The sequence below is a fragment of the Brasilonema sp. UFV-L1 genome, from assembly GCF_012912105.1.
In the GTDB taxonomy this organism is placed as follows: domain Bacteria; phylum Cyanobacteriota; class Cyanobacteriia; order Cyanobacteriales; family Nostocaceae; genus Brasilonema.
In genome coordinates, this window is record NZ_QMEA01000011.1 from 1 (window position 1) to 89,519 (window position 89,519).

At 42.3% G+C, this 89,519-nt stretch carries 73 protein-coding genes and 4 pseudogenes; 39 read left to right on the forward strand and 38 right to left on the reverse strand.

The features are described 5' to 3' along the window. Positions 1–197: 197 nt before the first annotated feature. Positions 198–1,313 carry a cobalt-precorrin-5B (C(1))-methyltransferase CbiD gene (cbiD, locus tag DP117_RS05480; RefSeq protein WP_169217324.1) on the reverse strand — a complete coding sequence of 372 codons (1,116 nt, stop codon included), beginning with the start codon at positions 1,311–1,313 and terminating at the stop codon, positions 198–200. A gap of 427 nt (positions 1,314–1,740) precedes the next feature. Between cbiD and DP117_RS05490 the strand changes: the two genes are divergently transcribed. Then, complete coding sequence (locus DP117_RS05490) at positions 1,741–4,545, forward strand: EAL domain-containing protein (protein WP_248277538.1); 2,805 nt, start codon at positions 1,741–1,743, stop codon at positions 4,543–4,545. Between the two features lie 56 nt (positions 4,546–4,601). Here DP117_RS05490 and DP117_RS05495 read toward each other — a convergent pair whose 3' ends face one another. The 5 genes from DP117_RS05495 to DP117_RS05515 form a co-directional block, all read right to left on the reverse strand. Then, entirely contained in the window at positions 4,602–5,090 is a 489-nt protein-coding gene (locus DP117_RS05495; RefSeq protein ID WP_169217325.1) for a DUF4385 domain-containing protein, read from the reverse strand. Between the two features lie 73 nt (positions 5,091–5,163). After that, positions 5,164–6,816: an NAD(P)H-hydrate dehydratase gene (locus DP117_RS05500; RefSeq protein ID WP_169217388.1), complete on the reverse strand. Its 1,653-nt coding sequence runs from the start codon at positions 6,814–6,816 to the stop codon at positions 5,164–5,166. A gap of 73 nt (positions 6,817–6,889) precedes the next feature. Further along, complete coding sequence (locus DP117_RS05505) at positions 6,890–7,228, reverse strand: hypothetical protein (protein WP_169217389.1); 339 nt, start codon at positions 7,226–7,228, stop codon at positions 6,890–6,892. 107 nt (positions 7,229–7,335) lie between these two features. Next, entirely contained in the window at positions 7,336–7,731 is a 396-nt protein-coding gene (locus tag DP117_RS05510; protein ID WP_169217326.1) for a nuclear transport factor 2 family protein, read from the reverse strand. A gap of 128 nt (positions 7,732–7,859) precedes the next feature. Further along, entirely contained in the window at positions 7,860–8,225 is a 366-nt protein-coding gene (locus DP117_RS05515; protein WP_169217327.1) for a Lin0512 family protein, read from the reverse strand. 510 nt (positions 8,226–8,735) lie between these two features. Between DP117_RS05515 and DP117_RS05520 the strand changes: the two genes are divergently transcribed. Together DP117_RS05520 and DP117_RS05525 are read left to right on the forward strand one after the other, a co-directional pair. Further along, on the forward strand, positions 8,736–9,572 hold the full coding sequence (locus DP117_RS05520) for a metallophosphoesterase (protein WP_169217328.1): 837 nt from the start codon (positions 8,736–8,738) through the stop codon (positions 9,570–9,572). Positions 9,573–9,623: 51 nt separating this feature from the next. Next, positions 9,624–10,367, forward strand: coding sequence for a cobalt-precorrin-6A reductase (locus DP117_RS05525; RefSeq protein ID WP_169217329.1), 744 nt, complete (start codon positions 9,624–9,626; stop codon positions 10,365–10,367). A 183-nt stretch (positions 10,368–10,550) separates the two neighbouring features. Here the strand turns inward: DP117_RS05525 and gcvH are convergent, their stop codons facing one another. From gcvH to DP117_RS05555, 6 genes are all read right to left on the reverse strand, one after another. Next, positions 10,551–10,937 (reverse strand): glycine cleavage system protein GcvH, encoded by a 387-nt coding sequence (gcvH, locus tag DP117_RS05530; protein ID WP_169217330.1) that lies wholly within the window; start codon positions 10,935–10,937, stop codon positions 10,551–10,553. Positions 10,938–11,222: 285 nt separating this feature from the next. Continuing rightward, complete coding sequence (gcvT, locus tag DP117_RS05535; protein ID WP_169217331.1) at positions 11,223–12,359, reverse strand: glycine cleavage system aminomethyltransferase GcvT; 1,137 nt, start codon at positions 12,357–12,359, stop codon at positions 11,223–11,225. An 85-nt stretch (positions 12,360–12,444) separates the two neighbouring features. Then, complete coding sequence (gene hpnK, locus DP117_RS05540) at positions 12,445–13,311, reverse strand: hopanoid biosynthesis-associated protein HpnK (RefSeq protein WP_169217332.1); 867 nt, start codon at positions 13,309–13,311, stop codon at positions 12,445–12,447. 145 nt (positions 13,312–13,456) lie between these two features. Then, the gene (gene hpnJ, locus DP117_RS05545; RefSeq protein WP_169217333.1) at positions 13,457–14,926 is read right to left on the reverse strand and encodes a hopanoid biosynthesis associated radical SAM protein HpnJ; all 1,470 of its coding nucleotides are present in this window, start codon (positions 14,924–14,926) and stop codon (positions 13,457–13,459) included. Positions 14,927–15,426: 500 nt separating this feature from the next. Beyond that, positions 15,427–16,248 (reverse strand): phytoene/squalene synthase family protein, encoded by an 822-nt coding sequence (locus tag DP117_RS05550; RefSeq protein WP_169217334.1) that lies wholly within the window; start codon positions 16,246–16,248, stop codon positions 15,427–15,429. 458 nt (positions 16,249–16,706) lie between these two features. Continuing rightward, complete coding sequence (locus DP117_RS05555; protein ID WP_169217335.1) at positions 16,707–16,910, reverse strand: hypothetical protein; 204 nt, start codon at positions 16,908–16,910, stop codon at positions 16,707–16,709. 591 nt (positions 16,911–17,501) lie between these two features. Between DP117_RS05555 and DP117_RS05560 the strand changes: the two genes are divergently transcribed. The 5 genes from DP117_RS05560 (at position 17,502) to DP117_RS05580 (ending at position 23,170) form a co-directional block, all read left to right on the forward strand. After that, positions 17,502–17,813 (forward strand): hypothetical protein, encoded by a 312-nt coding sequence (locus tag DP117_RS05560; RefSeq protein ID WP_169217336.1) that lies wholly within the window; start codon positions 17,502–17,504, stop codon positions 17,811–17,813. 37 nt (positions 17,814–17,850) lie between these two features. Next, the gene (locus DP117_RS05565; protein WP_169217337.1) at positions 17,851–20,196 is read left to right on the forward strand and encodes a filamentous hemagglutinin N-terminal domain-containing protein; all 2,346 of its coding nucleotides are present in this window, start codon (positions 17,851–17,853) and stop codon (positions 20,194–20,196) included. Between the two features lie 183 nt (positions 20,197–20,379). Further along, positions 20,380–21,810, forward strand: a complete 1,431-nt coding sequence (gene lpdA / locus DP117_RS05570) for a dihydrolipoyl dehydrogenase (protein ID WP_169217338.1) — start codon at positions 20,380–20,382, stop codon at positions 21,808–21,810. 112 nt (positions 21,811–21,922) lie between these two features. Continuing rightward, on the forward strand, positions 21,923–22,819 hold the full coding sequence (trpC, locus tag DP117_RS05575) for an indole-3-glycerol phosphate synthase TrpC (RefSeq protein ID WP_169217339.1): 897 nt from the start codon (positions 21,923–21,925) through the stop codon (positions 22,817–22,819). Positions 22,820–22,918: 99 nt separating this feature from the next. Further along, positions 22,919–23,170: a DUF5340 domain-containing protein gene (locus DP117_RS05580; protein WP_169217340.1), complete on the forward strand. Its 252-nt coding sequence runs from the start codon at positions 22,919–22,921 to the stop codon at positions 23,168–23,170. Positions 23,171–23,324: 154 nt separating this feature from the next. Here the strand turns inward: DP117_RS05580 and DP117_RS05585 are convergent, their stop codons facing one another. After that, positions 23,325–26,096: an NHLP bacteriocin export ABC transporter permease/ATPase subunit gene (locus tag DP117_RS05585; protein ID WP_211175936.1), complete on the reverse strand. Its 2,772-nt coding sequence runs from the start codon at positions 26,094–26,096 to the stop codon at positions 23,325–23,327. A 309-nt stretch (positions 26,097–26,405) separates the two neighbouring features. On the opposite strand from DP117_RS05585, the gene DP117_RS05590 reads away from it, so the two are divergent. The 3 genes and pseudogenes from DP117_RS05590 to DP117_RS05600 form a co-directional block, all read left to right on the forward strand. After that, complete coding sequence (locus DP117_RS05590; RefSeq protein WP_169217341.1) at positions 26,406–26,690, forward strand: hypothetical protein; 285 nt, start codon at positions 26,406–26,408, stop codon at positions 26,688–26,690. A gap of 131 nt (positions 26,691–26,821) precedes the next feature. Further along, positions 26,822–27,034 (forward strand): annotated as a pseudogene (locus tag DP117_RS05595) (type II toxin-antitoxin system Phd/YefM family antitoxin); the annotation flags it as partial. After that, positions 27,034–27,282 (forward strand): annotated as a pseudogene (locus tag DP117_RS05600) (Uma2 family endonuclease); the annotation flags it as partial. The pseudogenes DP117_RS05595 and DP117_RS05600, both read left to right, overlap by 1 nt. A 56-nt stretch (positions 27,283–27,338) precedes the next feature. Here DP117_RS05600 and DP117_RS05605 read toward each other — a convergent pair. The 4 genes from DP117_RS05605 to DP117_RS05620 form a co-directional block, all read right to left on the reverse strand. Further along, positions 27,339–29,585: an NHLP family bacteriocin export ABC transporter peptidase/permease/ATPase subunit gene (locus DP117_RS05605; RefSeq protein ID WP_169217342.1), complete on the reverse strand. Its 2,247-nt coding sequence runs from the start codon at positions 29,583–29,585 to the stop codon at positions 27,339–27,341. A 168-nt stretch (positions 29,586–29,753) separates the two neighbouring features. Then, positions 29,754–30,359, reverse strand: a complete 606-nt coding sequence (locus tag DP117_RS05610; RefSeq protein WP_169217343.1) for a Uma2 family endonuclease — start codon at positions 30,357–30,359, stop codon at positions 29,754–29,756. 153 nt (positions 30,360–30,512) lie between these two features. Further along, entirely contained in the window at positions 30,513–32,120 is a 1,608-nt protein-coding gene (locus DP117_RS05615; RefSeq protein WP_169217344.1) for an NHLP bacteriocin system secretion protein, read from the reverse strand. Positions 32,121–32,461: 341 nt separating this feature from the next. After that, on the reverse strand, positions 32,462–32,656 hold the full coding sequence (locus tag DP117_RS05620; RefSeq protein ID WP_169217345.1) for a DUF2949 domain-containing protein: 195 nt from the start codon (positions 32,654–32,656) through the stop codon (positions 32,462–32,464). A 902-nt stretch (positions 32,657–33,558) separates the two neighbouring features. Here DP117_RS05620 and DP117_RS05625 point away from each other — a divergent pair. After that, positions 33,559–33,714 (forward strand): hypothetical protein, encoded by a 156-nt coding sequence (locus DP117_RS05625; RefSeq protein WP_169217346.1) that lies wholly within the window; start codon positions 33,559–33,561, stop codon positions 33,712–33,714. A gap of 52 nt (positions 33,715–33,766) precedes the next feature. Here DP117_RS05625 and DP117_RS05630 read toward each other — a convergent pair whose 3' ends face one another. The 5 genes from DP117_RS05630 to DP117_RS05650 form a co-directional block, all read right to left on the reverse strand. Beyond that, positions 33,767–34,306: a DUF192 domain-containing protein gene (locus DP117_RS05630; protein WP_169217347.1), complete on the reverse strand. Its 540-nt coding sequence runs from the start codon at positions 34,304–34,306 to the stop codon at positions 33,767–33,769. 148 nt (positions 34,307–34,454) lie between these two features. Continuing rightward, positions 34,455–35,141 (reverse strand): response regulator transcription factor NblR, encoded by a 687-nt coding sequence (gene nblR / locus DP117_RS05635; protein WP_169217348.1) that lies wholly within the window; start codon positions 35,139–35,141, stop codon positions 34,455–34,457. Between the two features lie 658 nt (positions 35,142–35,799). Continuing rightward, complete coding sequence (locus DP117_RS05640; RefSeq protein ID WP_169217349.1) at positions 35,800–36,717, reverse strand: NAD(+) kinase; 918 nt, start codon at positions 36,715–36,717, stop codon at positions 35,800–35,802. A gap of 137 nt (positions 36,718–36,854) precedes the next feature. Continuing rightward, the gene (locus DP117_RS05645) at positions 36,855–37,844 is read right to left on the reverse strand and encodes an SDR family oxidoreductase (RefSeq protein ID WP_169217350.1); all 990 of its coding nucleotides are present in this window, start codon (positions 37,842–37,844) and stop codon (positions 36,855–36,857) included. 139 nt (positions 37,845–37,983) lie between these two features. Beyond that, on the reverse strand, positions 37,984–38,097 hold the full coding sequence (locus tag DP117_RS05650; RefSeq protein ID WP_169217351.1) for a PetM family cytochrome b6-f complex subunit 7: 114 nt from the start codon (positions 38,095–38,097) through the stop codon (positions 37,984–37,986). Between the two features lie 295 nt (positions 38,098–38,392). Between DP117_RS05650 and DP117_RS05655 the strand changes: the two genes are divergently transcribed. Continuing rightward, complete coding sequence (locus DP117_RS05655) at positions 38,393–39,322, forward strand: AraC family transcriptional regulator (RefSeq protein ID WP_169217352.1); 930 nt, start codon at positions 38,393–38,395, stop codon at positions 39,320–39,322. A gap of 155 nt (positions 39,323–39,477) precedes the next feature. On the opposite strand, the gene DP117_RS37190 is transcribed toward DP117_RS05655, so the two are convergent. Further along, complete coding sequence (locus DP117_RS37190; protein ID WP_339380997.1) at positions 39,478–39,630, reverse strand: hypothetical protein; 153 nt, start codon at positions 39,628–39,630, stop codon at positions 39,478–39,480. On the opposite strand from DP117_RS37190, the gene DP117_RS05660 reads away from it, so the two are divergent. Beyond that, the gene (locus tag DP117_RS05660; RefSeq protein WP_339380998.1) at positions 39,587–40,267 is read left to right on the forward strand and encodes an SDR family oxidoreductase; all 681 of its coding nucleotides are present in this window, start codon (positions 39,587–39,589) and stop codon (positions 40,265–40,267) included. The two genes, DP117_RS37190 and DP117_RS05660, sit on opposite strands and share 44 nt — an antisense overlap. A 1,018-nt stretch (positions 40,268–41,285) precedes the next feature. On the opposite strand, the gene DP117_RS05665 is transcribed toward DP117_RS05660, so the two are convergent. Then, the gene (locus tag DP117_RS05665) at positions 41,286–44,711 is read right to left on the reverse strand and encodes a tetratricopeptide repeat protein (protein WP_169217353.1); all 3,426 of its coding nucleotides are present in this window, start codon (positions 44,709–44,711) and stop codon (positions 41,286–41,288) included. A 712-nt stretch (positions 44,712–45,423) separates the two neighbouring features. Continuing rightward, positions 45,424–45,789: a hypothetical protein gene (locus DP117_RS05670; RefSeq protein WP_169217354.1), complete on the reverse strand. Its 366-nt coding sequence runs from the start codon at positions 45,787–45,789 to the stop codon at positions 45,424–45,426. A gap of 349 nt (positions 45,790–46,138) precedes the next feature. Between DP117_RS05670 and DP117_RS05675 the strand changes: the two genes are divergently transcribed. The 4 genes and pseudogenes from DP117_RS05675 to pdxA all read left to right on the forward strand — a co-directional run bounded on the left by DP117_RS05675 (position 46,139) and on the right by pdxA (position 48,362). Next, on the forward strand, positions 46,139–46,744 hold the full coding sequence (locus DP117_RS05675) for a DUF4142 domain-containing protein (protein ID WP_169217355.1): 606 nt from the start codon (positions 46,139–46,141) through the stop codon (positions 46,742–46,744). 59 nt (positions 46,745–46,803) lie between these two features. After that, positions 46,804–46,917 (forward strand): annotated as a pseudogene (locus DP117_RS05680) (SDR family oxidoreductase); the annotation flags it as partial. Between the two features lie 25 nt (positions 46,918–46,942). Then, complete coding sequence (locus DP117_RS05685) at positions 46,943–47,248, forward strand: antibiotic biosynthesis monooxygenase family protein (protein WP_211175939.1); 306 nt, start codon at positions 46,943–46,945, stop codon at positions 47,246–47,248. Position 47,249: 1 nt separating this feature from the next. After that, positions 47,250–48,362, forward strand: a complete 1,113-nt coding sequence (gene pdxA, locus DP117_RS05690) for a 4-hydroxythreonine-4-phosphate dehydrogenase PdxA (RefSeq protein ID WP_169217356.1) — start codon at positions 47,250–47,252, stop codon at positions 48,360–48,362. Here the strand turns inward: pdxA and DP117_RS05695 are convergent. After that, on the reverse strand, positions 48,351–49,535 hold the full coding sequence (locus tag DP117_RS05695; protein WP_169217357.1) for an ABC transporter ATP-binding protein: 1,185 nt from the start codon (positions 49,533–49,535) through the stop codon (positions 48,351–48,353). The two genes, pdxA and DP117_RS05695, sit on opposite strands and share 12 nt — an antisense overlap. A gap of 65 nt (positions 49,536–49,600) precedes the next feature. After that, positions 49,601–50,311 (reverse strand): GUN4 domain-containing protein, encoded by a 711-nt coding sequence (locus DP117_RS05700; RefSeq protein WP_169217393.1) that lies wholly within the window; start codon positions 50,309–50,311, stop codon positions 49,601–49,603. A 427-nt stretch (positions 50,312–50,738) separates the two neighbouring features. On the opposite strand from DP117_RS05700, the gene DP117_RS05705 reads away from it, so the two are divergent. From DP117_RS05705 to DP117_RS05750, 10 genes are all read left to right on the forward strand, one after another. Beyond that, on the forward strand, positions 50,739–52,160 hold the full coding sequence (locus DP117_RS05705; RefSeq protein WP_169217358.1) for an NADP-dependent isocitrate dehydrogenase: 1,422 nt from the start codon (positions 50,739–50,741) through the stop codon (positions 52,158–52,160). Between the two features lie 592 nt (positions 52,161–52,752). After that, entirely contained in the window at positions 52,753–53,721 is a 969-nt protein-coding gene (locus tag DP117_RS05710) for a glycosyltransferase (protein WP_169217359.1), read from the forward strand. An 8-nt stretch (positions 53,722–53,729) separates the two neighbouring features. Further along, positions 53,730–54,773, forward strand: coding sequence for a glycosyltransferase (locus tag DP117_RS05715; RefSeq protein WP_169217360.1), 1,044 nt, complete (start codon positions 53,730–53,732; stop codon positions 54,771–54,773). 384 nt (positions 54,774–55,157) lie between these two features. Next, complete coding sequence (locus DP117_RS05720) at positions 55,158–56,138, forward strand: glycosyltransferase family 2 protein (RefSeq protein ID WP_169217361.1); 981 nt, start codon at positions 55,158–55,160, stop codon at positions 56,136–56,138. Between the two features lie 402 nt (positions 56,139–56,540). Further along, positions 56,541–57,422, forward strand: a complete 882-nt coding sequence (locus DP117_RS05725; RefSeq protein WP_169217362.1) for a glycosyltransferase — start codon at positions 56,541–56,543, stop codon at positions 57,420–57,422. 42 nt (positions 57,423–57,464) lie between these two features. Then, positions 57,465–58,616 (forward strand): glycosyltransferase family 4 protein, encoded by a 1,152-nt coding sequence (locus DP117_RS05730; protein WP_169217363.1) that lies wholly within the window; start codon positions 57,465–57,467, stop codon positions 58,614–58,616. Between the two features lie 184 nt (positions 58,617–58,800). Next, on the forward strand, positions 58,801–59,835 hold the full coding sequence (locus DP117_RS05735) for a glycosyltransferase family 2 protein (RefSeq protein WP_169217364.1): 1,035 nt from the start codon (positions 58,801–58,803) through the stop codon (positions 59,833–59,835). A 185-nt stretch (positions 59,836–60,020) separates the two neighbouring features. Further along, on the forward strand, positions 60,021–61,061 hold the full coding sequence (locus DP117_RS05740; RefSeq protein WP_169217365.1) for a glycosyltransferase family 2 protein: 1,041 nt from the start codon (positions 60,021–60,023) through the stop codon (positions 61,059–61,061). A 109-nt stretch (positions 61,062–61,170) separates the two neighbouring features. Next, positions 61,171–62,136 carry a glycosyltransferase family 2 protein gene (locus tag DP117_RS05745; protein WP_169217366.1) on the forward strand — a complete coding sequence of 322 codons (966 nt, stop codon included), beginning with the start codon at positions 61,171–61,173 and terminating at the stop codon, positions 62,134–62,136. Between the two features lie 24 nt (positions 62,137–62,160). Further along, positions 62,161–63,621: an O-antigen ligase domain-containing protein gene (locus DP117_RS05750; RefSeq protein WP_169217367.1), complete on the forward strand. Its 1,461-nt coding sequence runs from the start codon at positions 62,161–62,163 to the stop codon at positions 63,619–63,621. A 33-nt stretch (positions 63,622–63,654) separates the two neighbouring features. Here DP117_RS05750 and DP117_RS05755 read toward each other — a convergent pair whose 3' ends face one another. The 5 genes from DP117_RS05755 to DP117_RS05775 all read right to left on the reverse strand — a co-directional run bounded on the left by DP117_RS05755 (position 63,655) and on the right by DP117_RS05775 (position 71,745). Further along, the gene (locus DP117_RS05755) at positions 63,655–65,064 is read right to left on the reverse strand and encodes a DUF2252 domain-containing protein (protein ID WP_169217368.1); all 1,410 of its coding nucleotides are present in this window, start codon (positions 65,062–65,064) and stop codon (positions 63,655–63,657) included. Positions 65,065–65,514: 450 nt separating this feature from the next. Next, positions 65,515–66,597: a glycosyltransferase family 4 protein gene (locus DP117_RS05760; protein WP_169217369.1), complete on the reverse strand. Its 1,083-nt coding sequence runs from the start codon at positions 66,595–66,597 to the stop codon at positions 65,515–65,517. 424 nt (positions 66,598–67,021) lie between these two features. Beyond that, positions 67,022–68,101 (reverse strand): glycosyltransferase family 4 protein, encoded by a 1,080-nt coding sequence (locus tag DP117_RS05765; RefSeq protein ID WP_169217370.1) that lies wholly within the window; start codon positions 68,099–68,101, stop codon positions 67,022–67,024. A 320-nt stretch (positions 68,102–68,421) separates the two neighbouring features. Beyond that, complete coding sequence (locus DP117_RS05770) at positions 68,422–69,207, reverse strand: PIG-L deacetylase family protein (RefSeq protein WP_169217394.1); 786 nt, start codon at positions 69,205–69,207, stop codon at positions 68,422–68,424. A gap of 786 nt (positions 69,208–69,993) precedes the next feature. Then, entirely contained in the window at positions 69,994–71,745 is a 1,752-nt protein-coding gene (locus DP117_RS05775; protein ID WP_169217371.1) for a peptide ABC transporter substrate-binding protein, read from the reverse strand. A 479-nt stretch (positions 71,746–72,224) separates the two neighbouring features. Between DP117_RS05775 and DP117_RS05780 the strand changes: the two genes are divergently transcribed. The 6 genes from DP117_RS05780 (at position 72,225) to DP117_RS05805 (ending at position 77,000) form a co-directional block, all read left to right on the forward strand. Next, positions 72,225–72,749 (forward strand): hypothetical protein, encoded by a 525-nt coding sequence (locus DP117_RS05780; protein ID WP_169217372.1) that lies wholly within the window; start codon positions 72,225–72,227, stop codon positions 72,747–72,749. Between the two features lie 246 nt (positions 72,750–72,995). Beyond that, positions 72,996–73,577 (forward strand): Uma2 family endonuclease, encoded by a 582-nt coding sequence (locus DP117_RS05785; RefSeq protein ID WP_169217373.1) that lies wholly within the window; start codon positions 72,996–72,998, stop codon positions 73,575–73,577. Positions 73,578–74,318: 741 nt separating this feature from the next. After that, positions 74,319–74,492: a plasmid partition protein ParG gene (locus tag DP117_RS05790; RefSeq protein ID WP_169217374.1), complete on the forward strand. Its 174-nt coding sequence runs from the start codon at positions 74,319–74,321 to the stop codon at positions 74,490–74,492. A gap of 82 nt (positions 74,493–74,574) precedes the next feature. Beyond that, a complete protein-coding gene (locus tag DP117_RS05795) occupies positions 74,575–75,477 on the forward strand; it encodes a CHAT domain-containing protein (protein WP_169217375.1) in 903 nt (300 codons plus the stop codon). A gap of 17 nt (positions 75,478–75,494) precedes the next feature. Beyond that, positions 75,495–76,151, forward strand: a complete 657-nt coding sequence (locus tag DP117_RS05800) for a hypothetical protein (protein ID WP_169217376.1) — start codon at positions 75,495–75,497, stop codon at positions 76,149–76,151. A gap of 285 nt (positions 76,152–76,436) precedes the next feature. Next, the gene (locus tag DP117_RS05805) at positions 76,437–77,000 is read left to right on the forward strand and encodes a rhodanese-like domain-containing protein (RefSeq protein ID WP_169217377.1); all 564 of its coding nucleotides are present in this window, start codon (positions 76,437–76,439) and stop codon (positions 76,998–77,000) included. A 59-nt stretch (positions 77,001–77,059) separates the two neighbouring features. Here the strand turns inward: DP117_RS05805 and DP117_RS05810 are convergent, their stop codons facing one another. From DP117_RS05810 to DP117_RS05820, 3 genes and pseudogenes are all read right to left on the reverse strand, one after another. Then, positions 77,060–77,683 carry a ribonuclease H-like domain-containing protein gene (locus DP117_RS05810; RefSeq protein WP_169217378.1) on the reverse strand — a complete coding sequence of 208 codons (624 nt, stop codon included), beginning with the start codon at positions 77,681–77,683 and terminating at the stop codon, positions 77,060–77,062. Positions 77,684–77,826: 143 nt separating this feature from the next. Then, positions 77,827–78,390, reverse strand: coding sequence for a CAP domain-containing protein (locus tag DP117_RS05815; RefSeq protein ID WP_169217379.1), 564 nt, complete (start codon positions 78,388–78,390; stop codon positions 77,827–77,829). Between the two features lie 184 nt (positions 78,391–78,574). Further along, positions 78,575–78,724, reverse strand: a pseudogene (locus DP117_RS05820) (tryptophan synthase subunit beta); the annotation flags it as partial. A gap of 101 nt (positions 78,725–78,825) precedes the next feature. Here DP117_RS05820 and DP117_RS05825 point away from each other — a divergent pair. The 4 genes from DP117_RS05825 (at position 78,826) to DP117_RS05840 (ending at position 81,431) form a co-directional block, all read left to right on the forward strand. After that, positions 78,826–79,197 carry a translation initiation factor gene (locus DP117_RS05825; protein ID WP_169217381.1) on the forward strand — a complete coding sequence of 124 codons (372 nt, stop codon included), beginning with the start codon at positions 78,826–78,828 and terminating at the stop codon, positions 79,195–79,197. Positions 79,198–79,302: 105 nt separating this feature from the next. Beyond that, positions 79,303–79,461: a YqaE/Pmp3 family membrane protein gene (locus DP117_RS05830; protein WP_169217382.1), complete on the forward strand. Its 159-nt coding sequence runs from the start codon at positions 79,303–79,305 to the stop codon at positions 79,459–79,461. A 240-nt stretch (positions 79,462–79,701) separates the two neighbouring features. Beyond that, the gene (locus DP117_RS05835) at positions 79,702–80,499 is read left to right on the forward strand and encodes a class I SAM-dependent methyltransferase (protein ID WP_169217383.1); all 798 of its coding nucleotides are present in this window, start codon (positions 79,702–79,704) and stop codon (positions 80,497–80,499) included. Between the two features lie 458 nt (positions 80,500–80,957). Further along, positions 80,958–81,431, forward strand: a complete 474-nt coding sequence (locus DP117_RS05840) for a DUF1772 domain-containing protein (protein ID WP_248277540.1) — start codon at positions 80,958–80,960, stop codon at positions 81,429–81,431. 10 nt (positions 81,432–81,441) lie between these two features. Here DP117_RS05840 and DP117_RS05845 read toward each other — a convergent pair whose 3' ends face one another. Beyond that, the gene (locus DP117_RS05845) at positions 81,442–82,950 is read right to left on the reverse strand and encodes an FAD-dependent oxidoreductase (protein WP_169217385.1); all 1,509 of its coding nucleotides are present in this window, start codon (positions 82,948–82,950) and stop codon (positions 81,442–81,444) included. A gap of 242 nt (positions 82,951–83,192) precedes the next feature. After that, positions 83,193–86,888: a pyruvate:ferredoxin (flavodoxin) oxidoreductase gene (gene nifJ, locus DP117_RS05850; protein WP_169217386.1), complete on the reverse strand. Its 3,696-nt coding sequence runs from the start codon at positions 86,886–86,888 to the stop codon at positions 83,193–83,195. 23 nt (positions 86,889–86,911) lie between these two features. Between nifJ and DP117_RS36875 the strand changes: the two genes are divergently transcribed. Continuing rightward, positions 86,912–87,040 (forward strand): hypothetical protein, encoded by a 129-nt coding sequence (locus tag DP117_RS36875; protein ID WP_282440254.1) that lies wholly within the window; start codon positions 86,912–86,914, stop codon positions 87,038–87,040. Positions 87,041–87,559: 519 nt separating this feature from the next. On the opposite strand, the gene DP117_RS05855 is transcribed toward DP117_RS36875, so the two are convergent. After that, a complete protein-coding gene (locus tag DP117_RS05855) occupies positions 87,560–89,137 on the reverse strand; it encodes an alkaline phosphatase (RefSeq protein ID WP_169217387.1) in 1,578 nt (525 codons plus the stop codon). Positions 89,138–89,519: the final 382 nt, after the last annotated feature.

Genomic DNA, 89,519 nt, shown 5'->3' on the forward strand with positions numbered 1-89,519 from the left:
TTAATAGAGATTTAATGCGATTAACTACGATTTAACGTTACCTAGTGATTAGACGGTTGCGCGTTGCGCAACCGTACATCTTAATTGTGAGTGATAAGCCGGAGGCTGATCGCAACAGTACACAGTAAACAGTACACAATGAACAGTGATAACTGATAACTGGTAACTGTTAAACCTTCGTTCTTTCAAAGGTCAAATTATTGAATGAATTCTGATTCCTGAGTTCTTTGTTCTGAGTTCTTTCTTAACAACAATTCTTTTGCCTGCGAGTCTTGACTGATAATTTCGCCTTTGCGGTCAAACAATACAGTACCAACTTTAAGGGCAACATTGGCATATTTTTGCACGTAAGCTTGAGCCTTTTGACTAATTTTTTCAGCCAGTATCCCAAATACAGATTCTGCTAATCCCAGTTCTGTTAATTTTTTGTGTGCTGCATCAGCAGTTTTCGCATCTAAAATTGCCCTGACTACTTGTAGATCACCACCAACAGCAACTACTGCTGCACTCATGATTTCTAATTTGGCATCTGCTAAATGACTAGACGTATTGAAAATACCACCTGCCAGCTTAATCAATTTGCCCTGGTATCCCAACAGCAAAACAGAAGTTGCTTGGTATAGTCCAGCTTCGACAAGCATTGCACCAATCCAGTTGCCTGTTTGCACAATCACCGACTCTGGTATGCCTAAACGTTGTGCAACTTGCATACCATTGCTACCAATACAAAACACTAAATCAGGACAAACTTTGACTTTAGCTTGCAACGACAAACGAAATTCTTCTAAATGATCAGCCGCCGACAAAGGTTGAGAAATTCCACTGGTTCCCAACAAAGCTAGCCCCTCTAAAATACCAAAAGCTTCATTCGAGGTACGTTGTGCCAATTGACGACCTTCAGGAAAAATAATTGATACAGTTACCGTTTGTTCTGGAGGAATGAGTGGTAGTAAATTGGCATCAAACAAGCGCTGGGCATAGCTGTAAATCGCTGGTTCTCCAGAGGCTGTTTTTCCCAAACCCTCTCCTGCTTCTAAAATGAGGACTTGAGATTGCCTCTCGGACAACTTCACCCAAGCCCAAATCGGCATGTTTCTTGTTAAATCTAAGTTATCACCTGGATCACTCAGTGTTACTGCCAAGGCACTTTGAGAGTCTAAAGCTGCTACCTGACTAATCGGAATCTCTGCTGTTTCAGAAAGAAGGTCAATTTCAACCAAGAGTTGAGAGTCTATTTTTTCACGCAGATGCATCAGAGCAGCTTTAGCAGCCGCTACTGCAAACACTGGCAGTGTATAACCTGTACGAGCCATATGGCTATTATAAGTGAGTTTTTAGAAACATCTTTGCTTCTACTATAGGGGACAATTGCGGATGTGGAATATCGCGAGGGCAAATTCAAGCAAGCATTGATATCTTGCCTTTTCTTCACTATTCTATCAAAATAAAAATAATATATTTTTAAGTTTTTCAAAGTACAAGATTACACAATCTTATTATTTTTATTGGTATTTTCTGCTAGAACTTACCCTGAAATTTGATATTCTGGTAGTCCTTTGAGACTTTATATTTGTTTTCTGTAGATTTATTATCTTCTCATTGTCAAAATTCAGCAAATGTACCGTTTTTGACACGAGCACTCTCACTTTATTCTAAGTATTTAAGGAAGAAAAATACGATCTATGAAAGCGGTATTTGTGACTTCGTTAGCCCGAAGATATAAGATTTTAAGGAAGAACAATGCCAAAAAATGAGCGGGAAAAAATACGCCACCTTTTGGTTATAAAAGACCTTCAAGGGCAGCGAACTATCCCCCTTCAAGAGGTAAGTTATTCTCTTGGGCGGGATTTGAGAAATGCTATTGTTCTGTGTTCTCGATCAGTTTCTAGGCAACACGCAATTCTATTGCGAGTTACTGTTCCAGAGACAAAGCAATACACATTTCGGATGATTGATGGTAGTTTTAAGGGTAAAAGAAGTACAAATGGCTTATTCGTCAACGGTGCAAAATGCTTTTCTCATGACTTGATGCATGGAGACATTATAGAGTTCGGGAGCAATCAAGTTAGAGGCGAGTACTATACTATTGCTAATATATCAGAACGAGTGTTTTCTGAATCTTACGAAGTTGAAGATATATCTAAGTTAATATTCGCGATCTGCGGGCAGCGCAGCAGCGTTTGCGCAGCGCCCCCAAAGGGGCTAGCGATCGCCCGTACAGCCCCAAGAGGTTTCCAAAAGGGAAACCCCTTACCCGTCTCTGAAACAGACGAGGCAAGCGTTCCTTCAGAACAGTTGGAGGCTAGGACCTCAGAAGCGAACGCCAATCCAACTCATCCTTCACAAACCCTCATATTTCCTCATAATCCTGCCCTCAAAGGAGCGAGTGAAGTTACCTTAGCGCGTCTAGCATCATTCCCTGAACTCATTCCTAATCCAATCATTGAGATTGATTTGCAGGGAAGCTTAACTTATCTCAATCCTGCTGCTGCCCTCAAATTTCCCAATCTTAGAGAAACTGGTCACCAGCACCCCATCTTAGCAGGATTGCTGAGTGCAGTTGAAAATGATCAAGAAAATTCTTTTGTTCGGGAAGTAGAAGTTGATGGAGAAGTGTTTGAACAATCCATTCACTACCTTGCTGAAAGTGATTTAATCAGGACTTTCATTGTTAGAGAGATGACACAACAAAAGCAAGTTGAAGCAGAACTTTGTCAACGAGATTGCTTACTGCAAGCAGTTGCTGAAGCAACAAATTATTTGCTGGCAGAATTGAACTACGAAAAAGCTATTGATAAGGCTCTTGCTGTGCTGGGCAAAGCTGCCCAAGCACATCGTGTCTACCTCTTCGAGAACAATCTTCATCCTGTAACAAACGAGATGGTTGTAAACTTGAGGTTTGAATGGACGTGTTCTAATCATGAACCTTCTGTGTACCACTGGCAAGATGACTCTGCTCAGGCTTTTGGACTGGTTCGCTGGAAGACTGCACTAGAAAGTGGAAAGTCTGTTAGCGGATTGACGCGAGAATTGCCTACTGCTGAACAAGAACTTCTGATCCGATGCGGTATTCAATCTCTGCTTTTAGTACCTTTGCGGCTGGATGAAAAACTCTGGGGTTACTTGGGCTTGGCTGACTGTAGTTGTGAACGTCGATGGTCAAAGCACGAAGAGTCAACTCTTTTAGCAATGGCAACTAGCATCAGTGGTGCTAAGCAACGTCAGCAGGTAGAAGAAAGAATTTGCTATCAGGCGCTTCATGACTTGCTCACTGAATTACCTAATCGCTTATTATTTAACGAACTACTTTCCAACGCAATACCAAATGCAAAGCGAAATGACGAAAGTTTAGCCGTGATATTTCTCGACTTGGATGAGTTCAAGAGCATTAATGACAGTCTTGGACACACGCAGGGAGACCAATTGTTAAGAAGTGTCGCAAAAAGATTGAGAGATGCCCTCAGAGCAGGGGACACTGTTGCTCGTTGGGGAGGCGATGAATTCACTATCCTGCTGCCTCGCATTCATCAAGTTGAAGAAGTCATCCATGTGGCTCGCAGAATCCTGCAAGCTTTTGAAAATGCTTTTTATCTTGAAGGAAATGAATTTTATGTTACTGCGAGCCTAGGCATTGCTCTTTTCAATGACGACAGTAGTGATGCTGAAACTTTAATCAAATATGCAGATGCTGCTCTATATCAAGCTAAAGATGCTGGTAAGAATAACTATCAGTTCTACAGCGCTTCTTTGAGTGTTAAGACTCCGAAACTCTTGAATATGGAGAAGAGTTTACGCCATGCTTTAGAGCGAGAAGAGTTGGTCTTGTACTACCAACCTCGCGTTAATATTGCGACAGGAAAAATTACTGGTATGGAAGCTCTATTGCGTTGGCAACACCCAGAAATGGGATTAGTGGCTCCCAATGTTTTCATTCCTCTTGCAGAAGAAAGTGGATTAATTATTCCTATTGGAGAGTGGGTTTTGCAGACAGCTTGCAAACAAAATAAAATCTGGCAGCAAGCAGGATTACCTTCTCTAACAATAGCTGTCAATCTCTCTCTCAAACAGTTCCGCCAACCCAAACTGGTAGAGACTGTAGCAATGATTTTAAAGCAGACGGGGCTAGAGCCACGTTTTTTAGAGTTAGAAATTACAGAAACAACCGCTATTGAAGACTTATATTTTACTGAAAGTGTCCTGCAAAAGTTAGAAAATATGGGCGTTCGTCTCTCTATTGACGACTTTGGTACAGGTCATTCTTCGCTATCACGCTTGCAACTATTGCCACTCCATAACTTGAAAATTGATAGGTCGTTTATCCAAAACTTAACAACAGATACTAAAGTTGCTCACATCGTTAAGGCGATCGTTGCTTTGGGGCGCAGCTTAGGATTGAGACTCACTGCTGAAGGGGTAGAAAAAGAAGAAGAGTTAGAGTTTTTAAAATCTATTCACTGTGAGGATGTGCAAGGTTTCTTGTTCTACCGACCTCTTCCTGCCGAAAAAGCGACAGAAATCCTTCTACATGGGAGTACTACATCATAGCGTAAGCAACTCAAAACGTACCTCACGCCAATTGGTAATCATTATATTTGAAAGTGTCAACCCTCATACATTTGTTTATGCTTTGCTAAGAGTTGGAGGTACTTTTCATTTGTCTTTGCTTGTATCCACTTTTCTTTAAAGATTCCTGCTGATTCAGCTTTAACAGGGTCTACTTCATTTGGTAAAATACTCTTTCTGGCTTGTATCTGAGCTTCCTTAGAAGTTTCTTTTTGAGGATTAGTTTTGTACTTTCTACCACTTTTGTGATTAGCGTAGCGGCGTGCTCGTGTGTACCCCATTTGTAAAAACTTGCGCGCCATATCCGCACCAACAAAATCATCCTGTTCCAAATATGTCAAAAATATTTGGTAAATTTTTTCGCTAGACTCTCTCGCAATCTCCGGAGTTTTAAACCGCCAGTAGGGAAGAATTTCTGATTTATATGGTTCTACCAAAAGTACTCCCTGTTCACCCTTACCCACGCGATAGAGTTCAGGATTTTCTCGAAAATTTAGATGATGGAAATCTAAAGAATAATCAAACATACATTCTATAAGAGCAGCAAAAGGGTTTTGACCCAAGACAAACGTTTAATGGTGAGTCAGTACGTTGTTATGATTATGGTCTTAACTTTGTAAAACTTGACACTAAAACAGCGCTAAGATAATTGGTTAGGGTATGAGCATCGACTCCTAACTCTGTCCGCTCTTGTGCTGCTAAAATAGCCGCTTGAGAGTGCCACCAAGCAGCAGTTGCAACAATCTCCTCGACAGCAATCTTTTTAGAAGAAGCTTGCGCCAATAATCCGCCAATCAGCCCAGTTAAGACATCCCCACTACCACCACGCGCCAAAGCTGGGGTACTTTCCGGATTAATCCAGACGGTTCCTTGGGAGTTAGCAATTACAGTCCTTGCGCCTTTCAATAAAACCACTGCACCACTTTGCGCCGCTGCTTCCCGCGTTGCTTTTACCCTATCCTGGTTAGCATCAGGAATGTCAGGAAACAACCGCTTAAATTCACCAGTATGTGGTGTAAGTACTGTGATTGCTTGTCGCACCCCCCTCTTAGCTCCCCCCTTAGCAAGGGGGGAGTTGAGGGGGGTTCCTATCTGAGCCAGAATATTCAAACCGTCGGCATCCAGAACTAAGGGATTAGTGCTATATAATACTTCTTGTAAAATCGGGCTAGCGTCTCGCGTTAAACCGGGACCACAGGCGATCGCACTAAATGAACTCAAATCAGTATTTTCTGGGAGTTGCAGTTGGGCGATCGCCCCAGATTCTGTTTCTGGACAACCAATAATCAGAGCTTCGGGCAACTGTGCTACCATTATTGCTTTGAGAGATTCTGGCACAGCAATTGAGAGCATTCCTACACCACTTGCTCGCCCTCCCAAGCCAGTTAATATTGCTCCTCCCGAATACCGACGCGAACCACAAATTAAGAGTAAATGTCCTTCTTTATATTTATGAGTGACTGGCGGACGAGGTAAAGGCAGAACCGAGAGAGCTGTTGTTTTGGTGATACGTTTAATACTTGGTGAATCGCCTAGTACAGCTTGTATATCAGCCAAGGGAATATCAAAATCTATTAACTCGGCTTTCCCAACATAATTGAGAGCGTGATCTTGCAATAAACCCAGCTTCCACAAACCTAAGCAAAACGTGTAGGTAGCACGTACTGCAGTTCCCAACACTTCACCAGTATCTGTCTGTAACCCAGAAGGTAAATCAATACTAATAATCGGTTTGTTCCATTCATTAAGTTGATTGATAGCAGTCGCTACTGGCTCTGTGAGTGTTCTTTCTAAACCAAATCCAAACAACCCGTCAATCAATAAATCACAATTTTGCAGTGGCTCAATAGAGTCATAACATGGTAAGCTTAGATTCTTAGCATACTGCAAGTGCTGTGAAGTTAATTCCTTAAGTTTAGAGAAAGGGCAATATATCAAGACTTCATAGCCACGAAAGTGCAACTCACGGGCAACAACCAAAGCATCACCACCATTATGACCAGGACCGACGAGAATTCCTATACGGGATAGGGGTGGAGAACTTCCCCTCAGTTCAAGAACTTCTGTGCTCAAGAGCTCTTGAGTTCTCCAACAAAGGGGGTAGATATCCTGAACACGACGAGCAATCAGTCCTGCCACTTTTTCCATCAAAGCCGCTACAGGCATTCCTGCTGCAAAAATACGCTCTTCTATATCGCGCATTTGCTGTGCGGTGACGACGACTTGTGCAATTTGTTCTTGCCTGTCTTGCATCAGTTGTGAGTCCTGAAATGCTGAGTACTGTTTTCCTACTTTATCTTTATCTTGAGAGTGTGGAATGTGAGTTTTAATCTTCATCAAGAGCTGGGAAAGCTTCCTCAAATCCCCATAACTCGTTTTTATTTTTAATGAACCAAATACGAGTTGGTGGAGTTAATTTACTCCAAATTTCTTCAATGGGTACATGGGGAGATGCATAGCGATACTCTTGACCAAGAATTTTCAAATTTTCCGCAACATCATCAGGAATACCGAATTCTTTCCAGTCAATTTCTCTGTGTATTCCAGATACTCCTTTGCCTGGGTCAAAAACGAGCTGTGCAGTTCTAATTAAATCAGCAAAGTGTACTGGCTTGAGGTTATTTATCTCTTGAATTTGGATTGATTCGTGATCTTTTTGAGACATCTGACGATTAGTAATGAAGATAAATTGTTCATTGGACTTACTGCCAGAGATATTCACCTCAATGTCTTTAGTTTAGCGCACAGCGAAGAAAAGGAGTTTACAATCTTTTAAGAACGTAATTGCGTCAGTAGTAATACAGGGTTCCAGTAAGCGCGAGTTGTTTGGATTTTACCAGAATCGTTAATCTCGAAAATTGTTATGCCTTCAAAAGTGACTGACTTGCTATTCTTACTGATTCCCCGCATTGTCCATTTTACTGCTGCCTCATTGCTTGCAACAAAGATGTGGTCTGTGTGTGGTTCGAGTTTCTCAAATGCTGCTTGTAATTGCCCTATAAAATCCCGAAACCCTTCATGGACTTTTGTTGGCGGATGTCCGACTGGATCGTAACTGACAGCATCTTCTGCAAAGTTTTCTACCCAGCCTTCTGGGTTCATCATTGCAATGTTAGCAAAGTAGGAAGTAATAATGGCTTCGATAGTTTTTGAGTTGGTTTCGGACATGGCTTACGATATTTTTTTGAAAGCGTGGGAAGCATGCAAAATCTTCAGTTATCAGTGATGTCAATCAATTAAGAGTGTGATATTTCTTTTCTGACTATTCTGACTATATTAAGAACTGACTGACTTGGTTACTCATTGTCAACCAAAACCGTCACTGCGGCGATCGCGATCAACATTTCGTCATTTTTATCATTGAGTTCTGGCATTGCTTTACCTTGAACGACCATTCCACCAGATTCAACAGTGAGACTTTTGCGACCAAAAGGCAATACAGCTAAAACCTCGTCTTCCCGTACCTGTTCTGGATAAGGGACTGCAACTTGAACTTCAACAATCATCTCATTTGGGTCACTCAAGAGCGCGACTTCCCAAACACCAGGTAAAGCATTATGGGCGATCGCATTTCTTACAGCCCTTGCTGCTGCAACCGTTGGTTCTTGTCCATGCTGATCCACTCCCATCCCCATTTCAATAATTAAGCGTTTGCGCACCACGGTAACCTCTGATTGTAAAGTTTTGTTCTTTAACTCAGCCTACAAGATTTTGGATTTATCTGTTGCAATAGAGACAATAGTATGCTGTGTCTTGACAGCAGGTGGAATCTTGGAAAAAACAGGACTTTTCCAAAGTTAGCACCAAATCAGTTTTCAATACTTGACAATACTGCAACAAGAAGCGATTTCATTGGGTAATCAAGAGTTAGACTGGTAAGTAGTCACTTATCGGTACTATCTCAAATCACAGAACTGTCTTTCCTGCTTTCATAGAACAAAAGCTTCCTTTTTTTAGCAGAAATAGGCGGCGAAGCTTCACAAGTTATATTAGACAGGAAACCAGCAAATCCATGCTGAGTCTTGTAGACAAATGGTTAAATTTATGTGTTTAGAGTATTCTAATCTTACTTATTAGGAGTAATTTTCTCTATTTCAATCATAATAGAGATTTATAAGTGATATTTCCACCCAAATTAGCCAAAACCGGATAGGCATTAGGCAAATCATACCATGTCCCATGATTCTTTGTACCATATCCGAACAAGAACTATCATAACTTCTATTTGTGAACGACCCATTCATCTAATACCATTCATTACCTATTCACCCAATGGTATTGGTAGGGTTCACAGAGTTTTGCCTGTTTTGTTAGCAAAAGTGGAGTCACTACCAGATGGCTTAGAAGCTATTATTGCGACTAGCGACTTACAAGGAGTTGACCCGCGCAATCACCGTCTGCTTGGTCATCTTGTTTGTGAAGAACTAGCAAATTTAGCCAAATCAGGAAAGATTCCATCTCCACAAACAACAGGTGTCATTTTAGCAGGAGACCTGTACGCAAAGCTAGATAAGCGTGGTGGAGTAGGAGATGTGCGTGAAGTTTGGCAAGCTTTCAGTAGCCGTTTTCGGTGGGTTACTGGGGTAGGTGGAAATCACGACAGTATTGGCAAAACTCCACAGGAAATCCAAGCATTTCAAAATAGACAAGGCATACATTATTTAGATGGCAATCTCACTTGTCTTGATGGAATTCACATTGCTGGAATTTCAGGAATTATTGGTAAAAAAACTAAGCCTTTTCGTCGTCCTGAAGAAGATTTTAGAGAACTGATACAGGAACTTCTCAACGAGTCACCAGACATTTTAATTTTACATGAAGGTCCCAACGATGCAGAAGCCAGATTAACGGGGAATGAGTCAATTCGTGCTGAATTAACAAAAGGGAGTAATTTATTAGTCATCTGCGGTCATTCACACTGGAGAGTACCAATGACAACGATGCCTGAAGAGGTACAAGTGCTGAATGTAGACACTCGAGTTGTTGTCATAACAAAGATGAAGTCTTAGAGCTTGCCCTTAGTATACATCTGAACCAATAACTCGCAACTTGAGGTCTGTATGAAACGTCTTCTTATTCTTGGCGGAACAGGTGATGCAGCAGAATTGGCCGCGAAAGCCTCGGCTATCCCAGAGGTAGAAGTTATCACATCTTTTGCTGGTCGTACCAGTCAACCACAAGCCCCAGCAGGAATACTACGTATTGGCGGTTTCGGTGGTGAAACTGGGCTGGTAAGATACTTAATTGAAGCAAAAATAGACATACTCATTGATGCAACTCATCCCTTTGCCACGCAGATATCTTTTCACGCCGCTGCAGCCTCAGCGACTTGCAAAATACCGCATTTAATGCTTATCCGTCCGGCTTGGGAACGCCTTCCTGATGACGAGTGGGTTGAAGTTGAGAGTGTGGAAGCCGCCGCTGTTGTATTACCTGAATTTGGCAAACGAGTTTTCCTGACTATCGGTAGGCAGCAACTTGCACCCTTTGCTAGCTTGGAGGATATTTGGTTTTTGATGCGACTGATCGAGCTTCCTGCCTCAGATGCATTGGTACCATCAGGAGTGATATTGTGCGATCGCGGTCCCTTTGCCCTAAAAAATGAGCGAAAACTTTTGATTGAGCATCAAATTGATACAATCGTGAGTAAGAATAGTGGCGGTGATGCTACCTATGCCAAGATGATCGCAGCGCGGGAACTTGAGGTGAAGGTGATAATGGTAAAGCGTCCAGCGACTCCAGTAGGAGAACAAGTCAGCGATGTTGAGAGTGCTGTAGCGTGGTTGATCAATCAATTATTGTGAATTTGAGAAATTGTTTCTTATCAAAGTCATGCGGGAGGGTATAAAAACCCTCACTTTTAATACGCTTGGTGATAAGCACCCGGACCGCAAACCCGGTTTCTAAAAGAAACCGGGTTTCTAAGCACCGAACTACCCTTAACCGAACCGTATTGCCCTCACTTCTTTAAACTCTCACTTTCTCACTCACCCTCCTACCTGCTCACTGTATTCATTCGCACTCAAGGCATCATCAATTTCACCTGGTTGATTGACGCGTACTTTCAGTAACCACCCTTCCCCATAAGGGTCTTCTGCCAATTGTTCTGGTGATTCTATCAAAGCTTCGTTGCGTTCTATGACTGTACCAGTGACTGGGGAATTCAGGTTTTCCACAGCTTTCACCGATTCAATTGTGCCAAAAGTTTCTTCTTTAGAGACAGCATCACCAATTTCTGGAAGTTCCAAAAACACAATGTCGCCTAGTTGATCTACGGCAAACTCAGTAATGCCAATGGTAGCAATTTCACCTTCGAGACGCACGTATTCATGAGTATCTAGGTATTTCAAATCTTCAGGATATTCAAAGGGCATATCACTTCCTCGTCCACATCAAAACAATTACCACTACGATAGCGATTTACAGCTATAGTACCCATGACAAAACAATTCAAAATTCAAAATTCAAAATTCAAAAATTAAGAAACAATTTTGAATTTAAAAACTTTGGGTACAAGCCCCACTAGTTGTCTTCATTTTGAATTTATAATGCGTGTTAGCGCAGCGGGACGCAGCTGCGCCTGCGCCGCGCAGCCTCCGGTCCATTTTGAATTAAGCGTTTGCGTAGCGCCCCAAAGGGGCTAGGGGTTAACTCAGCACTTACTGAGTAACACGATTTTTTGAGCGATAAAATGGACGTTTTACCACAACCGCTGGGTAAGCTTTGCCACGAATTTCCACTTCTAGCTGCTGACTAACAGTCGCTAGTTCTGTTGGAACATAGGCTAAGGCTATAGGATAACCAAGCGTTGGTGATAATGTACCACTAGTCACCTCTCCAACAACGGCACCTGTTGAGAGTACTTGGTAGCCATGACGGGCAATATTACGTCCTTGCATTTGTAAACCTACCAGTCGTCGTTCAACTCCAGCAGCTTTCTGCTGTTCCAGAACTGATCGACCAATAAAGTCTCCTTTGCTATCAAGATGAACTAGCCAGCCTAAACCAGCTTCTAATGGAGTCGTCGTGTCGTCAATATCTTGCCCGTAAAGTGCCATTGCTGCTTCTAGTCGGAGGGTGTCTCTCGCACCTAGTCCGCAGGGAATGACACCAGCATTCAGCAGACTTCTCCATAATTCTACCCCGGCATCTAAATCTATCATCACCTCAAAGCCATCTTCCCCGGTGTAACCTGTGCGGGCAAGAAATGCTGGTTTACCCAGTACTGTCCCCTCCAAATGCCCAAATGCTTTAACAGATGTTAAATCTTCTTGCACCAAAGTCTGAAGAATGGTAATTGCTTTTGGTCCTTGCACAGCAATTAAGACTTTTTTAGGTGAAAGGTCTTGAAACTGTATCTCATTTTGGTCAAGATGTTGCAACAGCCATGCTTTATCCTTGTGAGTCGTAGCCGCATTGACAATCATCACTCCTCGTTGTTCACCAGCGGCGTTTTCGCCTTGGTAGTAAAAGATGATGTCGTCAATGATACCACCCTGAGGATTGAGTAAAACAGTGTATTGAGCTTGACCAGCCTGCAAGCGGCTGAAGTCTGAAGGCACTAAAAGCTGCAGTTGAGAAATCAGGTTTTTCCCTTGCAGAGTAAATTTACCCATGTGGGAAATATCGAACATCCCTGCTGCATTTCTGACAGCTTCGTGTTCCTTGCTAATGCCAACAAATTGCACGGGCATTTCCCAACCGCCAAAATTGGTGAGTCGTGCTTTGAGTTCTTGTGCAAGTTCAAATAAAGGCGATCGCCCTAAGGATAAGATGACTTCTTCTTGATTAGCCACAGGTCTATTTGTTCAGATACATTTGTTTGTAGTATTTCACTTTTGGTATCTATTGTGTACTTCAACCTCATTGGATTTATCGGTGTCACCACCAAACCGCTTTCTCAAAATTTGTTAATTCAAAACCCTTAGCAGCCAGCATTTCACCCACTCGCCCACTCAATAAAGCAGCGAGTTCAGCTTCACCTGCCCCTGGTGGACCATTTAGCGATTCGCCAGATCTTACCACAGCTGGATGACAATAAATCTCCACTAAGTTTGCTTCAATTTGAGGTATGAGACCTAGCAAGTATTCCTCAGTTATACAACCAGTTTGGAGCAATCCGTAAACACGCTCAGCAAAGCCAATGCCCTTTGATTTGAGCAAGCCCTCGCCGTAGCGTCGCAGTCTACCAAAGACACCCGCCCAAACCAGTTTAGTTAGCAAGTTCCGACGATCAAGTCGCAAGTTCATTCCCAGTTCCTCATGAGGAAGACGAATAACTCGAATGCCGAACTCATCGGCTAAATCAACTAGGATACGCAATACTACTGGATGGACGTGCATATGCAAATGCCCATCTACATGGGAAAGACGCAACCCAGAAGAACGAAATTTTTCTAATTGAGCGCGGATTTCTCGCCGCAATTCTTCGTGAGTTGCTCGAATAAATTGATAGCGTAACCCGCTTCTTTCCGGACCGTATGGAAAGTTACCTTTTGAGTCAACTAACTGAGGAATTTCCGAGGGTGGTAGCGCAGCTCGACCGCATACCAGAACCAAATGCAAACCAACTGCTAGGGTGGGGTGAGCGTGTGCCAAATCAACCGCTTCATCAAATGCCTCACCTGTAACCATTAAGCTGGTACTTGTCAGTACTCCTTCTTTGTGTGCTTTGAGAATTGCTTGATTGACGCCATGTGAAAAACCGAAGTCATCACCATTGATAATGGCGCATTTGTGAGCCTGCATAATTTAATGAACCGCGTTGCAAGAGCGTATCTGTTAGCGTAGCGTGCCCGCAGGACATAGAACATAGACGCATTAGCGTAGCGTGCCCGCAGGGCATAGGACACGAAGGTAAGAAAAGGAAGGAACACAAGAGTTTGTTCACAAATTATTTAGGAACGCTATAGCCACTCACAACTGCTTGCTCTTTAGCAGCCGCTTGTGTATGACGCTCTTTAAGATAAGAGAAAAACTCGCGTCCTTCACGCAATCGACGCACCAGCATTTGGGGATTAGTTAGCATTTCACCAACAATCGGGATGATGGCTTTTGGTCGAAAGTAGAAGCGACGGTACATCTGCTCGACTGCATCCTCAATCTGAGCACTGGTGAGGTTGGGATACTGTAGTGTAGACATTTGAATCCCGGATGAAGCAACTAAAGAATTATCGCTAAACCAACCATTAGTCTCAGCTTGTCGATAAAGTTCGGTTCCTGGATAAGGGGCGGCGATGGAAACTTGGATGGTATGGGGACTCACATCGCAAGCAAAGCGAATTGTTTGTTCAATTGTCTGTTGAGTTTCGTTTGGCAAGCCAATGATGAATGTGCCGTGTACAGTAATGCCGAGTTTGTGGCAGTTTTCCATAAACTTCTGTGCCACCTCTAATTTAATGCCTTTTTTTATCCCATCTAAAATTTGCTGGTTGCCTGATTCAAATCCTACTAGCAAGAGGCGTAAGCCGTTATCACGCAGTTGCTTGAGAGTATCGTAGTCTAGGTTAGCGCGGGCGTTGCAGCTCCAAGTCAGCTTGAGTCGTTTCATGTGTTCGCTGATGGCGATCGCCCGCTGTTTGTCAATAGTAAAAGTATCATCATCAAACATATATTCCTGCACCTTGTCACCAAAGATGGCTTTGGCTTCTTCCATATCTCGCCCAACTGCTTCCGGACTTTTGGTACGATACTGGTGACCACCAATTGTTTGAGGCCATAAGCAGAAAGTGCATTTCGCAGGACAGCCACGACCTGTGTAAAATGACACGTAAGGATGCAGTAAATATCCTATAAAATATTTCGTAATATCCAAATCACGTCCGTAAACTGGTAGTACGCTGGGCATCGCATCCCAATCGTGGATCAAATCACGTTCTGCATTGTGGTGTAAGTTACCATCTTTATCTCGGTAGCTAAGACCTTTAATCTGATCCCAAGGTTTGCCTTGTGCCAATTCCTGACAGGTGTAGTCAAATTCGTTGCGACACACAAAGTCTATGACTGAGTTCTCGCGCAGTGTTTCTTCTGGTAAGACAGCGACATGTGCCCCAACAAAACCAATCTGTACATGAGGGTTTTGTTCTTTGATCGCAACTGCACACGTGACATCATTTGCCAGTGAGGGTGTGCTGGTGTGCATGATAATCAGTTCGTAATCTTTAGCTATTTTCAGCACATCTTCCACAGTTTGACCATGTGGAGGAGCATCGATAAGCTTGCTTCCAGGGACGAGTGCGGCGGGCTGTGCTAGCCATGTGGGGTACCAGAAGGAGGTAATTTCACGCTTGGCTTGATATCGAGAACCGGCACCACCGTCAAATCCATCAAAGGAAGGAGGATTAAGAAAAAGGGTTTTTTTCACTGGAAATTTCTCCTTTTGTTCAGTAAAGCAACACAAGACATCGCAAGGTTTTATATCGTTTGTCGTAACCTAAACATCCCAAAGGTTGAGTTTTCAAGAGATGGCGTTTATTTGAGATTCGTTAACGGCTCAATAAGTGCAAAAATATGACTGCGATTGAGTATATCTTTGAATATCATCTAGAGATCTATAAAAAAATAATTTTGCAATGTTTTAGTATTTTTAGTTCTTTTACTCCCTTTGCTGCCATAATAAGTCATCTTTAAGTGAAAAAAGAGTCAAACCAGTTGTTGCTTGCTGTAGACACTGCATAATTTCCGTAACGATAGAAACGCGCTATGCGGATGAAAGTGTGTGAGTAAGTGCGAGGAGCAATGTTCAGTAAAACCTAAAGATGTTTAGTTAGAGCTAAACAAGCACAGTTGTTAATTTATAAAGGTGTGTGAGGATGTAGGTAAGCGTGGAATCTTCCCATGAGGGAAAAGCTAGAGAGAGGTTTTTTACTTGCTCGTGTTCGTCAATTGGTCAAGCAGTGCAAGAACATCACTACGGCTGAGTTTACTTTTGCCATTGGCAAGAGCATCAAGGGTACCGTAAGCTAAAGTCAAGGGAATTTGGCAAAAATCCAGAGCGGGACCAGCAGGAAGAGCGCTAATATATGCATCTGCTAACGCTAAATTGCGACGAGCATAATGATGCACATCAACAGCTGCCCAACCCTCTGGAAAGAAGTCCACCCCACGCACTAAGTCTTCAGCGTGGTTCCGGATGACATTCACAGCCTGTAAACCACGACCAAATCCAATTGCATGAATACGGTTTGTCTGTGTCCCATCGTACCAAGCCCATAAATCAGAAAGCATTAAGCCAACGGCACCAGCAACTCCAAACGTGTAACGATCTAAATCGGACTCCGTACGGATTTTCCAATTAGCTTCCGCCCAGTAAGCCATTCTATCTGCCATTGCTGCAGTTGCATCCCAAATCCGAGGAGCAATGGTTGCAGGCGCAAGTATTGCCCATTCTCGAATTCGCAGGGAAACCTCCGGTAACAAATGTTCATGCGACTGAAATCCTTTATAGAAAGCATCAACAGCAAACCCATCACTTCCTGCCTGTAATGTCAAGCTAATTGTTCGTAACAGCTTTGCCTTAGTGAAGTTCTCTAGTTCTGGATGATCTTCAATTTCATCAATGGCTCGCAAACACAAGTATGCTGATGCTACCGCCTCTTGCAAGCCTAGTGGTAACTGGATGATTGGAATGTAAAAAGTCCGACTCGTTTCCTTGAGGATGTTTAAGGCATCTCTATACAAGTCCATAATATTGCAGCTCCATTGGGTATTATTAATTTTGCCTAATATTGTGACTCTGTTGGCGAATTCAACCGAGGGTGGGCACTGCTGCTCACCTTCTGAGGTTATTGGTAGGCAGCATGCAGTGTACAATTTAAGATTTTCAGTGATTCGCGCTCCAAAATGATATTGTTAGTGAAAAAGTCCCCACTCAAATCAAAAAGTTGGAATTACTGAAATTGTTGTCTTTGTCTATCCAACTGCTTTGCTCAGCACGCCCGAAGCTCGAAGCCCTTCCGACAAGCTCCTCTTTTGTGTATGCTATATTGCAAAACGCTATAGACCTGCATTGGTATCGGTTGACGACAGTAATCGGTCAAAGTTCCCGATGTATGCCTGTTTACGACTCAGACATTAGAAGCATTGAGCCTTTTGACGATGCTCTCAAAAGGAGCATCGCCCGTATGTGTCCAGAAGGTTTTGCTTCAGAAAACCCTCTCCCCAAATCGAAGATTTGCCCCATCCGGAGGAGCTTTCTTAGAGCGTAGGGCGCAAAGGCGTTCGCGTAGCAGCTGCTTTGCAGCATCGCCTCCCTTGGGGCAAAACCCATCGCTTTCTTGGGGCGGTTCCAGAGGAGTATCGCTTTTATCGGTCTTGTTGTTGCTGTATCCAAAGCAAGGCATAGCCATATAAAAGATTAAGTACTTTACAAAGATATAGCACGTCCCTGTTTCGCAACGTTTTCTCTCAGACTCCGAGGATTGTTTGCGCCTTTTTGGGAGTTAAAGAATCATACACTCCTTATAAATTCTGACTCCTTGGCGGAGCTTCTGAGGCTGGGATCCGAAGTGCTGAATTCTTACGTATTTTGAGTTCCTATCTAACAGTCGTGTATCAGTCATCTTTGACAACCTATGGCTTCTTGAAGAACAGGAATATTATGGTATCAGGCGAGACACCCGCTTCACAAGGAAAGATAAACATATTACTCAAATGAATATCCTGGCATTTCTTTACTGAAAAATAAGTATTTTTTGTTTCATGACGACCATCGTATTTAAACATAGAGGGAAAAGGTCGTTTCAAATTTTTATTTTCAAAGTGCATAAGTTGATTTTTATCATTCCTATCAAGGGGTAGAAGGAAGGCGGTAAAGCTAAAGAGCAGATATTTAGTGTTAACGACTTTCCTGTTAGTTATTCATTAATGGATAGTACTTTGTACTGTCATTAGTGCAATATCAGTTCATCTACTCATCAATTTGAAAGGAGAAAAAAGGTATGACTTCCGAAACGTTACACAAGAATTCTGATGAAAAGTTAAAGCAGTTAGAAGAAGAGATTAAACAGGGGCTGATGGAAGCTGTGAATAACTCTAAATTAATCGAATTATTCCAGCAATACGGTTTAACAGGAAACGGACTGGTAAAATTCCAGTGCATACTCGATATCACTAACATTCAATTGAGTGATACTGTTGTGGACCAGCAATTTAAAGAAAGTTTACGAGCAATTGGAAATCAGGAGTTGATTGTAGCACCATGTGACTGTTGGTGCGAGAATCCACCAGGACTTTGTTGTGATTGCAAGTAAACTGTATAAGTAACTGCTACTTCTTTGGAGGAATACAATGTCCGGGATGAGTACTCGTAATGCCTGGTTTAAAAGACTAGGAGTTGCAATAGGTGGTGCAATACCTTGCTTTGCAAACTGTGCGATTGCCCAAATCACCCCGGATACGACTCTACCTAATAATTCTCGCGTGACAACACAGGATAATATCAGAACTATTGAAGGTGGAACTCAAGCAGGAACTAATCTGTTCCACAGTTTTGAGCAATTTTCTGTACCGACTGGGAGTACAGTTTACTTTAACAATGCTGTAAATATTCAGAATATCATTAGCCGGGTAACAGGTAAGTCCGTCTCTAATATTGATGGCACCCTTCAAGCTAACGGCACAGCAAACCTGTTTCTGATTAATTCCAACGGGATTATTTTTGGTCCTAATGCTTCATTGAACATTGGCGGTTCATTTTTAGCAAGTACGGCAAGTCGTCTGAACTTTGCCGATGGTACCAACTTTAGTGTCACAGATTCCCAAAGTACACCTGTGCTGACAGTCAGTGCTCCTATTGGTTTACAATTTGGAGCAACTGCAGCACCCATCCGCAATCAATCTCAAGCAAGTCCAGGTGAAGTCAAAAATATCTTGGATTACCCCGTTGGGTTACAGGTACAGACGGGCAAAACTTTGGCACTTGTGGGCGGTGATGTGACGCTGGATGGTGGAAATTTGACAGCCCAAAGGGGAAGAATTGAATTAGGAAGTGTCGCAAGCAACAGTCTAGTGAGTCTGAACCCAATTAACCAAGGTTGGCTCCTGGGGTATGAAGGTGTAGAGAATTTTCAGAACATTCAACTCATCGAGCGTACTGTTGATGGTTCAGTTATTCCTTCTATGGTAGATGTTAGTAGCAAAAATGGTAGTGGTAATATCCAGGTACAGGGCAAGACAGTAGAATTAATTGGCAATCTAGTGCGCTTGATAACTCAAACTAGAGGTGTCGAAGATGGCGGAGACTTAATCATTACCACTAAGAAATTACTTGTTCGAGATGGCGCACAAGTATTAACTACTACTACAAGCGAAGGTAGGGGAGGAAATTTGACTGTGAACGCCTCTGAGTCCGTAGAGCTCATTGGTTATTTTATTTCGTCAAATACTTCGTCAAATAATAGTACTTATGCTAGTGCATTGGGTAGTACAACTTTTGCTAGTGGAAAGGCGGGTGACATCACAATAAATACTGGGAAATTACGTATCCAGGATGGGGCAAGGGTATCAGCAGTCTTTAATGGAGGAGTAGCAGCAGGACAAGGAGGAAATTTGACTGTGAATGCCTCTGAGTCTGTAGAGTTAATTGGAACTTCAGCAAATGGTACTGCGGTTAGCAGCTTGTCTGCTAGAACTCTAGGCTCTGGAGATGCAGGAAAAGTTACAATTACTACAAAGAAATTAATTGTCCAGGATGGGGCGACAATAAGTGTGAGTAGTCAAGTTTTAAGGACTGCAAACCAAAGGAATCGACTTAATCTAGGAAAAGCAGGCGCACTCAACATCACCGCTCGCTCTATACTGCTAGATAACCAAGGCAAAATTATATCTGAAACTGACACGGGTCAAGGTGGCAATATAAACCTACAAGTGCAGGACTTATTACTGCTGCGCCGCAATAGTCAAATTTCCACCAACGCAGGCAAGGTGCAGGCTATTGGCGATGGCGGTAACATTACCATCAATGCTGCGTCGGGCTTTATCGTCGCCAAACCACAAGAAAACAGCGACATTACCGCCAATGCTTTCACAGGTTCTGGTGGCAGAGTCCAAATCAACACTACTGGTATTTTTGGCATAGGACCGCGTAGTCGAGAAGACTTAGCCAGACAATTGGGAACTAACGATCCAACTAAACTAAATCCGCAAAACCTAATTACCAGCGACATCAGCGCAATTTCTCAGACTAACCCGACTTTAAATGGTGTAGTAAATATCAATACACCTGATGCTGATGTCAATCGGGGATTAATCAACTTGCCCGTGGAACCAGAGGAACCGAAGCTGGCACAAGGATGTGATACAGGTGTAGCACGAAATCAAAGCGAATTCATCATCACCGGACGCGGTGGCATACCACCCAACCCCAGGGAATTTCTCAGAAACAACGCGGTGCAGGTGGATTGGGTGTCTTTGGAACCAGATGCAAATCATCCTTCAGATACGTCAAGCAAAAAGACACAAAGACAAAGAAGTCGAGACTATACACAAAGTCGTCAAGCTGTCAAGAATTCACGAGATGAAATTGTAGAAGCGCAGGGGTGGATGGTGGATAGCAATGGCGATGTGATTCTGGTCGCCCAAGCACCGACCACGACACCTTATAATCCTGGGTTGAACTCCAGATCTTGCAAATGAAAGTAGAAAGTGCATCGAAATGTAATGAAATGGGTGAAATTTAGGCAAGAACGCGTAAGATCTTCTTTTTGAATTCACACAAATCATAAATTTGAGATGACAATAGTCCTAAAATTAAAAAACTTGCACTGATTGCTTGGTCAATCTCAGAATAAATAGGCGGAAGCAGACGGGGAAACAAACGTGGATCATGAATTTGATTACGATTTAGTGATTGTAGGCGCTGGAGTAGGCGGACACGGGGCTGCCTTACACGCCGTTAGCTGTGGTTTGAAAACAGCGATTATCGAAGCAGCTGACATGGGAGGAACTTGTGTTAACCGAGGCTGCATTCCATCTAAAGCACTGCTGGCAGCATCTGGACGTGTGCGAGAGTTAAGAGATGCTCATCATCTTAAGTCACTGGGAATTCAACTGGGAAGTGTGGAGTTTGACCGACAGGCGATCGCCGATCATGCAAATAATCTTGTCTCCAAAATACAAGGCGACTTAACTAACAGCCTGAAACGTTTGGGAGTCGATATCATTCGAGGTTGGGGTAAGATAGCAGGGACACAAAAAGTTTCTGTGACGACAGACAGCGGTGAAAAAACTATTACGGCAAAAGATATTATTCTTTCACCTGGTTCTATACCCTTTGTTCCTCCAGGAATTGAAGTTGATGGCAAAACGGTATTCACCAGCGACCAAGGCGTGAAGCTAGAATCATTACCAGATTGGGTAGCAATTGTTGGAAGTGGTTACATCGGCTTAGAATTTTCCGATGTTTACTCAGCTTTGGGCAGTGAAATCACAATGATAGAAGCCCTAGATCAGCTCATGCCAGGATTTGACCGCGATATTGCTAAACTAGCGGAACGAGTCCTCATCACTGGGCGTGATATTGAAACGTATGTAGGCACATACGCCAAAAAAGTTATTCCTGGTTCACCAGTCGTCATTGAACTAGCGAACTTCAAAACCAAAGAAGACGTAGACGTGTTGGAAGTCGATGCATGTCTGGTTGCAACAGGACGCATCCCAGCAACAAAGAATCTCGGTTTAGAATCGGTTGGTGTGGAACTTGACCGTCGAAACTTTATCCCAGTCAACGACAGCATGGTTGTGCTATCAGCAGGTGAACCAGTCCCGCATTTGTGGGCGATTGGCGACGCTAACGGCAAAATGATGCTAGCACACGCGGCTTCTGCTCAAGGTATCATCGCAGTAGAAAATATCTGTGGGCGACACAAGGAAGTAGACTATCACAGTATCCCCGCAGCAGCGTTTACTCACCCAGAAATCAGTTATGTAGGTATGACTGAAGCTGCAGCCAAAGAAAAAGGCACAGCTGAGGGCTTTGAAGTTGGAACAGCAAAGAGTTACTTCAAAGGAAATTCCAAAGCCTTAGCAGAAGGTGAAGCTGATGGAATGGCAAAAGTTGTTTATCGCAAAGACACAGGCGAAGTTTTAGGAGTTCACATCTTTGGTATACACGCCTCAGATTTAATTCATGAAGCGTCAGCGGCGATCGCCAACCGCCAATCTGTCCATACGCTTGCTCATTTGGTTCACGCCCATCCAACACTTTCTGAAGTACTCGACGAAGCTTACAAACGAGCAATTGCTAGTTAGTTATCTGTCCTATGTCATTAGTTTTTAGTCCTTTGCCCTTTGTAGTTGACTAATGACTAATGACCAATGGACCAATGACTAATAACGAATGACCAATAATTAATGACTCATTATGCAAATCCGTCGCCGTAGACCTAATCCAGCGATTACTGCATCTACAGTGTGGTATCAAGTCGCTACGCCTGATGCCCAACCAAACAATATTTTAGAAGAAATTGTTTGGCACAAAGAACAAGAAGTTGACCAAATGCGAGAAAAACTTTCTTTGCAAGATTTGCAGCGTCAAGTTCTTGAAACACCTCTACCCCGTGATTTTGTTGCAGCATTGCAACAAGGCAAAACAAAGCCAGCATTGATTGCTGAAGTCAAAAAAGCGTCTCCTAGTAAAGGGATTTTACGAGAAGATTTTGACCCGGTAGAGATTGCCTTAAAGTATCAAAAAGCTGGTGCTAGTTGTCTTTCTGTACTGACGGATCAAAAGTTTTTCTCTGGCAGCTTTGAAAACTTAGCTCAAGTACGTGCCAAAGTAGATTTACCCTTACTGTGCAAAGATTTTGTCATATATCCTTACCAAATGTATGTGGCGCGTGTTCGAGGCGCGGATGCGGTGTTGTTAATTGCCGCAATCCTCAGTGATCAAGATTTGCAGTACTTTGTTAAAATTGCCAAAGCTCTAAAAATGGCGGCATTGATTGAAGTTCATACTTTAGCAGAACTCGACCGCGTGTTAGCCATAGATGGTGTCTCACTCGTAGGTATAAACAATCGCAACTTGGAAGATTTTTCTGTTGATATACAAACAACTTGTCAACTTTTAGCAGCAAGAGCAAAGGAATTACAGCAAAGGAATATAGTGGTTGTTAGTGAGTCAGGATTACACAACTCGGATGATCTTTCTTTAGTACAACAAGCAGGAGTATCGGCTGTCCTCATTGGAGAGTCTCTCATAAAACACCCAGATCCAGAACAAGCAATAGCTAACCTTTTTGTTAAACCTTCAGAGGACTGATAACTCAAGCTTTAGCCAATTCGTTGATGCCTGTGTAACAATTCATTTAATGACATCAGCTTCTGACATATCCAACATTTTAAATCAACGATCAATTTCATGGAGCAAATTCCTCTGCCTTCACCTATCCACTACGAACTTCTACTGCAACTGCTAGAGAGACAAACGATGTTAGCGGTTAATAATAATCCGAATTTGCGGCATCAGGTGAATCAGCTGATTATTACCTTGCGTAAAGCAGCTGTACAACAAAAGCTTTTAGAAGAAGTTTGCCAATCGTCGTCTGTGGGAATTGATCATCGTTGGTCGCTTAATCATGTCAACAGTGAACATATTGCGGCTTCTGAATAATTAAGGAATTTACTTTCGCGCTTTGACGATCCTCTCGCCAGTCGCTGCGGACTATGATTACGTTGTTCGTGCGTAAGTCCTGAAGTAAAAAATATAGCGATAAGCTATGGATAATTGGTTACAAGAACCCATTCTCTAGATTTAAATGTCGGAACTACTCGATTTGCCTGGCTACCAGTTGAGAAAACAACCCCTCTTGCTTCACCAATTCCTCAAATGTACCCACTTGTACCACGCGTCCTGCTTCAATCACATAAATTCGGTCAGCATTGCGAATCGTGCTGAGGCGGTGAGCAATCACTATCCGAGTCGCCTTTAACTGTTCTAAACTCTTAGTAACGATCGCCTGTGTTCGGTTATCCAAAGAACTGGTTGCCTCATCCATTAAGATAATTTTCGGCTTATTGACAAGTGCTCTAGCAATTAATAATCGCTGGCGTTGTCCTCCTGAAAGATTGGTACCACCTTCACTAATAACCGTGTGCATCCGCATTGGAAAAAGCTCGATATCAGCAGCAAACCCTGCCATCTGCGCCGCTTCCCAAGCTTCATCGTGCGACACCAACATAGAGGCAGATATGTTGTCAAAAATCGAACCTGAGCCAATTCGACCATTTTGCAGCACGACTCCTAACTGCCTTCGTACCGCCACAAGGTCTAATTCTGACAAATCAGAACCATCATAATACACCTTTCCTGAGAGTGGAGTCTCAAACCCCAATAACAACCTGAGTATCGTTGACTTCCCACTTCCCGATGGTCCCACAATCGCCACAAATTCTCCAGGTTCTGCGTAAAGACTGACATCATCAACAATTGACGGACCATCTTCACGGTAACGAAAGGTAACATGATCTAAAGTGACACGACCCATCAAACGCCCTGGATCAACCTTGTTAGAATCGTATTCCAGTTCTTGCTGCAAAATCGGCTTTGCCCGCTCCCACAGTGGTACAATTGCCAAAACATTAGTCAGAGTATTGCTGAGGTTGCTGACTCCACCGATAAAAATTCCCAACGCTGAATTAAACGCTAAAAATGTTCCTGTTGTGAACCCGTCACTACCACTCGCAGTCGCCGTTTGCAGAAATAGCACCGCCAACCCAAACAACAGTGCCGAAGTAAGCATTGATAGTATTTCGTTAAAGGTGGAAACACTGTCTTTAATTTGTTGCAATGCTGCTGTCAGTCTCATTCTCTGACTATACTGATTTGCCCAAGCTGCAAACGCTCGTTCTTCTGCCTGCGCCACCCGCAACTTGGCGACTCCATTTATAAGTTGTACTGTTAGCCCGTTAATCTCGCCATCCAGTTGTTGCAGTTGTCGTGAAAAGCGAACCAACAAAAAGCCAGAGACAGCTGTAACTGCACTTGCTAGCAAGGCGATCGCCATCCCAACTAAGGCGAGTTGCCAACTGTAAACAAACATCAGCACCAAGTTCAGTAGAGCAAACAGTCCGCTTAATAAAGTGCGTTGCGTTCCTCCCGATAGTATCTGACGAATTTGGTTTACTGATAAAGTCCGGTTTAGTAAGTCGCCAGAAGAATAAGAGCGAAAAAATGCTGGACTTAGTCTCAGGAGTCGATCCCAAATCGCAGGCTGCAAAGCACCACTAGCAGCGTTTTCTACTCGTAGTGTCAAGATACCTTGGGACATGCCAAACGCTGACTTTCCGAAGGCGATCGCCAACAGTGCCAGCCCTATTTGCCATAATAAAATTTTATCACTATCTGGAATTGCATTATCCACCAAAAGCGCTGTTGCTTGCGGCACAACCATTCCCAACAGGGTGCCAATTATCCCAGTTACCACAACTAGAATGATGTCTTTTTCATAACCCTTAATGCCAAACTGAAATAACCCCAGTGCATTATTAATAACTTTGGGTAACGGTCGGTAAAATTGGTATGCTTGCGGTGCTAGCGTTGCTGCTACTGCCTGATTGACAAAAGTACGAGTTTGTGCTATTGCGTCAAAGAAAATATAACGTTTTCCTGCTGGCAACAAAGCTACTGGACGCTTTTCTTGTTGGGTATAAGCTAAAAGTGGACCATACTCACGCAGCCACCAGCCATACTCTAGCACGACGCGACGGGTACGAATTTGGGAAGAGCGAGCAATAGCCTCCACTGGATCTTTGACTCGATTGAAGTTCTCAGACTGCGCCGGAGGATTAATCGTTATCCCCATTGCTCGTCCTACTGCTCCCGCCGCCACTAACAACGGTGTTCCTTGTTGAAAAGATGCAGTTTCTTGCTGCGGTTGCAACACAGAAGCTAACTTAAAAAGTGCAGAATTGACAACAGTACGATTGAGTTGCTCTCGTTGTTGAAATTGGCGAAAGGCTGTCTCTGTTTCCTGCTGTTGCAGCTTCTTTAAACAGTCGAAGAATTCAGAATGTAAATTAGTCAAAATACTTGATAAAGAAGCAGCATTTTCTGTTTCTATTAAGGATAAATAATCAGAGAAATTTGCTGCTGTGGGTTCGGTGCTGAATGTCTCATTTAAATGGTTTATCCAACCCTGTAAAAGGGCGATCGCCTCCGCTTCACCCGTCGTCACTAACCTCACCAAATCTGCAATTGAAATTTGAGACAATTCTGTTGCCTCGATTGCTACTGCTACTAAACTCAAAGATTCACCAATTTTGGTTGCTGCACCAAACAACGCCGCTCCTGGACTTACACTAAATAAATAACGGCGATGCTCGTTTTGAGCCGCTTCTGTGAAGCGATAAGCCGGAGGCTTGACACTTTTTTGCGTATCGCCCTTTTCTCCCATCCCTTTGGGATCATCACCCTCTGACATCTCATCCTTGACTTTTGTTGCAAACACTGCTATTGAGCCAGTCTGCACGATCCATACTTTTTCTGAGTCATCTAGCAGTAATCGTTCATTTGCTTTCAGGCGGTACAGGACTTCCATATATCTATTACAATACCAAGGTTATGCAAAACTACCCAACCTTCTACAGCAAGAGCGGACAGATTTGCTAAATCGATTTTATGTTTAATTTGGTTGAGTACTTACCACAGCTAATCGCTTCCCGCCAGAAGAATACCTAATTTAACGAACCGCAAAGACGCGTTAGACGCGTTTGCGCAGCGCCCCCTTAGGGGCTAGCGGCGTGCCGAAGGCTAGGACACGGAGCGCGCAGCGTGCGCCCTTGGCGCATAGGAAGAAGAAAAAGAAGATAGGTAATCTTAGACCACCGAAGGGAGTAATCGCTTTGTTATGAACGCACAAGCTGTCGTCACCACAGCACAAGCTGTCGTTATAAACGCACAAGCTGTCGTAACTACAGCACAAGCTGTCGTTATAAACGCACAAGCTGTCGTAACTACAGCACAAGCCGTCGTTATGAACGCACAAGCTGTCGTCACCACAGCACAAGCTGTCGTTATAAACGCACAAGCTGTCGTAACTACAGCACAAGCTGTCGTTATGAACGCACAAGCTGTCGTCACCACAGCTAGATCGATGCTGTGCGCGATCGCCTTCTTTGACTCAAGGCAGTAAGCGTACCAGTAGCCACCGTTTATCGATTTCCAATGCCTCAATGAGTTCATCTTATAGATGCTTTTTTTGGAAATTGTCAGCAAGATGATTGACAATTTAGAATATATGTACAAAATTCTGTACATAAACGGATGCTACCCTACAAAATCACATCCCCAACCGATGCCAGAAATGACTTTTTTAAGCTCTTAGACCTGGTAGTAAAAAATCATCAAGTGTATATCATCAACCGTCGTGATAGCGAAAATGTAGCCTTGATTGCTGAGTCAGATTTAGTGAGTTTGGTTGAAACGGTTTATCTTTTGCGATCGCCTGCGAATGCACATCGCCTGCTGGATGCAATGAGTTAGTGATTGAGGTATTGTCTCCTGGGGAAAAGCAGCGAAATAGAGACCGTGAGTTAAAGTTAAAGCTGTACTCAATTGCTGGTGTGCATGAATACTGGATTTTTGACCGCGAAAGGCAATCATGTGAAATTTATCGTCGGGAAAAGGCTGTTTTGAAACTAACTGCAACCTTGTATAAGGATGATAATTTAACCAGTCCTCTTTTGCCAGGGTTTAGTTGTGCTGTTGAGCGTTTGTTTGGGTAAGACTTACTTAAAACGTGGTAAAAACTGGTAATAATTATAATTTTATTACCTTTTAATCATTCTTCAGTACGAAGCAACTGGGCATATTTCCCCCCTGAGTGCCACAACTCCTCATGAGTGCCCCGCTGCACCACTTTCCCTTGCTCCAGTACAATAATTTCATCACAATCGCGAATCGTGCTGAGTCTATGCGCTATCACAATACAAGAGCAACCGCGTCGCCGCAGATTCCTATCAATAATCAATTCTGTTTGAGCATCCAGCGCAGAAGTCGCTTCATCCATGACCAAAACTGAGGGATTCCGAACCATTGCACGAGCAATTTCTAAACGTTGGCGCTGTCCACCACTGATGTTCATTCCCCCTTCAATCAGTTTGGCATCATATCCCCCAGGCATAGATTCAATCAAATCGTGAATAACTGCATCAGAACAAGCCCGCACTAAGTCAGTTTGTGATACTGTGGAATCCCATAAAGTCAGATTTTCCCGAACTGTCCCAGCAAAGAGAAAAATATCCTGTTCTACCATTGCCAAAGAATTCGCCAAAACAGAGCGAGGAATCTGGGTTCTAGGTACGCCATCAAAGTAAATTTTCCCATCCCAAGGTTCGTATAAACCGCAAACTAGCTTAGCAATTGTAGATTTACCAGAACCACTCCCTCCTACTATCGCCACTCGTTGTCCCGGCTCCAAAATTAAACTAAAGTTCTCAATCAGAGGATTGTCCACACGGCTATACCCAAAAGTTATATTCCGCAACTCAACATAACCCTGCAACCGAAAGGGAAATGAGGAGTGAGGGAGTGAGGGAGATACTTTTAATTTTGAATTTTGAATTTTGAATTTTGAATTGTTTTCTCCCCCTCCCCTCTGGGCTTCTGCATCGACAGTGTTTTGCAGTACATCATCAAGGCGGTTTAAGTCAGCCTCTAAATCTTGCAACATACTGCCAAAATTAATCAAACTGTTGATTGGCTCTAGGAAGCTGGCTGTTAAACTTTGGTAGGCAACCAACATCCCAATACTCAGGTTACCGTTCATTACCCGATAACCGCCGAGAAATAAAATAGAGGTGGTTGTCAGTGCTGTCAAAAATGTGGGTAATACTGTCAGAATTTGAGTTTGTAGAGCTAATTCCTGTTGAGCGTTGAGCGCTTTAGCATAGTTCCCGGCAAATTTAGCAAACGAGTCAGACTCAAGCCCGGAAGCTTTGATTGTTTCTATCGTTTGAATGGCTGCGATCGCCACCCCATTGACCTTACCATATTCCTGCGCCAGCTTCATATTAGCATCCACCCTCGTTCGCGCTAAAAACTGTAGGGCGAAAAAGTTTATACCAGCAAAACTAAGAGCAACACTCGTCAGTACCCAATCGTATTGAAGCATAATCAGAAAGTAAAATACCATCATCACCGCGTCAATAACCGTGGTGGCAAGCGAACCTGAAAGCACATTTGCAACTTTGTTGTTGAGTGGTACACGAGAGCTAATTTCACCTGCAAAGCGTTGAGCATAAAACCCAACTGGTAAGCGTAGAATATGCCAGAGAAACTGCCCCGACGTTGTCACCGACAACTTAAGCATCAGCCGCCGCAGGTAAGTCAGCCGCAGCCAAGCGAGAAAGCCCCGAAGCACGGCGGTGACAACTATTCCTAACACCAGCGGTCGTATCCAGTCAGAGCGCTCAGTGACGAGAATTTCATCAACAAACACCTGAGTAAAAGCTGGCACAGCTAACCGGGGAAAAGTCAGTAATAATCCTGCTAGGAGGCAGAATAAGATAGTGCTCCGCGAGTTTTGCAAGCGTGAGGCTAACGCAGAGATAACGTTATTTTTTTTACCTCCTTTTTGAAAGTCTTCTCCTGGTTGCATAGCCAGGACGACTCCAGTGTAGGCGCGACTAAACTCTTCTAGGGAAACTGTCCGGCGTCCTGTGGCGGGGTCGTTGAGGTAGACGTGGTTTTTTCCAAAACCTTCCACCACTAGAAAGTGGTTGAAATTCCAAAAAATAATGTAGGGGGGAGGAAGGGTTTTGAGGCTTTCCAGAGACGGTTTGAAACCTTTAGCATTTAAGCCATAGTTCCTCGCTGCTTTGATAACATTAAAGGCGTTGCTACCATCTCGCGAGACGCCACACTCACGCCGTAATTCTGCCAAGGGGACAATGCGCGAGTAATAGCCTAGAATAATTCCGAGTGCTGCAGCGCCGCATTCGGTTGCTTCGATTTGCAGCAGCGTGGGGGTACGGACGCGACTCGTTTGAGATGGGGGTAGAATGCTTTTAATGAAGGCAAAACGCATAAGATAATTTTGCCCTAATTAGTCACTTGGTCGCAAGTAGAAACACATGTAATAGTTCAGATTCACATAGGCAAATATAGGCAGCCCACCCTACACTACTACACTACTGTGCAAGTTTATCAAAATTAGTGCGTTGAAAAAGCAGCAATGAAGCGTGAATGTTTTGGGCTAATGCGGCATAATATCGTCGAGTTTGAGTTGCAAGTTCGCCAAGAGGTGAGAGGTAATAGTATCTTGTGAGCGATATTGTTGCTGCTGGTACGCGCCATTAATCAGTTGACAGACGGTAAAGGTGGGTTGTTTTGGATTACCAATGAATTGCTTACCACCCAAACCGCGAAAGTCTACAATCCAATACTCTGGGATTTCCAAGAAAGCATATTCTTCTACTTTTCTTGCATAATCATCTTGCCAATTAGTACTCACCACTTCAGCAATGAGCTTAATTGTCCTACCATTACAGATAATAGGTTCTTTTTGCCAAAGCGGTTCGGTTTTAAGTTCTGCTTGATCTAGAACAATCACGTCTGGACGTAGTGCTGTAGCTTCAGAGGCTAGTGGTTTAATTAAACAATTTTTTGGAATCAACCAGTTTAAATTAGAACGAAAAATTTCTGCATAGATTTTACCAGCAATACTTCCTGAAACTGCTTCATGAGGACCAGTGGGTTCCATGTCACGTAGTTCTCCGTCAATGAGTTCATAGCGGGGATTATCTCCATACTCGGTGATAAATTGCTCGAAAGTTAGGAGTTTCGGTGGGGTGTAGGTCATAGGTCATATTTTGAGACCAGGTAGCTTTATTTTATTGCTTTTTAAGACATTAACGTATTGGTTTTTAGCCCAGGTCGGTGGGCTTAGTTCTTGAGCGAGCGGCTTATAGCCTGTGGGTTTTTTGCACATTTGGGATGTTCCCACGAATTAAGGTTAATAAATACCCGTCCAAGAGCGTAATATTGGAATAATGTAAGAAATCGGTGCGACTTCTCCAACTTTGACCCGAACTTGAGTAGTCGTACCTGATGAAATATTTAGTGCTGGTCCATTAGAAGAAGACCATTTGTAACCGCTGACAGTGTTTGAGTCTTTTTCTAGTTGGACAAAAACTTGCACGCGAGCTGCGTTACTATTTGCAAGGCTTTTAGCTAGGTCTTCGTTGCCAACTTGCGCTATAATATCCGCCGTTGTCACAGGGAACGGAGAAACTTTTGTGACTACCCCAACAATACCACCGAAGCGATCGCGCTTGACAACGCTAGGTGTAACCTGTACTGTCATACCTGGTTTGATTTGCTTGCCATCCTTATCAGCAAAGTAAACAAGACTTTCTAGTTTGGCATTGGGGTCATGAGCTTCGATAGTCCCAATACGAGTGCCAGCATTGACAACTTGACCAGGAAGGACGCCAACTTCTAAAATCCGACCATCATATCTACTAATAACTTGGCTTGATTTCGTTAATTGCAATTTTAACTGGGCAATCTTGCGTTTTACTTCCTGAATTTGATTTAATTTATTTATTGACTTTTCTAAATCTTGTTGAACCAGTTTCGTTTTTTGGGATTCGATATCTTTAATTTTGGTTTTGATTTCATCAAGCTTATTAAGATTTTGCAGATAATCTCGCTCTGCATTTGTTCTCTGAACTTCAAGTTCTTGAATGTTATTTTTGATATCGTCAATTTTACTCAAGTTTTGTAGATATTCACGTTCGCTACTCGTTTTTTGAACATCAAGGTCTTTGAGTTGTGTTGAAATCTCTGATATTTGCCTTTGAGCGTTTAACAATTCCTGCTGAGATTGTAGTAATGTATCTTGACTAATAATCTTCTGTTGAAAAAGACTACGACGCGTTTCAACTCGTTGTTGCAAAGTTTGTAGCAATGCAGTGATTTGTTGCTTCTGCTCTTCAAGGCTTTTGCGTTTTTCTGCTAGTGCGGTGAGAGTTTGTTTGTATAGCACTGGCGCGACTTGTTCTCTTGACACGCTTTGCTCAAGGCTTTGTCGTTTTTGCTTTAATGCTTGAAGCGTTTGTGAGTGTAGCATCGGTGCTACTGATTCTCGACGCAGGCTTGCTTCAAAGTCTTGTTGCTGCTGTTGAAGCGTTTTTAGGGCCAGCGCTGTTTGCTGCTTTTGTAGCTTCTCGGTGTCTAGATTCTGCTGCTGAAGTTGGTCTAACTTTGCTTTTTCTTGTTGTAGTTGTTGTCTAATATTGGATTGGTCGATTGTAGCGAGTAGTTGATCTTTCTTGATGACGTCTCCTGGCTTGACATTCAGAGTTAATAATTGACCAGCACTGAGTGCTTGAAATTGCACCACATGACGAGGTCGAATCAACACGCCGGAACCTGTGACAGTGAGTGGAATTCGTCCGACTACACTCCAAACACCAGCTACAACAACCAAAAAGCCCATAGAAGCCAAGAGTATCCAGGCTTGAGGGCTTACTTGTTGCATTAATTTGTCGAGTTGTTCTGGTGAGGACAGGCGCGAGAGTGCTTCTTCACGGAAGAGTTTACTTCCTTTATCGTGCATTTTGTCTATCTTGACTTCTGGACTTATACTAACCCAAGTTGCAGCTTATCAAATTCCGAGTGCTTTTCATTCATCAATACTGAGCAAACTCTTTGAGCCGCTATTCATTGAGTCTAAACTCCTGTAAATGAAGTCCCTGTCCGCGCATAACGGGGTCTAAATAACAACGAACCACTCATCGCTCATATGCATCAAAAGAGCGGGTTGAATCATGAACTCGCTCTTTTGATAGGTAAATTTTATTTTTTTCATCCCACTCGTAAGCCTTAGTAAAAGGCTTATTCTTTATCTACGTAGCACAATTCAACTCTCTCCTGCATGAGGTAATCATTCCCTATGCTTTACAATACTGTCTCCAGCCAATCATATATTTGTTCTAACTGTTCTATGGTCACTAACCCATATTGCCAAAGAATCATTGGCAAAGGACCTGGATCTTGCTCGCGATGACGAAGAGCAACTGCAATGGAAGCTGTGGAAATTGCTAAATCTTCCTGTAAAAAGCGAATAAATCTAGAATAAGTAGATGGTGACACTTTATATTAGACCTCCTCACATAGTGTGTACCTTCATATCTCAATTCACTATCTTTCGTTAGTTGTAACTAGTCGTCATGAATTGCGTACACCAGAACTTATGAAAATTTATCTTTTCTTCTGTGTCAGGAGTTACGAAGTTGGTGTTTGATAGTGCGGGGCGTTTGCGTAGCGCGGCGTTACTCAAATGCCTATAGGGGCTAACCCGTTCTATTTTCAAGCCAACAATTTCCTGTCACTGTACCTTTGTTTAATAGATAATTCAGAAAAGCTTGTCTGGTGTCCTTCAAAGAAACATAAAAAAAATAAACAATGAGAAAGAGTGGAGCTAGGCCTACGCTCAGCCTCCAGTTAGAAGACAGCAATTTCTAATCAGAACCTGAGGAGACTTTAGCCTCCGGTCACAGAGTATCCCCATGAATAAATATAGGGATTTTAAGCTCAACTCACTACCACTCCACACTCGCCATTCTGAACGGCAGTTGCTTTATGCCGGGGAACCCGTTCACCGCACTGCCTCCTCCTGACTTCTGGCTCCTAAGTTCTTTTTTGGTCATACCACTGACTTTATCTAGTCTTAGGTAGCACAATATTCAGGTGAATGATGATTTATCTTTTTTACTTCAGTGCTTTGGTCAACTACAACTGTTGTAAGGAAGATTCCTTAGCCTAATCCTCCCTTATTGACTACTCTTTACACGTATGTCAAAAGGAAGATTTTTTGTTATCTAGGATAAAATTCATCATCTCGTCTTGGAATAACAAAACTTTTCACGCTCAACACTGAATTTTCTTTTCTCCTCAATGTACTTTTTAATACTTTGTATATCATAGCTGTTGGATAGAAAAATTGCACAAACAATACCAATAAAGTTTGGGGTGTTGCTGAATTCGAGTGTGAAATGACAAAAGCAACGACTAACACTGGCTCTGGAAAGCCTGGTGCGCCTACTCCTTTCATACCGTTTCACGAAAATCCTGATACAATTAACTCCCCCTACAGCCCCCAACCCCAGAGGGGATATATTCTGACGACTGGAGCGCGTAGCGGGGCGTAGCGCGTTCTGTGTTCTGTGTTCTGTGTTCTGTGTTCTTATTAAGTAAATACCCTTAATTTAAAGAATTTATTTTGATATAAGAGCCTACCTTCAAACCCAACTCGGCGGCTCGTCCTGAACGCAATTCAATGACTTGATTAGACACTGTCTGGGGACCATAAGTAGAACAAGGATCGCTACTGCAAGGAGGTACGGAAGCAGCAATGTACAGCACCTTCCCATCCAGCATAAAAACCATATCTAGGGGTACTGGTACATTTTTCATCCAGAAATTTGCTTGGATGGGTGACGGAAACTGAAACAGCATTCCACGGTTGTCAGGCAAAGTTGGGCGATACATCAACCCCATCGCTTGTTGTTGGGGTGTTTGCGCGACTTCTAACTGAATTTTTGTACCATCTGGAATAATCGCCACCGCTGAAATCGGTAGTTGTTGACCTGTATTTTTAGTAGATGGTTTTTGCTTTGAAGACATTGGTGCTTGAGATTGAGAACTAGGCGTAGCGGTGGGGAGAACTGCTGGTGTTGGAGCAGAACAGCTCGCTAGCAAAACACACAAAATTATAGATAGCAAACCTGGCAAAATTATCATAGCAATTTTAGTTATTAATTATGAATTATTAGTGGTTCACCAAACAAACTTTGACGAGTTGCTTACACAAAAAATCTTATTCTCTGCTCTGTGAAGCTTACTTTAAACAGTTTTATACCCCTACTTTCTTGATTTTCCCCACCTGTGTTCAAGTCTCTCTCAAGACGTAACCGACACCCCGCACTGTTTGAATGAGTCGCTTTTGACCTTGATCTTCTATTTTCAATCGCAAGTAGCGAATATACACTTCAATCACATTCGACTCGCCCATAAAGTCGTAACCCCAAACATTTTCCAGAATTTGTTCGCGAGTTAATACTTCACGGGGATGTTCCATCAGATACTTAAGCAACTCAAATTCTTTCATTGTTAAGTCAATCGCTCGTCCATTGAGTATAGCGCGGCGCGTTGCTATATCTAAAACGAGGTCGCCAAAACGTAATTGCTCGGAAGTATCGATATCAGGCTTCAAGTATAAACGAACCAAGTTCAAAAAATCCTCGGAGCGGTAAGGCTTGAGAAAGTAATCATCAGCTCCAGCTTCCAAGCAAGCGACGCGATCATCAACTGTATCGCGTGCCATAAGTACCAAGACAGGCGATCGCATTCCAGTCGTTCTAAAATTTTTACATAGCGAGAGTCCTGATTCACCTGCTAGCATTCGGTCAATGACAACTAAAGCAGGTTGGCGATCACAGCTAGATTGTATACCTTTTGTCCCATCATGAGCCACGATGGGATCATAACCAGCTTCTTTTAAATCGAAAGCAAGCTGATTCGCAAGGTTTTCATCGCTTTCAATCACCAAAACACAAGGATTATGAGCAAGTATCATATTAATTTTAGATGTTCGATTTGAGATTTTGAAGCCACTTAGCCCTTGAAGGTTCCCAAGGTTGAATGCACAAGCGCGTGGTTTCCTCTCGTTGAGTGTAAGTGGCGTGATTTACATTAAGTTGGTAGAAATGCAATTTACTGGTTTTTGATGATTCATCAATCTTTAGCTGACACGTCTTCTACCTACTATGTTTTAGCAGGTACAAGTATCTGCCATATTAATCACAGATACAGTCATTTTAAGCACTAATTTAAAATCTGGCTGACACTTGCTTACGCCCCCATTGATGCATCATTGAGGACTAAGGTGAGGTTTCTTTGGCTGATGACTTGTCTGAAAAGTCAAAAAACACTATTTCTTATCATCAACCAAATTTATCCACAATCCCAAATCCTGCTAGTACACCGATTCACTAATGCCAAAAACCCGGAATAGTTTTCAGGAAGACCGAAATGATTAATCAGTTACCAGTTACCAGTTACCAGTTATCAGTTACCAGTTATCAGTTGTCAGTTATCAGTTATCAGTTGTCAGTTATCAAGCAGATTTTTTGTTCACTGTGTACTGTGTACTGTTCATTGTGTACTGTTTACTGTTTACTGTTTACTGTTTACTGTTTACTGTTCATTGTTCATCGTGTACTGATAGCGGTGTTCTAGGGTAATTCCACAGAAGTGGGTTTCGCAATGTGTGGTAAACCCCAACCCAGTTTTTCTCGTAAAATCCGGAAAAACTCTGGGGGTTGCAAGCGAACAAACCGGGCGCAGTAGTGTGATTTCTCTACATAAACTCTATCGTCTGGCATAACATAGCACCCGCCATTACCATCCACAACCATAACTAATCGAGGAGTATTCACTGGGTAGATCGTCACTGGTTCACTATCTGGAAAGACTAATGCTCTAGAAGCTAGAGAATGAGGACAAATGGGTACAAGCTGTAGTACGGGGACACCTGGAGTCACGACTGGACCCCCAGCACTCAACGAATATGCTGTAGAACCTGTTGGCGTAGATATAATCACACCATCAGCTGCAATGTCTACTGGTGCATGCCGACCGACTGCTATTTCAAAATGACACATAGAGGTCAATGGCTCGCGATGCAGCACCATCTCATTTAAGCACAGAGCTTCCCACAGTAAAGAATCCCCTCGAAAAACCTTGATGGTGAGCATTGCTCTTTCCTCAATCTCATAATCACCCAAGAGCAACTTTTCTATTGCTTGAGGTAATTGATTGAGGTAAGTTTCCGTCAAAAACCCCATGTGCCCAGTGTTGATAGTTAACATTGGGATACCACAAGGGGCGACTAAGCGAGAAGCCGCTAGAACTGTACCGTCTCCTCCTAACACCACCGCGAATTTCATATCTGAATCAAATCCGGGAGGTGTTAGTCCATCTATGGGGGTGTGGCATACGGGACTTTCGGGAGTAGAGTAACCCAATATTCCACCAACAGCTGTTGTGATGCAGATATCCCAACCTGCACCCGTGAAACTGTCTTTCAGTTCGATAGCGATGCGACTCGCTATCGGCTTAACGTCATTATAGATAATGCCTGCTTTGGGCACACTCAAATATCCAACTACTGGTGACGCATTTTATTACATTAATCGTTACACATTTTGACTCTTTAGTCATTAATCCTTTGTCATTTGTCATTTGTTTTATGTGTCATCACTCGTGACTCATGACTTATGACTGATAACTACTGATTATTGGTTTTCTTAAACGGGGATCTTTTTGGTTTTTGCTTTTTGGGCTGAACTTTCTCGTAGTCTAGCTCCTTAAGCTTCTTCATAATTCTGTTAAAGTACTCTTGCAGGTAATTTTCTAAGGTGGTGGTTTCGTTTGGATCTAATCCAAAAACCTGATAAACTTCTTCCATTGGGGCACTTAAGGGTCTACCACTGGCGATGACTTCTGTAAAGGCAAGTCTGTCTGCGACGTTCCATCCCCACTGAAAAAAGCGTATGAATCGGCGCATGGTACGTAGTAAGTTTATTGGCATCCGCGTCACTCGTGCTTCCTTTCCAGACAAACGTTCACACAAACTAATAATTTCCTCGGCACTCCAAGCGCGAGTTCCTACCACTGGAAAAGTTTGCTTTTCGGTTTCTGGGACTTTCAAAGCACGGATGGCAAATTTAGCAACATCTTGAGTGTCCATATAGCCAATGGGAGACGATTCTCCTGTCACCCAAACAGGCTGTCCTTCCAATATGGGAATTCCATATTGACCAATTAAGCCTTGCATGAAGCCAGCAAGTTGCAAGATGGTGTAATTCAAACCAGACTCAGCCAAAAACAGCTCTGTACACCGCTTAATTTCCATTAGCGGCACATCTGGGTATTTTTCAGCATCGAGTATCGAAAAAAAGATAAAACGTTCGACGCCTGCAGCAACAGACTCTTGAATCAAAGAGACCTTGCCTTCCCAATCGACTTGTTTAATACTCAGAGAATCTGTAGGACGAGATGTTGCTGCATCAATGACTGCTGTCACACCTTCAAGTGCTGCTGTTAACGTATGACGATAACACAAATCTCCCCGTACAAGTTCCGCTCCCCACTCTTTTAAAAAAGTAGCTTTCTTTGGACTCCGAACAAGACAGCGGACTTTATACCCCTCATCGATGGCACGACGAGCCACTTGTCTCCCTAAGGTGCCAGTGGCACCAACTATTAATAATGTCATGAGGGCTTTTTACAAATTTTAAAGTTTTATGAATAAAATCTTATCAGACTTGTTTATGCAAACAAAAGTTTACATGCTTGTCAAGCGCGTATACGAGACAAAGAGACTTTATCGCCTCTTGCCTCGATAGCGTGCCCCTTTAAAGGGATTCCTCTTCTCCACCCTGAATTTTCAGCAACAAAGTGCCTAAACCCCAGCCTACAAAGATTAATCCGAAGGAAAACAGAGCTGCATTCAACATTTCGCCGCTCATCGCTGTAATTCTCCTTTGTTAATTGTTTAATTAAGTTAAGTTTACCAGAGCCTGAAAGAACTGCCATAGTATTAGACTTGTGTAAAACATTGTAAACTTGCCGACACCCTAAGTCGTCCTGCTTGTCTTGTTGTCCTTATTGCCTTCAGGGCTTCAGGTAGAACCTTTAGTAGGTAAGCTGCTCATCCACTCTTATTTTTTTGACCTCTTGCTTTGCTCCCGGTATTCTTAAAATCAGAAATTTTGGCAGAAATTTTGGCAGAAATTTTGGTTTCTCATTCAGGCACTTCTAAACATGATTCAGGGAAACATCAAAGTCATTGATGCTGTAAGCAACAAAGCTGTCCCCTTACCTGTGACTCCAGGAACTTCATTGCTAGCCACAAATTCGTTTCAATTCTTAAATGAATTAAACATTGATCGCCTCTATATGTCAGCCTGTGAAATGCCTGAAGTGATTGTTCGCGAGCATTTACTGACACTGCAACTGAGTCCGCAGCATTTATTTGAAACTTGGGAAGACGGACAACTCAAACAGATTCATAAAGGGGTTGGGAGTGTTACACTAGCTCCGGCTGGGTTCAGGTTTCGCGGTAGATGGGATCGCGATGTTGAGATTTTGATTTTGACGCTTAAACCTGCTGCGATACGCGGAGCGTCAAGCCGGAGGCTTATCGCAAAGTGTGCAGCCCAATTACATGATACCAATCAAACTGAACTCGTCCGCTGTACTGGCAGACTGGACTCGCAGATTTGGCATCTTGGGTTAGCCTTAGAAGCTGAATTCAAAGAGGGAAATCCTAATTGTCGATACTTTTGGGAATCTCTGACGAATGCTTTAGCGCTGAGAGTACTCAAGCAATATTCAGCCAAAGAGCCAAAAATTCAACACTACTGCGGTGGTTTATCACCTCACCAATTGAGACGCACGATTGAGTACATTAACGATAACCTCGCAACCCATCTCTCGTTGAATGTTCTCGCGGCGATGCTTGGTATGAGTCCATACTACTTTGAGCGATTATTCAAACAATCCGTTGGATGCACGCCTCACCAATACATTCTCCAACGTCGAATAGAAAGAGCCAAGCAACTGTTGCGAACAACCCAGCTATCAATCATGGAAATCGCATTCCAAGTTGGCTGCAAAAACCACAGCCATTTCTCAAAACTGTTTCGGAAGTTGACAGGAATATCTCCTAGAACTTATCGCAATTCACTTTAAAGTTCGGCTCAATTTATTGATGGATTCCCCTACACCCCTATACCCTTACCCCCTTACACCCCTTTTGCTGACAAAAGATTTTGCAAATTTAGAACAGTTTCGCAAGATCTGCCAAGTCAACTTGAGATGGATGCTGATACAGTTTTACAGGTGTTCTAGAAGTCAAGCAGGTAAATTATGGTATCTCTTTCAGGGAAAGTCGCAATCGTGACTGGTTCATCGCGTGGTATTGGACGGGCGTTAAGCGTAGCTCTGCCGTAGGCAATCGCTCTTCGACTCGGACGCGATGGCGCAAAGGTAGTTGTCACTTATGCTGGAAATCGAGACAAAGCAGAGGAAGTTGTTTCAGCTATTAAAGCAAATGGTTCAGATGCGATCGCTCTCCAAACAGACCTTTCCAAACTGGACGACATTCGAGCCTTATTCCAGAAGACGATGAGCCATTTTGGTAAACTGAACATCCTCGTCATCAGCGGGGGAGCGCCCAGACTCACAAAACCACTCGTAGAAACCACCGAAGAAGAATTTGATTCTGTTTTCACGTTTAATGCCAAGGGCAACTTCTTTGCCCTCCAGGAAGCCGCTAAACACATGGCTGACGGTGGGCGCATTGTCACTTTTTCCACTCCGTATACGGTACAGCCTCAACCTAACCTATCTGTCATCGCGGGTAGCAAAGCTGCAATTGAAGCGTTTACTTTTGCGCTAGCTTTAGAATTAGGCAATCGAGGAATTACCGTCAACGCCATTATGCCGGGACCAACCACCACTGAATCGTTTGGTGAGATGGTTTCAGCCGAAGAGCAAGCCCAGTTGAAACAAATTGCACCACTGGGACGATTGGCAGAACCGGAGGATGTTGCTAACGCGGTTGCATTCCTTGTCAGTGATGAGGCGGCTTATGTGACTGGACATACACTTCACGCCACAGGTGGGTTGGCTTAAGTTAAGAAATAACTCGAGAAGATAAGAAAAAGGGCAAAAAAGCAAACTTTCAATTCAAACAATAGACTTCTTACAAAAATGCTTGAAATGTCATGTTGAGCGAAGCGAAACATCTCTTGAGATTCTGAGGCTTCGCCGCGCCAAGGCGTTAGCGTAGCGTCTTTGAAGGAGATACGCTACACTGCGTTTTGCTGCCCTCCCTTGCCTGCTGCGTTAACAGAATGACATCCACAACTTTTCTGCTTTTGCAAGAAGTCTAATTTGTTGATGAGTCGTTGCTCCAATCTTTGGCGTGGTTACACAACGAATTCTGATGTACATAGAGCTTGTGTTCTCAACAAGTTTTTGCAACACAACCATAATATTGACATTTTTCTTTGAAGAATAGAAACTAAGACTAGGGTGGTAAGAGTGTGAGTGAAGCGATTAGTAATTAGTCATTGCAAAGATATAGAAGGAAGGTTATTTCCTTTAGTTTGAAAAGCTTATGTAGCGAAATGGATAAATTTTACACCGCAAAATAAAAGTGGCTAAGTATCAATGTTTGGAATTTCTCATTAAGAATCAAGTAAGGATTTGCCAAACTATGAGGAATAGAAAAAGACTTGTAAAAAATGTCATCTCTCTGATTGTAACTCTTGGTATTACTACGATTAGCAGTAGTGCGACTGATGCCCGTTCTTTAAAAGGAAATACAGAAAAAGGAGCGAATTCTGTTTCCAATTGTATTAGAAATCACAAGGAAAAACCAACTCCACTAAAAGTGAACCGAATTCCTAGTACTGGTAACAAACAAACGGACGATTCGAGTTCTTGTTATGCGTGTCGTAGAACTAGAAGGGGTTGCAGCTATGTACTATTACCATGTTCTAATGCATATGATACTTGCAATTGTGAGCGTGAGTAGCCCGTTGAAGGTATGTAAAGCTTTGCACAGAAAACTTTTTTATTTTTAATTCTGTTTAGTGTACTCAATTAGGAATCCTGTAATTTCAGGGTTCTTTCTCTTGTTGATGTACTAAATTTTGTTATCATAACCCAGCAATTCCAAGACCGCTTGGATTATTTTAGATATACTCAATAAAGAAATAGTGTGGTTTTCATCGTCTGCTATCTCTTGCTTTTGGTAACCTATATTTATAGCTTTCTCTGAATTACTTTGTTTTTTATAGATAGATTCGAATCCACCCAGAATCTCTTTTACATCTCGAACCAGTTTATTCTGATTTTCATCTAATGAGGAATTTTTATTTTTTATCAGTTGGTTTATCGTATTTAATGCTTGACAAAAATACCTTTCAGCATCTGGATACTGTTCTAATGTATAATTAGTAAAACCCAAGTTTTTTTTATCTTGCACTATCTTGAAGTGATCGCCTAACACTCGCCTTCTAATTTCTAAGGCTTGGAGAAAGAAGTTTTGAGCCGAGCTATAACTTTCCTGTTGATACCAAACTTTGGCTAAGGAACTCAAAAAAGTAGCTACAGATAGAGGCTCCTGTCCTTGTAAATATTGACTCTGATATAACGCTTGTTGATAAAGAGATTCAGCTTTTTTATAGAATTTTTGCTCATCTTCATAAAGTTTTTGCTCCTGGTAATGGAGTGCTTGCTCAAAGTAGACCGTACCTAAATTGTGGTAACTTTCAGCAATAACAAGATCATCCTCGTTTGAGAGTTGTTGATACATTGTCAACGCTTTATCATAATAGAATTCAGCCTGTTCCCAATGACATTGTTCACGATGCCAATATGCTAAATGGCTGTAACTTTGCGCTATATCTGGGTGCTCTTTAAGTTTAAGTTTTTCTTTTCTGATCTTTAATGCTTCCTCAAGCATCGGTTTAGCTTTCTTATACTCCCCAATCCAGGAGTATGAGTAACCTAAACCATCCAATATTTTAGCTTTGTCAAGATCTTCCTCTTCCGAGAGTTGCTTTTGGGCTGTGCTGTAGTTAAATATTGCCTTCCCATAGTTTCCCTGCAACAGGTGTGAAGCTGCTAGCACACTGCAAATTTCCATTACCAAATTCTTAGGTACATCATCGGAATATACCTTTTTCAAGTCGTCTAAGGTTGATGTACACAATTCCACTACTTCTCGCAAACGACTTCTTCTAGAGTTCCAGCGCCTTGCCAAAATCTCTGTCATTTCTACTTCTACTTCTATTACATTCCCTAGCTTAGCCAGTCGATGAATCTCTAAAAGTCGTTCCTCTAGAGTTTTTTCTTCTGGCTTGAACCAGAGGTCACATAACACATTTGTTGCTTGCCGATATAAATCATGTGAAGAGGTTTCATCCAACTTCTCTATCCAATTTACTACATGCAAAATGCGGGGTACTCGTAGTAACTCTTTATCATAACTAACTTCCAAAAGTCCCAAGGCAATAGCCTTTTTTATATGCTGCTCCAAATTCAAATTGGAAATAGTTTGACAAATCTCCTCTAACGCCTTCCTCGGTACTGGTAACTCATAAACTAATCCCCGTTGCAACATCTCTCGCATTGGCGGATCTATATCTATTTGTTTCTTCAAGTCTTCTTTTTGTTTTTTTGTCAAGACTTGCTTTTGTAATTCTACAGGATTGTCTTCCAAACCCTTGAGAGTCTCAATTTTATTGCTTGATTTTTGTAATTTCTCATATAGGAACTCCAGCAAGCGGAGATTACCGTCTGCCAGCTTTTTCATTTGCGACTGCCACTTCTCATCTTCCTGAGATTTATTACTAGGGGGAAATAAGTGCTTCCACTTTTTCTGTAAATCTGCTCCTCGCATCGCATCCAATGGTTGCTTGTAGAAATTCTGCAATTTAGTAAAGTCGAAATCGTAACGGCAGGTAATAATTATGCGGTTACTAGAGTAAATTTGTTCAATTGCCCAAACTATTGCATTTAAAACGGTTACTGCTTCTGTTGTGAGCATATACTTATCATTGCGAAGTTCCAAATTCTCTTCAAAGTCAACTAGCACCAACAAAAAATGCTTTTCACCATTTTTATGTAACAGCTCAAATACGTCCCTCAAGCGATATTTCAATTCATCACCAGAGTCTTCTAGCTTTTCCCGAAGTTCCTTGTTCAACTTCTGCGCTAATTTACTCACCAAGCTCTGTTCATCTACTTTTTCCACCCAGACAACTTGCTCATAATTCGAGAGTCTGTCGCACAACCTTGCTGCTAAACTAGCTTTACCCAAGCCACCCATGCCATGAATCAACACTCCTGTCTTTTCGATTAGCTCTCGCAAGCAGTTTTGTATCTGACGGCGACGACCGACAAAACTTTCACGGGTAGCGACTTTTCTGTTTCCGTCTTGCTCAAATAACCTGGGGGCTACTGATGGTCGTGGTGCTGGTTTTCGTCGAGGAGTGTTCCAGGGCGTGACTAACTCTCCTGGTAAAGTCTCTTTTGTGTAAAGCCGCAATAGATGCCAATCTCGCGCGTTATTTCTAATCAATTCCTTGTAGGTCTGAGCAACTGCTTGAGCTACCTGCATCCCTTGTGACAATTGCTGATACAAAACTTTTGCTGCTAGTGTTGCATCTTTGTCTGAAACACTGTTACCCCAACCTAAAACTGCTTGCACTCTTGATTCCAGTAACTCTTGTGCCAAAGAAGATACAGCTCCCAACCGACTTGCTCGTCCAGTATGACAACCTGAGAGAAATACTAGTTCGGGTAGTCGGTATGGTATTGCATCAACTATATCCCTGGCGCTAGCATGATAAGCCTCACCTGTTACCGTCTCTGTGATAAAGGAAGGTTTTCCATCTTTACTTCCACCTTTAGTGGCATGACCTGTCAGGTGTAAAATGTCAAAAGTTCCCTCCCCATTAGGGTTAATTACTTCCTTCAAACCTTCCAAAGAACCGCTTTCTTCCACAATCAAAGCTAAGGATTTTTCTGGCGATCGCACTTTCGTTGCTTCTAGAATACGTGCTTCCTCAGTCTCATAATCCAGTACAGGTTCTACATCTATCGGTGACGAAGCCATAAACAAAACTTGCAACGCTCGATTTGTCTTTTTCGGTTTGATGGATAATTTCTTTACCTTGTCCGATGATACCCATCGCACTGGAACAATCGCACGCTCAACCAGAAACTTTTCGCCATCGTGTAGCACTTCCCAAGGCAGATGAGCAAGTTTTTCTGCCACAGCAATGGCTAAGACAACTCCATAATTCGACGGATACTCATGCAACAAGTTTTGCAAAAAGCAATCGCTTCCATCCAACCAGCCATACAACTGCTGTCCAGTTTTGACATAGTCCACCGCTTCCCATGAGTTAACGTAGTAGTCTCGTTCAGCTATCTCAATCAGTTCATCAATTTCTTTCAACCTAAGGGAACGCGGTTCATATTGATTTTGATTATCTTGAAAGTAGCGTAGTTCTACATTATCACCTGTAACTCTTTTGAGGTCGAGGTGGAGAATTTTCATATTATGGCTCCAGAACTTTGAAGACTCCAATTATATTTTCAAAACTATAACTAGCTATTCCAGATATTGCATATAATTATTTTAAGTTTTCAGTCAACTGCCTTTTATTGAGCAAACCTACAAATCATGCTAATCAGCAACATGACGAAACTTAAGTCAACATTGATGAGGAGCGTAGACATAATTCAATCACAAACACTTAACCGAGAGTATTCAGTTTTGTGATTTTTATTAGTAAATTATCTAACTAATCTAACCTTTCTTGAAATAGACAAACGTAAATATTAAGAGTAACTATAATGACAGTAACGTTAATGCAAATACTAAACTTATTATTGGACTTTAGACAAAAAGTAAGAGTTCGCACAAATCATGACTATGGAGCGCGAGTTTAATTTAGAGTCGGCACTGCTGTGTTATCAATAAACAAAAGAAGTTGGCGAGCACGCAGTGCCCACCCTACAATTCGAGGTTTTTACTTAGAGAGGATTACTATATTAGTCTTAGAGGATGTCTGAGAAGTCAAAAATGTCATGCTGAGTCCTGAGCAAAGCGAAGGAACTGATAGCGTAGTGAAGCATCTCAAGACTACGCCTCAAAATCTGGATTCTTCGCTCCACTAGTTCCTAAGAGGAACCGCTACGCTGCGTTACGCTCAGAATGACAAAATATACCTTGGTTAATCTTTTCAGATATCCTCTTATACTAAAAATCAATTATTTGTGTTTAAATCATCTAATCTCTGAGCTAATTTTTTAAGTGTCTTATCATCAATCGTCTCACCTATTAAAAGAATGCGTTCCTCATTACGCCCAATAACAATAATAATTACCACTTTTTCAATTCTTTTCCCAGACTGTCCTTTTTTATACTCCTCATACCACTTGCGAATTTGTTCGGCTATCGCAATACCTCCACCAATAATTCCAACAATCGCCGCGACTGTTGACAATATTGTCTCTCTTTCAGGTTCTTCTGTTACCTTATAGCCTCCGGGTATTATTTCCGGAATTGCTAAAAGAGCTTCTGTTGCATCAATTGCGTCCTCTCCCTCAATCACTAACCGAATTTCTGTCATTGCTTTACCTGCTCATCATAGGAAAGTTTCAAATTTAGTTTCACATAGTTTCAGAGTAGTGCGATAGCCGTTCGCGTAGCGTTCCGCAGGAAAGGCTTAAGCTCTGCTTATCGCCACTGACATGAATACTCGGCTCAATCGTTTCATGTACAATTGCTCGAGGCGCGCTACTCTGATGAGCGATGCTCCCAAAGAGAGCCATTTCATGATCATTATTTTTTGTTCTTTGATATTAGGTGTACTATACCATTGGGTCACATTTCATAGCATGTGACACGACTGGGTACAGAATGTGAGATGTACAAAAAGTCAATTGTTGAAGTCCTTAATAATACAAGTTAAGGTGACTATGCTTTCCCAAAAAAAATTGCTCTATATAGGAGTTGCTTGTATAAGTAGTATAAGTAGTGTTTTAATCGGTAGTTGCTTTAATAGTCCTACTCAGTTTATCCTTGCCCAGACGAATAGTGCCTGTGGAAACACCAAAATTGCTCCAGAAACTACAAATTCTGGTTCTTCACTAAGTGCTCCAGACAAAGAATTCATGACTAAAGTGGCGCGAAGTAACAGAATAGGGATTGCAACAAGTGACCTTGCACTCCAAAAGTCTGTAAATCAAACAGTGACACACTTTGCAAAGCAAATGAAGCGAGACTATGAAGATTGGAAGAAACAGCTGGAGAAAATAGCAAGGAATAAACGTTTTAATTTACCAAAAGATTTTGGTCCAGATAACGAATCCTTCTTGAAAACACTGAAGTCGCTTGATGATGATAAAAAATTTAACCGAGCATATATGCGAGTGCAGGTTCAAATTCATTCCAACATTCAGAGTGAGTTTCAAAACTATTGTCAACAAGGACAAGACCAAGCTTTGAAAGGATTTGCAGAGAAAATCTTACCAGTTGTTGAGAAAAATCGACAAGACGCTGGAAGAAAAGGAAAACAGTTTTAAGGAATCACCAAAAGTGTTTCCAGCATGAAAGTTAGATTTTTCTACTCCTACAATGGAGAGTTAACTGTTTGAGAGAACCGGAGGATGTTGCTAACGCGGTTGCATTCCTAGTCAGTGATGAGGCGGCTTATGTGACTGGACATACACTTCACGCCACAGGTGGGTTGGCTTAAGTTAAGAAATAACTCGAGGTTGGAAATGAAGTCTCCGATTGTGCTAATTAATGTCTTTTCAGTTCCTCAAGGCAAAGAAAACGAATTTGCCAGTATGTGGACTGAGGCGCTTGAGTTGATCAAAAATGAACCAGGTTTCATTGATGCAAAACTGCATCGAAGTCTTGATCCAAATGCCCAGTTTCAATTTGTTAACGTTGCTCATTGGGAGAATCAAGAGGCTTGGAAAACAGCATTCGATAAGCTACAGCTTCAAGAACTGACCAAACAAGTCTCTTTTGAGCAAATTCCTGCTCTCTACAAAGTTGAAGTGCATCTTGAGAAAGAATAATATGCCGACAATCCACAAATTACATGAAAAAGATATAATATCAGTGCAAAGCCGCCCACGCTTGGCATTGACACTCGGAGACCCAGCAGGAATTGGACCAGAAGTTATTTTAAAAGCTTTAGCCGACCCGGAAATAAGCAAAAGTTGTGATGTGACAATAGTGGGTAGCCGGGATTTACTAGTAGAGATTTTTACGAAACTAAAGTTAGCCAAAGATTCTCAGCCTTTAGCAAATCCAGCAGAGTTATCAATTCTTGATGTGTCTTTAGACAAGCACACACAGGATGAAATTCTGATTGGGACGGGTAATGCAGCAAGTGGTGCGGCTAGCTTTGCTTATATGGAAACAGCGATCGCCCAAACACTCGCAAATCAATTTGATGGTATCGTCACAGGTCCAATTGCCAAATCAGCATGGAAGGCAGCAGGATATAATTATCCAGGTCAAACAGAACTTTTGGCCCAAAAGTCGGGTGCAAAACGTGTAGGAATGTTGTTTGTTGCGCGATCGCCCCACACTCACTGGACACTTTGTACTCTGCTTGCTAGCACACATATTCCATTAAGTCAAGTACCAAAAGTATTAACACCGCAGCTGATGACAGAAAAACTTGACTTACTGGTGGAGTGTTTAGAGAAAGATTTTGGTTTAGAAAGAGCGAGGATTGCGATCGCTGGTTTAAATCCCCACAGCGGCGAACAAGGACAACTCGGACACGAAGAACAAGATTGGTTAATTCCGTGGATTGAGCAAGAACGTAAAAACCGCCCAAATTTACAGCTAGATGGTCCCATTCCACCAGATACAATGTGGGTTAAACCAGGTCAAGCTTGGTATGGTAACATTGACCCGTCACAAGCAGCAGATGCCTACCTTGCACTGTACCATGACCAAGGTTTGATACCCGTGAAGTTGATGGCATTTGATAGAGCAGTCAATACTTCTATTGGTCTTCCTTTCGTGCGGACTTCACCGGATCATGGGACAGCCTTTGATATTGCGGGTAAAGGAATCGCTGATGCTACGAGTATGAAAGCAGCAATAGAGTTAGCAGCACAGTTGGTATCTCAGAGGAAAAAAGTGGAGAACACAAAGACACCATCACGGATATAGTCTATCTCCAGTCGCGGAATCAAACACAAACAACTGATCTAAATCTAATTCTAGAGAAAGGCGTTCGCCTCTTTGGGGCACAAAAGCGTCATCGCTTGAATGAAGGCGTACATCTGCACCAGTCTGAATATTAAGTATGACTCCCGAATTTGGTAAACCTGCACGAATCAAGGTTTCTCGTCCCAAAGGTTCCACCACCTTCACCTCAACGAGCAACTCTCCCAACTGCTGCTGTGTGTGTTCTCTGTCTTGGAAAGCTTTGAGCGAAGGAAACCTCCGCTCAGACTTTGGGCTGCGCCTGGGCGATTCATTTAAATAAATATTCTCCGGACGAATTCCCAAATCAAATCCTTGTCCGGCTGTCGGGCGTAGTTTCTCTTGTATAACAAGAGGACAAGGTAACACCTGACCACTCACATCAAAACTATGATCCATGAACTTGGCAGGTAAAATATTCATTGGAGGATTTCCCAAAAAAGTTGCTACCATGCGGTTAGCTGGTTGGGAATAAATATTTTGTGGTTCGCCGATTTGTTGAATGTGTCCCCGGTTGAGCACGACAATTTTATCAGCCAAAGTCATAGCTTCAACTTGGTCGTGGGTAACGTAGATAGTCGTAATTCCCAAGTCCTGATGGAGCTGTTTTAACTCTGCGCGGGTGTCATCTCGCAACTGAGCATCTAAATTAGATAAAGGCTCATCCAGCAAAAAGACTTGTGGTTGACGGGCGATCGCTCTTCCCAATGCAACCCGCTGCTGTTGTCCACCAGAAAGCTGTTTGGGTTTGCGTTCTAAAAGATGTTCCAAACAAAGCGATCGCGCTACTGTCATCAGTCTTTCTTGAATCACTTTAGGATCTACTTTTCGCATCTGCAACCCAAAAGCAATGTTTTGCGCCACGCTCATGTGAGGATACAAAGCATAATTTTGAAATACCATTGCCACATCCCGTTGTCGGGCTGGGATATGATTAACTTGTTTATCCCCGATATAAAGTTTACCAGAGGTGGCAGTTTCCAAACCAGCGATGGTTCGCAAAATGGTAGACTTACCACAACCAGAAGGTCCCACCAGCACCCAAAACTCACCATCAGGAATTTCAAAAGTAATATCCTCAATAGCGGTAACGTTATTAAATCTACGCTTAATGCTGTCCAGACGAACGTTTGCCATTTTGAGATTTTATCCTTTGTTTTTTATCCTTATATCCTTTGTAACTAAAAACTAAGGATCCATAACTAATTCCAGGCAGGGTGAGAGAGTAAAGAAGCAATCACTCGCACTCCACGCAGTTGGTTAGATAGAGGTAGATGACCTCTAGGAGCGCTCAGATTCCAGGTAAACTCGTTAGGATAACGCGTCCAGTTATTACCTTTTTTCCAACCAATTTTTTCCCAAAGATTCTCCCAGTTTTTACCCAGGCTCAACCAAATTTCTCGTTGTACAGAAAAACCAAACTTTCCCTCTGAGTGGACTAGCCACAGAGTATTGATAGTCTTTAAGTCAGTTGCTGGGAAGCTTTCTACCTCAGTAAAATACAACCATTTTCTTTGCACCGCTGTTGTTCCAGCGAGTTCACACATTTTTTGTAAAGTCATGTGATCAGCTGCTTGGAAGTCACAAGCTGCAAGCAATTGTTGCACACGACTGTAATCAATACCACAATCTGATTTTAGAGGTACGATCCCAGAAGGGAAATAAGCTTGCAAAAATTCTTTTGCTTTGGGTGAATCAGAGTTATAAAGAGCCTGGTATACTTTACCATCCACCCAGTTTGCCGGATTTTTTTTACGTTCAAATAAAAATTCCATGAGGACATCCAAGCCCATATCTCCCAAGTTTGCTAACTGTGGGATAACCTGCTGTTGGGTGCCAACAGATCCAGAGACTAACGGTTGGCGGAGGGAGTCGATGTTATGAGTGCCTGATACAATCAATGGGTCTGTCATGCCATTACTCGTAGAATGCAATTGGTGAACAAGCGATTGGCTATCAGGTTTTGTGGATGGGTGTTGCACTGATAGCGAAGAGTAGTTTACAGGAAATCGCAAAGAATGCCCACTCATTACTTTACTTTTGTTATCCGTCACTCAAGACTCAGGAGAGTCTTCACGAATAAGTTCACAATTCATTTGGGTTTGCTATATATTCAAAGAGTATACTAATAAAGCGTGCGAGCTATCAGATAGCGGCGGTTTAGAGAGATCCCACGCACCTGTGCCCGCCATGCTCCCCAGGGGAAAGGAAAACTCTGCGCCTCATAGACCTTATACATCTATCAAAAAAATTCGCGCTTCCTTCCAAACATGATTTTTCCTCCTTTGAGTTTATAGCCCAAAGGACACTATGTTGCAGCGTAGCCATCAGGAGTGTTCGATGTACGATAAAATTACCCCGCCCACAACAGGAACAAAAATCACCTTTAAGAATGGGGAACCAATTGTTCCTGACAACCCAATTATCCCTTTTATTCGAGGTGATGGTACGGGGATCGATATTTGGCCCGCGACTGTAAAAGTTCTTGATGCTGCGGTAGAAACGGCGTACAAGGGCAAGCGGCAGATAAGTTGGTTTAAGATTTATGCCGGAGATGAAGCTTGTGAATTATACGGAACATATCAGTATTTACCTCAAGACACTCTCACGGCAATTAAGGAGTATGGTGTTGCGATTAAAGGACCATTAACAACCCCCGTTGGAGGTGGAATACGGTCTCTTAATGTTGCACTGCGGCAAATTTTTGACCTATATGCCTGCGTACGTCCTTGCCGCTACTATGCAGGAACACCTTCACCTCATAAAAATCCAGAGAAACTTGATGTCATTGTTTACCGGGAAAATACGGAAGATATTTACTTGGGTATTGAGTGGCGACAAGGTAACGAAATAGGCGATCGCCTAATTTCCATCCTCAACAACGAACTCATTCCCGCCACACCGGAACACGGAAACAAAAGAATTCCTCTAGATTCAGGCATTGGCATTAAACCCATCAGCAAAAAGGGTTCCCAGCGCTTAGTACGACGTGCTATCAAACACGCCTTGCAACTCCCCAAGAATAAGCAAATGGTGACTTTGGTGCATAAAGGTAACATCATGAAGTACACTGAAGGCGCTTTCCGTGATTGGGGTTACGAGTTGGCAACAAGCGAGTTTCGCAATGAGACGATTACCGAAAGAGAATGTTGGATTTTGAGTAACAAGGAGAGTAACCCCAATATCTCCCTAGAAGAGAACGCTCAATTGATTGATCCTGGCTTTAACGCCCTGACCACAGAAAAGCAGAGCTTTATTGTCAAGGAAGTTGAAACAGTTCTTAACTCAATTTGGGAAACTCACGGTCATGGCAAGTGGAAAGATAAGATAATGGTCAATGACCGCATTGCCGATAGTATTTTCCAACAAATTCAAACTCGACCAGATGAGTATTCGATTCTGGCAACAATGAACTTGAATGGTGATTACTTGTCGGATGCAGCAGCTGCTATTGTTGGCGGACTGGGAATGGGACCTGGGGCTAATATTGGTGATCAATGTGCCATTTTTGAAGCCACTCACGGTACAGCACCCAAACATGCAGGATTAGACAAAATAAATCCTGGTTCCGTGATATTATCTGGTGTAATGATGCTAGAGTATCTCGGTTGGCAAGAAGCGGCTGATTTGATTAAGAAAGGTTTAGGTGATGCGATCGCGAACCGTCAAGTGACTTATGACTTGGCGCGGTTGCTAGAACCTCCAGTCGCACCTTTAAAGTGTTCTGAATTTGCTGAGGCAATCATTAAACATTTCAATTAGTGCAATACCTTCGCCAAAATGTCCTAACTCTAGAAGAATGGACAACAGTGTCTATTGGACTTTTCAGAAAATGGCGAAGGCTTGTAAAGTCTAGAAACCGGGTTTCGCAAAAGTCACCCGGTTTTTGATTACCTGTCAAAACTTGTGTAGTCGAGTACTAGTAGAGGCAAATCTAAAAAACTTGTGACCAGAGGAAATTGCTGATATCTTGCACCGGGGTCAAACTAGCAGGTTTGTTGAGAATAACGACACAAGCCTTACCTTAATTTTCCGCCTCAGTGACCCGGTTTTTTTGGTCTTGTTGAGAATTTTGCATTCCGGTCAGGTAGGGTGTTTTCCCTGGTTCATTTAGCATGACTTCTGGCTCCTTAAAGTTTTAATTAAGAAGATTGTGATTAAAATTTTGATTCCAAAAAGTAGGGTAAAATTTTCCCTGTCTTGTGTTTTTTCTCTGATATGTATTATAACAGCATCTAAAAATATACATTTCATGACTGATGTATATTCAGCCAAAAATGTTGTTTGAATGCTGTCAAGAATTATAAACATTCAATCATGGGTCATATTCAGTGCGTCATCGTAAATCTAAACTATGAAAGTATCCATCATCATATCTAACTATAACTATGCTCGATATCTACCATCAGCTATTGAATCTGTCATAGCTCAGACTTATAAAAACACTGAAATTATTGTTGTGGATGACGGTTCCAAGGACGATAGCTGTCAAGTTCTTTTACAACTTTCACAGAAATACCCAAATAAAATCAAGGCAATATTCCAAGTCAATCAAGGACAAGGTGCTGCCTTCAACACAGGGTTTGGGGCAGCGAGTGGAGATATTATTGCTTTCTTGGATGCAGATGATGTTTGGAAGCCCAACAAATTGCAGCGAATTATAGAGATATTCCAAAATTCAGACGTAGTGGGCGTTATGCATTTTTTGGAAAATATTGATAGCAATGGCAAACCGATCAAAGGTTCCATTGTCGGAAAGTCACTTGATGATGATCTGGCAAGAATCATCGTAGAGACAGGTAATGCTTGGTGTTTCCCACCGACCTCTGGACTTGCCTACCGTCGTGATGCACTCCAAAAAGTGTTTCCTATAGATTCTGTGAAATGGCGGTTGTGTGTAGATGGTTGCCTCATATACTGTACAGCGTTTTTGGGCAAGATTAAAACACTGGATGAAGTTTTGGGAAGTTACCGCATTCATGGTGCAAACCACTACGTCAAACAGCAGATAGAAATAACCACACAAGTAGCAAAATCGCAAGCAGGAATTGAGATGACCAACCAATGCATCAACGAGTATTTGGAAAGCATCAATCATCCGTACAGAGTGGACTTATCGCGCAACCTCCAGTACCAACGCACGAATTATTACACACGTGGCAAATGGAATATCAAAGATGCGTTGGCTATATCAAATTTGATACTAAGGTGGCGTTTCTACAATCAGCAAGAACAAATTTATTATTTCACTCGGTTCTGGATGAAAAATATACAATTGCTTTTCCGTCAAAACTCTGATACAAAAACTTTAAAACCCTCTTGAAGTTTTTTATGCATCAACCACATCCTCATCGTCCCGTAATTCCACCCGTTCCAGAAGGAGTAACACGTCCACTCTGGTCTGTGATGATTCCAACTTACAATTGTGCTGAATATCTGCGCCAAACACTAGCTAGTGTTTTAGCGCAAGATCTAGGACCTAAGGTCATGCAAATCACCATAGTTGATGATTGTTCTACGCAGGATGATCCAGCAGCCGTTGTCGAAGAACTAGGAAGGGGGCGTGTGGAGTTTTACCGGCAGCCAAAGAATGTGGGTGCTACTAAAAACTTTCAAACTTGCTTAGAACTTGCTCGTGGGAAGTTAATTCATCAGCTACATGGCGACGATTATGTACATGATGGCTTTTATCAAAAAATGCAAAAAGCTTTCAGCGATTACCCGGAAATCGGTGCAGCCTTTTGTCGCAACATTTTTATAGATGAACATGGCAATCTGCAACATTATTCCGATCTTGAGTTACCTGAAAGTGGAGTATTACCCGGAAAGTGGTTGGAGCAAATTGTTGGCGTTTGTCGTATCCAAACACCTGCAATTGTAGTACGGCGCGAAGTGTATGAAAAGCTAGGAGGATTTGACCACCGCTTTTCACTTGGTGGTGAAGACTGGGAAATGTGGGTAAGAATTGCTGCTAACTACCCCATGTGGTATGAAGTTGAACCCTTAGCTGTGTATCGCTTACATTCACAATCTCTGACTAGAAGGAATGTGGTGAACGGTGTTTATATTGAACAACTGTACAAAGCTATAACTGTTTTTCAATCGTATCTACCCAAAACGTTTCCCAGTAAAATTCTCAAGCAAGCAAAGCGCAATTGTGCGTTCTTTGCTCTTGAAACCGCAGACAAATTACTCGCCAAAGGTGATATACCAAAAGCACTGTCTCAAATTCATACAGCATTGAGGTATAGCCGCTCCTTTAGAGTTATCAGGTCAGCTGCTCGCATTATTCTATTATATCGGACACTATGGCTGTTGCGAACCGCAGTTGAAATGATGCTCAAAATCAATAAATTCTTGCGTAATCTGCGCTGACCGATATGAATTTATAATTTGAAAAGGATAATGTCAGTTAAGTAGAACTCTTGTTCTAAATGCAAAGTTGTTAAATAAACCTCTTGCAAAAATCTTTGACAGTACAATAAGAAATTTTTGAATTGTATAAGCAAAGAGCCTGTGTTCCATCATGAGTACGTCTCATTAATATAGAAGACAGATTTTTAGAAATTTTGAATGGTACTACGAATCGATTTTTGCCAGAGTTTTTTTGTTTGCGATCGCTATAGTTTTGCTTCAATCAGCTCTCAAATGTATTACAGTTCTAAATCATAAGCCCTACGTGACGCACTCGCGTTCGTGAGATTGACTCCATATTTACGTTGAACCAAAAATAGTAACCCTATGTCAATGATTGAGGCTATGGCTCATAACACTGAAACTGAAACACCAAACCCCTTAGTTAGCATTATTACTCCTACCTACAACCGTCCAGAATATTTGAAAGCAGCTTTAACAAGTGCAGTCAAACAAACTTATCGCAATATAGAGATTATAGTTTCTGACAATTGCAGTCTAGAAAATCCGCAATCGATTGTTGAGTCTTTTGAGGATTCTAGAATTCGCTTTTTCCGCAATTCAACAAATTTGGGAATGTTTGCCAATACAATGAATGCCTTTAAAAAGGCACGAGGCAAATATGTTGCTAGTTTACTTGATGATGATATGTGGGAAGAAGATTTTTTAGAAAAGCTTGTCCCCCCATTAGAAAAGAATCCAAATATAGCTATTGCTTTTTGTGACCATTACATGATAGATGCCGATGGTGAAATAGATTATCCTTTAAGTGACCATTGTTCACAGTTATTTCATCGGGCTGGTCTCAAAGAAGGAGTTTACCAACCTTTTTGTAAGTTAAGCTTGGTAGATAGAGCAGTGTCCACAGCAACTGCAGCTGTCATTCGTCGAGATGTTGTAGATTGGGATAGCATTCCACCGGAAGTAGGAGGCTCATGGGATGTGTATTTGAACTATCTGTGTTGCCGTTCCGGTTTGGGAGCTTATTATTATCCTGAGAGATTAACTCGCTATCGAGTTCATGAGCAAACAGACACAATGCTCAGTGGTAGTCAAAATTATCAGGCAAAAATCAGGAAAGCTCAAGCTGATCTTTTTTGCTACGAACGGTTTATAGAAGATGAGAAACTCCAAGAACTCAAACCATATTTTCAGCAACAATGGGGGTTTGTCAGCACAACTTTAGGAATTGGTTTAATGCGATCTCAGCAACTGAAAGAGGCACGTCATTATTTTTGGCGTTCCTTGCGTCAGAAGCTTAGTCTAAGAACATTAGCGGCACTTTTCCTAAGTTTTACCTCTCCAAAAATAGCAGCGAAATTTTAACAGTTATCAGTTATCAGTGAGCCAGCGCTGCAGAAGGGTTTCCAACGCGGCTATGCTCCACTTGGGGAGCCAGTGCGTTTGCGGGGTTCCCCCGCTTAAAGCACCTGGCGTGAGACCCCAAGACGAGCCACTGCTGCTTTGAGGGTTTCCCGACAGCCAGGCATGTGGCGTCCGCACTGGCTCCTCCGTAGGCGACTGGCGGAACGCGCAGCGAGACCGGAGGTCTTCCCCGAAGGGTTATCAGTTATCAGTACTTGTTATTCATAACCGCTGATTTGTGTTCACTGTGTACGGTTTACTGATAACTGTGTACTGTGTACTGATTTAAGACAGAAACTGGAACTATGAGAGAATTTCTACTCTCATAGAACAAAGAAAGAAACATCTATTAAGGAAAAAACTATGCGAATCTCGGCTTGTATCACAACAAGAAATCGACCGAAAAACTTAAGTGAATGTTTAGAAGCACTGTGGAATTCTGACATCAAACCTCACATGGTAGTCGTCTCTGATGACTCTCCCAGTTTGGAAATGCAACAGCAAAATAATCAAATTGTTCAAAAGTATCCAGGAACAGCTTATATTCTTGGTCCTTGTCGTGGAGTTTGCGCTAATAGAAATAATGCAGTCAATGCTATCCCAGCATCGGAAACGGATTTTGTCGCTTTTATTGATGATGATATTTGTGTCAAGCCAGATTTCATTGCTGGTGCTTTAGCTCGATACAATCAAATGAGTGCTGAGCAAAAAAATAACACGATTCTTTCAGGTGTCAGTCAAAATCCAGATGGTACCTACGAAATGGTTCCAGGTAAACTTTCTTTTCGTGGGTACTTCTGTTATTCTGATGTTCCTGAATCTGTAGCGATTCATGCTGCTTTATTTCCCCGGTTATTCTTTGAGCAAGAACAGTGGGACGAGAATATCTTTTTTGGCTATGAAGATGCGGAACTTTGTTTGCGAGCGTTAAAACGCGGGTACAAAATACTATCGTGTCCGGAATTGCGAGTTATTCATGCAGGTGCAGGTCATAAAAGTACTTTGCATGAGGCTGGAATCGGCAGCATGACAAAGTATGAAATATCAGTAGAAGCCGCTAGGCTTTACGTTGGCATCAAACGCTATAAAGATTTATTTCCTAATCCCGTCAAACTGATAGTTTTTCTCACCTTATACTTTTCTCATATGACAGGATATCTTTTAAAGCGAGGAGCACTCCACGCTTGGCCTGAAATTGTTCGTCTTTCCCATATTCAACGGTTATGGCAGCCTTCTGTTGTTTGAGTTTTAATTAAGTTTTGACTTTATTTTGCAGGATAATTAAGCGTGAAGCTCTGCATTGTTACCCACAGTGTTATTAAAGGTGATGGACAGGGCCGAGTCAATTATGAAATTGCCACCGAAGCAATTCGTCGCGGTCACCACGTTACCCTAGTCGCAACTCAGGTTGCTTTAGAATTAGAACAAAGCAATCATGTACACTGGGTTGTTATTCCAGTTGAAGGATGGCCTACGGAATTACTCCGTAATTTAATTTTTGCTTGGCGCAGCGCTCATTGGTTACGTCAAAATCGCTCTCAAGTTGATGTTGTAAAAGTGAATGGTGCAATTACTTGGGGGAAAAGTGATGTCAATGCGGCACATTTTGTGCATGGTTCGTGGTTGAAGTTTTCCTCTCAACAGGCACAGCCTAAGTCACTTTGGTCTATCTTCAATTTCCGAAAAAGTTTATACAATTTTTATCAGTGGTTTTACACAGCTTTTAATGCAAGCTGGGAAAAAGTCGCTTTCCAACAAACGCAAGTTGTCGTCGCAGTTTCTAACAAGATAGCTAAAGATTTGTTAGAAATCGGTGTACCGCCAGAGTCAATTCAAGTGATTCTTAATGGTGTTGATTTGCAGGAGTTTTCACCAGGTGTAGGCGATCGCAAAAAGTGGAATCTTCCAGAGAAAGTCACTCTTGCACTTTTTGCAGGCGATATCAGAATCCCTCGGAAAAACTTGGATACGGTATTGCACGCCTTAGTGAAAGTGCCTGATTTGCATCTAGCCGTTGCAGGCATAACCGAAGGTAGCCCTTATCTTCAACTCGCAGTATCCCTGGGATTAAGTGAACGGGTGCATTTTCTGGGATTGCGGCGTGATGTACCAGAAATCATGAAAGCTGTGGATTTCTTGGTTTTTCCCTCACGTTACGAACCTTTTGGCTTAGTCGTGATCGAAGCAATGGCAACAGGGATACCCGTGATTACAGCAAGTTCAACAGGCGCAGCAGATTTAGTGACAAAAGAAGCTGGAATAGTTTTGCCAGACTCAGATGACGCTGAGGCTTTGGCAACTGCGCTTTTGTCTTTGGCAGACAATCCACAATTGAGGATGCAAATGGGGCAAGCAGCCCGAACTATAGCTGAACAACACAGTTGGGATAAAATGGCGCAAACTTATGCGGATTTATTGGAGGAAGTTGGAAAAAGTTAATTAACCAATGAATAATTTTCTGGTGTTGCTAATTCACAGGGTGATGCAAATAAATGTAAATTTATTTCTCTGCTTACGTAAAACCTCTATATATTACTGAAAAATATACCGCAACTCAATTTCGAGTCCGTATATTTTACAGTTCCATTCTGCAACACCAGAATTCCTAAAAGGAGCCATTTCTATGCAAGAATTGCCTTCAGTTGCTGTGTGTATACCTACCTATAATCAAGCTCAATACTTAATCCATTCTGTGGGGAGTGCCTGTTCTCAAACTTACCGCAATGTAGAAGTATGGGTTTCAGACAATGCTAGCACTGACGAGACACCTGAACTCATGACACAGATTTGCGAGCACTTTCCCCAAGTGCGATATCATCGCCATCCACAAAATATGGGGATGACAGCAAATTGTAACTGGGTTTTGAGTCAGCCAAAGACTGAATTCGTGATTCGCTTGGACTCAGACGACGTTATGCTACCACGTTATGTGGAAACTTTAGTCGGTCTTATGCAAAAATATCCAGAGGTTGGTTGGGCTCATGTCGCAACACAAGAGATTGATGAATACGGAAAAAAAAGCTCTGTACGACGAGTCTTGAGAAAACATGAGTTTCAAAGTGCTGAGGAGGCATTAAGAGCGTCAGTTTCTGGTTTGCGGACGGCTTCTAGCATTTTCTTGTTTAGAACTCAAGCTTTACAAGAAGTCGGGTTTTATGGCGATGCTCACCTAAAATATAGCGAAGACTACGATCTGGCTATTAGAATGTCTGATGCAGGCTATGCCAATATTTACTCAGATGACATCTTGGCTGAATACCGTGTTTGGAGTGATGCTGAACACACACGTCCGAAGCGAAAAGGCGATCAGCTTAGAGCATATCTTTGGATATACGGAAAATCGTTACTTTCTGCTTTTCAAAAACGTGGCTGGGATACAAAAGTCATTGATAAATATCGGCGGAAGATGGCATTAATTCATGCTGCTGCTTGTTTTTCTCCCATTTTTACAAAAGCAGAACGAGAAGAACTTATTGGTTTGTTAAAGGAATTAGGCGATTCACCTGCTTTACGGTTTCGACTTTTTGCGTTGTCGCTTGGTCTTGCTCCTTTCTTTGAGTGGCAGCACCATACAGAATTAAAATTAAAAGGTTTAGTGAAGGGGTGGTTAAGCAAATTTAAAGCTGCTTTCAAACTCAAAAAAGTAGAATCGGTATAAACCAGACTGAGACTAGAAAAGGAAACTTAGCTGGAAAAAGTGGGTTGCATTTCTTTTGGGAAATTACCATAATAAAACTGACCTTTGGTAGAAAGACAATTTTTGCTTTGTAAGTCAAGATGGACTTTTGTTCTCAATGCACATTGAAAAAACTGATTAAATGCCCTGTTATCTGACTATTTCATATGACTTCAATGCTAGAATTGCCCTCAGTTGCTGTCTGTATACCCACCTATAATCAAGCTCAATACTTGATTCATTCTGTGGGTAGTGCCTGCTGTCAAACTTATCCAAATGTCGAAGTATGGGTTTCAGACGACGGTAGTACTGACGAAACAGCCCAAGTAATGGAACAGCTTTGCCAGCAGTTTCCTCAAGTACACTACTATCGCCAGCCCAAAAACCTTGGTATTGCCGGTAACAACACTTGGTTGATGAGCCAGCCGAAAACTGAATTTATTGTTCGCTTAGATTCAGACGATATTTTGTTACCAAACTATGTAGAGAAACTCGTTGCGCTACTTCAGAAGTATCCAGAAGCTGGTTATGCTCATACTGCTATTCAAGAAATTGATGAGTATGGAAATAACCGTCCTGTAGGACGACTCGCAAGAACAGAAGAGTTTCAAAACTCTGAAGAAGCACTCATGGCAGCAGTTTCTGGCTACAGAGTCGTGGCAAACATTGTCATGTTTAGAACAAAAGCTTTACAAGAATTAAGATATTACGAAAATCGTCCGGAATTTGTTGAAGATTACGATTTATCTGTAAGAATTGCAGATGCTGGCTATGGTAATGTTTACGCAGATGAAATATTAGCCAAATACCGAGTTTGGACTGATGTTAAAAAAACACGTTCCAAGCGCAAGCATTTGCAATTGAAAGGATATGTTCGAATTTTTGAAGAAAGTTTCGTACCAGCATTTCAACAACGAGGTTGGGATACAAAAGTGCTGGAAAAGCAGAGACGCAAGTTGGCTATCTTACATTCAGCATACTGTTTCTTGCCTATTTATAATCAAGCAGAACGAGCAGAACTGATTGCTTTGTTAAAAAAATTAGGTGATTCGCCTGCCTTGCAGCTTCGCCTTTTTGCATTAAATCTAGGTCTTGCTCCTTTCTTTGAATGGCAGCTGCATACAGAATTAAAGTTAAAAGGTATAGTCAAGGATTGGTTAAGCAAATTCAAGACTCGTTCAGCGGTGAAAACAGCAGGAACTACCTAATTCATAGTTGAGTCATGATTTGTGATTAGTTATTAGATAAGAAATCATGACTCATTCAATTAACTTGTGAGTAAACAACTCTCACCCAGACATATCCAGACATATATTTATGTTTACTATCACTGCGATCGTTCCTACTTATCATCGTCCCAAAGACTTAACTCGTTGTCTGGAAGCACTTCATCGGCAAACTCGTCCAGCGGATGAAGTGCTGGTTGTGGTGCGTGATACCGACAGCGATACTTGGACACTATTCAAAGAGTTCAACTACGAACCTTTGAAGTTGCGTACCTTAACAGTTACAGTTCCAGGCGTCGTCGCCGCCCTGAATGTCGCCCTCCATGAAGCCAAAGGGGATATTATTACAGTGACTGATGACGATGCAGCACCTCATAGTGATTGGTTTGAACGCATAGAAAAGTATTATTTGTCAGATGAGCGTATAGGCGCTGTCGGTGGACGAGATTGGGTGTATTGGCAAAACAAGCTGCTTGATGATGGCACGAGTGAAGTTGTCGGTCAAATTCAGTGGTTTGGGCGTGTTGTTGGGAAGCATCACATCGGTGTGGGTAAAGCCCGTGAAGTCGATGTTCTTAAGGGCGTAAATATGAGTTTTCGTCGAAGTGCGATCGCCTCGATTGGTTTTGATGAACGGATGCGAGGTACAGGAGCACAAGTTCACTTTGAGATGGCGTTATGCTTGGCATTGAAGCGAGCAGATTGGAAAATTGTCTATGATCCTGAGATTACAGTAGATCACTATCCAGCGCTCCGTTTTGATGAAGATAAGCGAGACAGGCTCAATGAAACTGCGATACGAAATTCAGTACACAATGAAACCCTTGTTTTGCTAGAACACTTATCACCTGTACGGCGTATTGTGTTTATGATGTGGGCTATATTGGTAGGAACCCAAGAGGCTTTGGGTTTCGTGCAGTGGTTGCGATTTTTACCCAGTGAAGGAAGCTTGGCTGGAAAAAAATGGTTTGCATCTGTTGGTGGACGTTGGCAAGGCTGGCTAACTTGGCAAGCGAGCCAAAACCGATCGCCTGCGAAGATGATAGTCAGTCAATAATTTATCATTGACCGGAGTAGCTTAGTGACTCAAAGGCAGCTCATCTCAAATAATAACCCGACAGCAAGTGATATCCAACAACCGTCACCCTTGTATGCTTGGATAGCAATTGGAGCGCTGATACTTTTTACAGTCGCGGGTATTGCAGTCCATGCTGCAAGCATCGTGCGCCCAGGGTACATAGTATTATCTTTTGCTGTTGCTATTTTTCTATATTTGCGGTATCCCGCCATCTATATTGGTTTTACCTGGTGGATATGGTTTGTCACGCCACTGGTTTCTCGCTTAATTGATTATTACAGTACTTTTGATGAATCTCGTTTGTTACTTATTTCACAATATCTGGTGACATTTGTCACCATGCATAGCCTTGTCAAAGACCTTCCCAAATTTTCTCGCAAAGGTGGTTTACCTTTTATCTTAGCTTTTATAGGTGTAGTTTATGGCTTTCTTGTTGGATTGATTCAGACCTCACCAGTAACTGCTGTCCGATCTGTTCTGGACTGGTTAGTTCCTATTCCCTTCGCTTTTTACTTATTTGCCAATTGGCATAATTATCCTGACTATCGCCAAAGCATCCAGCGCACATATCTCTGGGGCGTATTGGTTACAGGAGTCTATGGAATTGTGCAATACTTGATTGCTCCAGAGTGGGACCGATTCTGGCTGATCAGCACAAAAATCACCAGCTTTGGAGATCCGGAACCTTTGAAAATCCGGCTTTGGAGTACAATGTCATCACCTGGACCTTATGCAGTGATGATGATGGCAGGTTTGCTGTTGTTGCTGACTTGTAAAGGACCGTTAACCATTCCAGCAGCTGGTACAGGCTTTTTGAGCTTCTTATTAACGATGGTACGTACTCTGTGGGGAACCTGGTTGCTGGGACTGCTTAGTATGCTCACTGCAATGAAGCCAGGCCTGCAAATGCGCCTATTTGTCACCATTTTGGTGATGGCAATTTGTGTCGTCCCATTAACCACTATGGAGCCATTCGCTGAGGCAATCAACACTCGTTTGGAAAGTTTAACTAATCTTGAGAACGATGACAGCGCGAATGTCCGAAAAAAAATCTATGAAGACGGACTTACTAAAGCATTGACAAACCCTCTAGGTAACGGAATAGGCAACACATTCATCGTCGATAAAGATGGCAAACTTCTACCTATTGTAATTGACAGTGGTTTCCTAGAAACGTTTTTCACCTTAGGTTGGCTTGGAGCGATTCCTTACTTAGGTGGAATGCTGATGCTTTTTTTCACTGTGTTCCAATATTCTGAGTTCCGCTTCGATCCATTTATGGCTGCATCTCGTGCTGTTGCTCTTGGTTGTTTCGCAGCGTTACCCGGAGGTAGCGCGATGCTATCGTTTTCTGGTATGATACTTTGGGGCTTTTTAGCAACTGTTGTGGCAGGGCACAAATACTATCAACATCAGAAAACTATCAATTTTCATCAAAATTTTCATCCAACAAGATATCCTTGAGACATCAGCCCAAGAAATCTCGGTGTCAATAACCTATTTTGCCAAAATCCGACCAGATTGTACTGCTGCTACGAGGGCTTGATAGTCCTCCTCAACTTGATTGGCGTAAGTAACAGCAAAATCTGCTATGGCAGAGTCAAAAGCATCACTTCTGCCCAAGTAGCTACTGATAATAACAGGATCACCAGAACGGGAATGGGCGCGGCCTAACGCAGCGCCGCAAATTTCCACATAACCTTCCAAACCCCTGGCAGACATCCCCTTAAGCTTAATCGAGGTTTTCATGTCTTTCAATTGCCGAAAATAGAAATCTTGTCCGCGAGTGTTACTCGTCCAACCCAAGAAAATATCACTAGCAGCCTGCATGAGGCGTTGACCATTGACTATCCGCTGTCCGTTGTGGGAGTAAGGACTTTCCCCAGCTAATGGTTCTAATACTGATGGACGGGCTTCTTTAAATTGTAGCAGCAGAGGATCATTATCGTTACTCAACAGCAGTGCAACTCCGCAGTGAGTACCGACACTGCCAACACCAACGACCTTCATGGCGACATCTACTAGACGATAGCGATCTAACAAAAACTGGCGATCGCTTTGCAGAGTGTCACGATATTGTTCAAATACTACCTCTACTTCTTCTAAATATTGCTCCTGATTCGGTAAATGATATACCAAGGGTGGTTGATCAATAAACCGTCGTTGTCCGTTTACCTCCTCCGTCATCTGCACAAATGTCTGTTCTAGAGTGCGGGTAAAGGCTTTACTTGCCATTTGCTGCCAGTATTGACGAGTTTCCTCATTCGGTGCGTGTTCCACCAGCATGTTAGCATCTTGTCGCGCATACCACACCGCCAAGGTTCCCATCTGCGCATACTCTTGAATCGACAAGCGATAGGCACGGACTGCTGCTTTGGCTGCATCATAGCAGTCTTTGTCAGTCAAAGACATATCTTTCCCCGCGACAATAATACTTGTTGCTAAGCGTTTTACATCCCATTCCCAAGGTGCGCTTAAGGTTTCGTCAAAGTCATTGAGGTCAAATATGAGATTTCGTTCCGGTGTCGCAAACCCACCGAAGTTAAGTAAGTGACAATCTCCACACGCCTGTACACGGATATCTGTTGTCGCAGTGGTTGCCAAGTCAGCCGCCATAATAATTGCACTTCCCCGCAGAAATGCGAAGGTAGACTGTAACATCCGACCGTAACGGATGGGGATTAACTCTGGTATGCGTCCTTGATTTGATACTTCTAATAAATCGATTGGATTTGGGCGATTGCCTACGGCAGAGCTACGCTTAACGCCACTCGGACGCCACTCGCAATGGGCACTTCGAGAAACAACTTGACGTAATGCTTTGCCTGCTTCCTGTCGCTGTGCTACTGTTAAGTGATTATTTGTAGGAGTAAATTCCGCTGATTCAATAGATGGTGTAGTGGTCATATAAAGGGAAGTATTTTTCAGTCGTTAGAAAGTAGAAGCAGTCGCAGGAGATGAGATTTTTCCTCTCTTCCCCTACATCATCACAATCTTGGAAAGATACTGCCAAATGTTAGCAACAGTTCTGGCAAAACATGGAGATAACCTTTCTATACCATTAACTCAATACGAGGTCAATCCCAAAGGACGAATAAAACCGTCCCTAGTACTCTACCAAGGGAACTTTAAGGGGTAAATAAAAAACCACAAAGGCACATTAGCGTAGCGTGCGCCAAGGGCGCATAGAGCACAAAGTAAGAGGAAAAGAAGATGAATTTGAGAGTTGATCAACCAAGCATTGTTGGTGTGGTGGACTACTAGTCTTTATTGAGATTGGAAGCCCCAACTTACGAGCAAAGCTAGGTTGGGATACTTCACCAGTTATATCAATCTTGATTTTTCAAAATCGTTGAATCAGACAACAGAAAAAACGTTGCTAGGTGTTGTTAATTCCTGGTATACCGATATAGTTTCATCATTGACTCGCGTAACACTCAATCGCTCTAAGTTCTGTTGCGCTAGTGTCTTCCACTGTTGCATGATCTCATGACTACCTAACAGTTGGCTAAGAGCCTGCGCTAAGGCTTGGCTATTTGCTGGTGGTATAAGAATACCAGCCTGTCCACCATCCAAAGCTTCTGGTATACCATCTACATTGCTACCTATAATCGCGCAACCGGCTTCACGAGCTTCTGGAATCACGAGCGGAGAAGGGTCACGGTGCGAAGCCAGTACAAAGACATCACATCCTAGCATATAAGATTGTGGCTCTTTTTGGAAGCCAAGAAAATGAATCCTATTAGCAAAGGAAGTACTTTGCGCTTGCTGTTCAAACAAAGTCTTGTCAGGACCATCTCCCACTAAGTAGAGATGTGCATCCGGAAAATGACTAGCGATTTGCGCAAAAGCATCGATTAACTCGCTAATCCCCTTGCGCTTATACATCCCTGCAACTGTAGCAATTGCTGGTCTTTGTAGTTTTATCGCCACGTACTCTTGAAGGTCTCTCACACGAACACTCCCCAGCGTCCCATTAGATATTACCTTCAACTTGTTTTGTCCAACACCACGCCGTACCATAGATTCAGCAACTGCATGGCTAACTGCTATGACGCGATCAGCGCAACCCATGAGCACTGCACTACGCTGGAATTCATTGTGTACTGTAGAGACGAGAGCATATGTAGATAAACCTTTCCAGAGTCTTGCTAACACAACTCCAGTCATCATATGTGCATGGACAACATCCGGTTGGAATTCTTGGATGATTCTCCAATAACGCCAAGCAGCTTTTATGATATTAGCTGGTGTTCTTGCTTGATTCAAGTTGAAGTGTTTTACAGTGTACTTGGCAAGTAATACTTCATACTCTCCACCAGCAGATACTACGCCGACACGATGACCATTTTTTGCTTGTAGACAAGCTAAATCTACAGCTACATTGACAATACCATTACCAACTTCTTGGACATGGTTCAAAATGTGTAGGATTCGCATTTAGCTTTTTTTTCTGAATTATAAGTACACTAAATACATTCAGAAAAAAAATATAGCAATTCGGATATTTTCGCCAATTGATCACATATCTTTACTCAAGCTCATATTCTTAATATCTAGCTACACTCATCACTCTACATCTTGATCAGCTAGGAACTTGAGTTTCTGGTAGATTGTAGGTTGATTAAGGGAACTCCAAGAAATAAATTATTCTGCTGGATATTTTTTTATTTGGAAGTCCCTGACAGTTCATCATCAGGACTTACGCAAAGAAACCCGGTTTCTATCAAAAATCGTCTGTTTTACAACTAAATACGAATGAAGAAACCGGGTTTCTAGCAGATAGTGCCTAAGTCCCAATCATGCTTAACGTTCTAAGCGTCGGTCAATTACGAATACTTAACCGACGCTCTAGAACTCGATATCAAACTATACTGACTGCATTGTAGTTAGTTAATAATTCGCGGTACGTAGCCAGTGTTTCCTCATTAACTCGTGTAGCACTAAATCGCTCTAAATTTAGTTTTGCTTGACATTTCCACTGATGTAATTCAGAAGGGTTACTGAGTAATTTCGTTAAAGCCTCTGCCAAAGCATGACTATTTTTAGGTGGTACCAGAAGACCAGCCTGTCGATTATCTAATGTTTCAGGAATACCGTCCACATCGCTAGCAACGATCGCGCATCCTGCTTCTCGCGCCTCTGTCAAAACTAAACCAAAAGATTCGCAGTATGAAGCAAGCACGAAAATGTCACTTGCTAGCATATACCTTTGTGGCTCTGGCTGGAAGCCCTCAAAATGAATACGATTAGCAACAGCTGTACTTTGCGCCTTTGCCTCAAATATTGCACGATCAGGACCATCTCCCACCACATACAGATGAGCATCAGGAAAATCAGTCGCAATTTCTACAAAGGCATCAATTAACTCACCAATTCCTTTGCGTTTATAGATCCCTGCTACAGTGGTAATCGCAGGACGGTGTAAGGGCAGAGGCTCATATTCTGTAATGTTGGGATGGCGAGGACTACCCAATGTGCCGTTGGAGACTATCCGTATTTTGTGTTTAGGTATACCACGTCGTAGCATTGAATCCGCTACCGCACTGCTGACTGCAATCACGCGATCAGCTAATCCCATCATGATTGCGCTTCGCTGAAACTCATTATGTACTGTGGACACTAAACCATACGAGGACGTTCTCACAAATGCAGCTAGCACAACTCCTGTCATCATATGGGCATGGACGATATCTGGCTGAAACTCTTTTAAAATACCCCAGTAATACCATGCTGCTTTCGCAATATTGAGCGGTGTCCTCGACTGATTGAGGTGAAAGTGCTTAATGCCATGATCTTCTAGTAATGTTTCGTATTCTCCTCCAGCTGATGCGACAGCGACATCACAACCAAGTTTGGCTTGCAAACAAGCTAAGTCTATGGCGACATTAACGATACCGTTGCCTATTTTTTGGACGTGATTTGTAATATGTAGGACACGCATTTATGTAATCTCCCAGTTATTGTTCGTTATAAATGGTTAATTTTAATTCAGTACTGACAGGACTGACGCAAAAGAATGAAAAATGAACCGCATAGACACGTATCCCGAGGGCGGGACCCCTTGGGACTCAATAGCGCATCCATTGGCTAGGAATAAGATTTTTAGAGAGTTTTTGTGTAAGTCTTAATCATGAAAAAATGAACCGCGATGCTCTTAACACAAAGTGGCTTTCCATAGGGTAGATAAGAAAGTTTTAAAGGGTTTTTGCGTAAGTCTTAACTGATACAAGTAAACACAGAAAGAAAAAGCAGAGGTTGCTTTTAAGATTCTGCTTTAAAAAAGATTTCATAAGACCCCACAAATCGCTTAACAAAGCTACGAGGTAAGTTTTCAAGTTGTGAACAGTAAGAGGCGATCGCTCTATTTTTTTTCTCTTGAACCGATTCAATTGAAAGTCGGTACGCCGCTGCAATATCCTGCACCTTAAGCATAATAAACAGGGGCGCTCTCCAAAATAACCAAATAGGATATTGTAGAAGTTCTACTTTGATTTTTACTTGAGCAATTGCTTCTTTCACGAGTTCATACGTAGCCTCATGGTCTTTATGACAATCTTTTCTGTGAGGAACATACACTTCTTCTGGTTGATAAAGTATGAGCAGTTCAGCTAACTGCTGAATTGTTTGTTCCCGTTGCTCTTTTTGTAAATCTTGCAAAGTTCCGTCTGGCTTTTCCAAAAAGTGAATTTTTGAGGTTTCTACTCCCAAAATTTCTAAGGCTTTTACCGCTTCTTGCTTCCGAATTTGGATAATTTTTTCTTTGATTTGAGAATCTGGACCATGTGATCCCTGTCCATCCGTCAGAAAAGCGACTGTTACCGGTATTCCATGTTCTCGTTTGAGAGCAATCATACCTCCACAACCAAAGGTTTCATCATCTTGATGAGGAGAAAAAACCATCGCTGATTTTTTGCTGAAACCTATCGGCTCACTTCCTTTGAGTAAAATCCACCTAAACAGTAAACTAGAGTGGATATTCTGTAGCAGATAAAGCAAGTTCATTGGAATGAGTTTTTGAAAGAATTTGAGAATTTCTTTGGTTTTCATCATTTTTCCTGATAAGATTAATAATCTGGGTGAGTTGTGCAAGAAGGCTAAAGGTCAACCACTGTGGTAGTCAAGCAGAACTGTAGGATGATCATCCTGTCGTAGAAAACTGGTGTTTGGGCAATGCCCAACAGTCCCGTACCTAGCGTCAATAGGCTCTCCAGTTGGACAGCTTTGTTGAAGTCAGAAAGTCATCTTGCCTCTCAAATAAGCTTTTGGTCGATTTTAAACTGTTTAGTGATTTCTGACGCGCCGTATTAAGGTCAAGTTTTTTGATTATTGTTTTTCAGAAATACTATAGAAGTTAAAGAGTTCAGGACTTACGCACGAACAACATAAACTTGTCCACAGCGACCGTTACAAGAGCGTGCTGTTAGGCATAGGAAAGCGATCGCAACCCACTTTTTTTCGTAGCACGTGCGTAAGTCCTAGAGTTGCTGTGAAATAATCTTACTACTCTATATAATTTGATAACAACTATTAAGACGTGCTTTTTACTATAACTTTAAGATTTTTTGGGCTTTGCTGTTAAATTTGAAAGATTGCTTCATTTCCAAGCTAAACCAAGGTTGAAAATGAATCAGAGTAAACCAGGGCAAACGCATCTAAAATTTTACAAGAACAACATTGACAAAAAGTGAATTTTCTGCTGATAGTCAAAGAATCGGATAAATAGCCCTACACCCCTGTGTTTCTTGAAAGACTGCTTTCTATCGTTGAATGTTAAACAGATGTATGTGTGTGGCTTTGCGACTGAATCCTGAGAACTGAATTCTAACCAATAATCTACTTTCTTCGCCAATCTTTAATATTCCAAGTCTCAGCATCCCACGGCGTGACATCTACACCAGCAAGCCTATTACTACTTCCATTGACTTTGGCTCTAGCAACTAAGGGAATCACAATTGCATCTTTAATCAGCAAATCGTTCATTTGGATAAATAGCTGTCGGCGTTTTTCTGGATTTAGCTCTGTAGCAGACTGTTTCCAAAGCTTGTCATATTCAGGATTACAATAGCGTGAGTAGTTTCTTCTTGACCAATTATTTTTCTTCTGTGGAATTTCATCACAAGTCCACTCTTTCATATAAGCACCAGGGTCCGGATTTTCATTGCCGTTAGTAAACATTTGTATATCGGCGTAGAAATGATTAACTGTGTCTGGGTTAGCGGGATCACTGGAAAAGTAAATACTTGGATCTATACTTTTGAGTTCTACTTTCACGCCGATAGATGTTAATGCCTGTTTGATAATTTCTTGAGTCTTTTGTCGTAATGGGTTGACTGCAGTTTGGAAAACAAGACTCATTTCTACGCCATTTTTATCCCGGATACCATTACCATTACTGTCTTTCCATCCAGCCTCATCCAGCAAGGCAGCAGCTTTTTTGAGATCAAATTCGTATTTCGTATTTGGCGAATTGTAGATATCTGGTCCGACTAGAGTATTGGAAGTGGCGCGACCTGTTGCACCATATAACTGCCGATTAATAGTATCGCGATCAATGGCATAATTGAAAGCCTGACGCACTTTCTTATCACTCAAGAAAGGATGGGGAAACTGAAGGCTAGAGCGTTCGCCGTCCTTCGTTGCTTTGTTGGGATCGGTTTGATTGAGGAAAATCCGCTCTGCATAACCTCCAAAGACGGTATCTACTTTACCCTTACCTGCTGCTTCTAGTTGCTTGAGAATAGAAGCTTCCACTTGAGGATTCCAGACAAAGTCAGCATCCCCAGTTTGAAGTACAGCTCTTGCTGCTGAAGTCGCATCACCGCCACCTTTGAGTTCTACTCGCTTAAAAAAAAGCTGATTGGCATCTCGGAAAAAAGGATTAGCCTCATAGATAACAATATCACCAGGCTTAAATTCTACAACTCGGTAGGGACCAGTACCAACAGGAGCCAGATTAGCAGGAGCCTCTCTAACATTGGAGCCATTATATTTCTCAAAAATGTGACGTGGTAAAATTAATCCATTTTGACCAACGAAAGGTAGCGACCATGAGGGATTAGCAGATTTGAAAGTTATTTTGACAGTGTTGTCGTCAACAGCTTCAACATTTTTAACAGTTTCATAATAAGCCATAGAGGTGCTAGCTACAGCAGGATTTGAGATAAATTTGTAAGTAAACACCACGTCTTTTGCCGTAAAAGATTGTCCATCAGACCATTTGATTCCCTGCTTGAGTTTCCAAGTTACAGACTTGCCGTCTTTAGCCAATCCACCGTTCTCTAAGGAAGGAATTTCTGCTGCTAAAAAGGGAATTAATTTACTTTGTTTGTCATAACTGGCAAGAGGTTCGTAAGTCACTCGACTGGCATGCAAATCTTTATCCCCTTGAGAAAGATGGGAATTGAGAATAGTTGGGGCTTGCCAATAAAGCAGTCGTAATTTGTCTCCACTGCTACTTGATGTTTCTAGAGGAGATTCTTTGTTAGTCGAAGATTCGGGCTTCTGGGAAGAACAAGCTGTAAAAAAAAGTCCTATCAATAACAAAGGAAAAATTTGACTTATAGTGGACTTATTGAAAACAGTCATGTTTGGTTTTTTTTAAGAATAGTGTTGTTAGTTTGTTGTTTAGGCGATGGCGCAAAGCGCCCGCCGGGGCGATCGCAAGAAAGCGTCTGTGCTACCAGAGCAGCGGTACAGTAATCCCAAAAACTCAGTTTTTGCTGGAAAGACCGAGTTTGAGTGAGTTCAACCCAAACAAACCTGGTTTTTTACCTGAATGCGTGAGTCATGTACCGGCGCTCTAGAAGACGCTACGGAAAGAGACTCTTGTTAGCTAATCGTTGCATATGTCTTACTTTTTTCAACTAAAAATACAAATATTTTTTCTTGCCATTTTGACGAAATTATTTTAAGTATATTAGCTGATTGACAAAAAACGCACTATACATATAAATCACACATGAGTCCATGTAGGCGGACTAATAAATTTATTTCTATTTATTTCTATAGGAAGAACTAGTGATGATACTATTAAGCACGGTGTTTTCTATCCACTCGGAGAAATAATGACTAACAGAAATAACCTCCTTCGCAATGTACTAGTTGGCGCAGGAGTCGCTGCGGTTGGTGCAATTGGAACGAAAGCAGCAGTAGATTATTTTCGTAACCGTGGAAAAGAAGAAGTTGTTGATGAAAGCCAAGGCGATGCTGAACCAACATCTTCAGAAGAAGTTGCTTATGCAACTGTAGAAGAAAGTTCCGTTCAAGACTTTCTTGATAAAAGCTTTGGTAATCCTGGTCGTTATGTTCCTAATCGTCCGCCAAAAGTATTTGATTATCAAGGCAAACAATACATGGTGATTTGGGCATACGACAATCAGCAGAAAAAAAATCAAATGTTGGCTTTCATTTATACAGACCAAGGTCGTAAAATGATTGCCAGTGTTGGATATACAAATCAAAAAACTGACTACAATATCAACCTGCAAGGCACGCCTTTTGCAGTAGAAGTGAATAATCAGAAACTGACATCTGGTAAGTCAGAAACAGGCGGAACGAATGAGGTTGACTTTGTTCTTGCTGCGGCTTAGTTGATAGTGATTTGATGAGAACATTTTGACTTTTAATGGTGGTTGCAACAACCACCTTTTAGTTTAAGTTTAGTTAAACACGTCTATCTTAGTGTTCTCGTCCGCCTAGGACTGTAAGTCCCAGGCTAACAGCCTAAGTCCATTAAAATGGACTAACAGATGCATCACCAAAGCTTGTCTCATGGAAATGAGACGCTAGACTAGTTTTTATAGCCAAAATTCCTATCTCTAAGTGGTTGTCTGTGTATGGCTACTTTCGCAGCGGTTACTCCCAAACGTTTTACGATCGCCGACTATCACCGCCTAATTGAGTTGGGGTTTCTTACAGAAAATGACCGAGTAGAGTTAATTCGTGGAGAACTCATGCAAATGGTATCTAAAGGAACGCCCCACACCGTTTGCAATACCTCCTTAGTTTACGAACTCACAATATTGCTGCAAGGACGGGCAATAGTCCGAGGACAAGAACCGATTACCTTACCTCCCAAGAGTGAACCTGAACCGGATTTGGTGATTGCTTATAGTCGGAGCGATCGCTACTTATCAGGACATCCAAGTCCGGCTGATATTTTGCTAGTGGCTGAAGTTGCAGATGCTACGCTCAAGTATGACCAACAGGTAAAGTTACCACTCTACGCTGAGTCTGGAATTGCTAATTACTGGATATTCAATTTGGTGGCAAGTTGTTTGGAAGTTTACACTCAGCCCTATCAAGACTTGCAAGGCAACTTTGGCTATGCAAGCAAGCAGATTTTTTTGCCTCATGCTGTTGTGACTCTCCCTGGTTTCCCGGATTTGTCTGTTGATTTGTCTAAGGTGTTTCCTTGAAGTTGTGATAAGTTATTTGTGCGATCGCCCCTGGATATCATGTCCGGCAAATTAAGTAGGTGGGCGGGAAAATTTATCGGTGTGTCCGCAGCGAGTGGAACGCAGTGAAACGTAGACGACGCACTTATCTACACCGAAAGTGCCAACCGACGCATTGTCCCCGAAAATTTTGCCAGCCCTATTACCCCGCGTACCCGACGAGCGAAGACAGATCAATAAAACCAGGGCTGGCAAAATTTTTACGTGTTAGACCCCCGTTCCTCCCCAAATCAAGCAGGATTTTTAGTATTAATCGACAATTCTTTCTAATAAACTGCTTGATTTGGTAACGCATTGGGACAAAGAAATGGGGACGCACTAATCTATAAAAAACGAGCAAACTTTGCACGAGTTTCTGTTCTAGACGATAAATCTTTGATTGAGGCTCCGGGGGGGCTTCCCGCAGGGTAGCAATCGCTGCGGGTTTTGACTACTTTATATTTTGTTACATAGTTAGGTTTATTTGTGCCTACCTACTTACTTGTGATATGTCCGCAGCGTTCGCGCATATTAAATGTTAGAAAAGTTACTTTATTAATGCAAATAAACAATTCGTTAATTGCATAACATATGCTTTAATTCAAGGCAAATTAAAAAACAATAACAGTTTATATGATTGAAATAAATTATGAATCTTTTCTAGCATTTTTTTGGAATTGCCATTTTTACTTTTGTAGCTTTATCCATGTCAGAATTCATTTCATGAGTGCTAAAACAAATAAAGAAATGCACATTAATATGGACGATAACTTAAAAAAGCGGTTTCATGCTACCTGCGTTATGCAGAGTAAAAAAATGAACAAAGTAGTCATTGAGTTAATCCAGCAATGGTTGGAAACAAACGAAATAGGGCTTCCTAATGAAGCAAAGAGCTAACAAATTACTACTAAATCAGGCATTTGAACAGCCAAGTTAGTTATGTAAAAAATTTTCAACTTAAATATAACTGGAGTTATATATGCAGCAAAAAATCTTGATTTTGACAGCAAATCCGACAAATACCTCAAGGTTGCGACTGGATGAAGAGGTACGGGAAATTGATGAAGGATTACGACGAGCCAACAAACGGGAGAAGTTCAAGCTAGAGCAGAGGTGGGCAGTGCGACCGAGGGACATTCAACGGGCAATGTTGGATACTAATCCGCAGATTGCTCATTTTTCAGGTCATGGGACGGGAGATGAAGGTCTGGTATTTGAAGATGAAACCGGGCAGATAAAGCTAGTCAATGGACTCGCCTTAGCAGAACTGTTTTCACTGTTTGCTGAACAGTTAGAGTGTGTTGTTCTTAACGGCTGTTACTCAGAAGTGCAGGCGAACGCTATCGCCCAACATATCCCCTACGTCATTGGCATGAACAAGGCAATTGGGGATAAAGCTGCAATTGAATTTGCTGTGGGCTTTTACAATGCTCTAGGAGCAGGGAAATCCGTCGAATTTGCTTACAAATTTGGTTGTGCTGCAGTTCGGTTGGCGGGTATTCCAGAACAACTAATCCCAATTTTAAAGAAGAAGCCAAATACTGAGGAGCCTCCAGTCAATAATGAATCTGTGTCTGAGTCAGATCAAGAACTAAACGACTCTGATAGAGAACTACTCACAAAACTCTTAATACGTAGTGGACGTGCGGAATATTCGGCACGAAGACCACTGTGTCTAAAGATTAGAATTGAACCAAATCAACTTGGATTTCTAAGAGAATCTACTGTTACTGACTTTGCCTTACAGCTAATTGAGTATTTAAATGAAATAAATGATAAAGAAGCCCTTTGTAAAATTTGCTTTGAACTAGAACTTGTCTTTAAAAGAGGTAAGTACTCGATTGATTTGGAAAATGTTAAATCAAAACTAAATTGTAACTAATGCGCGGAGTTAAAAGTATGTCAACTCAATTCTTTTTAGACGAAATTGATATAGAAGCATTAGCAAAGCTAATGCTTCGTAGCCAACAATTAAGAACGCGAGAAGCACTATGTCTAAGAATTGGAATAGACCATAGGAGACTTTGGTTTATCAAAGATTCTTCTGATTCTGACTTTGTTATACAGTTAATTAACCACTTAAATGAAATAGGTAATAAAGAAGCTCTTTGTAAACTTTGTTGTGAGGAATTATTCCCGATTTTTTGTAATTCAGAAATTCCTACAGATATTTTAAGAAATATTGCAGCAAAACTCCATTGTAACCAAGAGCTTAGCAATAATTATTCAAATAGTTCTAAAACTCAAGATTTAACTTTAACTGAAGTTTCAACAAATGGTTCAATTTTTGGTAGAGGTATAAGTACTCTTGTAGCAGGTGCAGGTCTTGTAGTCTTTTTTGGAGGAGGAGGATTAATTTATTATTTAACATCACAGTCACAGCAACTCCCATTAGGAACCTACCAAGCTACTTGTTCAAATATTTCTGTAAATGACGGTATTTTGACTGCTACTTGTGCAGATCTTCAAGGTCAACCGAGAAAAAGTAGTCTAGATTTTAAGCTATGTCGTTATGGTATTGAAAACCTAAATGGTAGACTGGAATGTAAATCGTAAGAATTTCCGCGCCTGACTCCTGAGTTCTTTTGTTAAAAACAAATTATTAAAAAAACTTATTTGTAGTCAGCAAGTCTGATAAGCTAGTCTACCATTAGACGGAAATGTAGAACCTTCCCTCTCAAGAAAGAGCAATTCAGGTAGTGTTGTTCGGTACATTTCTGTCAAGAGAATAAATTTTCAATTGGCGAATCTGATGTAAAGATGCGCTAGTCAAGCCCGTCTATCGATCTATGTCGTCTTGAAGTTTTTGCAAGGCGTCCAATCTAATCAGCGAGGAATACTATGTCCGAATCAGCAAACAACACTGTCGAATCAGTCAAAAATGCTGCAGAATCAGCGAAGAATACTGTCGAATCAGCAGCGAAGAACACTGTCGAATCAGCTAAGAATGCTGTGGATAATATAGCAGGCGGAATCATTCCACCACAGCCACCAATTGAGCCACAGACTGATGCTCATGTCCTCAAGTCTCGTTTGGAATGGGGTGAACCTGCTTTAACAATTTTGGATGTGCGCGATCGCAATACCTACAACCAAGGTCATATCATGGGCGCAATGCCTTATCCAATTGATCAATTGGTAGATCGAGCTGTATCATCTTTGGCTAAAAGCCGTGATATCTACGTTTACGGTGAAAACGAGGAACAAACTGCTCAAGCTGCGCAATCGTTGAAAAGTGCAGGCTTTGTACACGTTTCTCAACTCAAAGGTGGTTTGGCAGCATGGAAGGCTATCGGGGGTCCTACTGAAGGTATTGTAGAATCACAAACTCCTGCTGGCGCAGATGACTACAATGTTGTAGACCGTTTGAAAAATCACGCAGAAACACAGCAAAAGGATGTTTAGTCATAAGTCATAAGTCATAAGTCATGAGTCATGAGTTATTAATGACTCATGACGACTTGTTAATGTTCAAACAAGTCTTTGAATTGCAACAAATCTAGAGAAACTATTGTCGGTAAACATCGAAAGCATTCTTGAGCAAGTTCTAGGCGTTCTTCCCGTTTGAGCATTTCTGTAAGTTTCTTTTGTACACTGATTAAGTAACGTACATCGTTTGCAGCATAATTGAGTTGAGCCTCAGATAAATTAGCCGCGTTTCCCCAGTCGGAACTTTGAGAACTTTTGTCTAACTCCACTTGCTCTAATTCCTGCACGACATCCTTTAGTCCATGACGTTGGGTGTAGGTGCGAGCTAACTTACTGGCAATTTTGGTACAAAAAACCCGATTGACGTGAATGCCCAAATTGTAACGCAGTGTGGCAACGTCAAAACGTGCAAAGTGAAAAACCTTGAGGACACTCGTAGCTTCTAAGAGCTTCTTTAAGTTTGGAGCATCAGTTTGACCTTTAGCAATACGAATCGCAGTTACTTTACCCTCACTGTTGCACAGCTGAACCAGACACAAGCGATCGCGTTGTGGTAATAATCCCATCGTTTCTGTATCTACAGCTATAACTTCACCATGTAGATAATGGGAAAGTAAGTTGTCAGCAAGATCGCGATCGCAAACTTGAAAATCTTCCATGAATGAGATGTAGTTCGGTTAAATATTTATATTATCTACGTTTCTAGTGACTGCTAAAGCGCTCAATCTTAGTATCCACACGAGTAACCGAAGGAGGATCTCCCTCCTTCGGTATATATCTGACTACAAACTCATTCCTAAAATTATCTACCGGTGCGAAGGAAAATTTGCGTCAGATAAACCTTACCTTCCTTATTAGTAGCTACGCCAATTCCAGTCATGTTGTAATTGCCTTTGAGATTAGCCAGATGTCCAGGACTATGAAGCCAACCACTCACAGCTTCCTCAGCAGGATCACTATACCCTAGGTTAAAAGCAAGGTTTTCTGCCGCACTCCTGTAGCGAATAGGAATAGCATTAACTCTCCTTCTAAATCCCTGATGACTAAATGGAACTTTACCGTTAGCCATATTCTGGCTATGAATCCTTGCTTGTCGAGATACTCTAGCATTGAGAGAGAGTTTTGGCAAACCTCTAGAAGCTCGATATCGATTAATTTGGTCAAAAACTGACCTTTCTAAATCAGTGGATTTAATAGTCACAGCAGGAGGTGATGTCACTCGACGTGATGACATTGATAACACCTGGTTGTGGTCTGATTTATGTGATTTCTTTGTAGAGGTTTGACCTATTACATCAGTGGATGACATTCCACTAGCAAGGACAAGCGTACTTAAAGCAATGCCAAAAGCAGTTTGTCGAAACATGGAGAATTAAGTAGTGTGTAGGGTTATAAGGGGTAAAACCTGGTTGGTTGTTTTTTAATATACCCGTATACTTTTCAGTATTTGGCAGGTGAGGCAATCATTACATATAGGATTAGAAGCGTCAAGAGTCTTTGATAATCATCTTAAGAAAGCAAAGTGATAGAAGAAAAACACACCTCATTTTACGTAATTGCTGGTAAGCTGTTTCTAATTCAGCAAGAGTGTTCATTCGCATTTGCGGGACATACTTACTACCAAAGCCTCGAAAACGTCCTTGAGCATTGGGACGCTCAGCCGTTGATTGAAAACTGGAAAGTAAAGGAGTATGAGTCACGGACAAGCTAAAATGACATAATGACCATAATTATATATAGCTCTCCAAACTTTTTGTTATCTGCATTTTCTACATCTGTTGTGGTTCGTTAAATAAAATCTATGTCTTCATCCAATCGCAAATCCTCTGAAAACCGTCTTGTCTACCGGGAATTTGGCAACGATAACTCCGCCGCCCTACAAAAACCAATGTCTGCTGCCCTAGAAAGACCAATACAAGAACTACCCCCTCAACAGCAAAACGTGCGCGTGCAAGCCACCCGCGCTGGACGCAAAGGCAAGACTGTAACTGTCATTAACGGTTTTCAGTCCAAACCAGAAACCTTGCAAGCGTTATTGAAGCAGTTGAAAACTCAGTGTGGTACAGGTGGTACAGTCAAAGACAACGAAATTGAAATTCAAGGCGACCACAAGCAGAAAATACTAGAAATTTTGACCAAGCTAGGTTATAAAGCCAAAATCAGTGGTGGTTAATTTGTAGTGTTTACCGAACTCTAGAAACCTGCTGTTTCAGCACATAAATGTTATCTTTGAAATGTACAAAAATTCTGTTCATTTTGATATTTATAGGAGGAAACGATGGATATAGTTCGCCTACTTTGTGCTATTTTTCTACCACCTCTGGGAGTATTTTTACAAGTTGGTATTGGTATAGATTTTTGGATTAATATACTTTTGACACTTTTTGGTTATATTCCTGGAATTATTCACGCTGTGTGGGTGATTGCAAGAAAATAAACGTAGAGTTAAGAAACTGACATAAAAAACAAAGAAGACCAAAAAAGTCAGCCAAAATTTTTGGCATTGAAGATTTAAAAGTTGATTGTTGAGGGTGGGCATCGCTCACCCTTATTGGATTATGTAGGTTAGCAAAAAGTCTTTTTTGGTAAACTCTCCGAAAATTCATTGAGAGGTTTTGTAGTGAAAGCCGTTCACTTAGTTTCGGATGAATTTAACCTACAGAGTAGGTGCAAGATAATGGCAGCAAATTCTCCAAGAAAAGACCTTCACGAAGAAAATCGTTTATCGTGGAATGAAGCTACCAAGGCACATAATAGCCATAAAGGCAATCAAGCGAAGTTTTTTCGGGAGGGAGGAAGCACGCTCTTTCTAGAAGAGAAAGAACTTTTAGGAGATATGACTGGCTTGTCCTTGGTTCATCTTCAATGTAATGCTGGACAAGATTCTTTAAGTTTGGCTCGACTGGGTGCTACTGTCACTGGTGTTGATATAAGTGATGAAGCAATTGCTTTTGCTCAAAAACTTTCAGAAGAATCTGGAATTTCAGCGTCCTTTTATCGTGCAGACGTGTTTGATTGGCTGGAGGTAACAGCAAAGCGAGGCGAGCAATTTGATATTGCTTTCTCCTCTTATGGTGCAGTTTGTTGGATATCTAATCTCAATATCTGGGCTAAGGGAATTGCAGACGTTCTCAAGCATGGTGGACGCTTTGTAGTGGTGGATTTTCATCCTGTAGCTATGATGTTTGATGTGGATTGGAGTCACAAGTTTTCTTACTTCAGTCAAGCAAAGCCCTTAACTTGGGAAGATGGAATCAGTGATTACGTAGCTTCATCAGGTACGGCGCTAACTCCTTGGGGCTATGAAACGGGTATTGAGAATTTTCGCAATCCCTACCGTTCCCATGAGTTTCAATGGGGTATGAGTGAAATAGTCTCTGCGCTGTTGTCAGCTGGACTAACTCTGGAGGTTTTGAAGGAGTACCCTTACGCTAACGGCTGTAAGATGTTTGAACGGTTGGGTCACAACGATTGAAAAATCTGCCAGCCTCCGGAAAAATCGCCCATGTATAAATACTCATTTTTTTGAAAAAATCTACGTTTGGGCGATTTTTCCGCCCAGATCGTTGGCGCGCTCACCAACCAATTAGTAATGAGGCTGGCAGATTTTTCCGGTTTTAATGAAGCGGATGCGGGAAGCACCCGGACGCCGGATGTTTCCACCTGAAGATGTGCCGAATTTGCCTTTGATGTATGGGATTGTGGCTCGAAAAAAGTTTTAAATATCTGTATTAAAAATAGAGTGTATTAAGTGCGAGTATAGACTGTTGTATGTCGTTAGTCAGATGCAGTAAAACGCAAGTTCTATTAACACTGAATTGTATATTGTTGAGCAGCAAATACCAACTTGACTCACGATGAAGCTTAAATTCGCTCATTCAAAATTCAAGAAAAGAATGGTATCAATCAATGTTTCTCAGAACTTGGCGTTTCATGACGCTCATTTTTGTTGCGCTTTTCATGGGTTTGGAGTTTAGTCACACATTAGAACTGCCTGCCAAAATGCAGTACGATGGTCCACTGTATGTGACCCTTCAGAATACACTTTATCAATACTTTGGAGCGCCTGGTCCCGGCGCGTTGATCACACTCGGGGCGCTCCTTTTTGCAATTGTACTGTTGTTTGTTGTACGTAAACGCCGACCAGCCTTTTACTGGACGCTACTTGGCACAATCTGTCTGGCGATCGCCTTCCCTGTGGTCTTCTTCCTACTCATCGAGCCTGTGAATGTCGTGATTTCGCAGGGGACACCTGCGTCCGTACCAGCGAACTGGATGCGACTGCGGAATCAGTGGGAATACTCGCACGCAGCAAACTTCGTCCTTAGTTTGGTCGGGTTTAGTGCGCTTGTGCTCTCTATACTGTGCGAGGTTCCGGCAAATTATCCTCGCAATCGCGTGACTTGATGTTCCTACTTCACATGCTTTTCTCCAAATCTTTAACAGCCGGTCCATGAATGACCTCGCCGTCGTAGCTGAAGCGAGAACCGTGACAAGGACAATCCCAACTCTTCTCAGCACTATTCCAGTTGACAACACAAGCCAAGTGAGGACATACAGCAGAGACAGTATGTAAGGTTCCTTGTGTGTCGCGGTAAGCAGCTATCTTTTCGCCTTTGACAGTGACTAATTTTCCTTCGCCGTTAGCAACTTCAGACAGAGAGGTTGCTAGACCTTTGAGGCGATCGCCCACCCAATGAATTCCCACATCCACGTTTTCCTTGAGTGAGGTTGGAGTGACGAACGGGGTTGCACGGGTTGCGTCATAAAGTTCAGCCCAAGGATTCTTGATACCCAAAATGAGATCTGATAGCAGCATTCCGGACATTGTACCTTTTGTCATTCCCCACAGACTAAACCCAGTTGCTACATAAATGTGTTGGTTCAACGGAGTTAGTTTGCCGATGTAAGGTAGTTTGTCAAACGAAACCATGTCTTGGGTTGACCACCGGTACTCAAACGAATCAACTCCAAACTTATCACGAGCATACGCTTCCAATTTCAGATACGGCTCTTCGGTCTCAGAAACCGTGCCAACTTTATGTCCCTCACCACCAATCAGCAGCAAAAGACCATCTTGGTAGGGAGTTGTACGAATCGAGCGGTATTGCTCCCCAATTCCGATAAACATTCCTTCCGGTGCTTTTGCTCTTTCAATGCGTGCGCCAATGATGTAAGAACGCTTGGGATAAGTTTTGGCAAAGAAAAGTCCTTGATCTAGAATCGGCAGATGCGTTGCGACGATAACATCTTGCGCTCTGACTATTCCCTTGTCTGTGATCACCTGACAAGGCGATCCCTCTTCAACTTTCTCGACTCGTGTGTTTTCAAATAGATAACTGCCGTTGTCGGGAATGCGCTTAGCCAGATGCAGCAAGTACTTGCGGACGTGAAACTGTGCTTGGTTATCAAACTTGACAGCTCCAAAGATTGGAAATGGAAGAGTTGTTTCTCGTACAAAAGAAGCGGGAAGTCCTAGTTTAACTGCTGCTTCCACCTCTTGTTTAATTTGCTCCAGGTTATCTTCTTTGTCTGTATAGGTATAGGCACTTTGGCGACTGAAGTCACAGTCAATTTGTTCTTCTTCGACAAACTTAGCAACCTGTTCAAGTCCCGCTTGGTTTGATTCTGCGTAGAGTCGTGCTTTCTCTTGCCCAAATTGCTTAATTAAATCTGCGTAGATTAATTGGTGCAGCGATGTGACTTTTGCCGTTGTATGACCACTTACACCTGTGACAATATGCCTCGACTCAATGACAGCAACGGTTTTGCCAGCACGTTTGAGCAGTGTAGCAGCCGTCAATCCAACAATTCCTCCACCGATGATTGCGACATCTACTGTTACTTGATTCGTCAACGATGAGAAATTGATGTTTGGGGTTGAGTCAATCCAAAAGGAGATTGGTTTTCCAGGTAAGTTAGTCATAGAGATTTTTTGGTTAGATACTGAACTAAGCTGATGTGCTTTCAAACTACACTTATTTTCGTTGAGACTGTCATGGCTAATGACAAAAGACAATCCACAAGATAAGGTCTGGAATTTCAACGCGTTACAGCTTATGAAATCAAATATCAACCCGAAAAAAATCTCTCTATGGCTATGATTTGACTCAGAACTGGGGATTAAAACAGTTATCAGTTCACTGATAACTGATAACTGATAACTGATTAAAGCACTTTACGCGCTGCCAAATACTCGTACGTCTGCCAACGAGCATCTACCTCGGCTTGTGCTTCTTCCAACAAGCGCTTGGCAAGGGCGGGTTTGCTCTTAGTGAGCATTTTAAAGCGATTCTCTTGGTACATCGACTCGTCTACTGATTGCTTAGGCTGACGCATATCCAACTGCAAAGGATTCTTACCCTCTTTTCGTAAGTCAGGATTATACCGATACAACAACCAACGACCTGATTCTACCAAAGCTTTTTGATGATTCATTGCCGTTGTCATGTTGATACCATGAGCAATGCAGTGGCTATAGGCAATAATGAGTGATGGTCCGTCGTAAGCCTCTGCTTCTAGAAATGCTTTGAGGGTATGTTCATCTCGTGCGCCAAGAGCTACACTTGCTACATAAACGTGACCGTATGTCATCGCAAGAAGTCCCAAGTCTTTCTTCGCTGCTGGCTTACCACTCGCGGCAAACTTAGCAACTGCTGCTCGTGGAGTTGCTTTGGAAGACTGACCACCAGTGTTGGAATATACCTCTGTATCCATGACCAAAATATTCACGTTGCGACCGCTGGCAAGTACATGGTCGAGTCCACCAAAGTCGATGTCATATGCCCAACCGTCACCGCCGACAATCCAAACACTTTTCCTAACTAGATAATCAGCTATTGATTTAAGATTTTGGATTTTAGATTTTAGAGTGTCACCCTGTAGAGACGTTACATGCAACGTCTTTACATCAGCCAGCTTATCTAGCCGTTGTTTCAAGAGGGTAAGCCGTTCGCGTTGTTCGTAGATATCTGCTTCGGTTTGTTGCTGAGCATTTAAGATAGACTGAACCAGAGTATGATCGCCTATTTGATCACTCAGTTTTTGCAGAAGTTCAGCGGCATATTCGGTGTGCTTATCCAGGGAGAGGCGGAAACCAAAGCCGAATTCAGCGTTGTCTTCAAACAAACTATTAGACCATGCGGGACCTTTTCCTGCAGCGTTTGTTGTCCAAGGAGTTGTCGGTAGGTTTCCACCGTAGATTGAAGAACAACCTGTAGCGTTGGCAATGATTGCGCGATCGCCAAACAATTGTGTCAGCAATTTTAAGTAAGGCGTCTCGCCACAACCAGCACAAGCACCAGAAAATTCAAACAACGGTTCTTGCAATTGTTGTTGGCGAACCTGATTTAATTTGAGTTGTCTACGGTCAGGATTTGGCAAACTTAAGAAGAAATTCCAGTTTTCGCGCTCTTGCTCCCGCAAAGGTAATTGCGCTTCCATATAAATTGCTTTGCGTTCTGGCAAAGATTTATTTTTGGCAGGACAAACATCTACACAGATAGCACATCCCGTACAGTCTTCTGGGGCAACTTGAATCGTAAACTTTTGTCCCGCAAAGTCCTTATCTTTAGCGCTGACTGATTTAAAAGTTGCTGGGGCGTTAGTTAATTCACCCGCTTGATAAACCTTACTCCGAATGACACCGTGCGGACAAACGATGACACACTTACTGCATTGTACGCAGACATCAGGGTCCCAAACAGGAATTTCTTGTGCGACATTGCGTTTTTCTAATTTGGCGGTCCCTGTAGGAAAAGTTCCATCTGCTCTGAACGCACTGACGGGCAATTCATCCCCTTCCCATACCATGATTTTGCCGAGAACTTCCCGTATAAATTCTGGCGTACTGACAGGGAGTGGCGGATGAGCAGATGGGGGAGATGAGGGAGATGGAGGAGATGGGGGAGATGAGGGAGATGGGGGAGATGAGGGAGATGGGGAAGATGAGGGAGATGAGGAAGTGATGTCCGTTAGTCGAATGTCTACTTCGACTTTATGCAAATTTTCCAAAGTTCTGTCTACAGCTTCTAAGTTCATGCGGACAACTTCCACTCCTTTTTTGCCGTAGGTTTTTTCGATAGCTTGCTTAATTTTGGCGATCGCTTCTTCTTGTGACAAAACACCTGCTAAGGCAAAGAAACATACTTGCATTATTGTGTTAATCCGTCCTCCCATACCACTTTCACGAGCGACTTGATTAGCATTGATGACATACAACTTAAGTTGTTTGCTAATAATTTGCTCTTGCACTTTCACTGGGAGATGTTCCCAAACAGTATCAGCATCATAAGGACTGTTTAGCAGGAATGTTGCTCCAACAACAGCGGCCTTTAGTACATCAATGCGTTCTAGTAAAAGCCACTGATGACAACCAATAAAGTTGGCTTTGTCAATCAGGTAAGTTGAGCGAATTGGCAATTGCCCGAAGCGCAGATGTGATACAGTCATGGAACCGGATTTCTTTGAGTCGTAAACAAAATAGCCTTGAGCGTAGTTGTCGGTTTCTTCACCAATAATCTTGATTGAGTTTTTGTTTGCCCCAACAGTACCATCGGAACCTAACCCATAGAACATTGCCCGCACAACGTTATCCGGTTCAATAGAAAAGTCGGGGTCAAATGTCAAAGAGGTGTAACTAACGTCGTCGTGAATACCGATGGTAAAGTGATTTTTTGGTTTTGCTTGAGTTAGGTTTTCAAAAACTGCTCGCACCATTGCTGGGGTAAATTCTTTCGAGGAAAGACCGTAACGACCACCGATAATTTTAGGAGGAGAAATTCTTCCACTTCCTCTTTCTCTATCTGCCCATTCTTCGTGAACAGCAGTGACGACATCTAGATATAAAGGTTCACCTGCACTACCAGGTTCTTTGGTCCTGTCCAGTACTGCTATTGCTTTCACACTGACAGGTAGAACTTCCACAAAGCGTTTGACATCAAAAGGACGGTATAGCCTGACTTTGACAACACCAACTTTTTCTCCACGGGCGATAAGGTTATCTACCGTTTCATGCACTGTTTCACAAGCAGAACCCATGACTACGATAACTTGTTCTGCATCAGGGGCACCGTGGTATTCAAAGATGCGATAATGTCGTTCTGTAAGTTCCCCAAATTGATCCATCGTTTGTTGGACAATGTTGGGACAGGCGTTGTAATACGGATTAATGCTTTCGCGGGACTGAAAGTAAACATCGGGGTTTTGAGCAGTTCCCCGCAAGACTGGATGATCTGGAGTTAAAGCGCGATCGCGGTGGGCAAAGACCAGCTCATCATCAATCAGCGCCTGGAGGTCACTATCTTCTAGGAGTTGAACTTTCTGAATTTCGTGAGAGGTGCGGAAGCCGTCAAAGAAGTGCATAAATGGCACTCGTATCTGAAGAGTGGCGGCTTGAGCAATAAGAGCAAAGTCGTGACTTTCCTGTACTGAAGCGGAACATAACAAGGCAAAACCAGTTGCACGCGCAGCCATTACGTCACTATGGTCGCCAAAAATTGACAGGGCGTGGGTTGCTAAAGAGCGCGCTGCAACGTGAATAACGGCACTGGTCAGCTCACCTGCTATTTTGTACAGGTTGGGAATCATCAACAGTAATCCTTGTGATGATGTGAAGGTCGTCGTCAGACTACCTGTTTGCAATGCTCCATGCACCGCAGCTGCTGCGCCGCCTTCACTCTGCATTGCTACCACTCTTGGAACAGTACCCCACAAATTGGGATGCTCTTGGGAGGACCAAGTATCTGTCCATTCACCCATTGATGATGAAGGGGTAATGGGATAAATAGCGATAACTTCATTTAGGCGGTAAGCAACACGGGCAACAGCCTCATTTCCGTCTATTGTTGCAAAGGTTTTTTCCATGATTTCTCCTGTTTAATGACCGCATGCCAGTATGGGTATGCGGTCATCTGTTACTACCTAGTGATGCAAGTTTCGTTTTCTTCCCTGATGAGCAACTAGCACTACAGGCTATGAGCGGCGATCATCTCAAAATGGATGTCATCCACTTGTAAGATACGTTGGTAGCGATTATATTTTGGCTCACTTAATCGAAACGTAATGAATTTAAAATAATTCATTGGAGACAAAATATACTGTGTATTTGCTACCAGTTAAGCAACTTTTTACATCAGTATTTTTTTCATCCTAGGTTATCTCATCGACTAGCTATGTTTAGCTCTTCTTTTGAAGAAGAACTCATCTTGCTTTTTTAGTATCTCATCATATTTTTTATATATATTCATGTTAATTACTGATGTACTCAAACAAAAAAGCCTTTATTTTATAAGGCTCTCAGTCAAAAAAATATTTTTATTGGGGTATGGGTTCGAGAATTAGCTCAGCACTTTTATTTAGCAATGTGGAGCATAATTAACAATATAAAAACCGTATCATATAAACATTCTGATTAAAAAAGAATTAGAGAAAATATTTCAATTAAAAATATACCTAACGCTCAAATTCAAAATCGCAACGCTAAGCCCTTTGGGCACGCTACAAAGAATGCGATTTTGAATTCCAAGACAGCGGTACTAGATTTGTTCAGCACCTGGTCGCCCATTTTGAACAACAAACGAACCGAGAGTGCTGACACTTGCATTCGGTTCACGGATGGTGGAAACAATGCGGTAGTCACTTTGCCAAGTATTTTGTGTCAGATGACAACGCACATACCCTCGGTTTTTAGCGTCGAAGAATTTCGTATGAGGATTGGCGCTTAGAGCTGCGACGACGGGGGGAATAAAGGTTTCAGGGAAGTCTGAGGAAATTGAAGTACCTACGAACTCTGTAGCAACAGTAGGTGAGTTTGGGTCGTTGAAGTCAGTTTTCAGGTCGTGTACCCAACTCGAATGAATGTCACCAGTAATCACAACTGGATTGCTGGGTTGCTGTTGTTGTACAAATTTCAATAGGCGATTGCGTGCAGCTACATAACCATCCCACTGATCCAAATTGAAAAGTTCTTGGTCTGGACGGGCATCAAAGTCATATTGTGCGATCATAGTTTGCTGAGCGATAACATTCCAACGAGCTTGGGATTTACTCAAACCTCGGAATAACCACTGTTCTTGTTTTGTGCCAGTCATCGTCGCATTTGAATCAAAAGCTTGCGAGCAACGGGGTTTTAAGCCGTCATCGCAAGGTTGGTCGGTGCGGTACTGACGGGTATCTAGCACGTTAAACTCAGCTATATTCCCGAAGGTGAAACGCCGATAGAGCTGTAAATCAGAACCACGAGGCAGCGATAATCGACGTAGGGGCATATGTTCGTAGTAAGCTTGGTAAGCGTTGGCACGACGAGTCACAAACTCTTGTTGACTTTGATTTTCTTCTGGAATCAAACCAGCATAGTTATTTTCGACTTCATGATCGTCCCAAGTGACTATCCAGGGAAAAGCTGCATGAGCCGCTTGCAGGTTGGAATCAGTTTTGTAAAGGGCATGACGATTGCGGTAGTCAGCAAGAGTGACGATTTCAGGACTATTGTGTTGACGTGGACCTCCAGATTGTGGTCCATACTCATAAATGTAGTCACCCAAGTGAACGACTAAATCTAGATCCTCTTTCGCCAAGCCTTGGTAAGCTGTGTAATAACCGTTTTGCCAATCCTGACAGTTGACAAAGCCAAAGCGGAATTGAGCGACACGGGTATCGCGTGCTGGTGCTGTACGGGTGCGCCCGATGTTACTCACTTCATTACCTGCTTTGAACTGATACCAATACCAACGTTCAGGTTGCAACCCACCGACTTCTACATGGACAGAGTGTGCAAATTCGGGAGTGGCGATCGCCGTACCTCGTTGCACAACATTTTTCATGTTTTCATCCAAAGCAACTTGCCACTGCACTGGAACGTTCACAGACGGCATCCCACCACCATTTAACGGTTCTGGAGCCAGCCGCGTCCATAGTACGACACTATCTGGTAAGGGGTCACCTGAAGCAATACCGAGACTGAAGGGATAAGCAGAAAAACTGGGCTGTGCAATCGCTCTTGTGTGAGTCCATTGACTAGCAATGATACTTCCAGTCACACCAAAAGCACCAATGAGAAAGCCCCGTCGCTTGTATTTAGTAGATAGTAAGCGAGCAAACTGAAAACGCTCCATATGCATCCTTGTTGGAAATTTTTAAAATAGGGGAGAAAGCAAAAGCTGAATTATAATCAACTTAATGTCGCAACATTAACATATCAACTGAGTATTAACTAGGTATTAAGAGCTTGTTAATGTTGAGATAAATATCAAGCTCATGAACTACCCAGACCCACCTTCGGTGAGAGATTGGTAATTCTCTACTCGCCCTACTCCCTGAAGAAATTGCAACGACTAGCGGTTACGCATGTGTTATTAGTAACTAAAATTGTCTGCGTGGGCAGTTTGACCGACATGTTAGCGCAGCGTCTTTAAAACAGTGAACAGTGAACAGTGAAGGAGTCAGGAGTCAGGAGGAGCCAGTGCGGTGGACGGTGAGACCAGTGCTCTTGGTAGG

Coding starts and splice junctions, on each gene's coding strand:
- cbiD (WP_169217324.1), bottom strand. CDS start 1,313: ATGGCTCGTACAGGTTATACACTGCCAGTGTTTGCAGTAGCGGCTGCT.
- DP117_RS05490 (WP_248277538.1), top strand. CDS start 1,741: ATGCCAAAAAATGAGCGGGAAAAAATACGCCACCTTTTGGTTATAAAA.
- DP117_RS05495 (WP_169217325.1), bottom strand. CDS start 5,090: ATGTTTGATTATTCTTTAGATTTCCATCATCTAAATTTTCGAGAAAAT.
- DP117_RS05500 (WP_169217388.1), bottom strand. CDS start 6,816: ATGCAAGACAGGCAAGAACAAATTGCACAAGTCGTCGTCACCGCACAG.
- DP117_RS05505 (WP_169217389.1), bottom strand. CDS start 7,228: ATGTCTCAAAAAGATCACGAATCAATCCAAATTCAAGAGATAAATAAC.
- DP117_RS05510 (WP_169217326.1), bottom strand. CDS start 7,731: ATGTCCGAAACCAACTCAAAAACTATCGAAGCCATTATTACTTCCTAC.
- DP117_RS05520 (WP_169217328.1), top strand. CDS start 8,736: ATGTCCCATGATTCTTTGTACCATATCCGAACAAGAACTATCATAACT.
- DP117_RS05525 (WP_169217329.1), top strand. CDS start 9,624: ATGAAACGTCTTCTTATTCTTGGCGGAACAGGTGATGCAGCAGAATTG.
- gcvH (WP_169217330.1), bottom strand. CDS start 10,937: ATGCCCTTTGAATATCCTGAAGATTTGAAATACCTAGATACTCATGAA.
- hpnK (WP_169217332.1), bottom strand. CDS start 13,311: ATGCAGGCTCACAAATGCGCCATTATCAATGGTGATGACTTCGGTTTT.
- DP117_RS05550 (WP_169217334.1), bottom strand. CDS start 16,248: ATGGACTTGTATAGAGATGCCTTAAACATCCTCAAGGAAACGAGTCGG.
- DP117_RS05555 (WP_169217335.1), bottom strand. CDS start 16,910: ATGGCTATGCCTTGCTTTGGATACAGCAACAACAAGACCGATAAAAGC.
- DP117_RS05560 (WP_169217336.1), top strand. CDS start 17,502: ATGACTTCCGAAACGTTACACAAGAATTCTGATGAAAAGTTAAAGCAG.
- DP117_RS05565 (WP_169217337.1), top strand. CDS start 17,851: ATGTCCGGGATGAGTACTCGTAATGCCTGGTTTAAAAGACTAGGAGTT.
- trpC (WP_169217339.1), top strand. CDS start 21,923: ATGCAAATCCGTCGCCGTAGACCTAATCCAGCGATTACTGCATCTACA.
- DP117_RS05580 (WP_169217340.1), top strand. CDS start 22,919: ATGGAGCAAATTCCTCTGCCTTCACCTATCCACTACGAACTTCTACTG.
- DP117_RS05585 (WP_211175936.1), bottom strand. CDS start 26,096: ATGGAAGTCCTGTACCGCCTGAAAGCAAATGAACGATTACTGCTAGAT.
- DP117_RS05590 (WP_169217341.1), top strand. CDS start 26,406: ATGAACGCACAAGCTGTCGTCACCACAGCACAAGCTGTCGTTATAAAC.
- DP117_RS05605 (WP_169217342.1), bottom strand. CDS start 29,585: ATGCGTTTTGCCTTCATTAAAAGCATTCTACCCCCATCTCAAACGAGT.
- DP117_RS05610 (WP_169217343.1), bottom strand. CDS start 30,359: ATGACCTACACCCCACCGAAACTCCTAACTTTCGAGCAATTTATCACC.
- DP117_RS05615 (WP_169217344.1), bottom strand. CDS start 32,120: ATGCACGATAAAGGAAGTAAACTCTTCCGTGAAGAAGCACTCTCGCGC.
- DP117_RS05625 (WP_169217346.1), top strand. CDS start 33,559: ATGACAAAAGCAACGACTAACACTGGCTCTGGAAAGCCTGGTGCGCCT.
- DP117_RS05630 (WP_169217347.1), bottom strand. CDS start 34,306: ATGATAATTTTGCCAGGTTTGCTATCTATAATTTTGTGTGTTTTGCTA.
- nblR (WP_169217348.1), bottom strand. CDS start 35,141: ATGATACTTGCTCATAATCCTTGTGTTTTGGTGATTGAAAGCGATGAA.
- DP117_RS05645 (WP_169217350.1), bottom strand. CDS start 37,844: ATGACATTATTAATAGTTGGTGCCACTGGCACCTTAGGGAGACAAGTG.
- DP117_RS05650 (WP_169217351.1), bottom strand. CDS start 38,097: ATGAGCGGCGAAATGTTGAATGCAGCTCTGTTTTCCTTCGGATTAATC.
- DP117_RS05655 (WP_169217352.1), top strand. CDS start 38,393: ATGATTCAGGGAAACATCAAAGTCATTGATGCTGTAAGCAACAAAGCT.
- DP117_RS05665 (WP_169217353.1), bottom strand. CDS start 44,711: ATGAAAATTCTCCACCTCGACCTCAAAAGAGTTACAGGTGATAATGTA.
- DP117_RS05670 (WP_169217354.1), bottom strand. CDS start 45,789: ATGACAGAAATTCGGTTAGTGATTGAGGGAGAGGACGCAATTGATGCA.
- DP117_RS05675 (WP_169217355.1), top strand. CDS start 46,139: ATGCTTTCCCAAAAAAAATTGCTCTATATAGGAGTTGCTTGTATAAGT.
- DP117_RS05685 (WP_211175939.1), top strand. CDS start 46,943: ATGAAGTCTCCGATTGTGCTAATTAATGTCTTTTCAGTTCCTCAAGGC.
- pdxA (WP_169217356.1), top strand. CDS start 47,250: ATGCCGACAATCCACAAATTACATGAAAAAGATATAATATCAGTGCAA.
- DP117_RS05695 (WP_169217357.1), bottom strand. CDS start 49,535: ATGGCAAACGTTCGTCTGGACAGCATTAAGCGTAGATTTAATAACGTT.
- DP117_RS05700 (WP_169217393.1), bottom strand. CDS start 50,311: ATGACAGACCCATTGATTGTATCAGGCACTCATAACATCGACTCCCTC.
- DP117_RS05705 (WP_169217358.1), top strand. CDS start 50,739: ATGTACGATAAAATTACCCCGCCCACAACAGGAACAAAAATCACCTTT.
- DP117_RS05710 (WP_169217359.1), top strand. CDS start 52,753: ATGAAAGTATCCATCATCATATCTAACTATAACTATGCTCGATATCTA.
- DP117_RS05715 (WP_169217360.1), top strand. CDS start 53,730: ATGCATCAACCACATCCTCATCGTCCCGTAATTCCACCCGTTCCAGAA.
- DP117_RS05720 (WP_169217361.1), top strand. CDS start 55,158: ATGGCTCATAACACTGAAACTGAAACACCAAACCCCTTAGTTAGCATT.
- DP117_RS05725 (WP_169217362.1), top strand. CDS start 56,541: ATGCGAATCTCGGCTTGTATCACAACAAGAAATCGACCGAAAAACTTA.
- DP117_RS05735 (WP_169217364.1), top strand. CDS start 58,801: ATGCAAGAATTGCCTTCAGTTGCTGTGTGTATACCTACCTATAATCAA.
- DP117_RS05740 (WP_169217365.1), top strand. CDS start 60,021: ATGACTTCAATGCTAGAATTGCCCTCAGTTGCTGTCTGTATACCCACC.
- DP117_RS05745 (WP_169217366.1), top strand. CDS start 61,171: ATGTTTACTATCACTGCGATCGTTCCTACTTATCATCGTCCCAAAGAC.
- DP117_RS05755 (WP_169217368.1), bottom strand. CDS start 65,064: ATGACCACTACACCATCTATTGAATCAGCGGAATTTACTCCTACAAAT.
- DP117_RS05760 (WP_169217369.1), bottom strand. CDS start 66,597: ATGCGAATCCTACACATTTTGAACCATGTCCAAGAAGTTGGTAATGGT.
- DP117_RS05765 (WP_169217370.1), bottom strand. CDS start 68,101: ATGCGTGTCCTACATATTACAAATCACGTCCAAAAAATAGGCAACGGT.
- DP117_RS05770 (WP_169217394.1), bottom strand. CDS start 69,207: ATGAAAACCAAAGAAATTCTCAAATTCTTTCAAAAACTCATTCCAATG.
- DP117_RS05775 (WP_169217371.1), bottom strand. CDS start 71,745: ATGACTGTTTTCAATAAGTCCACTATAAGTCAAATTTTTCCTTTGTTA.
- DP117_RS05780 (WP_169217372.1), top strand. CDS start 72,225: ATGACTAACAGAAATAACCTCCTTCGCAATGTACTAGTTGGCGCAGGA.
- DP117_RS05785 (WP_169217373.1), top strand. CDS start 72,996: ATGGCTACTTTCGCAGCGGTTACTCCCAAACGTTTTACGATCGCCGAC.
- DP117_RS05790 (WP_169217374.1), top strand. CDS start 74,319: ATGAGTGCTAAAACAAATAAAGAAATGCACATTAATATGGACGATAAC.
- DP117_RS05795 (WP_169217375.1), top strand. CDS start 74,575: ATGCAGCAAAAAATCTTGATTTTGACAGCAAATCCGACAAATACCTCA.
- DP117_RS05800 (WP_169217376.1), top strand. CDS start 75,495: ATGTCAACTCAATTCTTTTTAGACGAAATTGATATAGAAGCATTAGCA.
- DP117_RS05805 (WP_169217377.1), top strand. CDS start 76,437: ATGTCCGAATCAGCAAACAACACTGTCGAATCAGTCAAAAATGCTGCA.
- DP117_RS05810 (WP_169217378.1), bottom strand. CDS start 77,683: ATGGAAGATTTTCAAGTTTGCGATCGCGATCTTGCTGACAACTTACTT.
- DP117_RS05815 (WP_169217379.1), bottom strand. CDS start 78,390: ATGTTTCGACAAACTGCTTTTGGCATTGCTTTAAGTACGCTTGTCCTT.
- DP117_RS05825 (WP_169217381.1), top strand. CDS start 78,826: ATGTCTTCATCCAATCGCAAATCCTCTGAAAACCGTCTTGTCTACCGG.
- DP117_RS05830 (WP_169217382.1), top strand. CDS start 79,303: ATGGATATAGTTCGCCTACTTTGTGCTATTTTTCTACCACCTCTGGGA.
- DP117_RS05835 (WP_169217383.1), top strand. CDS start 79,702: ATGGCAGCAAATTCTCCAAGAAAAGACCTTCACGAAGAAAATCGTTTA.
- DP117_RS05840 (WP_248277540.1), top strand. CDS start 80,958: ATGACGCTCATTTTTGTTGCGCTTTTCATGGGTTTGGAGTTTAGTCAC.
- DP117_RS05845 (WP_169217385.1), bottom strand. CDS start 82,950: ATGACTAACTTACCTGGAAAACCAATCTCCTTTTGGATTGACTCAACC.
- nifJ (WP_169217386.1), bottom strand. CDS start 86,888: ATGGAAAAAACCTTTGCAACAATAGACGGAAATGAGGCTGTTGCCCGT.
- DP117_RS36875 (WP_282440254.1), top strand. CDS start 86,912: ATGCCAGTATGGGTATGCGGTCATCTGTTACTACCTAGTGATGCAAGT.
- DP117_RS05855 (WP_169217387.1), bottom strand. CDS start 89,137: ATGGAGCGTTTTCAGTTTGCTCGCTTACTATCTACTAAATACAAGCGA.